Origin of the sequence: Macrococcus sp. S115 (assembly GCF_030067655.1) — a bacterium.
Classification (GTDB): domain Bacteria; phylum Bacillota; class Bacilli; order Staphylococcales; family Staphylococcaceae; genus Macrococcoides; species Macrococcoides psychrotolerans.
The window spans coordinates 1-114,054 of record NZ_JASJES010000005.1; the positions used below are offsets into that span (position 1 = coordinate 1).

Annotated in this window: 129 protein-coding genes, 1 pseudogene and 3 riboswitches (1 of these 133 only partly in view); of the genes and pseudogenes, 30 read left to right on the forward strand and 100 right to left on the reverse strand. The window is 37.3% G+C overall.

The window, feature by feature from the left end:
* Nucleotides 1-31 precede the first annotated feature (31 nt).
* From yidC to QNJ52_RS07000, 8 genes are all read right to left on the reverse strand, one after another.
* Nucleotides 32-892, reverse strand: a complete 861-nt coding sequence (gene yidC, locus QNJ52_RS06965) for a membrane protein insertase YidC (RefSeq protein WP_219493153.1) — start codon at nt 890-892, stop codon at nt 32-34.
* A gap of 86 nt (nt 893-978) precedes the next feature.
* On the reverse strand, nt 979-1,614 hold the full coding sequence (thiE, locus tag QNJ52_RS06970; protein WP_283722181.1) for a thiamine phosphate synthase: 636 nt from the start codon (nt 1,612-1,614) through the stop codon (nt 979-981).
* A 3-nt stretch (nt 1,615-1,617) separates the two neighbouring features.
* Entirely contained in the window at nt 1,618-2,403 is a 786-nt protein-coding gene (gene thiM, locus QNJ52_RS06975) for a hydroxyethylthiazole kinase (RefSeq protein WP_283722182.1), read from the reverse strand.
* On the reverse strand, nt 2,403-3,191 hold the full coding sequence (gene thiD / locus QNJ52_RS06980; RefSeq protein ID WP_283722183.1) for a bifunctional hydroxymethylpyrimidine kinase/phosphomethylpyrimidine kinase: 789 nt from the start codon (nt 3,189-3,191) through the stop codon (nt 2,403-2,405). The genes thiM and thiD (QNJ52_RS06980) overlap by 1 nt, the downstream gene beginning before the upstream one ends.
* Complete coding sequence (gene tenA, locus QNJ52_RS06985) at nt 3,191-3,859, reverse strand: thiaminase II (RefSeq protein WP_283722184.1); 669 nt, start codon at nt 3,857-3,859, stop codon at nt 3,191-3,193. The genes thiD (QNJ52_RS06980) and tenA overlap by 1 nt, the downstream gene beginning before the upstream one ends.
* Nucleotides 3,860-3,920: 61 nt before the next feature.
* Nucleotides 3,921-4,016, reverse strand: a riboswitch (TPP riboswitch).
* A gap of 83 nt (nt 4,017-4,099) precedes the next feature.
* Nucleotides 4,100-4,915, reverse strand: a complete 816-nt coding sequence (locus tag QNJ52_RS06990; protein ID WP_283722185.1) for a LysM peptidoglycan-binding domain-containing protein — start codon at nt 4,913-4,915, stop codon at nt 4,100-4,102.
* A gap of 118 nt (nt 4,916-5,033) precedes the next feature.
* Nucleotides 5,034-5,912 carry a LysM peptidoglycan-binding domain-containing protein gene (locus QNJ52_RS06995; RefSeq protein ID WP_283722186.1) on the reverse strand — a complete coding sequence of 293 codons (879 nt, stop codon included), beginning with the start codon at nt 5,910-5,912 and terminating at the stop codon, nt 5,034-5,036.
* A 243-nt stretch (nt 5,913-6,155) separates the two neighbouring features.
* Nucleotides 6,156-6,818 (reverse strand): single-stranded DNA-binding protein, encoded by a 663-nt coding sequence (locus QNJ52_RS07000; protein ID WP_219493163.1) that lies wholly within the window; start codon nt 6,816-6,818, stop codon nt 6,156-6,158.
* Nucleotides 6,819-7,023: 205 nt separating this feature from the next.
* Here QNJ52_RS07000 and QNJ52_RS07005 point away from each other — a divergent pair, with 205 nt between their 5' ends.
* Nucleotides 7,024-7,455, forward strand: a complete 432-nt coding sequence (locus tag QNJ52_RS07005; protein ID WP_219493164.1) for a YwpF-like family protein — start codon at nt 7,024-7,026, stop codon at nt 7,453-7,455.
* A gap of 68 nt (nt 7,456-7,523) precedes the next feature.
* Here the strand turns inward: QNJ52_RS07005 and fabZ are convergent, their stop codons facing one another.
* From fabZ to QNJ52_RS07155, 30 genes are all read right to left on the reverse strand, one after another.
* On the reverse strand, nt 7,524-7,961 hold the full coding sequence (gene fabZ, locus QNJ52_RS07010) for a 3-hydroxyacyl-ACP dehydratase FabZ (protein WP_219493165.1): 438 nt from the start codon (nt 7,959-7,961) through the stop codon (nt 7,524-7,526).
* A complete protein-coding gene (locus tag QNJ52_RS07015) occupies nt 7,961-8,191 on the reverse strand; it encodes a DNA-directed RNA polymerase subunit beta (protein WP_219493166.1) in 231 nt (76 codons plus the stop codon). The genes fabZ and QNJ52_RS07015 overlap by 1 nt, the downstream gene beginning before the upstream one ends.
* Before the next feature lie 13 nt (nt 8,192-8,204).
* Entirely contained in the window at nt 8,205-9,488 is a 1,284-nt protein-coding gene (gene murA / locus QNJ52_RS07020) for a UDP-N-acetylglucosamine 1-carboxyvinyltransferase (RefSeq protein ID WP_283722187.1), read from the reverse strand.
* A gap of 75 nt (nt 9,489-9,563) precedes the next feature.
* Nucleotides 9,564-9,785: a DUF1146 domain-containing protein gene (locus QNJ52_RS07025; protein WP_219493168.1), complete on the reverse strand. Its 222-nt coding sequence runs from the start codon at nt 9,783-9,785 to the stop codon at nt 9,564-9,566.
* A 53-nt stretch (nt 9,786-9,838) separates the two neighbouring features.
* Nucleotides 9,839-10,249, reverse strand: a complete 411-nt coding sequence (locus QNJ52_RS07030; protein ID WP_219493170.1) for a F0F1 ATP synthase subunit epsilon — start codon at nt 10,247-10,249, stop codon at nt 9,839-9,841.
* A gap of 18 nt (nt 10,250-10,267) precedes the next feature.
* Nucleotides 10,268-11,683: a F0F1 ATP synthase subunit beta gene (gene atpD / locus QNJ52_RS07035; protein ID WP_015912256.1), complete on the reverse strand. Its 1,416-nt coding sequence runs from the start codon at nt 11,681-11,683 to the stop codon at nt 10,268-10,270.
* An 18-nt stretch (nt 11,684-11,701) separates the two neighbouring features.
* Nucleotides 11,702-12,568: an ATP synthase F1 subunit gamma gene (gene atpG, locus QNJ52_RS07040; RefSeq protein WP_219493172.1), complete on the reverse strand. Its 867-nt coding sequence runs from the start codon at nt 12,566-12,568 to the stop codon at nt 11,702-11,704.
* Between the two features lie 31 nt (nt 12,569-12,599).
* A complete protein-coding gene (gene atpA, locus QNJ52_RS07045) occupies nt 12,600-14,111 on the reverse strand; it encodes a F0F1 ATP synthase subunit alpha (protein WP_219493174.1) in 1,512 nt (503 codons plus the stop codon).
* Nucleotides 14,112-14,133: 22 nt separating this feature from the next.
* Nucleotides 14,134-14,667 carry an ATP synthase F1 subunit delta gene (gene atpH / locus QNJ52_RS07050; RefSeq protein ID WP_219493176.1) on the reverse strand — a complete coding sequence of 178 codons (534 nt, stop codon included), beginning with the start codon at nt 14,665-14,667 and terminating at the stop codon, nt 14,134-14,136.
* Nucleotides 14,667-15,203, reverse strand: coding sequence for a F0F1 ATP synthase subunit B (locus QNJ52_RS07055; protein WP_219493178.1), 537 nt, complete (start codon nt 15,201-15,203; stop codon nt 14,667-14,669). Before QNJ52_RS07055 ends, atpH begins: the two co-directional genes overlap by 1 nt.
* Before the next feature lie 65 nt (nt 15,204-15,268).
* Nucleotides 15,269-15,481, reverse strand: a complete 213-nt coding sequence (gene atpE / locus QNJ52_RS07060) for a F0F1 ATP synthase subunit C (protein ID WP_041636195.1) — start codon at nt 15,479-15,481, stop codon at nt 15,269-15,271.
* A 47-nt stretch (nt 15,482-15,528) separates the two neighbouring features.
* Nucleotides 15,529-16,251, reverse strand: coding sequence for a F0F1 ATP synthase subunit A (atpB, locus tag QNJ52_RS07065; protein WP_219493179.1), 723 nt, complete (start codon nt 16,249-16,251; stop codon nt 15,529-15,531).
* A gap of 24 nt (nt 16,252-16,275) precedes the next feature.
* Entirely contained in the window at nt 16,276-16,629 is a 354-nt protein-coding gene (locus QNJ52_RS07070; protein WP_219493181.1) for an ATP synthase subunit I, read from the reverse strand.
* Between the two features lie 187 nt (nt 16,630-16,816).
* Complete coding sequence (wecB, locus tag QNJ52_RS07075) at nt 16,817-17,959, reverse strand: non-hydrolyzing UDP-N-acetylglucosamine 2-epimerase (protein ID WP_283722188.1); 1,143 nt, start codon at nt 17,957-17,959, stop codon at nt 16,817-16,819.
* 14 nt (nt 17,960-17,973) lie between these two features.
* Nucleotides 17,974-18,603 (reverse strand): uracil phosphoribosyltransferase, encoded by a 630-nt coding sequence (gene upp / locus QNJ52_RS07080; RefSeq protein ID WP_015912264.1) that lies wholly within the window; start codon nt 18,601-18,603, stop codon nt 17,974-17,976.
* A gap of 21 nt (nt 18,604-18,624) precedes the next feature.
* Nucleotides 18,625-19,860 carry a serine hydroxymethyltransferase gene (locus QNJ52_RS07085; RefSeq protein ID WP_283722189.1) on the reverse strand — a complete coding sequence of 412 codons (1,236 nt, stop codon included), beginning with the start codon at nt 19,858-19,860 and terminating at the stop codon, nt 18,625-18,627.
* Between the two features lie 9 nt (nt 19,861-19,869).
* The gene (locus QNJ52_RS07090; protein WP_219493190.1) at nt 19,870-20,394 is read right to left on the reverse strand and encodes a TIGR01440 family protein; all 525 of its coding nucleotides are present in this window, start codon (nt 20,392-20,394) and stop codon (nt 19,870-19,872) included.
* Nucleotides 20,387-20,833, reverse strand: coding sequence for a ribose 5-phosphate isomerase B (gene rpiB / locus QNJ52_RS07095; protein WP_283722190.1), 447 nt, complete (start codon nt 20,831-20,833; stop codon nt 20,387-20,389). Before rpiB ends, QNJ52_RS07090 begins: the two co-directional genes overlap by 8 nt.
* Before the next feature lie 66 nt (nt 20,834-20,899).
* Complete coding sequence (locus QNJ52_RS07100) at nt 20,900-21,322, reverse strand: low molecular weight protein arginine phosphatase (protein ID WP_219493193.1); 423 nt, start codon at nt 21,320-21,322, stop codon at nt 20,900-20,902.
* A 7-nt stretch (nt 21,323-21,329) separates the two neighbouring features.
* Entirely contained in the window at nt 21,330-22,334 is a 1,005-nt protein-coding gene (locus QNJ52_RS07105; protein ID WP_219493195.1) for an L-threonylcarbamoyladenylate synthase, read from the reverse strand.
* Between the two features lie 91 nt (nt 22,335-22,425).
* Nucleotides 22,426-23,265 (reverse strand): peptide chain release factor N(5)-glutamine methyltransferase, encoded by an 840-nt coding sequence (prmC, locus tag QNJ52_RS07110; protein ID WP_283722191.1) that lies wholly within the window; start codon nt 23,263-23,265, stop codon nt 22,426-22,428.
* On the reverse strand, nt 23,249-24,325 hold the full coding sequence (gene prfA, locus QNJ52_RS07115; RefSeq protein ID WP_283722192.1) for a peptide chain release factor 1: 1,077 nt from the start codon (nt 24,323-24,325) through the stop codon (nt 23,249-23,251). The genes prmC and prfA overlap by 17 nt, the downstream gene beginning before the upstream one ends.
* 18 nt (nt 24,326-24,343) lie before the next feature.
* Nucleotides 24,344-24,919, reverse strand: coding sequence for a thymidine kinase (locus QNJ52_RS07120; RefSeq protein WP_099482257.1), 576 nt, complete (start codon nt 24,917-24,919; stop codon nt 24,344-24,346).
* Nucleotides 24,920-25,021: 102 nt separating this feature from the next.
* Nucleotides 25,022-25,279: a type B 50S ribosomal protein L31 gene (locus QNJ52_RS07125; RefSeq protein WP_086039247.1), complete on the reverse strand. Its 258-nt coding sequence runs from the start codon at nt 25,277-25,279 to the stop codon at nt 25,022-25,024.
* Between the two features lie 113 nt (nt 25,280-25,392).
* The gene (gene rho, locus QNJ52_RS07130; RefSeq protein ID WP_219493200.1) at nt 25,393-26,709 is read right to left on the reverse strand and encodes a transcription termination factor Rho; all 1,317 of its coding nucleotides are present in this window, start codon (nt 26,707-26,709) and stop codon (nt 25,393-25,395) included.
* Nucleotides 26,710-26,950: 241 nt separating this feature from the next.
* Nucleotides 26,951-27,928: a class II fructose-bisphosphatase gene (gene glpX, locus QNJ52_RS07135; RefSeq protein WP_283722193.1), complete on the reverse strand. Its 978-nt coding sequence runs from the start codon at nt 27,926-27,928 to the stop codon at nt 26,951-26,953.
* Between the two features lie 114 nt (nt 27,929-28,042).
* Nucleotides 28,043-28,381, reverse strand: a complete 339-nt coding sequence (locus QNJ52_RS07140; RefSeq protein ID WP_219493203.1) for a winged helix-turn-helix transcriptional regulator — start codon at nt 28,379-28,381, stop codon at nt 28,043-28,045.
* Nucleotides 28,382-28,509: 128 nt separating this feature from the next.
* Nucleotides 28,510-29,772, reverse strand: a complete 1,263-nt coding sequence (locus tag QNJ52_RS07145) for a UDP-N-acetylglucosamine 1-carboxyvinyltransferase (RefSeq protein ID WP_219493204.1) — start codon at nt 29,770-29,772, stop codon at nt 28,510-28,512.
* A 195-nt stretch (nt 29,773-29,967) separates the two neighbouring features.
* A complete protein-coding gene (gene fdaB, locus QNJ52_RS07150) occupies nt 29,968-30,825 on the reverse strand; it encodes a class IIb fructose-bisphosphate aldolase FdaB (RefSeq protein WP_283722194.1) in 858 nt (285 codons plus the stop codon).
* Nucleotides 30,826-30,912: 87 nt separating this feature from the next.
* Nucleotides 30,913-31,263: a response regulator gene (locus QNJ52_RS07155; protein ID WP_283722195.1), complete on the reverse strand. Its 351-nt coding sequence runs from the start codon at nt 31,261-31,263 to the stop codon at nt 30,913-30,915.
* 57 nt (nt 31,264-31,320) lie between these two features.
* Here QNJ52_RS07155 and QNJ52_RS07160 point away from each other — a divergent pair, with 57 nt between their 5' ends.
* The gene (locus QNJ52_RS07160; protein ID WP_283722196.1) at nt 31,321-31,824 is read left to right on the forward strand and encodes a DUF2529 domain-containing protein; all 504 of its coding nucleotides are present in this window, start codon (nt 31,321-31,323) and stop codon (nt 31,822-31,824) included.
* 240 nt (nt 31,825-32,064) lie between these two features.
* On the opposite strand, the gene QNJ52_RS07165 is transcribed toward QNJ52_RS07160, so the two are convergent.
* From QNJ52_RS07165 to QNJ52_RS07175, 3 genes are all read right to left on the reverse strand, one after another.
* A complete protein-coding gene (locus tag QNJ52_RS07165) occupies nt 32,065-33,660 on the reverse strand; it encodes a CTP synthase (RefSeq protein ID WP_283722197.1) in 1,596 nt (531 codons plus the stop codon).
* A 142-nt stretch (nt 33,661-33,802) separates the two neighbouring features.
* A complete protein-coding gene (gene rpoE / locus QNJ52_RS07170; protein ID WP_219493209.1) occupies nt 33,803-34,318 on the reverse strand; it encodes a DNA-directed RNA polymerase subunit delta in 516 nt (171 codons plus the stop codon).
* A gap of 90 nt (nt 34,319-34,408) precedes the next feature.
* Complete coding sequence (locus QNJ52_RS07175) at nt 34,409-35,224, reverse strand: GNAT family N-acetyltransferase (protein ID WP_283722198.1); 816 nt, start codon at nt 35,222-35,224, stop codon at nt 34,409-34,411.
* 143 nt (nt 35,225-35,367) lie between these two features.
* Here QNJ52_RS07175 and coaW point away from each other — a divergent pair, with 143 nt between their 5' ends.
* Complete coding sequence (coaW, locus tag QNJ52_RS07180) at nt 35,368-36,180, forward strand: type II pantothenate kinase (RefSeq protein WP_120785886.1); 813 nt, start codon at nt 35,368-35,370, stop codon at nt 36,178-36,180.
* A 106-nt stretch (nt 36,181-36,286) separates the two neighbouring features.
* Here the strand turns inward: coaW and ldmS are convergent, their stop codons facing one another.
* The 3 genes from ldmS to QNJ52_RS07195 all read right to left on the reverse strand — a co-directional run bounded on the left by ldmS (nt 36,287) and on the right by QNJ52_RS07195 (nt 39,404).
* Complete coding sequence (gene ldmS, locus QNJ52_RS07185; RefSeq protein ID WP_283722199.1) at nt 36,287-37,480, reverse strand: L-aspartate--L-methionine ligase LdmS; 1,194 nt, start codon at nt 37,478-37,480, stop codon at nt 36,287-36,289.
* On the reverse strand, nt 37,467-38,663 hold the full coding sequence (locus tag QNJ52_RS07190; protein ID WP_120785884.1) for a M20 family metallopeptidase: 1,197 nt from the start codon (nt 38,661-38,663) through the stop codon (nt 37,467-37,469). Before QNJ52_RS07190 ends, ldmS begins: the two co-directional genes overlap by 14 nt.
* Before the next feature lie 68 nt (nt 38,664-38,731).
* Nucleotides 38,732-38,828: riboswitch (SAM riboswitch) on the reverse strand.
* 69 nt (nt 38,829-38,897) lie between these two features.
* Nucleotides 38,898-39,404 carry a GrpB family protein gene (locus QNJ52_RS07195; RefSeq protein ID WP_283722200.1) on the reverse strand — a complete coding sequence of 169 codons (507 nt, stop codon included), beginning with the start codon at nt 39,402-39,404 and terminating at the stop codon, nt 38,898-38,900.
* A 255-nt stretch (nt 39,405-39,659) separates the two neighbouring features.
* On the opposite strand from QNJ52_RS07195, the pseudogene QNJ52_RS07200 reads away from it, so the two are divergent.
* The 4 genes and pseudogenes from QNJ52_RS07200 to QNJ52_RS07215 form a co-directional block, all read left to right on the forward strand.
* Nucleotides 39,660-39,956: pseudogene (locus QNJ52_RS07200) on the forward strand (class I SAM-dependent methyltransferase); the annotation flags it as partial.
* Between the two features lie 183 nt (nt 39,957-40,139).
* Nucleotides 40,140-41,072 carry a PLP-dependent cysteine synthase family protein gene (locus QNJ52_RS07205; RefSeq protein ID WP_241427522.1) on the forward strand — a complete coding sequence of 311 codons (933 nt, stop codon included), beginning with the start codon at nt 40,140-40,142 and terminating at the stop codon, nt 41,070-41,072.
* A gap of 3 nt (nt 41,073-41,075) precedes the next feature.
* The gene (locus QNJ52_RS07210; protein WP_219493218.1) at nt 41,076-42,221 is read left to right on the forward strand and encodes a bifunctional cystathionine gamma-lyase/homocysteine desulfhydrase; all 1,146 of its coding nucleotides are present in this window, start codon (nt 41,076-41,078) and stop codon (nt 42,219-42,221) included.
* An 11-nt stretch (nt 42,222-42,232) separates the two neighbouring features.
* Nucleotides 42,233-42,718, forward strand: a complete 486-nt coding sequence (locus QNJ52_RS07215; RefSeq protein ID WP_120785880.1) for an S-ribosylhomocysteine lyase — start codon at nt 42,233-42,235, stop codon at nt 42,716-42,718.
* A gap of 55 nt (nt 42,719-42,773) precedes the next feature.
* On the opposite strand, the gene QNJ52_RS07220 is transcribed toward QNJ52_RS07215, so the two are convergent.
* Complete coding sequence (locus QNJ52_RS07220) at nt 42,774-43,340, reverse strand: hypothetical protein (RefSeq protein WP_283722201.1); 567 nt, start codon at nt 43,338-43,340, stop codon at nt 42,774-42,776.
* A gap of 139 nt (nt 43,341-43,479) precedes the next feature.
* Between QNJ52_RS07220 and QNJ52_RS07225 the strand changes: the two genes are divergently transcribed.
* Nucleotides 43,480-43,665, forward strand: a complete 186-nt coding sequence (locus tag QNJ52_RS07225; protein ID WP_120785878.1) for a hypothetical protein — start codon at nt 43,480-43,482, stop codon at nt 43,663-43,665.
* Nucleotides 43,666-43,715: 50 nt separating this feature from the next.
* Here QNJ52_RS07225 and deoB read toward each other — a convergent pair whose 3' ends face one another.
* The 5 genes from deoB to QNJ52_RS07250 all read right to left on the reverse strand — a co-directional run bounded on the left by deoB (nt 43,716) and on the right by QNJ52_RS07250 (nt 48,463).
* Complete coding sequence (gene deoB, locus QNJ52_RS07230; protein ID WP_283722202.1) at nt 43,716-44,888, reverse strand: phosphopentomutase; 1,173 nt, start codon at nt 44,886-44,888, stop codon at nt 43,716-43,718.
* Nucleotides 44,889-44,898: 10 nt separating this feature from the next.
* Nucleotides 44,899-46,200, reverse strand: a complete 1,302-nt coding sequence (locus QNJ52_RS07235) for a pyrimidine-nucleoside phosphorylase (RefSeq protein WP_283722203.1) — start codon at nt 46,198-46,200, stop codon at nt 44,899-44,901.
* 54 nt (nt 46,201-46,254) lie between these two features.
* Entirely contained in the window at nt 46,255-46,917 is a 663-nt protein-coding gene (deoC, locus tag QNJ52_RS07240) for a deoxyribose-phosphate aldolase (protein ID WP_219493226.1), read from the reverse strand.
* 80 nt (nt 46,918-46,997) lie between these two features.
* Nucleotides 46,998-47,927 carry a sugar-binding transcriptional regulator gene (locus tag QNJ52_RS07245; RefSeq protein ID WP_219493227.1) on the reverse strand — a complete coding sequence of 310 codons (930 nt, stop codon included), beginning with the start codon at nt 47,925-47,927 and terminating at the stop codon, nt 46,998-47,000.
* Nucleotides 47,928-48,010: 83 nt separating this feature from the next.
* Nucleotides 48,011-48,463, reverse strand: coding sequence for a Dps family protein (locus QNJ52_RS07250; protein WP_219493229.1), 453 nt, complete (start codon nt 48,461-48,463; stop codon nt 48,011-48,013).
* Between the two features lie 117 nt (nt 48,464-48,580).
* Between QNJ52_RS07250 and QNJ52_RS07255 the strand changes: the two genes are divergently transcribed.
* Complete coding sequence (locus QNJ52_RS07255; RefSeq protein ID WP_283722204.1) at nt 48,581-49,261, forward strand: hypothetical protein; 681 nt, start codon at nt 48,581-48,583, stop codon at nt 49,259-49,261.
* Between the two features lie 44 nt (nt 49,262-49,305).
* Here the strand turns inward: QNJ52_RS07255 and QNJ52_RS07260 are convergent, their stop codons facing one another.
* Nucleotides 49,306-50,571: a pyruvate MFS transporter gene (locus tag QNJ52_RS07260; RefSeq protein ID WP_219493232.1), complete on the reverse strand. Its 1,266-nt coding sequence runs from the start codon at nt 50,569-50,571 to the stop codon at nt 49,306-49,308.
* A 320-nt stretch (nt 50,572-50,891) separates the two neighbouring features.
* On the opposite strand from QNJ52_RS07260, the gene QNJ52_RS07265 reads away from it, so the two are divergent.
* A complete protein-coding gene (locus QNJ52_RS07265) occupies nt 50,892-51,941 on the forward strand; it encodes a 2,3-butanediol dehydrogenase (protein ID WP_283722205.1) in 1,050 nt (349 codons plus the stop codon).
* A gap of 41 nt (nt 51,942-51,982) precedes the next feature.
* On the opposite strand, the gene QNJ52_RS07270 is transcribed toward QNJ52_RS07265, so the two are convergent.
* From QNJ52_RS07270 to QNJ52_RS07280, 3 genes are all read right to left on the reverse strand, one after another.
* On the reverse strand, nt 51,983-52,477 hold the full coding sequence (locus QNJ52_RS07270; RefSeq protein ID WP_283722206.1) for a universal stress protein: 495 nt from the start codon (nt 52,475-52,477) through the stop codon (nt 51,983-51,985).
* Between the two features lie 52 nt (nt 52,478-52,529).
* Nucleotides 52,530-53,480 carry an LCP family glycopolymer transferase gene (locus QNJ52_RS07275; protein WP_283722207.1) on the reverse strand — a complete coding sequence of 317 codons (951 nt, stop codon included), beginning with the start codon at nt 53,478-53,480 and terminating at the stop codon, nt 52,530-52,532.
* Nucleotides 53,481-53,602: 122 nt separating this feature from the next.
* Entirely contained in the window at nt 53,603-54,217 is a 615-nt protein-coding gene (locus QNJ52_RS07280; RefSeq protein WP_283722208.1) for a GNAT family N-acetyltransferase, read from the reverse strand.
* Between the two features lie 139 nt (nt 54,218-54,356).
* Between QNJ52_RS07280 and QNJ52_RS07285 the strand changes: the two genes are divergently transcribed.
* The gene (locus QNJ52_RS07285) at nt 54,357-54,794 is read left to right on the forward strand and encodes a MarR family winged helix-turn-helix transcriptional regulator (protein ID WP_283722209.1); all 438 of its coding nucleotides are present in this window, start codon (nt 54,357-54,359) and stop codon (nt 54,792-54,794) included.
* A gap of 34 nt (nt 54,795-54,828) precedes the next feature.
* Here QNJ52_RS07285 and nhaC read toward each other — a convergent pair whose 3' ends face one another.
* The 4 genes from nhaC to QNJ52_RS07305 form a co-directional block, all read right to left on the reverse strand.
* Nucleotides 54,829-56,274, reverse strand: coding sequence for a Na+/H+ antiporter NhaC (gene nhaC / locus QNJ52_RS07290; RefSeq protein WP_283722210.1), 1,446 nt, complete (start codon nt 56,272-56,274; stop codon nt 54,829-54,831).
* A gap of 147 nt (nt 56,275-56,421) precedes the next feature.
* On the reverse strand, nt 56,422-56,571 hold the full coding sequence (locus QNJ52_RS07295) for a hypothetical protein (RefSeq protein ID WP_219493241.1): 150 nt from the start codon (nt 56,569-56,571) through the stop codon (nt 56,422-56,424).
* Between the two features lie 483 nt (nt 56,572-57,054).
* Entirely contained in the window at nt 57,055-58,491 is a 1,437-nt protein-coding gene (locus QNJ52_RS07300; protein WP_283722211.1) for an EVE domain-containing protein, read from the reverse strand.
* Nucleotides 58,492-58,608: 117 nt separating this feature from the next.
* Nucleotides 58,609-59,568, reverse strand: a complete 960-nt coding sequence (locus QNJ52_RS07305) for a YeiH family protein (protein ID WP_283722212.1) — start codon at nt 59,566-59,568, stop codon at nt 58,609-58,611.
* Between the two features lie 138 nt (nt 59,569-59,706).
* Between QNJ52_RS07305 and QNJ52_RS07310 the strand changes: the two genes are divergently transcribed.
* Nucleotides 59,707-60,324 carry a thermonuclease family protein gene (locus QNJ52_RS07310; protein ID WP_219493244.1) on the forward strand — a complete coding sequence of 206 codons (618 nt, stop codon included), beginning with the start codon at nt 59,707-59,709 and terminating at the stop codon, nt 60,322-60,324.
* Between the two features lie 42 nt (nt 60,325-60,366).
* A riboswitch (SAM riboswitch) is annotated at nt 60,367-60,466 on the forward strand.
* 68 nt (nt 60,467-60,534) lie between these two features.
* On the forward strand, nt 60,535-60,801 hold the full coding sequence (locus QNJ52_RS07315) for a hypothetical protein (protein ID WP_219493246.1): 267 nt from the start codon (nt 60,535-60,537) through the stop codon (nt 60,799-60,801).
* A gap of 38 nt (nt 60,802-60,839) precedes the next feature.
* On the opposite strand, the gene QNJ52_RS07320 is transcribed toward QNJ52_RS07315, so the two are convergent.
* Complete coding sequence (locus tag QNJ52_RS07320; protein ID WP_219493247.1) at nt 60,840-61,874, reverse strand: LysM peptidoglycan-binding domain-containing protein; 1,035 nt, start codon at nt 61,872-61,874, stop codon at nt 60,840-60,842.
* 447 nt (nt 61,875-62,321) lie between these two features.
* Here QNJ52_RS07320 and trhA point away from each other — a divergent pair, with 447 nt between their 5' ends.
* Nucleotides 62,322-62,990 (forward strand): PAQR family membrane homeostasis protein TrhA, encoded by a 669-nt coding sequence (trhA, locus tag QNJ52_RS07325; RefSeq protein WP_219493248.1) that lies wholly within the window; start codon nt 62,322-62,324, stop codon nt 62,988-62,990.
* A gap of 37 nt (nt 62,991-63,027) precedes the next feature.
* On the opposite strand, the gene QNJ52_RS07330 is transcribed toward trhA, so the two are convergent.
* A complete protein-coding gene (locus QNJ52_RS07330) occupies nt 63,028-63,774 on the reverse strand; it encodes a TcaA NTF2-like domain-containing protein (protein WP_219493249.1) in 747 nt (248 codons plus the stop codon).
* A gap of 261 nt (nt 63,775-64,035) precedes the next feature.
* On the opposite strand from QNJ52_RS07330, the gene QNJ52_RS07335 reads away from it, so the two are divergent.
* Nucleotides 64,036-64,206 (forward strand): hypothetical protein, encoded by a 171-nt coding sequence (locus QNJ52_RS07335; RefSeq protein WP_219493250.1) that lies wholly within the window; start codon nt 64,036-64,038, stop codon nt 64,204-64,206.
* A 53-nt stretch (nt 64,207-64,259) separates the two neighbouring features.
* On the opposite strand, the gene QNJ52_RS07340 is transcribed toward QNJ52_RS07335, so the two are convergent.
* Together QNJ52_RS07340 and QNJ52_RS07345 are read right to left on the reverse strand one after the other, a co-directional pair.
* Nucleotides 64,260-64,511 (reverse strand): hypothetical protein, encoded by a 252-nt coding sequence (locus QNJ52_RS07340; RefSeq protein ID WP_101039928.1) that lies wholly within the window; start codon nt 64,509-64,511, stop codon nt 64,260-64,262.
* 25 nt (nt 64,512-64,536) lie between these two features.
* Nucleotides 64,537-65,535: a Rho termination factor N-terminal domain-containing protein gene (locus tag QNJ52_RS07345; protein WP_219493251.1), complete on the reverse strand. Its 999-nt coding sequence runs from the start codon at nt 65,533-65,535 to the stop codon at nt 64,537-64,539.
* Nucleotides 65,536-65,837: 302 nt separating this feature from the next.
* Here QNJ52_RS07345 and nrdD point away from each other — a divergent pair, with 302 nt between their 5' ends.
* Nucleotides 65,838-67,673 (forward strand): anaerobic ribonucleoside-triphosphate reductase, encoded by a 1,836-nt coding sequence (nrdD, locus tag QNJ52_RS07350; RefSeq protein WP_283722239.1) that lies wholly within the window; start codon nt 65,838-65,840, stop codon nt 67,671-67,673.
* Nucleotides 67,670-68,152: an anaerobic ribonucleoside-triphosphate reductase activating protein gene (nrdG, locus tag QNJ52_RS07355; RefSeq protein ID WP_219493252.1), complete on the forward strand. Its 483-nt coding sequence runs from the start codon at nt 67,670-67,672 to the stop codon at nt 68,150-68,152. The genes nrdD and nrdG overlap by 4 nt, the downstream gene beginning before the upstream one ends.
* 27 nt (nt 68,153-68,179) lie before the next feature.
* Here nrdG and QNJ52_RS07360 read toward each other — a convergent pair whose 3' ends face one another.
* From QNJ52_RS07360 to QNJ52_RS07375, 4 genes are read right to left on the reverse strand one after another with little or no spacing between them, the layout of a single operon-like run.
* Complete coding sequence (locus QNJ52_RS07360) at nt 68,180-68,908, reverse strand: class I SAM-dependent methyltransferase (protein ID WP_219493253.1); 729 nt, start codon at nt 68,906-68,908, stop codon at nt 68,180-68,182.
* Between the two features lie 12 nt (nt 68,909-68,920).
* Nucleotides 68,921-69,697: an alpha/beta fold hydrolase gene (locus QNJ52_RS07365; protein WP_219493254.1), complete on the reverse strand. Its 777-nt coding sequence runs from the start codon at nt 69,695-69,697 to the stop codon at nt 68,921-68,923.
* 11 nt (nt 69,698-69,708) lie between these two features.
* Complete coding sequence (locus QNJ52_RS07370) at nt 69,709-70,422, reverse strand: hypothetical protein (protein WP_283722213.1); 714 nt, start codon at nt 70,420-70,422, stop codon at nt 69,709-69,711.
* A complete protein-coding gene (locus QNJ52_RS07375) occupies nt 70,419-71,042 on the reverse strand; it encodes an HAD family hydrolase (RefSeq protein WP_219493257.1) in 624 nt (207 codons plus the stop codon). The genes QNJ52_RS07370 and QNJ52_RS07375 overlap by 4 nt, the downstream gene beginning before the upstream one ends.
* A 70-nt stretch (nt 71,043-71,112) precedes the next feature.
* Here QNJ52_RS07375 and QNJ52_RS07380 point away from each other — a divergent pair, with 70 nt between their 5' ends.
* The gene (locus tag QNJ52_RS07380) at nt 71,113-71,652 is read left to right on the forward strand and encodes an NUDIX hydrolase (RefSeq protein ID WP_283722214.1); all 540 of its coding nucleotides are present in this window, start codon (nt 71,113-71,115) and stop codon (nt 71,650-71,652) included.
* Here QNJ52_RS07380 and QNJ52_RS07385 read toward each other — a convergent pair.
* The 13 genes from QNJ52_RS07385 to pta all read right to left on the reverse strand — a co-directional run bounded on the left by QNJ52_RS07385 (nt 71,608) and on the right by pta (nt 83,538).
* On the reverse strand, nt 71,608-72,570 hold the full coding sequence (locus tag QNJ52_RS07385; protein ID WP_219493261.1) for a FecCD family ABC transporter permease: 963 nt from the start codon (nt 72,568-72,570) through the stop codon (nt 71,608-71,610). The genes QNJ52_RS07380 and QNJ52_RS07385 overlap by 45 nt on opposite strands.
* Complete coding sequence (locus tag QNJ52_RS07390; protein WP_219493262.1) at nt 72,542-73,387, reverse strand: heme/hemin ABC transporter substrate-binding protein; 846 nt, start codon at nt 73,385-73,387, stop codon at nt 72,542-72,544. Before QNJ52_RS07390 ends, QNJ52_RS07385 begins: the two co-directional genes overlap by 29 nt.
* 64 nt (nt 73,388-73,451) lie before the next feature.
* The gene (argS, locus tag QNJ52_RS07395) at nt 73,452-75,107 is read right to left on the reverse strand and encodes an arginine--tRNA ligase (protein WP_219493264.1); all 1,656 of its coding nucleotides are present in this window, start codon (nt 75,105-75,107) and stop codon (nt 73,452-73,454) included.
* On the reverse strand, nt 75,107-75,514 hold the full coding sequence (locus QNJ52_RS07400; protein WP_219493266.1) for a YwiB family protein: 408 nt from the start codon (nt 75,512-75,514) through the stop codon (nt 75,107-75,109). Before QNJ52_RS07400 ends, argS begins: the two co-directional genes overlap by 1 nt.
* Nucleotides 75,515-75,695: 181 nt before the next feature.
* Nucleotides 75,696-76,196 carry a YwhD family protein gene (locus tag QNJ52_RS07405; protein WP_219493267.1) on the reverse strand — a complete coding sequence of 167 codons (501 nt, stop codon included), beginning with the start codon at nt 76,194-76,196 and terminating at the stop codon, nt 75,696-75,698.
* 11 nt (nt 76,197-76,207) lie between these two features.
* A complete protein-coding gene (locus QNJ52_RS07410; protein WP_283722215.1) occupies nt 76,208-77,503 on the reverse strand; it encodes an HD domain-containing protein in 1,296 nt (431 codons plus the stop codon).
* Nucleotides 77,504-77,668: 165 nt separating this feature from the next.
* The gene (locus tag QNJ52_RS07415; protein ID WP_283722216.1) at nt 77,669-78,424 is read right to left on the reverse strand and encodes a 2-keto-4-pentenoate hydratase; all 756 of its coding nucleotides are present in this window, start codon (nt 78,422-78,424) and stop codon (nt 77,669-77,671) included.
* A gap of 11 nt (nt 78,425-78,435) precedes the next feature.
* Entirely contained in the window at nt 78,436-78,915 is a 480-nt protein-coding gene (locus QNJ52_RS07420) for a GNAT family N-acetyltransferase (protein WP_015912328.1), read from the reverse strand.
* Between the two features lie 72 nt (nt 78,916-78,987).
* A complete protein-coding gene (locus tag QNJ52_RS07425) occupies nt 78,988-80,103 on the reverse strand; it encodes a peptidogalycan biosysnthesis protein (protein WP_283722217.1) in 1,116 nt (371 codons plus the stop codon).
* A 10-nt stretch (nt 80,104-80,113) separates the two neighbouring features.
* Nucleotides 80,114-81,226 (reverse strand): ATP-grasp domain-containing protein, encoded by a 1,113-nt coding sequence (locus QNJ52_RS07430; RefSeq protein ID WP_283722218.1) that lies wholly within the window; start codon nt 81,224-81,226, stop codon nt 80,114-80,116.
* A gap of 163 nt (nt 81,227-81,389) precedes the next feature.
* The gene (locus tag QNJ52_RS07435; RefSeq protein WP_086039284.1) at nt 81,390-81,719 is read right to left on the reverse strand and encodes a YuzB family protein; all 330 of its coding nucleotides are present in this window, start codon (nt 81,717-81,719) and stop codon (nt 81,390-81,392) included.
* Nucleotides 81,720-81,724: 5 nt separating this feature from the next.
* Nucleotides 81,725-82,549, reverse strand: a complete 825-nt coding sequence (locus tag QNJ52_RS07440; RefSeq protein WP_120785955.1) for a lipoate--protein ligase family protein — start codon at nt 82,547-82,549, stop codon at nt 81,725-81,727.
* Nucleotides 82,549-83,538, reverse strand: a complete 990-nt coding sequence (pta, locus tag QNJ52_RS07445; protein ID WP_099482339.1) for a phosphate acetyltransferase — start codon at nt 83,536-83,538, stop codon at nt 82,549-82,551. Before pta ends, QNJ52_RS07440 begins: the two co-directional genes overlap by 1 nt.
* Before the next feature lie 151 nt (nt 83,539-83,689).
* Here pta and hemQ point away from each other — a divergent pair, with 151 nt between their 5' ends.
* The gene (gene hemQ / locus QNJ52_RS07450) at nt 83,690-84,439 is read left to right on the forward strand and encodes a hydrogen peroxide-dependent heme synthase (RefSeq protein ID WP_219493274.1); all 750 of its coding nucleotides are present in this window, start codon (nt 83,690-83,692) and stop codon (nt 84,437-84,439) included.
* A gap of 36 nt (nt 84,440-84,475) precedes the next feature.
* On the opposite strand, the gene QNJ52_RS07455 is transcribed toward hemQ, so the two are convergent.
* The 4 genes from QNJ52_RS07455 to QNJ52_RS07470 form a co-directional block, all read right to left on the reverse strand.
* Nucleotides 84,476-85,516 (reverse strand): ferrated catecholamine ABC transporter substrate-binding lipoprotein SstD, encoded by a 1,041-nt coding sequence (locus QNJ52_RS07455; RefSeq protein WP_099482410.1) that lies wholly within the window; start codon nt 85,514-85,516, stop codon nt 84,476-84,478.
* A gap of 92 nt (nt 85,517-85,608) precedes the next feature.
* The gene (locus QNJ52_RS07460; RefSeq protein WP_099482409.1) at nt 85,609-86,415 is read right to left on the reverse strand and encodes an iron ABC transporter ATP-binding protein; all 807 of its coding nucleotides are present in this window, start codon (nt 86,413-86,415) and stop codon (nt 85,609-85,611) included.
* Nucleotides 86,408-87,361 carry an iron chelate uptake ABC transporter family permease subunit gene (locus tag QNJ52_RS07465; protein ID WP_219493275.1) on the reverse strand — a complete coding sequence of 318 codons (954 nt, stop codon included), beginning with the start codon at nt 87,359-87,361 and terminating at the stop codon, nt 86,408-86,410. Before QNJ52_RS07465 ends, QNJ52_RS07460 begins: the two co-directional genes overlap by 8 nt.
* On the reverse strand, nt 87,354-88,307 hold the full coding sequence (locus QNJ52_RS07470) for an ABC transporter permease (RefSeq protein ID WP_158552827.1): 954 nt from the start codon (nt 88,305-88,307) through the stop codon (nt 87,354-87,356). Before QNJ52_RS07470 ends, QNJ52_RS07465 begins: the two co-directional genes overlap by 8 nt.
* A 179-nt stretch (nt 88,308-88,486) precedes the next feature.
* Here QNJ52_RS07470 and QNJ52_RS07475 point away from each other — a divergent pair, with 179 nt between their 5' ends.
* Entirely contained in the window at nt 88,487-89,839 is a 1,353-nt protein-coding gene (locus QNJ52_RS07475; RefSeq protein ID WP_219493276.1) for an APC family permease, read from the forward strand.
* 181 nt (nt 89,840-90,020) lie between these two features.
* On the opposite strand, the gene QNJ52_RS07480 is transcribed toward QNJ52_RS07475, so the two are convergent.
* The 4 genes from QNJ52_RS07480 to QNJ52_RS07495 all read right to left on the reverse strand — a co-directional run bounded on the left by QNJ52_RS07480 (nt 90,021) and on the right by QNJ52_RS07495 (nt 92,976).
* Nucleotides 90,021-91,478 (reverse strand): APC family permease, encoded by a 1,458-nt coding sequence (locus QNJ52_RS07480; RefSeq protein WP_283722219.1) that lies wholly within the window; start codon nt 91,476-91,478, stop codon nt 90,021-90,023.
* A 151-nt stretch (nt 91,479-91,629) separates the two neighbouring features.
* Nucleotides 91,630-91,992, reverse strand: a complete 363-nt coding sequence (locus QNJ52_RS07485; protein ID WP_120785942.1) for a DUF423 domain-containing protein — start codon at nt 91,990-91,992, stop codon at nt 91,630-91,632.
* A 19-nt stretch (nt 91,993-92,011) separates the two neighbouring features.
* A complete protein-coding gene (locus tag QNJ52_RS07490) occupies nt 92,012-92,320 on the reverse strand; it encodes a DUF5327 family protein (RefSeq protein WP_283722220.1) in 309 nt (102 codons plus the stop codon).
* Nucleotides 92,317-92,976, reverse strand: coding sequence for a uracil-DNA glycosylase (locus tag QNJ52_RS07495; protein WP_283722221.1), 660 nt, complete (start codon nt 92,974-92,976; stop codon nt 92,317-92,319). The genes QNJ52_RS07490 and QNJ52_RS07495 overlap by 4 nt, the downstream gene beginning before the upstream one ends.
* A gap of 95 nt (nt 92,977-93,071) precedes the next feature.
* Between QNJ52_RS07495 and thiD (QNJ52_RS07500) the strand changes: the two genes are divergently transcribed.
* The 5 genes from thiD (QNJ52_RS07500) (at nt 93,072) to QNJ52_RS07520 (ending at nt 96,630) form a co-directional block, all read left to right on the forward strand.
* Nucleotides 93,072-93,902: a bifunctional hydroxymethylpyrimidine kinase/phosphomethylpyrimidine kinase gene (gene thiD / locus QNJ52_RS07500; protein WP_283722222.1), complete on the forward strand. Its 831-nt coding sequence runs from the start codon at nt 93,072-93,074 to the stop codon at nt 93,900-93,902.
* 244 nt (nt 93,903-94,146) lie between these two features.
* Nucleotides 94,147-94,503: a YojF family protein gene (locus QNJ52_RS07505; RefSeq protein ID WP_211517734.1), complete on the forward strand. Its 357-nt coding sequence runs from the start codon at nt 94,147-94,149 to the stop codon at nt 94,501-94,503.
* Between the two features lie 13 nt (nt 94,504-94,516).
* Nucleotides 94,517-95,179, forward strand: coding sequence for a bacillithiol biosynthesis deacetylase BshB2 (gene bshB2 / locus QNJ52_RS07510; protein ID WP_283722223.1), 663 nt, complete (start codon nt 94,517-94,519; stop codon nt 95,177-95,179).
* 13 nt (nt 95,180-95,192) lie between these two features.
* A complete protein-coding gene (gene folE2, locus QNJ52_RS07515; RefSeq protein WP_283722224.1) occupies nt 95,193-96,071 on the forward strand; it encodes a GTP cyclohydrolase FolE2 in 879 nt (292 codons plus the stop codon).
* Between the two features lies 1 nt (nt 96,072).
* Entirely contained in the window at nt 96,073-96,630 is a 558-nt protein-coding gene (locus tag QNJ52_RS07520) for a sugar O-acetyltransferase (protein ID WP_283722225.1), read from the forward strand.
* Nucleotides 96,631-96,646: 16 nt separating this feature from the next.
* On the opposite strand, the gene QNJ52_RS07525 is transcribed toward QNJ52_RS07520, so the two are convergent.
* Both QNJ52_RS07525 and tadA read right to left on the reverse strand, forming a co-directional pair.
* Nucleotides 96,647-97,516, reverse strand: coding sequence for a Cof-type HAD-IIB family hydrolase (locus QNJ52_RS07525; protein ID WP_120785935.1), 870 nt, complete (start codon nt 97,514-97,516; stop codon nt 96,647-96,649).
* 63 nt (nt 97,517-97,579) lie between these two features.
* Nucleotides 97,580-98,065, reverse strand: coding sequence for a tRNA adenosine(34) deaminase TadA (tadA, locus tag QNJ52_RS07530; RefSeq protein WP_219493284.1), 486 nt, complete (start codon nt 98,063-98,065; stop codon nt 97,580-97,582).
* Between the two features lie 72 nt (nt 98,066-98,137).
* Here tadA and QNJ52_RS07535 point away from each other — a divergent pair, with 72 nt between their 5' ends.
* Both QNJ52_RS07535 and QNJ52_RS07540 read left to right on the forward strand, forming a co-directional pair.
* Nucleotides 98,138-98,737, forward strand: coding sequence for a deoxynucleoside kinase (locus tag QNJ52_RS07535; RefSeq protein ID WP_283722226.1), 600 nt, complete (start codon nt 98,138-98,140; stop codon nt 98,735-98,737).
* A gap of 1 nt (nt 98,738) precedes the next feature.
* A complete protein-coding gene (locus tag QNJ52_RS07540) occupies nt 98,739-99,395 on the forward strand; it encodes a deoxynucleoside kinase (protein WP_283722227.1) in 657 nt (218 codons plus the stop codon).
* 49 nt (nt 99,396-99,444) lie between these two features.
* Here the strand turns inward: QNJ52_RS07540 and QNJ52_RS07545 are convergent, their stop codons facing one another.
* From QNJ52_RS07545 to QNJ52_RS07565, 5 genes are all read right to left on the reverse strand, one after another.
* Nucleotides 99,445-100,137 (reverse strand): HAD family hydrolase, encoded by a 693-nt coding sequence (locus QNJ52_RS07545; RefSeq protein WP_283722228.1) that lies wholly within the window; start codon nt 100,135-100,137, stop codon nt 99,445-99,447.
* Nucleotides 100,138-100,227: 90 nt separating this feature from the next.
* On the reverse strand, nt 100,228-101,262 hold the full coding sequence (locus tag QNJ52_RS07550; protein ID WP_241427463.1) for a PTS sugar transporter subunit IIC: 1,035 nt from the start codon (nt 101,260-101,262) through the stop codon (nt 100,228-100,230).
* Nucleotides 101,263-101,353: 91 nt separating this feature from the next.
* A complete protein-coding gene (locus QNJ52_RS07555) occupies nt 101,354-102,424 on the reverse strand; it encodes a branched-chain amino acid aminotransferase (protein ID WP_283722229.1) in 1,071 nt (356 codons plus the stop codon).
* 192 nt (nt 102,425-102,616) lie between these two features.
* Nucleotides 102,617-103,570, reverse strand: coding sequence for an NAD-dependent epimerase/dehydratase family protein (locus tag QNJ52_RS07560; RefSeq protein WP_120785931.1), 954 nt, complete (start codon nt 103,568-103,570; stop codon nt 102,617-102,619).
* 174 nt (nt 103,571-103,744) lie between these two features.
* A complete protein-coding gene (locus QNJ52_RS07565; RefSeq protein ID WP_283722230.1) occupies nt 103,745-104,935 on the reverse strand; it encodes a glycine C-acetyltransferase in 1,191 nt (396 codons plus the stop codon).
* A 159-nt stretch (nt 104,936-105,094) separates the two neighbouring features.
* Here QNJ52_RS07565 and QNJ52_RS07570 point away from each other — a divergent pair, with 159 nt between their 5' ends.
* Genes QNJ52_RS07570 through QNJ52_RS07580 form a run of 3 tightly spaced genes read left to right on the forward strand, consistent with a single transcriptional unit; the run spans nt 105,095 to nt 108,598 of the window.
* Nucleotides 105,095-106,273 (forward strand): amidohydrolase, encoded by a 1,179-nt coding sequence (locus QNJ52_RS07570; protein ID WP_219493292.1) that lies wholly within the window; start codon nt 105,095-105,097, stop codon nt 106,271-106,273.
* Nucleotides 106,248-107,426 (forward strand): amidohydrolase, encoded by a 1,179-nt coding sequence (locus tag QNJ52_RS07575; protein ID WP_283722231.1) that lies wholly within the window; start codon nt 106,248-106,250, stop codon nt 107,424-107,426. Before QNJ52_RS07570 ends, QNJ52_RS07575 begins: the two co-directional genes overlap by 26 nt.
* Entirely contained in the window at nt 107,426-108,598 is a 1,173-nt protein-coding gene (locus tag QNJ52_RS07580) for a M20 metallopeptidase family protein (RefSeq protein ID WP_283722232.1), read from the forward strand. The genes QNJ52_RS07575 and QNJ52_RS07580 overlap by 1 nt, the downstream gene beginning before the upstream one ends.
* A gap of 54 nt (nt 108,599-108,652) precedes the next feature.
* Here QNJ52_RS07580 and tuf read toward each other — a convergent pair whose 3' ends face one another.
* The 6 genes from tuf to rpoC all read right to left on the reverse strand — a co-directional run.
* The gene (gene tuf, locus QNJ52_RS07585; RefSeq protein WP_144781510.1) at nt 108,653-109,840 is read right to left on the reverse strand and encodes an elongation factor Tu; all 1,188 of its coding nucleotides are present in this window, start codon (nt 109,838-109,840) and stop codon (nt 108,653-108,655) included.
* A gap of 144 nt (nt 109,841-109,984) precedes the next feature.
* A complete protein-coding gene (gene fusA, locus QNJ52_RS07590; protein ID WP_219493298.1) occupies nt 109,985-112,066 on the reverse strand; it encodes an elongation factor G in 2,082 nt (693 codons plus the stop codon).
* A 107-nt stretch (nt 112,067-112,173) separates the two neighbouring features.
* The gene (gene rpsG, locus QNJ52_RS07595; protein WP_015912362.1) at nt 112,174-112,644 is read right to left on the reverse strand and encodes a 30S ribosomal protein S7; all 471 of its coding nucleotides are present in this window, start codon (nt 112,642-112,644) and stop codon (nt 112,174-112,176) included.
* Nucleotides 112,645-112,753: 109 nt separating this feature from the next.
* Nucleotides 112,754-113,173 (reverse strand): 30S ribosomal protein S12, encoded by a 420-nt coding sequence (gene rpsL, locus QNJ52_RS07600; RefSeq protein WP_015912363.1) that lies wholly within the window; start codon nt 113,171-113,173, stop codon nt 112,754-112,756.
* A gap of 86 nt (nt 113,174-113,259) precedes the next feature.
* Nucleotides 113,260-113,517 carry a ribosomal L7Ae/L30e/S12e/Gadd45 family protein gene (locus QNJ52_RS07605; RefSeq protein WP_283722233.1) on the reverse strand — a complete coding sequence of 86 codons (258 nt, stop codon included), beginning with the start codon at nt 113,515-113,517 and terminating at the stop codon, nt 113,260-113,262.
* A 463-nt stretch (nt 113,518-113,980) separates the two neighbouring features.
* Nucleotides 113,981-114,054, reverse strand: the 3' end of a protein-coding gene (gene rpoC, locus QNJ52_RS07610; RefSeq protein ID WP_283722234.1) for a DNA-directed RNA polymerase subunit beta'. The gene runs 3,538 nt beyond the window's last position; only the last 74 of its 3,612 coding nucleotides appear in the window; its start codon lies off the right edge, out of view; the stop codon is at nt 113,981-113,983.

Sequence of the window (114,054 nt, forward strand, 5' to 3'; positions counted from 1 at the left end):
AGTACGGTCCGGTATTTTTATTTAAGTTATATTATCTTCTTTTCTTCTTTTTTGAAGATACAACTTGTGTATTCTTTGGTTGTTTCGTACGCTCATTCTCTTCGTGCGCTTCGATTAATGGTGCAATTTCTTCGTGCACTTTCTTCTTGTAGAACTTGTTTCCTAACCAAGTCTGTAACACTAAGAATGCTCCACCTACAGCCCAATATAATGGTAATGCTGCAGGAGAAATGGCTGACATCCAGACAATCATAATTGGCGAGATAAACATCATCATGCGCATCTGTGCTTTTTGTTCTTCTGGTATGTTCTGCATAGAAACGTAAGCTTGTAATGCGTATACAATACCTGCGATAACTGTCATCGCGATATCCGTCTTCGTTAACTCAAACCATAAGAAATTCGGATACTGTGTGATGCCACCTTCAGTTGGATACTTCAATACATAGAATAATCCAGTGACGATTGGCAATTGAATTAATAATGGTAAACATCCCATGTTTAATGGGTTAATACCATTTTCTTTGTATAATGCCATCATTTCCTGGTTTGCTTCCATCTTCTCTTCTTGCGTGCGCGCACGCTTTACTCGTTCTTGAATCTCTGTCATCTGCGGCTTGATTAAAGCCATTTTCTCACGCATAACGCTTTGGTTCTTATATGTTTTCATCATAAATGGGAAGAGCGCTAAACGTACGATTAATGTAATCGCAATAATCGCAAGTCCGTAGTTATGTCCCATATGCGCCCCTAACCAGTGAATTAACTGGTCTAAAGGATGCACAAATGTATCATAGAAAAATCCATTACGGTTTGATTCTTTTGAATAGTCACAGCCAGATAAAATTATCGCTGCAGTAAATACTAGGAGCCATATCGACTTCTTTTTCATTTTTTCACCTCATAATATTATTCACATAGAGGTTATTTTATCATAAATCTAGGTATACATAAACAAAAACCATGATATTTTACTTTTTACTTATAATACTGTAAGTAATCTGTAACAACTTGCTTAATATCACTGCTTCTTGTAATAGATGAAATGGTAGAGATACCATCTGCTCCTGAAGCGATAATCATTTCACAGTTGCTACTTGTTATTCCACCAATTGCTACAATTGGAATGTCTTCATCATGGAGACGCATCTTACGTATCAGTTCAATACCACCGGGCTTTTTCGCATCACTCTTACTACTTGTTTCATATACAGGACCGACACCTATATAGTCCACATGTGTTAAATCTGACTGATCATACTCTTCAAAATTACCGACAGACAATCCTATGATTTTTCCGTGGAAGTCATCGATGATATTTTCTATCTTTTCATCACCCTGTCCAAGATGAATACCGTCTGCATCAATTGCTTTAGCAAGTGCAACATCGTCATTGACGATAAATGGAACTTTATAGTCTTTACATAGCTTAAATAAACGTTCAGCAAGTAGTTGTTTCTCTTGCCCCATCTTTGCTTTCGGACCTTTCTCTCTAAACTGAAACATTGTAATTCCTGCTTCAAGCGCTTCCTTTAGCACACGTTCTAAGTCACCGTCAGGAACGTCAGAAGTCCCTGCAATGAAATATACATGAAGCATCTCTCTTTTAAACATAAGCTACACTTCTTTCACACGTGATTCCTTTGCTATATCATCTTGTTGAATTAAATAGAGCTGATCTATTAAATTCACAGCAAAATGTCCTGGCAAGGTCCCATTAGCACTGTGCTCAGCACGTTCTGCCGCAATCGTATAAGTCGCAATTGCTTCTGTTAATAATGCTAATGAAGGTTTAGTTTCATTATATATGAAACTTGCAACAACTGCTCCTAATAAACATCCTCCTCCTGTGACTTTCGTCAGGAGCGGTGTCCCATTTTCCACTAAAGCGATTTGTCCATCCTGACAGATTGCATCAACCGCACCGGTTACGATAATCGCAGTATTGAACTTATCATATGCTCTTCGCGCAACGCTTTCAGTCGATAGCGATTGATCTGCATCTGTCCCTTTCATTGTGGCATCTTCTGTTAATGCTGCAAGCTCTGACGCATTCCCACGAATGACACTAATATGATGCTCGTTCAGCAATTTTAAGCAGAAGTCTTTACGAAACTTAGATGCACCACAAGCGACAGGATCAAGTACGAGAGGTACATGATGTTTATTTGCAAATGCAGCCGCTTGTAACATGTTTTCCTTATCCCCTTCTTCAATTGACCCTATATTGATCAGTAACGCACCAGCATACGCTAAAAACTCATCCATTTCTTGACGTTCTGTCGCCATCGCAGGGCTTGCACCAAGTGCGAGCAGACCGTTCGCTGTAAAGTTTTTGACGACATCATTCGTAATACAGATGATCAACGGGTTGTCTTTACGAAGTTGAGTGAGTTTTGTCATTATTCAACCTCCTGAAACTTAAAGTGATTTACTGGGCCCTGGCCATGACCAATTCCAGGAGTGTACTTAATGGCCATATCCATATAGCGCTTCGCTAATCGCACAGCATCTTCTATACTCTTCCCTTTGGCAAGTTCTGCTGTGATAACAGCTGAATAAGTACAGCCCGTGCCATGTGTGTGCTTCGTATTATAACGTTCTCCAGGCAAAGTAATTAATCCCGTCTTTGTGAAGAGATAATCTGTCGCATCTCCCTTTAAGTGTCCACCTTTGATAAGTACGCTTCGAGAACCAATTTCATCGATAAATATTTTTCCTGCACGTGAGATATCTTCTTCTGATTCCACCTTCATTTCAACAATTTTCTCTAGTTCAGGTATATTTGGTGTCACCACTGTCGCAATATCCAGTAATTTTGTACGCACAGCATTTTGACCATTTTCATCAAGCAACAAATCTCCACTTTTAGCCACCATCACAGGATCTATGACATACGGGACGTTATAACGTTCTATATACGGCCTCACCACGTCCATCACTGCACTTGTTGCTAACATCCCTGTCTTTACTGCATCCGGAACAATGTCTGAATATACACTTTCAAGTTGTTTCTGTATAATGTCCACAGGCTGGTTAAAGACATCCTGCACGCCTAATGTATTCTGTGCAACAAGACTTGTTACTACACTCATCCCGTATACGCCGCGTGACTGAAAGACTTTCAAGTCTACTGTCGTCCCAGCACCTCCTGTAGGATCGGTTCCGGCAATCGATAATGCTGTTTTCATCAATAACCCTCCCATGTTTCAATGTTATAGGACATATTAAAGAAGCGCTTCTCATGAATACAGCTTTCAACAAAGTTCTTTCTTAATATATTTAGTTCTTCATCAGAAGCTGTTTCACTGAACTCATCTACCCAGCGATCTAAATGACCGATAAGCTCATCCATATTTGTACAATAAAAGTCGACCCAAGGTTTTAGCGGATTACCTTCCAGGTCATTACGTTCAGCAATCTTTAGTGCCAGCTGCTGATAGACATATGGACAAGGTGCCATCGCACATATTGTAAAGCTCGCATCACTATAGCGGTAGGCATTGTAATACATATGCTTAATATAATGATCACTTGATGGATACCATTCTCCTTCTTCAATCACTGTCTTATAATCAACACCTGCATAGTCTGCTAATGTATAGTGCGCATCCACTTCACCATTCATAACAAAATCGATTTGGCCGAGTAAGAACTGAATTCCTTCTCTATCATTTAGTTTCGGAATAAGTAAGCTATATATCTTTGCAAACTCGTTTAAATATAAACTATCTGCCTTTAAGTAATGTTTTACTGCTTCTTTCTTTAGATTCCCATGAATAATACCTTGAATAAACGAATCATTATAAATGGATTCAATAATCGGTTCTACTTCTTTTTTCAACTGTCTCGTAAACACGTTATCCCTCCTAAAAATAAAAACCTATCTCCTGATAGGAAATAGGTTAAATACACATAACGGGTACTTAGCACAACTTTCCTACGCCGGCATTATCCGGATCAGGTGAAGGGTTCGGCAAAAGCCGTCTCAGCGCAAGGCACCCCTAGTGTGTATATTAATATTAGTGTAACGAAGTTAATGGATTAATGCAAAAAAAGAACTTCAAAGTGAATACACCTTGGAGTTCTAATATCGTTACTATAAACGTGCCCCACATACCGGCCACGGCTGCGCACCGCGCATATTGTATAGAATTTGAGCACGTTTCGTTTGCTCTGCTGCAGAAGCTTGGTGTGGATAACCACTTCCACCGACACCACGCCATGTCTGTAAATTGAACTGATACATTCCATAGTAGCCATTTCCTGTATTAATTGATGGATTGCCACCAGATTCACATCTTGCTAATGCTGCCCAGTTTAATCCGTTGTTCACACGAACAGCCGGTGCTTGTGTCCTTGTCGTAGTCACACGCTTTGTCGTCGATGCTTTATAAACAGTCTGTCTTACTGGTGCTTGGTATGCTGACTTAGCAACAGCACGTTTAACTGGTGCTTGATATGCTGTTCTTGTAACGGGTGCAGCTGCTACAGCCGGTCCATTAACCTTCAATGTACGTCCAGCAATAATTAAATCTGAATGCAAACCATTCCATGCTTTAAGCTGCGCAACAGATACACCGTAACGTGATGCAACCTTGCCCAAAGTATCTCCAGGAACGATGCGGTAATATGAACCTGTAGTTACAGGTGCTGTGTATGCAGATTTATATGTTGATTTATAAGTATTTCGTTTTGTTGTATTCTCATTAATATTTAATACTTGATTCACATGAATTAAGTTAGATCTCAATCCATTCTCATGCTTTAATGCTTGAACTGACGTCCCATAGATTTGAGAGATTTTCCATAAAGAATCCCCACTTTTTACTCTATATTGTGCTGCATCCGCTTGAGTCGCTGCAAATGTTCCACCTACTGCAAATACTGTCGTTACCGCTAAAAGTTTTTTCATCTGGAAAAGTCCTCCTAAAGATTATCTACAATTTTAATACGTTAACTACATTAAAATTTCATATTTCATAGGTTGCAACAATATAAAAGATTAAGTGTTATGTTAAATTTCTGACTAATTAATACGCCGTTGACCACTGAGAAGCTCCAGCAGTTTGATATAATATTCTTGCACGTTTCCATTGTTCTTCAACTGAAGCATTTGCAGGATTTCCTGTTCCACCTACAGATGCCCATGTTGATGGTGAAAATTGGAATAATCCGTAGTATCCAGATGCATTAACAGCATTAGGGTTGCCACCTGATTCACGTTGTGCGATAACGCGTAAATGTGCATCCATTGATGAATTTCCAGCAGGAGCTGCTTGCTGTACTGGCTTTTGTGCTGCTTGTTGGACCGGTGCTTGCTCTACTGGCTTTTGTGCTACTTGTTGGACCGGTGCTTGTTGCACTGGCTTTTGTGCCACTGGTTGCGCTACTTGCTCTTGTGCTACTTGTTGGACTGGTTGCTCTACTGGTTGTTGTGCTGCCGGTTTAGCTGTTTGCTCTGGGGCTTTGACGACCGGTGCTTGATACGCCACTGGTTGTTGTACAGTTACTGGTGCTTGCTGAGCAGCTGTTTGCGTAACGATTTGTCTTTTTTCCTCTTTATCAACAACAATCAGTTTACCTACTTTAAGATTTTTATTTGTTTCAATATTGTTCCATCTCTTTAAATCTGCAACTTTAGTATCAAACTTTTTAGCGATCTTCTCTAAAGTGTCTCCTTTTTGGACTTCATATTTACCTTTAACTAACACTTCTAATTTTTGATTCGGTAAGATGATATCTGATTCTATTTTGTTAATTTTTTTAATTCTTTCAACTGTAGTGTCATATTTATCTGCGATTGACCAAAGTGACTCCCCATAAGTTACTGTATGTTCTTTTGCATCTGCCTGTGCTGAAATTCCTGTAGCTAAAATTGCCATTCCTGTAAGTGCAGTAATTTTTTTCATTGTGAGTGTTGCCTCCGATAATTTTCTTAATTTATATTAATAATTATATTTGTCTTTTATTGAATGATATAAATTTAACACGTATTGATATTTCTTTGGTTACAGGAAGATGATTTATAATTACAAATATATTACAAAAGCATATCAATTTAACATTGAACCCCCCAGTAGCGTTCAGCACAGCGCTACTGGGGGGTATGGGGTGTATTTGAATGAGGGTTAAATGTGAGTAATGAAATGGTGTTAAAATGGTGTACTGGAGTCTGTCACATCTGATACAGATGTATTTTCTGTTTGATTGCCGTCTTCTTGAAGCTCTTCTTCACTTTCAGCTGACACATCTTTTTGATCTTCATTGTTTGTTGCAACTTTAATAATCTCATCTGCCTGAGCAGCATACTCACTCGGTGTCTTTTCTTCTCCACCTTCTATACCAAAAAGTTTACTATTCCATCGTTCTTCTGCAGTAGACTGAATAAGCTGCTCTGTACCTTTCACAATAAGATTCTGAGCTACTTTATCTTTAATTTCATCCGGTAAGCTGTTCCATACAGCATCCGACCTTGATTCATTCTTCTCTGCTTTATTTGCTCCGATATTTGGTAGAAACTTAATATTTTCAACTAAAATTTCAGTAGAATAATGCGTCTTTCCTTCTTTCTCGTAACGATTGCTATGGAATTGACCTGTTATACAAACAAAACTTCCTTTACTACAATATCTTCCTATATTTACAGCGGTCTTGTTAAATGCTTTGCACATCAAAAAATCCGTCGAACGCTCACCATTTTTAGAAACTCCTCGATCAACTGCTAAAGAAAAAGTAGCGATAGTCGTATTATTTGCTACTTGTCGTAACGATGGATCCTTTACTAAGCGTCCAGCTACAATCGCTTTGTTTATCACATCTTCACCTCCTTTCCCATAAACTATAGAGCAAAAATTAAACTTTGAAAAACTGCAGTAATTTAAAAATTGTATAGAAATCTATATAATTTTTTAAAAACTGAGCAAATATATTAAAAAACATCTTAAAATTAACTTAATTTTTTAAATATTGTAATTTGAAAAATTTATTCAAAGAATTATAATAGATAATGGAGGGATATACATGAAAACGTTCAAAGCAATTCGATTTCAGCTCGTTGAAGATGAAGCGATTAAGGAATACACGTTGTATGATGGGGTAATAATAAACAAAGAAAATAGCGGGACAGGTTGGCTACTTGAAATATTGATCGATGAAATTCATCTGGAGACGATGGAAACCTATATGCACAACGAAACTATTCTTGATACACGTATAGTTATTACCCGTGCCTCCAATGACCCTGCAATGTTTGAATCTACAATTAAGGACATTCAGAAGTTGAATGATAAGATTTCTGTAATCTTCGAATGCCATATTTACACGTTGAGACAGACATATGCAGAAAAGCTATTAGAGCAATTGGTAAACGAAGGTTTATCTGGCCAGGCTCTAATTAAAGCATTTAATAGAAAGATGCAGTCAAAACCAAAATTAAAAGATGAAAATGAATAATAAATAAACACCCGAACGATACAGAAATACCATCGCTCGGGTGTTTTTATTTTACTGTTCTAACTAACCTACTTGTCGATAATCGCAAAGCTGATTTCACAGCTACAAGCGAGCTTATCTCCGACTTTCGCCGTAGCGGTACCTTTACCAATAGGACCTTTAACACGTGTCATCTCAACGGATAACGTTAACGTATCTCCAGGCGTGACTTGAGATTTAAAACGACACTTATCAATCCCTGTAAACATTGCAAGTTTTCCTTGATTCTCTTCTAGTTTCAACATTGCAACTGCACCGACTTGTGCCAGTGCTTCTACTATAAGAACACCAGGCATTACTGCGTATTCAGGAAAATGTCCTTGAAAGAAAGGTTCATTACCGCTTACTTGTTTAATTCCCGTACAACGTTTACCCTCTTCCAGTTCGGTAATACGATCGATTAATAAAAATGGATAACGATGTGGAATAATCTTCTTAATTTCATCAAAAGACAATAAAGTTTCCATTAGCTGTCACTCCCAGTAAGTTCTTTAAGATGTTGCCATGTAGAAGGTTTAAATATATCAATCGGTGAGTGGAGAATGCCATATCCAATCATCATTCCAACTATAAATAGTACAATCATTAATGCAAATATAATGGATAGTGTAATATAAATTGGAACAGTACGGTGAACAACTTCTGTTTCTCCGATTTTACTGACCTTTTGTTTATAAATAGGCTGTTTAAACTTCATAATGCATACGCTCCTAGGCTTTGATTAATTGTTTTGTATCACCTGTGCGTTCGATTTCTGCGCCAAGATTGCGAAGCTTCTTATGGAAATCAACATAGCCTCGGTCCAGGTGATGCAGTGCAGTTACTTTAGTATAGCCTTTTGCAATAAGACCTGCAAGAACAAGTGCGGCGCCACTTCGTAAATCCGTAGCAGCAACATCGGCTCCTTGTAATGTACTATTGCTAATATAAGCAATTCGCTTATCCACTTTAATTTGAGCATTCATTTTCTGGAACTCTGTCGCATGCATAAAGCGATTTTCAAACACAGTCTCGTTAACACTACTATTACCTTCTAGTGATAACATGAGCGCCATCATCTGAGCCTGCATATCCGTGGGAAAGCCAGGGTGCGGCATTGTCTTGATATCAATTGCTTTAAGATTCTGTTCTACAGACAGATGAATTCCTCTCGTATCAATCTCAATATGGCATCCAGCTTCTTTCAGCTTTGCAATAAGTGCATGCATATGCTCATATATTGCACCTTCAACATACACATCACCACGTGTGATTGCTGCAGCTACTAGGAAAGTTCCCGCCTCAATGCGGTCAGGAATAATCTCATGCTTCGCTCCCGTCAATGTCTCTACACCATATACGGTAATCGTATCTGTACCAGCACCTTGAACGTTAGCACCCATCTGGTTTAAATAGTTTGCGAGATCTACAATCTCTGGTTCACGCGCGACATTACCAATAACAGTCTTTCCTTCTGCTAAAACAGCAGCCATTAAGATATTTTGCGTCGCTCCGACACTCGGAAAATCCAGGTAAATATCGGCACCTTTCAGTCTGTCTTTAACAGTACCAACTAAATAACCATTTTTCTGCTCAATAATTGCTCCTAATGCTTCTAACCCTTTAAGATGTAACTCAATAGGTCTTGAACCAATCGCACATCCTCCAGGCATCGCAACTTCCGCATACCCAAACCTTGCAAGCAATGGTCCAAGCACAAGTACACTGGCACGCATCTTACTTACAAATTCATATGCAGCTTGTGTTGAAAGTTCACCACGTGCATCAACTACTACTTTATTTTGTTCAATATTTTTTTCTACTTTTGCATTTAACCCTTCTAATACTGCTGAGATTGTATCTACATCAGACAAAGCAGGTACATTCATAAATTCACTAACGCCTTCAGACGCTAACAATGATGCTGTCATGATAGGCAATACAGCATTTTTTGCTCCTTCGACTTTTACGCGCCCTGATAATCTGTGTCCGCCTTTTACTATAATTGTATCCATTATTTCCTCCGAATTTCTTAACTTATCTATACAAGTATTTTATACCATTTACCCTACAATTACATCATTTATACATTAAAATAATATAAATATCTGATTTGTATATTTAATCAAGTCAATGAGAAAATTAGTGATAAGATAACCTAAAGACATACTTAAACCGATAAAGAGCATCTGAATCTCTTTAGTACGGTTCTCTTTAAACCACTGCTCTGTTCTTACTGCCTGCAAACTATTAAATACAACTCCCGTAATCCCAATATAAAGTACTATATATGTTAAAGCATAAACATTCATAAGCTACTCCTATGTAAAAAAGGAGCAAGACAATTGTCTCACTCCTTTATTTATTATCTAAACTTCGCGACTTCAATACGGTTAATCGCGCGGTGCAATGCACGTTCTGCACGATGGAAATCAACATGTGCTGCTTTATCTTCATTAAGACGTGCTTCTGCACGCTTTAATGATTCCTTTGCACGCTCAATATCAATTCCCTCAGCTTGTTCTGCAGCTTGTACTAACACCGATACTTGTTGTGGACGAATTTCAGCAAATCCTTCAGTTACAGCAATGTAGTCTTTATCATTGCCTGACTTCGTCACACGAACAGCACCAATCTTAAGTGGTGCGACTGTAGGAATATGTCCAGCCATCACACCCATTTCACCTGACTCAGTCTGTAGAACAATTAATTCAGCTTCAGTTTCTGAGTATATTGATCCATTAGGAGTGACTATTTCAATTGCTAATTTATTCATAGTTTCTTCCTCCTATGTTTATACTTCTACACCCATGCCTTTAGCTTGCTCTAAAACTGCTTCAATGCCACCTACTAAACGGAAAGCATCTTCAGGAATATGGTCATATTTACCTTCTAGAATTGCTTTGAAGTCCTGAACCGTTTGTTTAACTGGTACGTAAGATCCTTTTTGACCTGTAAACTGTTCAGCAACGTGGAAGTTTTGTGATAAGAAGAACTGTATACGACGTGCACGTGAAACAGTCTTTTTATCTTCGTCAGATAATTCATCCATACCTAAGATTGCAATGATATCTTGTAGCTCACGATACTTCTGTAATGTTGCTTGTACTTGACGTGCAACTTCGTAATGCTCTTCACCAACAACGGCAGGCGTTAATGCACGAGATGTTGACGCTAATGGGTCAACCGCTGGGTAGATACCCATCTCAGTTAATTTACGTTCTAAGTTCGTTGTTGCATCTAAGTGAGCGAATGCAGTCGCTGGCGCCGGGTCAGTGTAGTCATCGGCTGGTACGAATACCGCTTGAATCGATGTAACTGATCCTACGTTTGTTGAAGTGATACGCTCTTGTAATTGTCCCATTTCAGTTGCAAGTGTTGGTTGGTAACCAACGGCTGATGGCATACGTCCTAAAAGGGCAGATACCTCTGAACCTGCTTGCGTAAAACGGAAAATGTTATCGATGAATAATAATACGTCCTGACCTTGTTCGTCACGGAAATATTCAGCCATTGTTAAACCAGATAATGCTACACGCATACGTGCACCTGGTGGCTCGTTCATTTGTCCGAATACCATGGCTGTTTTCTTAATAACACCTGAATCGCTCATTTCGTGGAATAAGTCGTTCCCTTCACGTGTTCTCTCACCAACTCCAGCGAATACTGAAATACCACCGTGTTCCTGAGCGATGTTGTTGATTAATTCTTGAATTAATACTGTTTTACCTACACCGGCACCACCGAATAGACCGATTTTACCACCTTTGATATATGGTGCTAATAAGTCTACTACTTTAATACCAGTTTCCAAAATTTCAACTTTCGTTGATAACTCTTCGAATTTAGGTGCTTGTCTATGAATTGGATCACGACGTACAGTACCATCTAATTCAGGTTCTAAGTCAATCTTTTCTCCTAATACGTTAAATACGCGACCTAATGTTGCGTCACCAACTGGTACAGAAATCGGTGCGCCAGTATCAGTGACTTGCGCTCCACGTTGTACACCGTCAGTAGAGCTCATTGCGATTGTACGTACTGCATCATCACCTAAATGAAGGGCAACTTCTAATGTTAACTTTGTAGTGTTACCTTCTCCACGTTCGATATCTAAAGTTAAGGCATTGTTTAACGCTGGTAATTGACCATGTTCAAAGCGAACGTCAATAACCGGACCCATAACTTGGATTACGTGACCTACTGCCATGTTTATTCCTCCTAAGTGTTATTCTAATGCGGCTGCTCCACCAACAATTTCAGTAATTTGCTGAGTAATCGCGGCTTGTCTCGCACGGTTATATTGTAATGATAAATCATCGATTAGTTCTTTTGCGTTATCTGTTGCATTCTTCATTGCAGTCATACGTGAAGCATGTTCACTTGCTTTACCGTCTAAGATAGCACCGTAAATCAGACTTTCTGCATATTGTGGAAGAATGACTTCTAAAATTGCATCTTTGTCTGGTTCAAATTCATAGTTAGAGAGTTTCGATTCTCCTGAAACCTCTTCCTTAGATATTGGTAAGATCTTACGTTCATGAACTTCTTGCTCAAGTACGCTGATAAAATGACTATAATGCATATAAAGTTCGTCATATTCTCCAGTTTCAAAACGAGATACTGCTGTGTGAGTAATATCTTTAATAGATTTGAAAGATGGTTGATCTGATAATCCAATAATTTGGCCTTCAACGTTATAGTCTCTAGCACGTAAGAAATCATACCCTACTCGGCCGATAACTAATATGCCGTATTCAGCTGGATTATTATTATGACGTTCCTGAATTTTTTGCGTTACACTTTTTAAAATGTTTGCATTGTATGGACCTGCAAGGCCTTTATCACAAGTTATGACTAAGTAACCTGTCTTTTTCACCGGACGTTTTTGAAGCATTGGATGGTTTGCATCTGAGTTACTTCCGCCAATAGAGGTAACTGCATCCTGCATCTTCTCCATATATGGATAGAAGCTTTTTGCATTCTCTTCAGCGCGACGTAATTTAGAGTTTGAAACCATGTGCATTGCCTTAGTGATTTGACTTGTTTTCTTAGTCGAATTAATACGGCCTTTTATGTCTCTTAATGAAGCCATTTTGTCACCACCTTATGATTAATTTCCCGTTCTATACTTCAGACTTGTTGAAGATTTTCTTGAATGCATTAATTGCCTCTACGAATACTTCATCAGCCGGTAAGCCTTTCGTTTCGCGAATTTCCTGGTAAATATGTGGTGCGTTTGAACCCACCCAGCCTAGGAATTCATCTTCAAAGCGTGTAATATCCTGAACCGGAATATCATCTAAGTGACCTTTAGTTAATGCATACAGAATCGTAACTTGCTTATCTACTGTTAATGGTTTGTTCTGGTCTTGTTTTAAAACTTCAACCGTACGTTTACCACGTTCTAATTTCGCTTTCGTTGCTGGGTCTAAGTCAGAACCAAATTGTGCGAATGACTCTAGTTCACGGTAAGAAGCTAAGTCAAGACGTAGTGTCCCCGCTACTTTCTTCATCGCTTTAATTTGTGCTGATCCACCAACACGTGAAACTGAAAGTCCAGCATTGATTGCAGGACGAACACCTGAGAAGAATAAATCTGATTGTAAGAAGATTTGTCCGTCAGTGATTGAGATTACGTTTGTTGGTACGTAGGCTGAGATATCCCCTGCTTGTGTTTCAACGAATGGTAATGCAGTAATAGAACCGCCACCTAAACTATCGTTTAATTTCGCAGCACGCTCTAACAGACGGCTATGTAAGTAGAATACATCCCCTGGATATGCTTCACGACCTGGCGGACGACGTAATAATAAAGATAATTCACGGTAAGCTGCTGCTTGTTTCGTTAAATCATCATATACGATTAATACGTGTTTACCGTTAAACATAAATTCTTCAGCCATTGCTACACCCGCATATGGTGAGATGTATAATAATGGTGCTGGTTGTGATGCAGATGCAGATACAACGATTGTATAATCTAATGCACCATGTGCACGTAATGTTTCAACAGCAGTACGTACTGTAGATTCTTTTTGACCAATTGCAACGTACACACAGATCATATCTTCGTCCTTTTGGTTAAGGATTGTATCGATTGCTACTGTAGTTTTACCTGTTTGACGGTCACCGATAATTAACTCACGTTGACCACGACCGATTGGTACTAATGCATCAATCGCTTTAATACCTGTTTGTAAAGGTTCATCTACTGATTTACGATCCATTACACCAGTTGCTGGTGATTCAATTGGACGTGTTTTTGTTGTGTTAAGTGGTCCGCGACCATCGATTGGTTGACCTAATGGGTTTACAACGCGACCGATTAATTCTTCACCTACAGGTACTTCCATGATACGACCTGTACGTTTAACTTCGTCGCCTTCTTTAATATCTGTGAAAGGTCCTAAAATTACGACCCCTACGTTGTTCTCTTCTAAATTTTGTGCAAGACCTAATACACCGTTATGGAACTCAACAAGTTCTCCAGCCATAACGTTGTTTAAACCATGTACTAATGCGATACCGTCACCGACCTGGATAACTGTACCTACATCCGTTACTGTCATACCAGACTCGTAATTTTCAATCTGTGATTTAAGTAACGCACTGATTTCTTCAGCTTTGATGGCCATTTATGTCACTCCTCTTAAGAAATTATTGTTTGTGAAACGATTTTTCAAGTTGTGTTAGTTCATTTGCAACAGAGCCATCATAAACAGTCGTACCAATTGTTGCACGTATACCACCGATTAGAGTGCTGTTTACTACGTTTTCAATTAATAACTTTTTGTAGCCTGTACGTTTAATGAACGCTTTTCCGATTTTATCAAGCTCTTCACTTGATAATGCATATACTGATTCAACTTTCATGTATTGCTGATTATTAAACTTGTTATAGTGTTCTGTGTAATAATCTGCAATTTCAGGTAATAGTGCAAGCTGCTGCTTATCTGCAAGAATGCTTAATAAGTTTTGTAATGGCTTGTCCACACCTTTAAATGTTGCCTCTACGAATGCATTTCTCTTCTCACTTGATACTTTAGGATCTTCAGCAAATAAAAAGAATGCTTTGCTTCCTGTTACAGCTTTTTTAATTTCACCAAGATCTTGACGTACACTTTCATGTACACCTTGTGCTTGTGCTACTTCAAAAAGACTTTGTGCATATTTATCCTGGACGATAGCCATTATTTATCGCCTGCCTCTTCGATAAACTCTCTTACTAATTGTTTTTGATCTTGTTCATTGATTTCTTTGTTAATCACTTTTTGAGCAATTAGTACTGATAATTCAGCAACACGATCATTGATGTCTGCAATCGCACGTTGTTTTTCGTTTTCAATTTCTACTTGTGCATCGCTAACAATTTTGTTTGCACGCATATTTGCTTCATGAACAATTTCTTCTTGCTGTGTTTTCGCTTGTTTCTTAGCATCTTCCATAATGACAGATACTTCTTGTTGTGTTTTAGCTAATAACGCTTTATTTTCTTCAGCGTAATGCTTAGCTTCTTCGTTTTGACGTTTCGCATTGTCAAGGTCAGCTGTAATCCCTGCTTGACGTTCGTCCATAATGTTCTTTAATGGTCCCCATGCGAATTTGCTTAATAAGAATAGCAATAGTGCAAATAATACTAATGTATATGCCGCTGTTCCCCACTGTACGCCAGTGTGCTCAGCTGCTTGACCTAATAATAAGAAATCCAAGTATAACGCTCCTTTCATCGCACTTTTCATAAATGAATGGCGAAATCAGAACGACTTCGCCTTTAACGAGTTATATTTTATAATTAACGGTTCATTACCATGAATGCTACTACTACTGCGATGATAGGAAGGGCCTCAACTAAACCTACACCGATGAACATGATAGTCATTAATGGACCACGTGCTTCTGGTTGACGTGCTACACCTTCAACTGTACGAGATACGATTAATCCGTTACCAATACCTGCTCCTAATGCTGCTAAACCAATTGCGATTGCTGCTGCTAATAAATTCATTAATAATTTCCTCCTAAAGAAATATGATAGTTTTTTAAATTTTTATATTAATGGTCGTCTGACACTTTATGTGACATATAAACCATTGATAACATTACAAAGATATAGGCTTGAATTGAACCTACAAAAATTGAGAAACCTTGCCAGATAAGAGTTGGAATTGCTGCACCTAGCATGCCAGCTGCTCCAGCTGTACCTAGCGTTGCAAGTAATCCGAGCAATACTTCACCTGCGAAAATGTTACCATAAAGACGCAGACCAAGCGTTAAAGTTGATGAAAATTCTTCGATGATTTTAAATGGCACCATAAACCATACTGGTTGAGCAAAACTCTTTAAGTAATTACCAGTACCGCGCATCTTAACACCATAGAAATGTGTTAATAGCACCATCAGTGTAGAAAGTGTTAATGTAACTGTCGGGTCTGCTGTTGGAGATTTCCACCATAATGTGTGACCATTAATAATTGCAAATGGTAACCCCAGCATATTTGCAACAAAGATAAATAATAACAATGTTACAGCCAGGAAATGAAAACGCCCACCTTTATTCCACGCCATGTTACTGTTGATAATTCCTCTTGTAAAGTCAAAAATCCATTCAATAAAGTTCTGTTTACCGTGAGGTCTTACACTTAAATTTCGTGTAAAGAACATCGCTATTAAAAAAACGATTGCTGCTGTCACCGTAAGCATCAACATCGATGAAAGATCAAATATCATTTCATGACCGAATAAATCAAGACTATAGAGGGGTGATACGTGTCCCATTACTTCACCTCTTCCATATATGTATTATTTTTTCAAACTGTTAACAGAATGTACGATAATCATAACATACGTTAACATCAGGCCGAGTGCGATTCCAAGCAAATTAATGCTTTGCGGAAATCTTACCCAGAAGAGGCATGCCATGACCGCTATTAAAAAGCGAATCCCCATACCACTCGAAACATAGAGCACATCACTATTGATTGCTCGCAATAAATTGTGATGCCAGACAAAACTACTGATTGCCGAAGCAATTGTACCAATGATCAATCCTAATATGAAGCTATTTCTATAGAAAATATAAATAATAGCAAGTAGAATTATCAAGCACAAAAAATACTTTAGATACAAGTTGAAAAATGTCTTAAATTCTGACATATCAGGATAAACTCCTTAGAAAAAGTTTTCACATGAATGAAAACAGTTTCATTCCTAATTTATGATAATATAGGGCAAAATATGTGTCAATGCTATGTGAAAAACTTAAAAATTAAAGTTTCACTAAATGTTCACAAATTAGACACATTTAAGCGTTTAATAAAAAGTCTGATAATTGCAAACGTAATTACTTGCTTCCAACTTTAAATGGCGCAGGTTTTTCTTCTGTCAAGCTGAAATAATATTTAATATGTTCACAAATACGTTGTGAAGTTTCACCATCGCCATAAGGATTGCTCGCTTTAGACATGGATTGATATAATGTCTCATCAGTTAACAAAGATTTTGTTAATTGATAAATATCTTCTTCTTCAACGCCCGCTAACTTTAATGTCCCAGCTTTAACACCTTCAGGACGTTCGGTTGTGTCACGTAGCACAAGCACTGGCTTACCTAACGATGGTGCTTCTTCTTGCACGCCACCCGAATCTGTAAGAATAAAATGACTGCGACTTGCGAAATTATGGAAGTCGATAACATCTAAAGGTTCAATCAATTGAATACGGTCATGATTATTTAAATGTTCTGCAGCAATTTCACGCACTTTTGGATTTTTATGCATCGGGTAGACAACTTCAACATCTTCAAACTCGTCCACGATTCTTCTGATTGCACTAAAGATATTATGCATTGGCTGACCAATATTTTCTCTTCGATGTGCAGTTAATAGAATCACTCTACGCTCACCTGCACTGTCTAAGATATCAGAACGATAATCCGACTTTACCGTCGTCTTTAAAGCGTCAATCGCAGTATTACCTGTGATAACAATTCTATCTTCAGGCTTATTTTCATTACGAAGATTCTGTGCTGCATCATCAGTCGGTGCAAAATGAAGGTCTGCCAATGTGCCTGTCATTTGTCTATTCATTTCTTCTGGGAATGGAGAGTATTTCTGCCAAGTTCTAAGCCCCGCTTCAACATGTCCAATCGCTACTTCATTATAAAAAGCAGCAAGACTTCCAGCAAATGTCGTTGTTGTGTCTCCATGTACAAGAATCATATCAGGGCGCGCTTCTTTGATGACTTCTTCTAATCCTAAGATAACACGGCTTGTCACTTCAGACAGTGTTTGACCTGCCTTCATAATGTTCAAATCATAATCCGGAGTAATTCCAAATATCTCAAGTACTTGATCCAGCATTTCACGATGTTGTGCAGTCACAACAACGATCGGTTCTAATTCTGGATCATTCTTTAAAGCCAATACAAGGGGAGCCATCTTAATTGCTTCTGGTCGTGTACCAAAGATTGTCATTATCTTCTTCATATCAATTCTCCTAATTATTTAGTCCCGAACAATCGATCGCCTGCATCACCCAATCCTGGAACAATGTAGCCATGATCATTGAGTTTTTCATCTAGTCCTGCAATATAAATATCTACATCTGGATGTGCTTTTTGTAATGCTTCTACACCTTCTGGAGCAGCAACGAGACACATAAATCTAATCTTTACAGCACCGCGTTTCTTCAATGAGTTAATTGCTTCTATTGCCGATCCACCTGTTGCAAGCATTGGATCCACTACAATAAAGTCGCGCTCTTCAATGTCTTGTGGCATCTTTGCAAAATATTCTACAGGTTGAAGCGTCTCAGGATCACGATATAGACCAATATGACCGACACGCGCTGCAGGAATCATCTTCAGCACACCTTCAGTCATGCCTAGTCCGGCACGTAATATTGGGACAACTGCAATCTTTTTTCCTGACAGGCGTTTTGCTGTCATCTCAGTAACCGGTGTCTTAATCTGTACGTCATCTAGCTCAAGGTCACGTGTTACTTCGTATGCCATTAACATACCAACTTCATCAACAAGCTCACGAAACTCTTTCGTACCCGTTGACTCCTCTCGAATATAACTTAATTTGTGTTGAATAAGGGGATGATCAAATACATGGACTTTCGCCATACTATACCTCTTTCCTAATAATTATTTATATAATGGATATTTTTCTGTTATTGCACGTACACGCGCCTTTGCATTATGCTTCACTGTTTCATCTTCTGTATGAGCGAGCACATCCGCAATAATCGATGCAATATCTTTCATGTCTTCTTCATTAAATCCACGTGTTGTCACAGCCGGTGTCCCGATTCTAATACCACTTGTAACGAATGGACTTTCTTTATCAAATGGAATCGTATTTTTATTTGTAGTAATGCCGACATCGTCAAGTGCACGCTCTGCGACTTTACCCGTAATGTTACAGCTCGTTACATCTATACTCATCAAGTGATTGTCTGTGCCGCCAGAAACAATGCGTAATCCTTTTTCAGTTAAAGCATCCGCTAATGTCTTCGCATTAAGTACCACTTGCTGTTGATATGCTTTAAAGTCTTCTGTCAACGCTTCACCAAATGCGACAGCTTTGGCTGCGATAACATGCATCAATGGTCCGCCTTGAATTCCAGGAAATATCATCTTATCGATCGCTTTTGCATACTCTTCCTTACAAATGATCATACCACCACGAGGTCCACGTAATGTCTTATGTGTCGTCGTCGTAACAAAGTCTGCATGAGGTACTGGATTCGGATGAAGACCAGCAGCTACAAGCCCTGCGATATGTGCCATGTCGACCATCAGTTTTGCACCGACTTCATCTGCAATCGTTTTAAACGCTTCAAAATCAATAGTTCGTGAATATGCTGATGTGCCTGCAACGATAAGTGCAGGTTTATGTTCTCGTGCAAGTTCGCGAACAACATCATAATCAATTCTTTCTGTTTTCTCATCTACACCATAAGCAACAAAATTATAATCTACACCACTAAAGTTCACTGGCGAACCATGCGTGAGGTGACCTCCATGGCTTAAATTCATTCCTAGAACTGTGTCTCCAGGTTTTAAAGCGACACGGTAAACGGCCATATTAGCCTGCGAACCTGAATGCGGTTGTACATTGACATGTTCCGCTCCAAAGAGCTCTTTAATACGATTGCGTGCTAAATCCTCAACGATATCTACAAACTCACACCCACCATAATAACGGCGATGCGGGTAGCCTTCAGCGTATTTATTTGTCAGAACCGATCCTTGTGCTTCCATCACGGCTTTTGATACAAAATTCTCAGACGCAATTAATTCAATATGATGGTCTTGTCTCTCAAATTCTTTCGTGATTGCTTCAAATACTTGATTATCTTGCTGTTTAATTTCTGACATAATACCCTCCTATTTATATTGAGCGCGTGGCCCACCAATTAATTTCGGACGATGTGTTGCTATCGTGACTACTGCCCCGCCCACTTTTTTCGTTGTGGTTCTTACCGGAATCTGTACATGCTTAATATGCATTCCTATAAGCGTCTGACCAATATCAATACCACAGTCTGCCTGGACATGTTCAACTACGACAGGATCCTTAAAGTGACGATAAGCTGCTGCTGACATACTGCCCCCTGCTTGTTTTGCAGGAACAACCGTAACTTCATTTAGCTGATAGTTGAGCATAACTTCTCGTTCCATCGTTAATGCTCGGTTAATATGTTCACATCCTTGAAAACAAAAATCCACACCCGTTCTATTATGAACATCATCAAATATTTCAATAAACTGTGCAGCAACTTCATCAGAACTATGTGTTCCGATTTTTTCACCGATGACCTCAGATGTAGAACAGCCGATTACACATAATTGGCCCTCTTTAAAGAAATCTTTTGCTTCTAGCTCTGTCATCAACTGTTTAAGACTATTCATTGCAAGACTCCAGCGCTGCTAATTTATCAATCCTCTTCTGGTGGCGACCCCCTTCAAATTCAGCGTCCAGCCATGTCTGAACAATTAACAGCATTAGTCCTTCGCCTATCACACGTTGTCCCATTGCTAATATATTAGAGTTGTTATGCTCACGCGTCACTTGCGCTGTAAATACATCGTGCACTAATGCACAGCGAATACCTGGCACTTTATTCGCTGCGATGCTCATTCCAATACCTGTGCCACAAATCAAGATTCCACGGTCACATTCTCCATTCACTACACTCTTAGCAACTGGCTTAGCATAATCAGGATAATCAACAGATGTTTCATCTGGTGGGCCAAAATCAACATATTCAATATTTTGGGACTGTAATAATTCAATGATTTTCTCTTTATACTGAAATCCACCATGATCACTTGCGATTGCAATTTTCAAATAAACAACCTCCCTTAAATCTATATCACTCTATATTATACCGTATTTCATGTATGAGTAAATCAATTATCGGTCGAGCTTTCGAAGCATTTCACGAATATAATAGGAGAGTTCGTTATAAGTATCTAAATACACTGAGAAATCCCCTCCGTAAGGGTCTGATATATCTCCCTTCTCATCCATCGCATACTCTTTTAAAGTATATACATTACTTCCTGGATACATTAACTTAATTTGCATTTTATGACTATTTGTCATCGTCAATATTAAATCCTTTTCACTATCTATAGCATCGAACTGATGACTCTCTGTTACAGGCACCAAGTTTTCCTGCTCAATGATTGATGCTGCATGCTTTGAAATAGGCTGTCCTTCTTGTGCATACAGCCCAGCTGAAGAAAATAAATGGTTAGAATTAAGTGATTTTGCGATACTTTCTGCCATTGGACTACGACAAGTATTCCCTGTACAAACGAATACGATTTCCATATGCCACCTACTTTCTTGTAACTGCTTTATTGATACGATTCATTAACGCATCACTACCATTATAAGACGTAAAGTCAGTAATATATATCTTTTCAATTTCCTCTATATCATCTGCACTGCGCAGCGCATCATATAAATCATACATTGCACCCCCACTATCTTCAAACGTAGCACCAAGTTTAAAGAACCATCCACCATTCACTTTATCCTTTTCACTTAGTGGTGCAATAATCGCTTCATTTGCAGCCAGTTCCAAACTTTCAAATCGCTCCACTAATTCTAATGGGCTGTTCGGCGCATAATGTCGATATTTCATACCTGGAGCAATTGGTTTGTCTCCCTCAATACGTTCATCGCTCATACATCCAGGCACCACCATTTCCAGGTCATTGTGTGTAATCGCTCCTGGCCTTGCAATTCTAAATGGATACTGACTACAATCAACAACCGTGCTTTCTATTCCGACCTCTACTTGTTCGCTTTGAACAATGCCAAATATCTTCCCTTCCATATCATGAATCACGTGTTCTGCTTTTGTAGGTGACGGTTTGCCGCTCGTATTAGCGGAGGGTGCAGCGAGCAACAAATCAGTCATCTCGATGAGTTGATGCGCAACCTTATGTGCAGGCATACGTACTGCCACCGTATTTAGTCCCGCAGTAACACTTTCCGCAAGGATACCTTGTTTTACTGGAACGATAAATGATATAGGCCCTGGCCAGAAATAATCCATCAACTTATAAGCCGCCGCATGAATATCATGAGTAAACCATTCAAGCTGTGACAGATGATGAATATGTACAATTAACGGATTATCTTGTGGTCTGCCTTTCGCTTTGAATATCGCTGCTACTGCCTCTCTATTTGTAGCATCAGCTGCTAAACCATATACTGTTTCAGTGGGAATTGCGATTGTTTCTCCTGCTTTGAAACCTGTAATGATTTCCTGTACGTGTGGATATGTGGACAAATCTTCCACATAGTTACACACATCCCAAACATTTGTTCTCACTTCGTTCACTCCTTTATTTAAAGGTCTTTCATGTAAAAATAAAAAGTTATGCACAAAATGTGGATAACTTTTTAGAATTGTGCATAACTTATTAACACCATTTAAACCATAGCACTCGATCATTACCATTAATATCTTTATGTATATTGACGTGTAAATGACTAAAATGTTCGTGAATATAATGTGTGAGTGCATCCGCCTGACGGTGCCCGATTTCAAACGCAATAAAGGCACCTTGATTCATAACTTCCGGGAGACTTTGAATCATACGTTTATAAAGTACAAGCCCTGCATCTTCTGCAAATAGCGCAAGTTCAGGATCAAAGAGCGCGGTCAAGTTCATCTCTGTCACTTCATCTCTACTAATATAAGGGGGATTGGATAGCAGTGCATCTAGCTTTATCCCTCTTTCAATAATAGGTTGAAGTAGATCACCTTCAAAACATGTCACTCGTGCATCTAAGAGCGCAATATTATGCAGCGCTACTTGCAACGCTTTCCGACTAATATCTGAAGCATACATCGTACATCCACTTTCTAGTTGAACCGTTGCTGCAATCGCACCACTTCCAGTTCCTATATCTGCAACAACGTCTGATTGAGATACATGCGCTAAAGCAAGCGCTACAAGCTCTTCTGTTTCAGGTCTAGGAACGAGTACGCGTTCATCCACCATAAATTTGCGGTCATAAAACATCTGAAAACCAGTAATATGAGCAAGCGGCTCATGCCGAACAAGCCGCGCAATCCCCTCTTTATATTGCGCACATTCTTCATCACTCAACTGACGTTCACCTAGCATAATATCTGTTCTCGAGAGAGCAAACAGATCCATCATTAGAAAAGTCGCTCCAATAGCTGGCTCTTGTGCATTAATAAGCGCTACTTCTCCTTCTTTAATAAGATTTCTTAAATTAGAGTACGCCATCATTTAATGCTTCTAACTTAGACGTTTGTTCTGCAATTGTTAATGCATCGATGATTTCTCCTAATTTACCCTCAACAATTTGATCTAATTTTTGAATCGTCAAACCGATACGATGATCAGTTACACGATTTTGAGGATAGTTATATGTTCTAATACGTTCAGAGCGATCACCTGTTCCTACCGCTGATTTACGTTGTTCAGAATACTTCGCTTGTTCTTCTTGTAATTTCGCATCAAATACACGTGTTTTAAGTAATTTCAATGCTTTTTCACGGTTTTTAATTTGAGATTTCTCAGAAGATGTCGCCACAATCCCTGTTGGAATATGCGTAATACGTACTGCTGAGTCAGTCGTATTTACGTGCTGACCGCCAGAACCTGATGAACGGTACGTTTCAATACGTAAATCTTCTTGACGAATCTCAATTTCCACATCTTCTACTTCAGGTAATACAGCAACCGTTGCTGTAGACGTATGTATTCGTCCACCACTTTCAGTTGTTGGAATACGTTGTACACGGTGTGCTCCATTTTCGAATTTCAACTTACTGTATACACCTTTACCGATGATTGTGAAACTGATTTCTTTAAACCCACCATGATCAGCTTCATTCGTTTCCATCACTTCAATCTTCCAGCCCTGTTCTTCTGAAAATCTTGAATACATACGGAATAAGTCTCCAGCAAAGATATTTGCTTCATCCCCACCAGCTGCACCACGAATCTCCATAACCACGTTTTTGTCATCCATCGGGTCTTTAGGGATTAATAATAGTTTCATCCTTTCTTCTAGTTCAGGAATTTGAGGTTTTAACGTATTGATTTCCTCTTTAATCATTTCTTGCTCATCAGCATCACTGGCTTCACCCATCATTTCTAATGCTTCTTCAAGTTGCTGTTTTACTTCTTTGTATCCTCTATACACTTCAACCGTTTCCTGAAGGTCAGCCTGTTCTTTTGAGTATTCTCTTAATTTATCGGTATCACTTACGATATCTGGATCACTTAATAATTCATTTAATTGTTCGTAACGCTGTTCTACAATTTCTAACTGATCAAACATAACATTCTCCTTTAAATTTTATTTAGGTACAACATGATGTTCCCTACATCTTGGTTCATAACTTTCCTTTGCACCAACAAGTATAATCGGATCATCGAACTTGGCGGGCACACCATCTATTAATCGCTGCGTACGGGAGCTAGGTGCTCCACATACACTGCAAACAGCCTGAAGTTTCGTCACATGTTCGCTAACCGCCATGAGTTCTGGCACCGGCTCAAACGGAACACCCCTAAAGTCCATATCTAGTCCGGCAACAATCACTCTATATCCTTCTTCTGCAAGCTGTGTTGCAACACCTACGATATCATTATCAAAGAACTGCACTTCATCTATCGCTATAATATCATGCGTCTCTTTTACATGTTCTAATATTTCTGATGAATGATGCACATTTACAGCTTCTACTTTATTGCCGTTGTGTGATACAACTTCCAGTTCACTATATCTATCGTCTATAGACGGTTTAAATACAATCACTTTTTGTTTTGCGAAAAGTCCACGTCGCACGCGGCGAATTAACTCTTCACTTTTCCCACTAAACATACTTCCTGTAACACATTCTATCCAACCTGAATGGTAATGCTCATACATTTAAATGCCACCTTTATAAACAATAATCGATTAATTATATCATAAATTGTTTATAAAAAATAAAAAATCCCACAACCAAAACTGGCCATGGGATCATTTGAATTATTGGTTGCTTGATTTGAATCCGAACTTTTTGTTGAAACGTTCCACACGACCATCCGCAGATGCGAATTTTTGACGTCCTGTGTAGAATGGGTGTGAATCAGATGAGATATCTAAACGGATAACTGGATATTCGTTTCCATCTTCCCATGTCATTGTTTCACTTGAAGTACGTGTAGACCCACTTAAGAATTTAAAATCTGTAGTAGAATCTAAGAAAATTACTTTGTGATAATCAGGATGAATTCCTTGTTTCATTATTTTTCAGCTCCTTTGCCCTGAACCATCCGGAACAGAGTTTATTCGTGAATAATTTTCACGTCAATACTTACATATTATATATGGATTGTGTGTAGAATGCAACTATAAATTTATATGATCGGCTTACCTGTCTTCGCACTTTCAACCATACGTTCTCCCAATTGCTTAAAGAAATCTTCATTAGATTCACTTTGTTTTAGGCGTCTTAAGAAACGTTCGGTGAAGTCCGGACTCTCAGTAAACAAATTACGGAGTTGCCATATCATATCAAGCTCATTTTTATCGAGTAACAACTCTTCCTTACGTGTTGAACTGCGTCGAATATCAATCGCTGGATATACACGTTTTTCAGCTAGCTTTCTATCAAGCATCAACTCCATGTTACCAGTTCCTTTAAATTCTTCATAGATCATATCATCCATGCGGCTCCCTGTTTCTACAAGCGCTGTTGATAATATTGTCAAACTTCCCCCAGCTTCGATATTACGCGCCGCGCCGAAGAATGCTTTTGGTTTATGAAGGCTCGCAGGATCAAGACCACCTGACAACGTTCTACCGCTCGGTGGGATAACAAGGTTGTACGCACGCGCAAGACGCGTTATAGAGTCCATAAGAATAATAACATTTTCACCAATCTCAACAAGGCGCTTTGCACGTTCAAGGAGTAACTCAGCAACTTTCACGTGATGTTCAGGAGGCTCGTCAAACGTTGAGTGCACTACTTCGGCAGCTTCAACTGAACGTTCGAGGTCTGTAACTTCTTCAGGACGTTCCCCAATTAATAGTATAAAAAGTTTTGCATCTGGATGGTTAACTGAAATAGCATTCGCAATTTCTTTAAGTAGCGATGTCTTACCTGCTTTAGGTGGCGCTACAATCATTCCACGCTGGCCGAACCCAATAGGTGTAACTAAGTCCATTATACGCGTAGAATAAGCCGTTTTCGTTGTCTCCAGGCGAATGCGCTCATCGGGATAGAGTGGTGTTAACGCCTGGAAATGCGGACGTTTCTTAACCTCTTCAGCGTTTTGGTCATTAACAAAGTCTACCTGCAGCAAACCATAATACTTCTCATTTTCCTTAGGTCTACGCACTTTTCCAGTAACTTTATCCCCTTTTTTTATTTCAAAACGACGAATCTGACTTGCGCTGATATAAATATCCTTTTCACCCTTAGAATAATTGACGGTTCTTAAGAAACCATATCCGTCAGGCTGAATATCATCAAGAATACCTTCCATATAATAATTACCGTCTTTTTCCATCTGTTTTTCCATAATGGCAAGCACGAGTTCCTTTTTATTAAGTTTACTGTAATTTACAAGACCTAATTCTTTTGCACGTTGTGTTAGAGCTTTCGTTGTCTGATTTTTGTAGAGTTCATGAAAAGATTCATATTGCGGACTTGTTCTAATTTTTTCTGGCATAATGACACCCATTTCTATTAAAAATTGTTTTATATATTTATAAGAATTTATTTAGCGGAATTGAAGGAGTTTATAGGGGCAAACAAATTAATTTTAACACGATTTCTGTTTATCACAAAGAAATATTACTTATTGTTATATAACAACTCATATACAGTAAGGAATGTAAAAACCCGAATATCACAGAAAACGAAAAACTTCTCCTGCAATATTCGGGCTTTACTTGACTTCTGTCATTCTATTATATTCTATCGCTATCTTTAATTACTAATCCCGGTTTCTTCTCTAAGCTGTGTCGTCCTTGAATAAAGCGGACCGTTCCTGATTTCGCACGCATAACAAGTGAGTATGTTTCAGCAAACCCACCTTTAAATTGTACTCCCTTCATCAGTTCACCGTCCGTCACAGCAGTTGCTGCAAAGATTGCATCGTCACCTTTAACCATATCATCAAGCTTCAGTACAGTATTCGGTTCGATACCCATCGTACGACAACGCGCTTCTTGTTCTTCGTCTTCCGGTAATAATATTCCTTGGAAATCCCCGCCTAACGCTTTAATCCCTACAGCAGCGATAACACCTTCTGGCGCACCACCAGAACCGAACAATACATCCACACCTGTAAAGTCAAATGCTGTATTGATTGCGCCAGCTACATCACCGTGTTCGATTAATTTAATACGCGCACCAGCTTCACGAATTTCTTTAATAATATCTTCATGACGCTTACGATTCAATAATGTCGCTGTAACTTCTGAGACATCTTTGCCTTTAGCTTTTGCTACCGCCTGTAAGTTTTCTGTTACTGATTTAGAGATATCAACAACACCTTTACACTCGGGTCCAACCGCAATCTTCTCCATATACATATCAGGAGCATGCAGTAATGTACCACGATCACCTACAGCAAGTACCGTCATCGCATTCCAGCTACCTTCAGCTACTAAAGTAGTACCTTCTAAAGGATCTACCGCAATATCAATCGCCGGCCCTTCTTTTGTTCCTAGCTCTTCACCGATGTAAAGCATCGGCGCTTCATCCATTTCACCTTCCCCGATTACTACAACTCCGTCCATCGGAATTGTATCAAATACTTCTCGCATTGCCGTTGTTGCTGCATCATCCGCTTCATTCTTAAGGCCCTTACCTACCCATTTCGCACTCTTCAAAGCTGCCGCTTCAGTTACTCTGACTAATTCCATCGATAAACTACGTTCCATCATCATTCTCCTATCACCAATAATTTTCTTAATTAGTATAACATAATTCGTCATTTTACATACTATTAGTTTGTAATTATATACAGGTGATAAGTCCAACAAAAAAAGCGAGGCTTAAGCTTCGCCTTTTTTCGGAATTTCTAATTCCAGATGTTCCTGCGCCCAGGATTCTATAGGATGCATTGCTTCAGACAACGAGATACCTTTGTCAGTTAAAACGTATTTAATAGATAAAGGCGTTGTTGAAATGACTTTCTTCTCTACAAGGCCCCACTCAGATAGTTCTGTAAGTTTCAAACTCAACGCTCTCGGTGTAATGGTTTTTAAATCACGTTTAATATCCGAGAAATGTGCTGCATTATTCTCAGAACGCGATAAATAATTGATTAATAATCCATTCCAACTTCTGCCGAGGATTTTAAACGTCTCTTCTAAATATGGACAAACTTCCATAATATCACCTCTTTATCTCTCGATTATAACACGATATAAAAAATATATCTAGTATAAAAAGTACAATTTTATACCAAGGTATATTTTTTATATCAATAATGTACAATAAAGACGGTCAGCTGACCGTCTTAATCTTCAATAGATTCTCTCCAGATATCCGCGCCTAATTTTTTCAGTTTTTCTACAATACCACTATAGCCTCTATCAATATGGCGAACATTATATACTGTAGTTACACCATCAGCATATAAGCCTGCGATTACAAGGCATGCGCCAGCACGTAAATCACTCGCTGCAACCTCAGCTCCAGAAAGTTTTGATTTTTGTACAGCGGCTGTCCCGTCAGATTCTTTAATATTGCCATTCATTCTCATTAATTCTTCAACATGTTTAAAGCGTGCTGGATATATCGTATCAGTAACAATACTTTGACCATCCGCTCTAAATAATAACGGCGTAAATGGCTGCTGTAGATCCGTAGCAAATCCAGGATACACATTTGTAGTAATCGTTACCGGTTTGTACGTATCTGGTTTCTTAATACGCGCGGAATCTTCACCAATTTCTACGGTAATGCCCATCTCCCTCAACTTAGCAGTTAAAGGCTCCATATGTAGTGGAATGATATTTTCTACAAGTACATCCTCACCCATCATAGCAGCTGCACACATATATGTACCTGCTTCTATTCTATCCGGGATGATCGTATGTGTTGTACCATTAAGCGCTTCAACACCTTCAATTTTCAATGTATCCGTTCCCGCGCCACGAATTTTAGCACCCATATTATTAAGGAGCGTCGCAACATCTACAATTTCAGGCTCTTTTGCAGCATTTTCAATCACTGTTTTACCCTTTGCCATTGAAGCTGCTAGCATAATATTTATTGTAGCACCTACCGATACTACATCCATGAAAATTTTAGCACCCTTCAACTCGTCAGCTTCAAGATACATGCCACCTGCTTGATTCGTAATCTTAGCACCTAGCGCTTCAAATCCTTTAATATGCTGGTCAATAGGACGTGGCCCTAAAGGACATCCACCTGGCAGTCCAATGATGCACTTCTTAAATTTCCCTAACATTGCACCCATCATATAATAAGACGCACGTAAAGACTGTACTTTATGGTTCGGTAAAGGCATATTAATCGCTTCTGAAGGATCAATCGTTAAAGTATCTCCATCTAAATCCGTCTTTATATTTAGATCTTCTAGTAAGCTCATCAATGTAACAACATCTGAAATTTCAGGTAATCCTTCTAATTTCACAATATCATTCGCCATTAATGTAGCTGGAATAAGTGCAACTGCACTATTTTTTGCACCACTTATCTGAACAGAGCCATTTAACGGTTTACCGCCTCTGATTTTAATTACTTCCTGTGACATATTCGGGACTCCTTTAATTGTAATCACAAATTATTTATCTTTAACTTATTTCAATATTTTATATTATTATAAACTAATTTAACATTTCTATGCAAAGCAAAGCCATAGAAATTTAATATAAGATAGATTACAAAGTAAAGTCAAGAAAAAGAGCACTCCGAAATTTCAGAGTGCTCTTTCTATCAACATATATAACTATGCTTTATTAGAAGTTCCAAATTCTTTAATTTTACCAATCACAGTTGCTTTAATTGCTTCACGTGCTGGCCCTAAATATTTACGAGGGTCATATACATCTGGGTCATTGTTTAATGTATCACGAACTGCTTTCGCTGAAGCAATTTGGTTTTCAGTATTTACGTTAATCTTAGCAGTTCCTAACGAAATTGAACGCTCGATATCTTTCGTTGGGATACCAGTACCACCGTGTAATACTAATGGTAAACCAGTAGCATTACCTATTTCTTCCATTTCTTTAAATCCTAAATTCGGTTCACCTTTGTAAGGTCCGTGAACTGAACCTAATGCAGGAGCTAGGCAATCAATACCAGTTTTCTCAACTAATTCCTGACATTCTTTAGCATCAGCATATACAACACCATCAGATACGACGTCGTCTTCCTGACCACCAACACGACCTAATTCTGCTTCAACAGATACACCTTTAGAATGTGCGTATTCTACAACTTTCTTAGTGATTTCAACGTTCTCTTCGAAAGAATGGTGAGAAGCATCGATCATTACTGAAGTGAATCCAGCATCGATTGCTGCTTTACAGTTTTCAAAGCTTGAACCGTGGTCTAAGTGAATTGCCACAGGAACTGTAATCTTCATATCTTCCAGTAAACCTTCAACCATCTTAACTACCGTATAGAAACCACCCATGTATTTTGCTGCACCTTCAGATACACCTAAGATAACTGGTGCGTTCTCTTCTTGTGAAGCCCCTAGAATTGCTTGAGTGAACTCAAGGTTGTTAAGGTTGTATTGACCAACTGCATAACCACCTTCTTTAGCTTTAATTAACATTTCTTTCATTGAAACTAATGGCATGGATAATATCCTCCTTGTGTGCGTTAGGCACTAATTTTATAGATTTAGTATAGCACTATCGTCCTGTGTTTGCATTTATAAAGGTGGCTACTTTGTGTATTTTCGCACAATATTCATAACTTCTTCAATAGTAAACGGTTTCATCAGTATTCCTGATGCGCCACGACTTTTAAGTCCTTTAATTTGTTCGTTTGTCTGGAAGGCAGAGATTAAGTAGATTGGTCTATCAGTATATTTTCTCATTTCTCTCAATGTTTCTTCCCCCGACATTACAGGCATCCGTCGATCTAAAAATATAATGTCATAATCGTTAACTATCACCATTTCAAGTCCCTTTTTACCATGCTCTGCTTCATCAGCTTCTATACCTTGAATAGACAATATTTCTTTAAATAACAATCGAATATTTATTTCGTCATCTACTATGAGTATTTTCATCGGTTATCTCCCAGTATGTTATGATATAGTCAATCATTTCTTGAAAGTAGGTTTAATATGTTCAAAATATTTAATACACAACTCAATGGTATCTTTAAAAAAATAGAAGCGCAAGAAGTAGAAATTGATATTGCAGCACGACTGCTTGCACAAGCTGTTGTCGGTCAGGGAAAAATATATGTTAAAGGATTTGGCGATCTTAAACATTTCGAAGACTTTGCTGTAGAAAGCAAAGAAAGATTATTTGACTCAGAAAAATTTATTACTGAATCGCTAATCGATCATACGGACCGCATTTTAGTGATGAGCGACACGTACGATGAAGATTGTCATGAATTTATTACGATGCTGAAGGAAAAAGATATCGATTTCGTTCTTGTATGTAATAAAGATGAACGTATAGATGTGATGAACTTTATCGATTTAAGTACTCCACGTGCCCTCGTACCAACCGAAAACTTCAGTCGAATTATTACGCCTCATATGATGGCGATGAACTTTATATACTACGGCATTTATAATGTCATGTATGAAATGTTAGTTGAAGAAGAGGAAGCATAGCATAAACGCCCGAACAGTTGTCTGTTCGGGCGTTTCAAATTTGTATTTACCAGCTTCTATTCGGACGCTATCACACCATTTAGAATCTTGTTCAAGACTTATCGCTCACATGATAACCTCTTAACGGTATCATGGGAGCAGTCTCTCAAGCAAAATCCAACGGGCACCTGAAACAAGATGCGTTTCTTTGGTGCCCATTCGGGATTTTGTTCAAGACTTATCGCTCACATGATAACCTCTCTATTGAATCGCAGCTTCAATGAATCCTTTGAATAATTTCTGAGGTTTCATTGGACGAGATAAAAATTCCGGGTGGAATTGACATGCCACGAACCATTTATGGTCAGGAATTTCAACGATTTCCACTAAACGTCCATCCGGAGATAAACCTGAGAACACTAATCCTTTTTCTTCTAATCGCTCACGGAATTCATTGTTAAACTCATAACGATGACGGTGGCGTTCATCAACATGCGTTGTACCATAAGCAGCATGTGCTCTTGTTCCTTCTTTTAGTTCACATGGATATAAGCCTAATCTTAATGTTCCACCTAAATCAACAACATCTTTCTGATCAGGCAATAATGCAATAACTGGATAAGGCGTGTTTGGATCAAGTTCTGATGAATGTGCGTCTTTTAAGCCAACAACATTACGTGCAAACTCAACTGTTGCTAACTGCATCCCTAAACAAATACCTAAGAATGGCACGTTGTTTTCACGTGCGTATTGCGTCGCAAGAATTTTACCTTCAATACCACGTTCACCAAATCCACCCGGTACTAATATACCATCAGCATCTTGTAAACGTTCTTTATAGTTTGTTACATCTAAATCTTCTGAGTTAATCCAATCGATTTCGATGTCTTTTCCAAATTCATATCCCGCATGTTTTAATGCCTCAGCAACTGAAAGATATGCATCCTGAAGCGCCACGTATTTACCTACTAATGCAATTTTAACTTTGCCTTCTAGGTTACGCACAGTGTCCAAAAGTTTATTCCATTCTGTAAGATCTGCTTCTCCACTTGCTTCAAGTCCTAGACGCTCGATTACAAGATCATCCATATGCTGTGCTTGTAATGCTACAGGAATTTGATATAGCGTATCTGCGTCGCGACATTCAATTACTGATTTTTTATCAATGTCACAGAATAACGCAATTTTATCACGTAAATCTTCCATCATTTCATATTCTGTACGCACAACAATCATATCTGGCTGAATTCCTAATCCACGAAGTTCTTTTACACTATGTTGAGTTGGTTTTGTTTTCATTTCACCAGCTGCTTTAATGTACGGCAGTAAAGTACAGTGAATGTACATTACATTCTCACGACCTAAGTCACTTTTAATCTGTCTGATAGACTCGATAAATGGTAATGACTCAATATCTCCTGTTGTACCACCAATTTCAGTAATGACAACATCAGCTTTCGTAGATTCCCCCGCAAGCAGTAAACGTGACTTAATTTCATTTGTAATATGAGGGATAACCTGAACAGTACCACCTAAATAATCTCCACGACGTTCTTTCTTTAATACATGAGAATACACACGTCCTGCAGTTACGTTAGAATACTGATTTAAATTGATATCGATAAAACGCTCGTAATGCCCTAAATCAAGGTCAGTCTCAGCTCCATCATCTGTTACGAATACTTCTCCATGCTGATAAGGACTCATCGTACCTGGATCAACATTTAAATATGGATCAAATTTCTGAATCGTGACTTTAAGTCCTCTATTCTTTAATAAACGACCTAAACTTGCTGCCGTAATCCCTTTACCTAATGATGAAACAACGCCACCTGTTACAAATATAAATTTTGTCATGTTTACCTCCTGGAAATTAAAATAATAAAAAACGCTCCCATGCACAGTAAGTACATTGGGAGCGTATAGTTTATACGTTCGTCCTTAAATTAAGGAGCCCAAGTAAAATAATAATCATTTTTAAGAAGATTGTCAACTATGATTATTCTTCCTCGTCTTCAAATTCGTCTTCTTCTTCTTCGAATTCTTCATCCGGTTCAACAACAAGACCTGCCTCATCTAATTCATCTTCCACTTCTTCATCTTCAGTGTCAACATTTTCCTCGTCACCATCAGTCGGTAATAGATCAAGTTCATCTTCCACTTCATCCTCACCTAATAAGGCGATCTTCGGTGAATCTTCGTCTTCTTCATCTAAAATATCAAACTTCTGAACAGTTGGTGCAATCTTTTCTTCAATATCGTCCACTGAATACCAGTCACGCAGACCCCACATATATTCACCAGTAGATAAGAATCTACCATCTGTGTTTAAGTCTGTATAGAATTGTACGACACGCGTTTCTACTGCTTCATCAGAATAATTCCCGATGGCTTTAAACTCATCGATTAATTCGTATAAGTTTACTTCTTTACCTTTTTCGCTTAAAGCCATGTAAGCTAAGTCGATAAAAGAATTTTCGTCCATCATTTCTTTAGTATATTCAGAGATTTTCATTATATTCGTCCTTTCAGAACTCTAAAGTGTTTATACTACATCATAACAAATTACTTCCAAAAAGCGCAATAATTATTCAAAATTTCTCTATTAATATTTAATTAACTTCGTTAATACTTGTGTATTTGCTGTATCCATCGCTACAAAGTTATTACTTAAATAAAGCGCGGCATCATCACCTGACACATCGATCTCAATTTTATCTACTGCTTCAAAATTACGACGAAGGAAAGTAGCGATTTGTCTCAATACATTTTGTTTAATAACGTCTGCATCTTGCTGTATATTAAACGATACGAGGTGAGCTGTAGTATCTTCAATTGTATATTCAATTTCTCCAACAAACTGACCATCTCTTTCAAGGCGAATAACCTCTTCGTCTTTAATGAGTCGTAGCTTCGAAACATAATCGGCACCTAAATCTAGATAATAGAGACGCTCTTTTCCGATTGGCCCTTCAGGATTCGTCGCTAAATGAAGAAAACCGGCACGTTCATATAGATTCCATGCAGCCTGATTCTCTGCATCAACTACTAGGAAGAGTTGATCGAAATCCGGAAATACACTTTGTACAAATTCAGGAATATTCATCATAATTTCAGTGCCATAGCCATGACCTTGCAACTTATTGTTGATTGATAAGCTACGGACATATACTGCATTAATCGGCGTATCATATCCTTCATGTTGATAATGCTGATGCAACACAAAGAACCCTACAACCTCTTCGTCACGATTAAGCACAACACACGGTCTACGATCCGGATCCATCAACCCTTCATCTAATACCTCTTTCGGTAAAGAAGAATAAATCATTTGACGCTCTGTTAATTCGAACTGGTCTAATGCCTCACGATAGTCTTCTCTATACTGTACAATTTTAATTTTAGAACCTAAGAATTCCATTATCTCTTTGCCTCCGTACATTGCAATTTATTTTGTTAAATATATTTTACCCATTTTTTAAATATTAGAACATGAAAGTTTATTTTTTGACTGCTAAGCATCACCTTATATGATAAGATAAAATAAAAAATGTGAGGTTTATGATGAAAATAGGAATCGATGCAGGTGGTACCTTAATCAAAATTGCTATCCTTGAAAACGATACATTTACATATAAAAAAGAACAATCTACAGACATTGAACGCGTTGCAGCATGGCTTAACACTATGCCAGATGCACAAGTAGCTCTAACAGGCGGAAAAGCCACTTATTTAAATAGTCTTATTTCACATGATGCATTTCAATCAATTGAGTTTGATGCGACATTTAAAGGGATTCAATCCTTTTTAGATGAAAATAATATGTATCTCGATAAATTTGTATTCAGCAATGTAGGCACAGGAACTTCCATCCACTTTGTTGATGAGAATAAACAAATTCGTGCAGGCGGAACAGGTGCAGGTGGAGGTATGATGATGGGACTTTCATACTTACTGACTGGGAAAGAAGATTTTGCAGATATCGTTACAACAGCTAGAGCTGGTAATCGCGATATTATCGATCTTAAAGTAAAACATATTTATAAAGGTGATAAAACACCCATTCCAGGCGAGCTTACAGCCGCTAACTTCGGGAACGTACTTCACAACAAAGACACCGAAAGCTTTACAGATGCAGATAAGATTGCTTCTGTCCTCGGAATCGTTGGAGAAACAGTGACGACAGTATCTATCCATGCAGCTAGAGAATTTGGAGCAGAATATGTTGTTTACATCGGTTCTAGTTTTCTGGACAACAAATTATTGCAGGATATCGTCGTAAATTATACTAAATTACGTAACTTCAAACCTTACTTTATCGAAAACGGAGAATATTCAGGTGCTGTGGGCACACTTAGGTTGATGGATGAAAAATAACGTAAAGGCTTAGCCTTTACGTTATTTTTTAAGCACCTTTATTAAACTTACAAGCATCGGCAGCAATGTCGCACTAATTACCGATGCTGCAAATATACTACTTTTTCTAGTCTTCATGAACTTCACCTTTTAAACGTTGTTCAAATTGTTTTGCTTTTTGATCGATGAATGCTTCGTCATCACCATACCATATACAAATAAAGCGTGACGGGAAAGCATTTTTATCTCTATAATCTCCATCATAATATGCTAATGGGAATAAGTTACCACTCTTTACTTCGTTTAAAATTGTTTCATAGAATGCTGCATTATCACCATCAGAGTAATAGGCAAGGAACTTTTTATAGTCCCCTTTTAGTACATCATCCAGTAACAATAATGAACTTGATCCATTTTGTCTGAAGTTTAAATCAATTGCAAACAGATTATCATCTTTATCTACTAATATATCAAATCCTGCAATCCCTTTATAGCCCGCATCGACACCATTCTTCATAATCTTTCTACCGGCTTCAATTACAGATACAGGTACATTCCTATCTGTTGTATTACCTCTGTATTTACCGTATTTTTCTACCATCTGAAGCGATGCACCCAAAAATGTGATGCCCTTCTCTTCGCTATACGCATATTGTACGCAGTAATTTTTAATAGGTTCAACAAATTGTTCGATAATCAACTGCTCGGTACCACTTGCCGCCTGCACGCGTTTTATCGAACTTTCCACATCATCTTCTGTATAACATAGCATCACACCATATCCACCTGCTGTCGGATGTTCGTCACCCGGCTTAACAACAAAAGGAAGCGTCCATTCACGTACACGTGTTTGGAAATCATCAATTTTTACAATTTCGCGTTTTGGAAGATACTCTCCACCCGTCCATTTATGGATGAGTGATTTGTTGTTTAAATCTAAAAATATGTCTCGTGGTACAACATAATCATCATTGTCCACAATATCAGTCTCGTGCGCATATTGGAAGAATATCTTTCCTGTCTCGGCATATTCTTTTAAAGCCTTTTCATACTCTTCACGTGTTTCATACGTGATATATGTTTTGGGCATCGCTACTCCCGCTGCGCCAAATAATTCACATGTCTTCTCAGTTACCGTTGCTTTATGAACAATAACAGGCATCTCTGCAATGATTAATTCTCTGGCACTTAATAAATTCGACTGATGTTCTTCAGGCTGTAGCCACGGATTAAAACCATAGCTTGGTCGTGATGTGTAAAGCACATTATCACCATACAGATCACGCATCGTAAGTGAAATATTTAATTTATTGGTGGTCATAGACTTTCCCCTTCAACACTGTATGTAAATTTTTTATCGCTTTTAATTCATCCGGATTATCAATGAGTTCTAATGCCATCGTCGCCATTATTTTAGCACCTTGAATCAGTGCATGATCTCCATGTGCACTACCAGCAGCATCTTTAAATTCAACAGTATGCCCTACTAGGCTTGAAGGCCCAATTTTTATATGCGGATGAATTGTTGGGATAACATGACTCACATTCCCTGTATCTGTTGATCCAAAACCAAAATCATCATGTAATATTACCTCATTGTGCTTTTTAGCATGACGTTCAAATAGATCATCTAACAAATCATTTCGAATAAATTCATTTACTCCATTTTGAATGTGATTCAGCTTATACTCTGCACCCGCAGTAAGTGCAGCACCTTCAGCAACACGTTCAACTTTGCCGGTTAACACATCTAGTTCCTTGCGACTCATTGCGCGCGTGTAGAATCTTGCCTTTGTGTAATCCGGGATAATATTCGCGCTCTTGCCGCCATCCAATATTACACCATGTACTTTATCAGATTTTCGAATATGCTGACGAAGCTGCGCAATCCCGTTAAAGAAACTGATCATTGCGTCCAGTGCGTTAATCCCATTATGAGCATTCTCAGAAGCATGTGCGGTCTTACCGAAGAACTCGACTTCAAATACATCTACAGCAAGTGTAGGCACCGTACGATATGACTCGTGTCCTGGATGTATCATCAAAGCAACATCGCACTCAGAGAATAATCCAGCTTTAACATACGACGCCTTTGCACTACCATTCACACCACCCTCTTCAGCTGGTGTACCAAATACTTTAATCGTACCACCGTGCGTTTCAACATATTCTTTAATGCTCACGCCTGCAAGCACACTTGATGTTCCGATAATATTATGTCCGCATGCATGACCAAGTCCAGGCAGAGCATCGTATTCCGCTAAGAATGCAATCGTCGGTCCTTCATGTTCACTTTCAAATGTCGCAATGAATCCTGTCTCGTGGCCTGCGATATCACGCTCAATTGTGAATCCTTCGTTATATAAAGTCTTGATGAGTAAACTAGACGCAAAATACTCTTCGTTTCCAAGTTCCGGGCGTTCGTGAATCTGGTGGCTTATTTTAATAAATTCCTCTTTATTATATTCAATATAGTTAAGTACATTTTGTTCATTCATCGTCATTACCCCTTAATTAAATTCAATTAAGTCCACTTAATAAAAAAGACACCCTCAGATAAGGATGTCTATACGTCTTATCTGTCAGCATAAGCTGCAGGAATTAGCACCTTACATATTGCAGGTTGCTGGACATCAGCGGGCCTGTCCCTCCGTCCGTCTCGATAAGTGTTTAATTGTTATCAATTATATTAGAGCTTTAAAGCATGATTGTCAATAAGATAACTTATTTTTCAGATATTATCCGAATATCTGTACTTCGTTCGATCCGTTCCAGTTCATCGCTTTAACTTCAATTACAGTCAAGAAGATGTCCCGCGCCTTTTTATACGAAGAGAAATCAAAAGGATAAATTCTTGCAAGTTCCCATTTGAACGCACTATAACGATCTCTCTCACTTGAAAATGTTCGAAAATAATCTCTTAACTTAATGCGTTTCAATAATTCTTCATCTGCCTCTTTATACACAAAAAGATGAAATTGATGATCCTTTGTAGCATATACTTTATAACATACTTCTTTACAGATTAAATGATATCCAAGTTCAGCTAACTTTAGTTCTTCAATATCATGCTTCACCTCTACAGCAATATCTATCGTCGCACGTGCGTCCATACCTGGTACCGCAGTAGACCCAATATGATGAATCGCACTAATATTTTTTAACTTCTGAAGCACTCTTTTCTTTTCGCCTATATAAAGGTGCTGCCATATACTATCGTAAGGTACTATCATCACTTGTTTCATCCTTTCCCCTCCTTCTTTAGATACATTTTAAAATATTATACTTCTTTGCACACAAATTCACAAACTATTATATTGAGTAAATAATAAATTCATGATATTATTAATCCCGAGTTATCTGATAAGAATAATAATATTAGGAGTGTACCGATGAGTTTACCTTTTATGGACATCTTTAAAGCATGGGCATCAGATTATGATGATGCTGTAACAGGACAAAATCCCGAATATAAAGATGTATTCTCAAACTATGATTTTATGATAGAAGAAGCAACAAAACACGCAGGAAAACGCGTAACAGAATTTGGTCCTGGAACTGGGAATTTAACAAACATGTTATTACAGCGCGGATTGGACGTACAGGCTGTAGAACCAAGTATTGATATGACAAAGTTAGGTGAGGCTAAGACAGGTATTACGTTCGAACGTGGCGATTTCCTGAACTTCAATGCTAGAGAAACAGATACATTTATTTCTTCTTTTGCTTTTCACCACCTTACAGATAAAGAAAAGAAAGAAGCGATTGCCCTTTATAAGCCGCTTCTCTCCGAAGATGGAAACATCATTATATTGGACACAATGTTCAATTCCTTAGATGAAAAAGAACAGATTAAATCACATTATGACGCACGAGGTTACCATAATCTTGTCGAAGATCTGGAAAGAGAATATTATCCATTAAAGGAGACAATGGAAGAGATTGCCAACGGCTTGGGATTTGATTATCAATCCACTCAGATGAATCGTTTCGCTCATCTTCAAATATTAACTAAAAAAAAAGTAAAAACTCCTGCTGATTTAATCGGTAATACACCGCTAGTGGAACTTAAGCATTTTCCACTGAATAAAGGAAACCGTCTATTTGCAAAACTTGAGTTCTATAATCTGGGCGGCTCTGTAAAAGACAGACTGGGTGTCAACATTTTAGAACAGGCTTTACTTCGTGGTGATATTCAAAACGGTACAGTTGTTGAAGCTACAGCTGGTAATACAGGAATTGGTCTTGCACTCATCTGTCAACAGTATGGATTAAAGCTACATGTCTATGTTCCCGAGAAATTCAGCATCGAAAAACAAAGCATCATGCATGCATTAGGGGCTGAAATCGTAAATACCCCTACAGAAAAAGGAATGCTCTTCGCACGCGAAGAAGCGCTGAAATTCGCTCAAGAAACCGGTGCATTCTATACAAATCAATTTGAATCAGCAGATAATCCTTCAAGCTACGATAAACTGGCAAAGGAGATAAAAAGAGATGCTGGGAAGGTTGATGCAATCGTTGCTGGTGCAGGCAGTGGAGGAACATTTACAGGTCTTGCAAAGCACTTCAAAGAAAGTCATCGCGTTATCGTAGAGCCTGAAGGTTCGATATTAAATGGTGGAGAATCTGGTAGTCACCGCACAGAAGGCATCGGCGTTGAAAAATGGCCCGTGTTCTTAGATAAAGATTTAATCGATGCCGTTGAAACAATTTCTGATATCGATGCCTTTACACGTGTCTCAGAACTTGCCCAAAAAGAAGGTCTGCTTGTCGGTTCTTCAAGCGGAGCCGCGCTACATGCCGCACTTAAAACCCAAGAAAATATGACTGATAGCAATATCGTCGTAATATTCCCTGATGCAGCTGAGCGATACTTATCACAACAAATATTTGATATTAAAGGAGAATAGATTATGCAAAAGAAAACAATGATGATTCATGGTGGAAATACAATAGATGAATACACTGGAGCTGTAAACCCTCCAATTTACCAAACAAGTACCTACAAACAAGATGGCATCGGGAATATGCGTCAAGGCTATGAATATTCTCGTTCAGCGAATCCAACACGTACAGCATTAGAATCATTAATCAGTGACTTGGAATCAGGTGATGCTGGCTTTGCATTTGGTTCAGGTATGGCTGCAATATCTTCTGTAATCATGTTACTCAATGCTGGCGATCATATCGTTGTTGGTAGCGATGTATACGGCGGAACTTATCGCGTCTTCACAAAAGTCTTCGAACGCATCGGTATTAAATCAACATTCGTTGACACAACCGATATCGAAGCAGTTGAAGCGGCAATCAATGAGAATACTAAGATGCTTTATATCGAAACTCCTACCAATCCATTACTTAATGTAACGGATATTCGCAAAATGGTTGAAATCTCTAAAGCACATAACTTAATTTCTGTTGTAGACAATACATTTATGACACCTTACTTCCAGAATCCACTTGAACTTGGTGCAGATATTGTACTTCATTCAGCAACGAAATATATCGGCGGACATAGCGATGTTGTAGCCGGACTGGTTGTAACACGCACACCTGAGCTTTCTGAATCAGTTGGCTTTATACAGAATTCCGTAGGTGGTATACTTGGACCTCAAGATAGTTTCTTACTTGTGCGCGGTATTAAGACACTTGCAATTCGAATGGAACAAACAGAACACTCAACATTAAAAATCATCGAATTCCTCCAAAAACAAAGTGCCGTAACAAATATCTTCCATCCTGTCTTGCTTGATGAACAAGATAAGAAAATTCACGAATCACAAAGCAAAGGTTACGGTGGAATGGTATCATTTGATGTAGGATCTAAAGAAAATGCCGAAAACTTAGTAAAAGCAACGAAATATTTCACTTTAGCAGAATCTTTGGGTGCAGTAGAAAGTTTAATTTCTGTCCCGAGCCAGATGACTCATGCTTCGATCCCTAGAGAACGTCGCCTTGAACTTGGTATTACAGACGGTTTAGTTCGAATCTCTGTGGGTATTGAGGATAGTGAAGACTTAATTGCAGACTTAGAACAAGCATTTAAACAATTAAATTAGGAGTGACGCTTATGACTAAAAAAATGAACGTTGAAAGTTTCAACTTAGACCACACGATCGTCGATGCACCATTCGTACGATTAGCGGGTATCAAAGAAGGTATCAATGGTGATGTAATTCATAAATATGATATTCGTTTCAAACAACCAAATAAAGAACACATGGAGATGCCTGCACTTCATTCATTAGAACATTTAATGGCTGAAAACATCCGTAATCATACAGATAAAGTAGTAGACATCTCTCCTATGGGATGTCAGACTGGCTTCTACGTTTCACTTATCAATCACGATAACTATGAAGATGTGTTAGCAATATTAGAAAACACTTTGAATGATGTATTAGCAGCTGATGAAGTCCCTGCTTGTAATGAAGTGCAATGTGGCTGGGCAGCGAGTCATTCTTTAGAAGGTGCAAAAGCAATCGCACAGGAAATGCTATCTAAAAAAGACAGATGGCATGTAATTTATCAGCCTGGAAAAGAACCACAAGCATAATTAATTGATATATCAATAAGTGGCACACATGAAACTTCATGTGTGCCACTTATTTTTAAAATCTTATTAAATTTGTAGCTGCATATACATCATCATATTCATTTAAAACATTAAGCTGTTCATCTACAATATCCAAGTGATATGGACCAGTTGCTTCATTAATCTTCTCTATCTTATCAAGCGACACATCATCATGCTTCTTAAAATTAAAAGTAACACTATAGTCCGTCTTCTCACCAGTACCGTATACAAGTTCTCCTAAAACCTTCTCTGTTCCATTACCTTCAAATAAAAACTTCAACTCATTTGGTAACGTAAATCTAAAGCGATAGTGGGGAGTATTATGCATTAAATAATCATATAATATTCGATCAATTTTATAATCTAATCTAAATGAAATACCATGTTCATTATGCGTTGCCACTAAATTCTTTATCATAAAATGAGGCATCATAAACGCTTTATCTGCTACATCAGCTGATACAGCTCCAGGTTTAACTAGCTCAACATTCTTACTTTGTTTCTTATCCATAGTATCACCTTGATTCTTCGTTAAAAAATAATAGAGCGCACCACTTGCTGCAGCAAAGATAGCAGCACCAATTGTTTGTTTATATTTCATATGTATTAGCTCCTTTATACTTTTTATTCTTATACCCCATTTCGCTTAGGTAATGCATAAATACAATAAATTACACCGTCACACAAATATTATTTTGCGTTAAATTAATTTTCCCTCAATAAATAATGGAGATGATAATATGTTTACAGAGAAGGAACGTATAAATTTAATACTCTTATATGGACTTGAAGATGCAATTGAATTATATGCTAAATATAATAATCAAGCTTATAAGCATCTGAATGAATATAAAAATATCAATAAACAACTTCTAGAAAAACTATCACTAGCAATCAGTTATATCGAAAGACAAGTTGTTCAATAATAAAAGGAGTAGGTATCTGAGATACCTACTCCTCTTCCATCCTCTAATTCTTACTTCAATTCTTCCAAATAACTCTCACCAAACTCCGGCAATTCAACACCAAAGTTATCAGCAATCGTCGCACCAATTGAAGCGAATGTAGTATGCGATTCTAATTCACGACCACCATCAAACTGTTTACTATACATGAGTAGCGGTACATATTCTCTTGTATGATCTGTTCCCGGCATTGTAGGGTCGTTACCATGGTCTGCCGTAATAATGAGTAAATCATCTTCTCTTAACGCTTCTAATAATTCACCTAGTCTATCATCAAATGCTTTAATTGCATTCATATAACCTTCTTTATCACGACGATGTCCATACAATGCATCAAAGTCCACTAGGTTCAGGAAGCTTATTCCATCAAAGTCAGACTTCACAACTTCTAATAATTTATCCATACCATCCATATTATCTTTCGTTCGGATGGACTTCGTTACACCTTCACCATCATAGATGTCATTGATCTTACCGATTGCGATAACATCACGCCCTGCATCTTGAAGTTCATTCATCACTGTACGTCCAAATGGTTTTAATGCATAGTCATGACGATTTGATGTTCTCGTGAAATTCCCTGGTTCACCTACATATGGGCGTGCAATAATGCGCCCAATTAAATATTTCGGGTCTTTCGTATATTCACGGACTTTCTCACAAATCTCATAGAGTTCTTCAAGCGGGATAATCTCTTCGTGTGCAGCAATTTGCAGTACCGGGTCAGCTGAAGTATAGACGATTAAGTCACCTGTTTCCATCTGGTGTTCGCCCCACTCATCAATAATCGCTGTTCCTGATGCTGGTTTATTAGCTACGACTTTTCGTCCTGTCATTTCTTCAATAGCTGTAACAAGCTCTTTAGGGAAGCCATCCGGATATACTTTGAATGGTTGATCGATATTCAGACCCATGATCTCCCAATGACCTGTCATCGTATCTTTTCCTACAGATGCTTCCGATAATTTCGTATAGTATGCTCCTGGTTTATCGACTTTTTTTACGACCGGAAGTGGTGCAATATTACCTAATCCTAACTTTTCTAAGTTCGGTAATTTCCCTGCATATCCTTCTAACGTATGTTTTAAAGTATGGCTCCCAGTATCACCAAACTTCTCTGCATCTGGTGCTTCACCAATCCCTACAGAATCCATTACGATAAGATGCACTCTTTTAAATGTCATAATATCTCTCCTATTCAGTTATGACTTTATGAATTAACACTGGCGCTTCTGCGTGGTCAGAGATTTCAATATTGTCATAAATTTTGTTCATTACATCCTCTACATTATCACGGTTTGCATAAATTGTTACAAGTGATTCGCCTTCTTCAACTTTGTCGCCAACTTTCTTGCGTAACATCAGTCCTACTGCAAGATCAATCGTATCTTCTTTCGTTGCACGGCCTGCTCCAAGCAGCATAGAAGCAATGCCTAATTCATCAGCAACAATTTTACTTACCACACCTGTGCGTTTCGCCGGTACTTCAATGACATATTTCGCTTGTGGCAACTTCGTTACATCATCAACTACTGATGGATCTCCACCTTGATTTTGAAGGAATGTTTTAAATTTATTCAGCGCTTTACCGTTGTTAATTACCTCTTGTAACTGTCCACGTGCATCTTCAAGTGTGGTTGCTTTACCTGCTAGCACGACCATCTGGCTACCTAGTGTTAAAACAAGTTCTGTTAAATCTTCAGGACCTTCTCCACGTAAAGTTTCAATTGCTTCTTTCACTTCAAGCGCATTACCAATCGCATATCCTAACGGCTGACTCATATCAGAAATAATCGCCATCGTATTACGTCCAACATTATTACCGATCTTAACCATCGCAGTTGCTAACATTTCTGCATCTTTATCTGTTTTCATAAATGCGCCTGCACCTGTCTTAACATCAAGTACAATCGCATCTGCACCAGCTGCAATCTTCTTACTCATAATACTTGATGCAATAAGTGGAATACTATTTACCGTTCCTGTAACGTCACGTAATGCATAAAGCTTCTTATCAGCAGGTGTTAAATTACCTGTCTGGCCGATAACCGCAAGTTTGTCTTCATTTACAAGTTTCATGAAATCATCTTCCGAAATTTCTACATGGAAACCTTCAACTGCTTCCAGCTTATCAATCGTACCACCTGTATGTCCCAGTCCACGACCACTCATCTTCGCAACTGGAATATCAAGCGCTGCAACTAAGGGTCCAAGTACTAAAGTTGTCGTATCACCTACACCACCTGTTGAGTGTTTATCAACTTTAATCCCTTCAATTGCTGATAAGTCGATCTGGTCGCCACTTTCAACCATTGCCATCGTTAAGTTTGCTCGTTCTTCGTCATTCATATCCTGGAAGAAAATCGCCATCGCTAAACTTGATGCTTGATAATCTGGAACTTCACCATTCGTATAACCTTTGATGAAAAACTCGATTTCTTCTTTCGTAAGCGCACGTCCATCTCGTTTCTTTGCAATAATGTCTACCATTCTCATTATAATTTCCTCCTTTTTGTAAACGCTTTCTATAAATTTATAAGGGAAAGGGAATTAATAATCCCCTTTAGCTTCTTCACCTTTTAAAATTTGTACACCTGCACTTGCACCGATACGTGTTGCACCCGCTTCAACCATCGCCATAACGTCTTCATAAGAACGCACACCACCTGAAGCTTTAACACCCATATCAGGGCCCACAGTTTTTCGCATTAATGCGATATCTTCTTTCGTTGCACCACCAGATGAAAATCCAGTAGATGTCTTCACGAAATCTGCACCTTGCGCTTGCGCAATTTCACATGCTTTTACTTTCTCTTCATCGGTCAATAGCGCTGTTTCGATGATCACCTTTGTCGTAACATCTCCTGCAGCATCAACTACTGCTTTAATATCTTCAGCTACTAAGTCATAGTTCTTATCTTTAAGCGCACCTATATTAATAACCATATCAACTTCACCGGCACCATTTGCAATCGCATCTTTCGTTTCAAATGCTTTCACAGCAGGTGTATTCGCACCTAATGGGAAGCCGATAACTGTACACACAAGAACATCAGTTCCTTCTAATAAAGATTTAGCATACTTTACGTGTGAAGGGTTGACACACACACTCATAAATTCATATTCGCGTGCTTCCTGTGCTAATTGAGCTATCTGTGCCTTCGTTGTTTCAGGCTTTAATGCTGTATGATCAATATACTTTGCTAAGTTCATGATTCATCCTCCTTTAATTTCACTTCTATTATATCAGATACTGAACAAAAGTAAAAATCATAAATGAACTTATGTTCAAATCAAAGTAATTTCCTGGCTGTAATACTATCGGTAATGAGCACATTAGGAATATTTCCATTTAGTGCACCACGTATTGCTTCAACTTTATGGTTTCCTCCAGCAACAAGTATGCTCGTTGGTATTTTGCGTAATGTATCGAGCGTAACACCCATCGTACGATCATCTACCCATCTGTCTGCTATTTTACCATCTTTCGTATAGAATCTCGAACAAATATCGCCTACAGCACTCGTTTTCAATCGTTTCACTTCATCTTCAGAGAAAAAACCGAGCTTAAAAAGTAACGCCTCATCTCTAACTGTCCCTGTTGTATAAATCGCAACATTACATTTCGGCGCCATCTTCAATATACTTTTAATATGACGATCGGCACTAACAAGTCTCTTTACTTCCTTATTATCAAATATGACTGGAACCGGTAAGTCTCTCGGAATGGAATTAAAGCTACGCGCAAATAAGGACAACGTTTCATGCGAATGGGTCACCACATCAGAATATGAGACTCCACCTTTAAGCTGAATCGTTTCTACACCATTTAAATTCAATGGTTTCATAAGTTCAGCAACGCGAAACATTGTCTTACCCCAGCTGATACCTACAATATCATTATTCTTCACAGTTCGAGATAAATATTCCGCAGCACATTCAGATATTGCCTTTATCACTGTTTCATTACGATCATTTGTTACATCTTTAATGATCACTTCCTTCAGACCATATTTCTCCCGAATTAAATGTGCTAATTCATCACTCTTCTCGTATGGATCATGAATGATGATTTCAACAATCCCCATATCTCTGGCATGGTTTAATTGTCTTGATACAGTAGGTCTTGATATATCCAGCTCATCCGCAATTTCTTTTTGACCAAGGTTTTCCTCATAGTACATCTTTGCAATCTTTATACATTGCTTCATCTTATCTTCCATTCTCTTCACCTCTACTCTTCAATTCTATATAAAAACAAAAAAAAATACACTCCAAACTATTTGGAGCGTACCAAGTAAATTTATTATTTCAAGAATGATTTAAGCATCCAATTATGTTTCTCAAGGTTACTAATCATACCTAGGAACATATCTGCAGTCATCTCATCATCTGCTTCTTCGGCTGCTGCTTTACCTTCTTCTAATTGTTTAATAATCTTATCGAAGTCTCTCGATAAATCTTTAACCATATCCTCAGCCGTTAAATCTTTCTTCGCTTCTTTAACTACAGATAATTCAAGCGATTCTTTCAATGTCGCAATTGGATGTCCTTGAATTGCTAAAATACGTTCAGCTAGTTCATCGATATATGTACTAGCTTCATTATAAAATTCTTCAAATTTTACGTGTAAGCTAAAGAAGTGAGGCCCTTTAACATACCAGTGATAATTATGAATTTTAGTATATAATACCGTCCAGTTTGCTACTTGCTGGTTTAAAGCTGTTACTACTTTGTTATCATTTGATTTTTTTGCCATTATAAATCTCTCCTCTATCTTGTTTATATTAATTATTATATTATAATCATTCTAATTAATAAAGTATTATGTCTTATTCGAATTTATTTGGGTATACTAATTAAAAAGGAGGGCATTATGCTAAAAAAATACATATTACCAACCATCATAGCAGTTATCGTCTTTTTTATCTTATTCACAATCGATCTCTGGAAAGTACTGTTAATGGACATACTTACTTCTACCCCTTTTATTATACTTTTATGCATTTGCGCATTATTTGCTGCTTTGCTAGCTTATCTCTTCAGCAAACTTGCCTATAAAGTTGATAACGACCCATCACTTGAACATTACGAACAGGATCGTGCAAGCTTTAAGAAATTCTCAGAAATGAATATATTCTTAATCATTTCATTTTATTTTGCACTTGGCTCAATTATGTTAATCAGTTTAAACCATGCACCTTTCTATTTAGGGATTATCAGTATCGTAACACTTATGATCGCAATCGTAATGCGCTATTATGGTTACAGTATGATCAATAAACTTTATCCAGAACGCGACCTTCCAGAAAACTTCGAATCAGACTTTGATGATAAACTCATCGACTCATTAACCAAAGAAGAAATGATTACAATATTTACGGGTCTCTACAATGCATTTAAGTTAACAAATATCATCTTACCTGCAGCAATGTTGTTAATAACAATTTACGGATATGCAACAGGTATCCCTCAACATTTTGCATTAAGTGTTATAGCAGGATGTGCGATTGCAATTAATATTATGTATCAGGTAACGGTAAGAAAATTGATATAAAAATAGCAGTTATCCATTCAAGGATAGCTGCTATTTTTTAACTCTTATTTTTCTTCTACTATTAATGGTTGGTCAGGCTTAACAAAGAACCATAATACAATTGCTACAACAGCTGGAATAATCATCAAATAGAATGTCGTATCCCAACCATAATGCTGTACAAGGTATCCACCAAGCATCGGACTTAAGAAAGCACCCACGTTACCCCATAAGTTCATCCATCCTGATACAGTTCCAGAGAAGTTACGTCCAAGGTCAGTAGCAGAAGCCCAGCTCATACCCATAGATAAACCTACACCACCAAGACATAATGATAAGTAGATTAAATTCATAACCATGTCATTTGTCTGAACAGATAAGAATAATGAAACTGCAAATACGATAAATCCAAAGATTGCAATCAACGCACGCGCTCTAAAACGTGAATAGCCTCTAGAGATAATTGCATCTGAAATTGTGCCACCCGCCATAATCAGTATAAACATCATTAACCACGGCGCTGCTGCTAAGAACTTCATATCCTTTAATACAACATGGTATTCCTCTTGTAAATATGTCGGTAACCAAATTAAGAATAAAGTAATAACAAACTGTACTACAAAGTATTGTCCAGCAATCGCAAAGAAACTGAAGCGCTTGAAGAATAGTCCCCAAGGTGCAGATGTCTTATCTGTCTGAACCACATCACGGTTTTCCATGATGTATGCTTTCTCTGCTTCGTTAACCATCTTATGATGTTCCGGTAAGTCTTTAGCAATGATTGCCCAGATTGCAGCAATAATGATACCAATCGCACCGAAAATAAAGAATACTGCTTCCCAACCGAAAGCTTGATAAATAGCTATTGTTACAAACGGTGCAATAACAGGACCAAAGTATGATCCTGCAAGCAATGCACTTGATGCACGACCTTTTTCACTTTTGGCAAACCAATATGTATTAAATACTGCATTTGAAGGATACATCGGTCCTTCCCCTACACCAAATAAGAAACGCATTGTGTATAATAATCCGTGATTTTTGACAACCCCTGTTAGAATTGTGAATGCACTCCACCAAACAAGTGCAAATGTTAACATTTTCTTAGGGCCAAACTTCTCCGCCATAATACCTGCTGGCACTTGCATTAATGCATAACCTGCTGCAAATACCGAAGCTAACATACCAAACTGTGTCTTATTCATATTCAGATCTTCCATCATTGGTTGCGCAATATATGAGATATTGGCTCTATCCATATATGCAATAACTCCAATCAGAAAGAACATCAGTGCAAACATCCATCTTACTTTAGTAGCTTTTTGACTCATTTAATTCACCTCATTAATTTGTATAGTCATCCTATGACCAATTGACTAGATTAAAAATAACACATGCTGAAAACGATTACAATAACTTTGTGAAATTTTAGCTCAAAAATAAAATATTTGTTATATAACACTGTGAAAAAATACCAAAAAAGCTATTTTTGAAAGAAAATTTCTAATATATATCAGTTTTATTACAAGGTATTTTCGGGATAAATTACACCTCAAAAATTCACAGACTTTCCTTAAGGATATATAGTTTGTGAATTTAGTATCAAAGTTGTATACTAATATTGTAAATAAATATTTGGAGGGATCATTACATGAAAGCAGCAGTATGGCATGGTAAAAAAGACATTCGAGTTGAAGACAGAGAAATCCGTGAAATGCGTGATAATGAGGTACGCGTTAAGGTCGGATATGCTGGAATTTGCGGTAGTGACTTACATGAGTATCAAGAAGGACCAGTATTCGTTCCCGTAGACAAAGAGGATGATCTTACTGGGGGTAAAGCACCTCTAATCATGGGTCATGAATTTTCAGGCACAGTCGTTGAAGTTGGTAAAGAGGTTAAAGACTTCAAAGTTGGCGATCGTGTTTCAGTAAATCCAACTGTGACATATGGTAAAAATACAGATGAACTAGATGTCTATGATGGCTTCAGTTTCCTCGGCCTACATACAGATGGTGGTTTTACTGACTTAGTTAATGTACCAGAAACTAATCTTTACCACTTACCAGATTCATTATCTTTACGTGTAGCAGCAACTATCGAGCCTTTAGCGGTAGGCGTTCAAGCTGTTAAAGAAAGTGGCTTAGAGTTCGGAGACACTGTGGCAATCTTTGGCGCGGGTCCTATTGGTATCTATACGACCCTTGCAGCTCGTGCGGCTGGTGCAAGTAAAATTATTGTACTCGATCTTTCTAAAGAACGTTTAGAAAAAGCAAAAGAATGCGGCGCAACGCATGTCATTAACTCAGGCGAGGTAAACGCGGTAGAAGCAATCAAAGAAATCGTACCAGGTGGAGTAGACCGTTCATTTGAAGTAGCTGGTGTAACACCTACATTTGTACAAGCGATCGATGCTACACGTCCTCGTGGCACAATGGTAATCGTTTCTATTTTTGCTGGTGACATTAAATGGCCACCATTACAATTGACTAATGCTGGTGTGAAAATCACTTCAACAATCGCTTATTCAAGAGCATCTTACCAACAAACAATCGATTTAATGGGTAGTGGTCAAATTGATACAGAGAGTACCATTACCGGGGAAATTGAGCTTGATGATATCGTAGAACACGGTTTCGAAAAATTAACAAATGATAAATCTCAAGTTAAAATCTTAGTTAAGCTTAATGGAGAAGACTAAAAAATAAAAAGTGCTGAGACAAGGTGTCTCAGCACTTTTTTTTATATTAACTTTTCTCTAAAATTCCTTGTATAATCGTTTAGTTCATAGTCTTCAGGTACCTGTTCTGTTCTGACCACAAGTACGTCACACTTTGCATATCTAACGATCGCTTCAGACACACTTCCCATAACGAAACGCTCAAATGAATTGTAGCCACTTGATCCGCACATTATTAAATCAACCTTGTAACCTACTGCAATTTGTTTCGGAATAATATTTTTAGCTGCGCCATGCGCTATAACGATTTCAACATCCTTTACACCTCGGTCTAACGCAATTGCTTTGTACCCTTCTAGCAATTCTTGTGCATAGATATCAGCGTTCTCAGCAAGTGATCCACCTTTGGCATCAACGTTAGCATAAGTTCTAATATCAACAATATGTGTAAGTACAAGTTTTGCATCATTCCTTACAGCTACCCCAATCCCTTTCTCAAACGCATACTCACTGACCTTAGAACCATCTAACGGGATTAATATTGTATTATATTTCATAGTATTCCCTCCGAATCATATTTTCTTATACTTATTGTAACATCCAAGTGTTTTATAATCCTAGATTCTTCATATATTGTTCACGTACATCTGCTTTCAATGTCTCATTAGGCAGGAAATACCAAAGCCCATCTTCTAATATCTCACCGTCTCCTTGAAGCTGAACTTTCTTCACATTGCGAACTGCGCCATTATAACCAGTAGCTAATCCTTTTAAATCATCAAATGATAAATCAGTTACAACATTTCCTTCGATACTTTTCAATAAAGAATCTAATTTCGTTACAGAATCTACGCTTAATACTTTTGTTGCTAATGCCTGAATCACAAGCTGCTGTCTTTCCTGGCGACCGAAATCGCCTCCCGCACCTTCTTGTTTACGACTTCTAATAAATGCCATAGCTCCATCACCATCTAGATGAATTTCTTGTCCTTTTACAAAATTGAATCCACCATAACTGAAAGTAGAATTGCTGACAACATCGATACCACCGACTTTATCTACCATTTCATGCATACCATCCATATTAATCGTCGCATAATAATCGATAGGAACATTCATAAATTTCTCTACAGATGCTACCGCCATCTTTGCCCCACCGTATGCGTATGCATGTGCGATTTTCTCGTTCGTTCCTTTACCTACCATTTCACTGTATGTATCACGAGGGATACTTACCATTTGTGATTTGTTCGTCTTTGGATTGATGCTCATCAGAATAATCGAGTCACTACGTCCAGCATCGCCAGTTGCAAGTCTTTGCTGATTTGAATCAACCCCGAATAATGCAACACTGATTGCATCTTTATTACCGATGTCAACTTTGTCACCACGCAGTTCTGACTTGTCCCTACCTTCTATTTTGTGCTGAATATGCTCTGCCGTTTGTTTCACCTTAAAATATGATCCACCTACAAACCATGCAGCTACTAATAACATGAGTACAAATACGATTAAAAATATTGAAAGACATCCCAGTCTTCTCTTTCTTCTCTTTTCCATAAATCCACCTCTTTTACTTAATAATACAACAATACAAGCCAATATTCATAAGGCTTAAGTATGACTTGTTCCTCTTCTTATGCACTTAAAAGTATACTAATAAAATTTTGATTACACAAAATTTATTTAGTAAAAATAAGTAAATTCCCTCTTAAATTTATACCTTTATATCCCTCACTCAGTAAGCGTCTGATTTCCATATCATCAGTCATTTTCACAGCAACTTCTTCTTCATATATGCAATCTCTATCACGGAATAACGCAAAGATATAGCGAATTTTATCATCATATACGTTATCTAGCGCTACAATCTTCATACCATGGTGAAACTTATCTTTGATGCTCGCGATATTGTCTGGGTGTACTGTAGCCATTATTATCGTATATTTGTCATCGATCTCCTGAAACAGCCATTCTCCTAATTTTTTCTGTAACCCTCTTCCACGATAGTCTGGATGTACAACTGTAATATCAGAGTAGATGAGCCGATCTCTATCAGATGGATCAAGTGCTATATATTTTCCTAGGTAATCGTCTACTGGTATATGCATTGAACGAAATGCTACAATCCTTTCGTCAATCTGACAAATACATAACACACCATCATTCACGTTTTGAACAATCTCTTCTTCAGATAAAGTTACAAGCATATCTTTATTGCCAATTTCCTGTATAGCAGCTTTTTGAACATCTAATATAGCTTGAATATTAGTATTATTAGCGAATTTAATTTTCATTACATTCTCCTTTTAAGAAAAATTTTACTTGCATATTACATAGATATCATGCAAAATATTATACATTGACCGTAATTATTTCGTTCTATCGTCTCAATCAGTCATAATTTTAATATACGTCAAAAAAGAGGGAGTTAAAATGATAAAATTAGAACAGTCAATATTCAAGACAGCAAGCCAAGTCGAGCATGTTTTAAATGCTATACTTTTAAAACGATTCGGAATCACATTTGCTGAATTTCTTATTCTATACAAAGTATATAAAGATAGTAATAGCTCAGTGACAGACATACAAGATGACATTCAATATAAGATGGATTCTGCAAGCATAAAGACTAAGAAACTTAGGGACTTAGGGTTCGTCGTTAAAGAACGTCGTAAAGATGATGAACGTAAAGTATGTGTGAAAATTACAGATAGTGGCTGTGAAATCGTCAAACTAGTCATAGTGGAGCATCAACAATGTATTTATGATAGTATAGGAAATACTTTCACAAAAGAGGACGGTGAAACCCTATTTATCCTTCTTGATAAATACAGAAAAGCTTTCCATCAATATACCGATACGATTAACTAAAAAACTGGGTGCACTTCAATGTGCATCCAGTTTTTTACAGTTCTGCAGATTGTACTTGTTGTCGTAAAAATCCCTGCTGTTCTTCTTTATTGATCTTAACAATCTTGAACCCAGTATAACCATAAACAAGTGAAATGATTGGTACTACAAAATTTAGAATTGCATATGGTGCATAGTCAAATACATGTACACCTAGTGTTGCTAAAATGAATACACCACATGTATTCCACGGTACGAATACACTTGTTAGTGTACCACTATCTTCTAAACAACGTGATAAGTTTTTCGGGTGTAAACCTTTATCAATAAACGCCTTTAAGTACATACGACTTGGTACTACGATACTAATATATTGTTCTGAACATGTTGCATTCACTGTAAAGCAGCTTAACAATGTTGCTGCAATCAAACTACCCGTAGATTTCGCCACAAGTAAAATCTTTGAAATCAATGCTTGTAACATGCCACTGAACTCTAGAATTCCACCAAACGTCATGGCAACAATCGTCATCGAAATCGTAAAGAACATAGATTCCAGACCACCTTTGTTGAATAACTCCATTACAAGTGCATTATCCGACTTCATCACATAACCTTCCTGTAACGTCTTCGCGATGATTTGTAAACTATCTCCTTGAATAAAGAATTGACACCCTGCCCCTAATATTATACCGACGACAAGTGCTGGGACTGCCGGGACTTTAAGCGCCACAAGTACAATGACAGCCACAGGCACTAACAATAACCATGGTGATAATGTAAACTGCACTTCCATTGCTTTCGTGATTGAATCAATTTTTGTCGTATCTAAATGACCACCACTAAACTGACGACCAATAAAAAAGTATGCAATCAATGCAATAATAATACCCGGTATTGTTGTGAAAAACATATGCTTAATATGATCAAATAAATCTGTACCCGTTAAACCTGAAGCTAAATTCGTCGTGTCTGATAACGGACTCATCTTATCTCCAAAGTAACTCCCAGAAACCACAGCACCCGCAATCATCCCTGCTGGAATATCCATACTTAAACCAATTCCCATACCAGCGACACCTACTGTCGCCATTGTAGACCAGCTAGAACCAATTGCAAGTGCAACAATGCTACAAATAATACAAATTGTTACAAGGAACATTGAAGGAGAAATCATCTTCAAACCATAATAGATCATTGTTGCAACGATACCGCCTCCTATCCATGCACCAATGACTAAACCAACAAGGATAATGATGACAATTGCCGGTAGCGCCATCTTAATCCCTCTATACATCATTTCTTCAATTTGTTCCCATGTAAAACCATGTCTATGTGCTACGATTGCTGCGATAGCAGTGCCGATCATCAATGGAATATGTGGTGCTTGCTTAAGTTTTACAACCCAGAATAGCATACAGACAATCATAACAAGTAAAGGCACTAATGCCCAAAAAACATTAATATCTTTTCTTTCAAATGCTTTCTTTTCTTTCCCCATCCGTCATTCTCCCCTTTGTGAAAACGCTTTCTTGTTACATTTTAAAGTAATAAAGAAGAAAAATCTATAATAATTTTTCAAATCACTCCAAAAAAATAAATCTTCCTATAAAACATCTTTTTAATAGGAAGATTATCAAAATATTTGTTATTTTTCATCTGACTTAAGTTTGTCTACAACAATTGTAATAGCCATGCCAATCATAGTAATAAATGAGGCAGCAATTGCATTATCAGGGCCCACGAACATTTGGAGGAATAAATTATTATACATATCTAATTGCATTAAAACATCCATAAACGGCCTCCTATTTTTCATGCTATAATAAGTATACCTATTTTATCAGAAAATTCAAATTACAATTATATTACAAAATATAACCAAATGTATAAAGAATGGAAAACTAAAAAGGGGGGTAAAGTAATATTCAGTGGTATCGCTATTATCATGTCACTTATTCTCGTTTGATTTATTTATCATCGTATTCATTACTTCTCTACTTAAATTTAAAAGCACTAAAAATCAGGAGTTTCGCATCCTATGTTTTAGTGCTTTTAAATATTTTATATCTCAGGGTTGATTCGAACGTTCGTTAGCGACTTCTGGAGATTTTATATTTTTAGCGGCTGAACTCAGCAATAGTAAAGTGTAGTAAATTGAGTATTGACTCTAACTAAGATGTATATGTAGAAGATATCGAGTTAATCACAACTTTCCATCACATTAAATCAATATAAATATCATTATGTAATATCATAAAAAATATTAATTAAGAATTTTTTAATATTTATAGAATTTCATCGTTGCGGTGATATACTCTGGAAATGTAGCTTTAAATTCTGTCACATCAGAAGTTGTAATCCCTATAATCCTAAAATCTTTTGGTACTTCGAAGGTTGCACCGCTTCCAACTGGTCCAATTGTCGCACGCTGTTGTTCTTCTAGCACAGGTAGTGATACTGTCGTTCCTTGTGCCGCATAAATTAATGGTTTAAGTTGCTCTGTCGTCACATGATCAATATGCTCTATGATAATTGTATCTGGCACTTCAGCAGCAAGTGCTTCAGTGATGATTCCGCGATTATATGTATAGTGTTGACCTGACTTAATATATTCCCCGTAAAGGTTTGCTTGTTTCCAAGTTGCATCCGCAATAAATAATTTAACTGCATGCGCATCTAATTTCATAAATTTAACAACTGTTTTCATCCCGTTTACATGCTGTGGCAGACTGAAGATATGAAAGAGCTTTTGCTGCGCTGTTACGTCATGTTGTTCTAATGCAATATTTTTTGTTGTATCTGATAATCGCTTTGCTTCAAAGAACTTCTTATCCATTGCTGCTTTTCGCGCGCTGTATTGTGCTGTTTCTATCACTTCATTTATGGAAGGTGCTGTAGGCGTCGCTTTCGTTTCAGAAGGTTCTAACATGGCTTGATATTGATTTTTAGTAATCTCTGTCACAGATTCATTCCATTTTTCGTCTAAGAAATATTGTGCACGCAACATCAGTTCACGATCTAATTCATAAATTGTTCGAGGTGTCACATCTTCGATATATTTAATGATAATTGCAGTTGCATCTGTCCTCCCGGGTACAGGTTTATTCCCATGCTTTCCTTTAACGACTTCTGCAATTCCATATATCCCACGTTCCGGCTTCGTTTTATAGATAATGACCTTATCTTCTGGTTGCATCTCTCCATAATGTTTATAGCCTAAACGATGTACACCGTTAATGTTGCTGACATAAATGGTATACTCCATACCTGATTCAAATGGTATTTCTTCTTTCATTAAGAAGTAACGGTTAATTTTTTCTTTATACTGTCCGACATTAATAATTTTGTTATAGTCCGCTTCTGAGATCGGATTCAGCAACTGCTCTTTCATGCTTTGTATCGTCTCTTTTAAATTTTCATCTCGAATTAAATAGTCTTTCGCAAAAGGTGCAAGCTTTGTATCATATTTAAAATGAATTTTAATTTGTCCACGTCTTGGCTCTTCGACTTTAAGTACTTCTCCAGCCCCAAGTAAACCAATTTTATTTTGTACAAGGTAAAAGATGACGCGATCTCCAGGGTTTGCACGTTTAAATGCCTGGTATCCCTCATTCGGATTAAAATGCACTGTCGAATCAAAAACTGAGACTTGGTTCATCAAATCCTCAAAATGATTAAATCTATTATAACCGCAATTCAACCAAAAATAATTCACATAACTTCCTCCTAAATCCACTTATAATTCTTTTTATTTTACATTATCCTTCTTAAATAATACTGCAAGAAACGCAAGTAACACTGAAAATGACAGTTTCTTTTTCATTATACTCACCTACCATATATGTAATACTTGCTGCATGACTAAACTCATTACGATTACAACCATCCATGTGATTGCACCTAACGCTAGCGGTTTGATACCAACTTTGAAAAACTTGCCTATATCTACCGTCATACCTATTCCAGCTAAAGCTGTACTCATTAAGAATGTAGATAAAGTCTTAATATATGATGTGATATATTCCGGTATCGGAATAATACTTGCAACGATACTCGCTATGAAAAAATACAATATAAACCAAGGGAAGACCTTTTTTAAATTTACAGAGGATTGACCTGCCTGCAATAATGCGAATATTAAACAAATCGGTACTATCATAAGTGCACGTACAAGTTTGACGACCGTTGCTGTATCTCCAGCATCCTCACTAAATGCATAACCTGCTGCAACTACACTACTCGTATCGTTTATCGCTGTACCGGCAAAATATCCAAAGCCTGTATCACTAAATTGTAACCAGTGACCGACTGTCGGAAAGACAAATACTGCAATAATGTTAAATAGGAAAATTGTAGCAATAGAAAATGCAATCTCTTCATCTTTCGCTTTAATTATTGGACTTACTGCTGCAATTGCTGATCCCCCACAAATTGCTGTGCCTACGCCAATTAAAGTACTTAAACGCTGATTAACACCAAATAACTTGCCCACTAAAACACCCACACTTAAAGCGGCAGCGATGCTCGTGATGATGAGTGGAAAGGATGATGCACCTAGACTCAATGCTGCTTTAAAACTAAGCGTAAATCCCATCAGAATAATGCCGTATTGAAGTAACTTCTTACCACTATACTTAATACCTTCTTCATAAGGTGCTGTATTTATTAAATTGCCTATGATTATACCAATAATAATACTGAAGATCATACTACCAACTAACGGGAAAATATAACCCAAGTATGTGGCAATCAGTGCGACCAATAGACACAAAAACACTCCTTTAACCTTCATCACATCGCCTCCACTTTCTAGTTGAGTCTATTATATCTAACATGTGATGATATCTAAAGCACGAATTCATTATACCTATTGATTACGAACATATGTTTGTTTATAATTAAAGGATATTGCTAAAAACGAGGTTTTAAATTGAATTTATTATTATTGTTTCTCACATTAAACTTTTCATCCTTTCAAAGTGATATGCCAAAGGTACCGGCGACCTTCGATCGTGCTATTGATGGAGACACAGTTTCATTGAAAATTAATAACCGCAAAAAGACAGTCCGTCTATTACTCATTGATACGCCTGAGTCAAAAAAACCAAATACACCCGTTCAGCCATATGCTCTTGAAGCGGCACGTTATACAGAATCACTTGTAAAGACTTGCGATCTTAGTGTCCAATACGACACAAAAGGGAAGAAAGATCGATACGGGAGAGAGTTAGTCTATCTTTACTGTGGTAATACAATGATTAATGAACAGCTGGTCAGACAAGGATACGCTCGAGTCGGCTATGTGTATCAACAGAAAGATTATTTAAATCGAATGCTGGCGGCAGAACGAAAGGCCAAAGCTGAAAGTTTAAAAATATGGTCTCTTAAAGGATATGTGAACGTTGACGGAGAAGGTTTTAATTCTACTAAAGAAGAAAGACAGCAAGAGACAGATATTATGCTGAAGATTAGAGAATCACTGCATCGCATACTAGATGCAGCGATAGATGGATTAATCAAAGGAATAAAGTCCGCCTTCACATCATAAGAAAATATGTTATAATGGAATAGAAAATAATTAAATAACGCATTCTTATAAAGAGAGATTGAGGGACAGGCCCAATGATATCTCAGCAACCGGTTCGCAAGAACACGGTGCTAATTCCTGCGGAGTAATCCGACTATAAGAACCTTACAACGCTTCTTATAGGAGGCGTTGTTTTTTTATCTTCAATACAATAAAAAGGGAGCGTTAATCATGAGAAATTTAGAAGATTATAGAGCATTAAAGCAGGAACTCACAAAATGGAACAGCATTACACCAACTAGTTATGCAGCGAGCATTGCACGAACAAACAAAATAAAAGAACTGAAACGCCAACTCGGTAATGATCAGTATGATGAGGCAGATGCACGTAACGATGAATTTCTATTACGCCATGAAATCAAATCGTTACATATCGAACTCGCACGAATCGAAAAACAACTCATCGATAAGTATCAAGCACTTCACAGTATTTCCTAAGCAGAATAAAATAAGAGATAGCAGACGCTATCTCTTTTTTAATGTATAAATACATATCTTGATACTTGCCATTGATTAAGCGTACGGTAACCAATCACCCCTACACCCGTTGCATAGTTCATCTCTGAAACAAGAATCGTGCCATCTGCGTTTACTCTTTCAACAAAAGCAACATGTCCATAATATCCATCAGACGTTTGTGCAATCGCACCATAGGCCGGCGTTTTATTTACAGTATAACCGTCTTTAATCGCACCATTTGCCCAATTACGTGCATGCCACCAATAAGTAGAAATTCCTTTTCCCATGGATGCTCGTTTATTAAACACGTACCATGTACATTGTCCGTTATCATATAAATTAGAATGTGCAAATACCGGTGTAACGAAATTGGTAACTGTAGTTGAAACAGGCGCATGTGATGCTACCGGACGCACAGTAGGTGTGCTTTGTACTCCATTACCTTTAACAACTAATCTCTGATTCGGAAATATTAAATCTGATGTCAGACCATTCAATGATTTAAGTTGTGCAACGGTGATGCCATAACGATTAGCAATTAAAGATAAATACTCACCAGGCTTCACAACATGGGATGTTGCATTACTTGTCACTGCAATTGGCCTTGTTGTGGATACTGCCGTTGTCGTTGTAGTTCCCGATACTTTAAGTCTTTGACCAGGAAAAATTAAGTATCCTGTTAAATTATTCAGACGCATAAGTTCATTTACAGATGTATTGTAACGATACGCTATCAAAGATAAGCTATCTCCAGATACTACAGTATGTATCTTCCCACCACTCTGTACTGCAGGACGATTCACTGTTTGTACAGTAGTTGGTCTTGTATTGCTTACAGATCTTGATACTTGTAATGATTGATTCGGAAAAATCAAATTTGAAGACAAGTTGTTCAGTGTCTTAAGTTGAGCAACTGATGTGTTATATTGATTGGCAATAGACCATAGTGATTCCCCAGCTTTGACTCTGTGTTCCGCTGCGTCTGCTTGGTAAGAATAAGCTGATGCGGCGGCTGTAGCTGTTATAGCAGCGAAAGTTAATTTCTTCTTCATACAAGTCCTCCGTATAATAATTGTTAAAAAATAAGATATTTATATTATTACACAAAATATATATGCATAATATTACAGTTTCCTTTCAATTTTAAAGTTTTCTCCAAAAACGAACTATTTTAGCACATATACCTATTAAAACATTTAGCTTTGAAAAACGTTGATATATCAATAATTAGATCGATTTATTAAAATAAAGCCATTATAACATTTCGACATTTTTTAAGTATCTCAATAACAATCTTTACATTTCCTTGTTACGATAAGTATTAATAATACAATATTCTGATTAAATTTTATTGTTTTACTATCATATCAATAAAACTTGTAACAATTTTGAAATATTATATATGAGGTTCATTATCTTATCATTTTCTGGCTAATTTTCGTATCTATTCGTTAACCATGATATAATTGTCTCATCATTTAAGAAAAAGGATGAATTGTATGAAGCCTACTGCACCAAAATATAATTTCCATGACATAAAAGAACTAAAATTCGGAGAAGAAATTGGTAACTCTGTATCTCATGGTGTGCCTGCCCTACTCATCTTATTTACTCTTCCTTATTTTGCGGTACAGTCATATGTACAGCACGGTAGCCTTTTTTCTTTCGGTATCAGTGTGTTTTTAATCAGCATATTCCTAATGTTTATCTCATCATCTATCTATCACTTAATGCCACCGAAGTCTGTTCATAAATTAGTGATGAGAATCATAGATCATGCGATGATCTATATCGCTATCGCCGGCACATATACACCTGTCGCATTAAATCTGGTTGGAGGGAAGCTCGGCATCACAATTATGATCACCCAGTGGGTTATTACTATTGTTGGTATCGTCTATAAGGCAACAGCAAAACATGTGAATCCAAAAATTAGCCTTGCCATGTACTTAGGAATGGGCTGGCTTGGTGTCGTACTGTTTCCATCGTTAATCAGTAAAGCAAGTTTGACTTTTATACTGCTCATCATCGCCGGTGGGTTAATGTATACGATAGGTGCATGGTTCTATGCACAGAAAAACCGTCACTACTTCCATATGATCTGGCATTTCTTTATAATCCTAGGTGCTTTATGTCATTTCATCGCTTTGCTTTATTTTATACAATAAATAAACGTGACACGAGCAAACACTCGTGTCACGCTTGTTATTCTCCGACTAGCAATCCATTATGTTTATATATTTTAAACGTCTGGATTAAAAAATTATTATGTTTATCTATTGCTTTCACTTTGAAATAACTGCCACCTGCATCTTCTTCATCATTTCCAGCAATTAAGACGACCTGTTTATCTGGATTCTCTTTTATTAAACGTGCCATATGTTCTGTTCTGACTTTTTCTATTGCGCCATCAATATTTGCAACTTGCTGTGTGCGCTGTTTTACTACAGGCGTCACACTATAATCATTAAAGTCGTAAACCTCCATTCTTTTATGTTTTTTATTATAAGAGAGATCATATACAGTGACCACTTTACTTTCAATATTATTTGTTCCATTAGATTTCATTATTCTTGATACCTTTACATGGACGTGATGCTTATTATCTTCTTCTATAGATTCAATGTTATATGATCGAATCTGATAATTATCAAACATACCTGTCTTCAGTTTATTTTTAATATACTTATCCGCTTCTGAACCCGCTTTAATATAAGGCTGAATTAATTGATATTTACGTATATTATATGCTTCCGGCATTTTCCTCATCAATTGCTTCATTGTTGACTCAGCAAGATCCTTATATGCTACTTTATAAATCTGCTTAACAGGTACACTTTCCTGTGCATTTGTCGTACTTTTTTTCACTGTCTTACTTATTTGATTGTCATCTTGACTGCATGCTGTAAGTAATAATATTATTAATGGCCATTGATACTTTATTAATTTCATAAGCATCCCCCTTTATTAGCTTTATAATATCACAATCTTCTCAACTTCTGATCTGTGACATTTATCACGCAAATATATTGTGCAACATCATATTTTTATATTAATGTATTATTTTTTCATTTTACATGTTATATTCTAATAAAATAGAAGGAGGTGCCTACGATAGAAGCATTAAAAGCCTATGAAATCTTCGATCGTTTTAATAATAAATGGAGCTGTACTATATATAGAAATTTACAGTACCAGGAGGCCCCTTCTTTTATGCGATTGCGTTGTAGTGCGCTCAACTATAATCGTATCATGGAAACAAATAATGACGAACAAACTTTACTTCGATTATTACGTTATATTACAATTTATCTCGACGAACTCCAGTTTGTGAGTCATGATACTGTGCGACTAGTAGATGTCTCTCCTTTACCTGAACAATAAAAAATTGTGAAGAATATCCAACATTCTTCACAATTTTTTATTTCATAATGCGATTAACCTCCAAAATACAGTGAACTAAATAATATAAGCAGTATAAGATCGAACACGTGTCTGAACATATTTTCTTTAAATGCATTTCTATCGAGACTATCTAGTAATCCTAATATCAATAGTGCTGCGAAAGATAATACGATTAATAAATTCAGGTTTACTTGTGTTACTAATCTTATGATAATCATAAAAATAACAGCAATATTTAATATATTATATGCTCTATTCCAAATTGTTGTAGTTGTTTTATTCAAAGGTACTTTTCCTCCTCAGTGTATATTATTTCTTCTTTCTTTTTTTCTTTTTCTGTTTAACCTGAACGACTTTACGTTCCTTTTTCTGCTGTGTCTTATGCCCATTTAAAGACCAAAGACGTGTATCAATGATCGCACGAGCGATATACTCAGGTAATGTAAGATCCTCTACTTTTAAAAATCCACTATTTTCAATCTGCTGTATATGCTTCAATATGAATTCCGGTGTATCATTTGCACGTAGACCAAATATAATTGTGTCTGTGATTAATTGTGCTGTATATGTTCCTCTATATTCTTCTGTTACCATGTCATCTAACAATGTTCTCAGTGCCTCTATCGCTTCTGATGGTTCAGTAAAGTAAGGATCTTTGTAGTTCAGAAACTCCGATTCAGTAGCTGGCTCATAGTACTTCTTACCATGCGTTAAAGCTTTCATATTCAAGTTAACTTGTGCTAAATCGCGATGTTTAACACTTCTATGTTGAATCAAATCTTTATATTCAGGTAATAGGCGTGTTATTTCTTCTTTGATTGTCTGTTCATCTTTTTGAAGTCCTTTATATTTATATTGAAGTTTTGCGAGCTGCTTTAAACTTACAAATCCATATAAATTGAACGCACTATGATAGAACTCTATCAGCTGGATATCACTGTTAATATCCGGATGAGTTTCGATAAATTGCTTGAAATGTTGTTTCACATCTTTTGGAATTACGAGATGTTCATCTGCTTCAGGATAGAATAGAAATAATGTATCCGGAATATCTCGATTAAACCTCACAGTTTCATTATCACTTACTGCAAGCTCATAAAAGATGAGCTTATAATCGCTCGATAATTCTTGTAATAATCGTGTCAGTAGTTGGTCATCTTCAAAGTACGTACTTTGAATCAACTCAATAAGTTCATCTTTATTCTTTGAAGAAAATCCTTTAATATCAAAATTTCTGCAAATATCTTTAAGTTCTTCTTTAGATAATGACTCTAAATACCATGTTAAATTCTGAACATTATGTGTCATATATGCCTCCGTATAATAATCGTCTTCATTCAGACATGCAAACTTACTTAATTGTACCAAAAATAAATTCTATATAAAACTTTCTGAATCATAAGAGCAATGAGATAAAGCAATTCTATCTTAACCCATCACTTTCTTCTAACGTACAAATTGAATTATTTGTACCAAAAATCACGCAATTCAAAGGAATTATGACGAATTATTGTAGTAATTGTGAATATCCAAAAAAGCACATTATATAGTGATAATATATTAATCAAATACTATATATAGTGATAAGGAGTACGAATATGAGTGAAGTTATAGAACGTTTACAAGAAGATCTCACCCGTTTAACAAATGAAGTGAGTGACGTAATCCATGAGAATGCAAATAAAGATCCAAAGCGATTCACTACGATGCGAGATTTAACCGCAGGGACTGTCGCACGTCATATTGGATTAAGCATGTTACCTAAGCATGTCAAGGACGCTCACGTCAAAGGAGAAATCCACTTTCATGATTTAGATTATCATCCTTACCAACCTATGACAAATTGTTGTTTAATAGATGTCAGCCACATGTTACAGAACGGCTTTATTATGGGAAATGCACATGTCAATCCGCCACAATCCATTCAAACCGCTGCAGCACAGATCAGTCAGATTATTGCGAATGTTAGCAGTAGCCAATATGGCGGCTGTTCTATAGATCGTATCGATGAAGTATTGAGCAAATTTGCTCATCTTAACGCATTAAAGCACAGGCGTAACGCTGAGCAGTTCGTTACGCTGCATTTGCAGGATGACTATGTTAAGAGAATGACAGAAAAAGATATATATGATGCAATGCAGTCATTAGAATATGAAATAAACACTTTATATACGAGCAATGGTCAGACTCCATTTGTAACATTTGGTTTTGGACTTGGTACAGATGTTTATGCGAGAATGATTCAGCGCGCAATTCTAAGTAATAGACTAGTAGGTTTAGGTAAAGAAAAGGTTACTGCAATATTCCCTAAACTTGTCTTCAGTATTAAAGACGGCATTAATTTCAAAGCAGGAGATCCAAATTACGATATTAAACAGCTTGCATTACAATGTTCTTCTAAGAGAATGTATCCAGACATATTGAATTACAAAGCACTTACCGATCTCATCGGCGACTTCAAAGTACCGATGGGCTGCCGCAGTTTCTTAAATCTATACGAAGAAGATGGGCAGATTGTTAATAGCGGTCGTTGTAATTTAGGTGTTGTAACGTTGAATCTTCCCAGAATCGCCCTCGAATCAAGGGATACAGAACAGTTCTTATCCATATTAAGGACACGATTAGACATCGCAAAAGATGCTTGTTTATATCGTATCCATCGCCTTAAAGATGCTACCCCCGAAAATGCACCGATACTTTATCTACACGGTGCATTCGGTAAATTACTGCGTCCAGACGATGATATTACACAACTATTCACGCAAAGACGAGCAACTATAAGTATCGGTTATATCGGACTGTATGAAGTCGGAGCGGCCTTATTCCACCCGAACTGGGAAACTGATGAGAAAGCTAAATCCTTTGTGGAGCAAGTACTAATCACGATGAAACAGTATGTAGCACAATTAACGGAGCAGTACGACGTACAATTCAGTATATATGGTACACCAAGCGAGTCACTTACACACCGCTTCTGCATTTTAGATTACGAGAAATTTGGTCCGTTAGAGCATATTACGGATAAAGGCTATTATACGAATTCCTTTCACTACGACACAAGAAAGGCCGTTACTCCATTTGAGAAACTGTCATTTGAACAACGCTTTGCAAAACATTCGTTAGGTGGCTTTATACATTACTGTGAATACCCTGATTTGAAGCATAACTTAAAAGCGCTTGAAGCAGTATGGGATTATTCCTATGATAAAGTCGGTTACTTAGGAACGAACTTACCGATTGATAAATGTTTTGCGTGTGGGTTTGAAGGGGAATTCGAAGCGACTGCAGATGGCTTTATGTGTCCGCACTGCCATAATACTGATCCTGAAACGACCGATGTGATTAAGCGCACTTGCGGTTATTTAGGACAACCACTTAAACGACCGATGATTAAAGGCCGTCATAAGGAAATACAATCTCGAGTTAAACATATGGATGCATTATGAGCAACATCGCAAAGATAATACCAGCCTCAATGGTTGATGGTGAAGGTGTACGCGTCAGCGTATACATTTCAGGATGCAATTTTCACTGTCCAGGTTGTTACAATGCAAGTATATGGGACTTCCATAAAGGTACGCCTTGGTCAGAAGCGCTTAAACTTGAAATTATAGCATTATTAGACCACGACTATATCCAAGGTCTTTCTATTCTCGGTGGAGAACCATTGCAGAATGCAGAACTTACACACGAACTCATACGTTCAGTAAGAGAACATTTCGGACATTCTAAAGACATATGGCTCTGGTCCGGTTATATGATTGAATGGATATCACGTTCGTCTTTTGCGTTTATATTAGATGATATTGATGTCCTCATTGATGGACCCTTTGTAAAGTCACTTTATAGACATAACTTAAAGTTTAGAGGTTCTCTTAATCAGCGAATACATGACTTAAGTAATAAATGCACACCTTTCAAATGAATTGGAGGGTGTGCATTGTATTTATTACTACTTTCTTCTAGCAGATATAATTAGCATCATCGGCCTTCTGAGTTCATCTTTCATTTCAGGATTGGACTCAAGCATATCTTTACTCGGTTCAGGTTCGTCAATGCCCTTAATAACAAAGTTGTTATCAATCAGCACACTCAAATAATGTGATAATGTACGATGGTATTTACGAACTTCTTCTCCAAGAAAATTCGTCTCACGTTCTCCTTCTTTATAGTAATTGTCTACCGGCCAATATAATTTATTCCCTTCCTCATCATATATCCACTGTTGAGAGCCTTCAGCTGTATAAACAGGATGTTCTATACTAAAAATAAATGTGCCATTAATCGTGAGCACTTCTTTTACTTGTTCAACGACATCTTTGAATGAAGGCATATAATGAATGGCAAGTGAACTCATCACTACTTCAAACTCGTGGGGCTCAAAATGCATTTCGTCCATAGACTGCTCAAGAAATGTTATTTTATCGGCATCAGGTTGTTGCCTGGCATGTTTTAACATCTTTTCAGAAACATCTATTCCTACTACTTTTGAAGCACCAGCCTCAACTGCATATTGACAATGCCAGCCATAACCACACCCTAAATCTAATACCGCTGCATCTTCTAGATTGGGTAACAATGATTTAAACGCTTCCCATTCACCGGCGGCCTCTAATCCATTTTTCGAACGTTCCATCTCACTATAGTTTTGGAATAAGGTGTCATCGTATCGTTTATCCATATTTTTCCCCTTTTATTCTTGTTTCAAGAAATCCAAAGCTTCTTTTTCAAAGTGTTCTTTTTCTTCAAACAGCATCGCATGCCCACTCTTTTCAAATATAATAAGTTTGCTACCCGAGATATATTGATGTATCGTTTCAGCTTCATCTTGAGGAATAAGTTCATCATACTTCCCATTTAAAATCAGCGTTGGTGCTGTAATGGACTTAAAGTCTTCTACATTAAAATCAATTGTAGATAATATTACTGCATCTTCTTCCTTGTCTGTCAGTCCATTAGATGTTTCAATCATTTTCTTATAATATTTCTTAATAGCCTTAACATCATGATACATATAATCCATCAACACTTCGTTACGCTTAGAGCGTGATAATGTTCTTAGTATACTTGCATACTTGGAATGAAATTTCTGTTCTGCTTCGTAATAACTCTGTTGACCGATACTCATAACTACAAGGTGATTCACGTACTCTGGATACTTTGCAGCGATACTACCTGCAACCATTCCACCGAGGCCAAAGCCCATGAAATGTGCATTTTTAATAAACAATTTATCCAGAACTGTTAGCACATCCTCAATATAACCATCCATTGTTATCGACGTGAGTTTATCAGACAGGCCATGCCCTCTTAGGTCGATCTTTATTAATTGAAAATCTTTAAAGGCATCGTTAAATGCGTCAAACATTGACGTATTCATAAATTGCCCATGAATCATGACAAGCGGATAACCTTTCCCTCTAATTGTATAGTGTATTGCAACATCGTTATTTGTTAATGCAAGCTCCATAAAACACCTCGTTATCTTATAATCTTCGCAAATTCATGTACATCTGATGATTCATCATAATTATAATTTTCAGTGTACTCTACTGTCTTTATTGTACAGTTATTTTTAATTGTAACATTATCTCCACGTACAAGTTCTGCAACAACATTTTCTAGCGTCACGACCGAACCATCGATTGCTCTTACTGATAATCTCGAATCTTTGTCTTTAAGTAGTAACATTTCACGTTCTGCTTTCACTTGTACTTCCTCGCCATTTAAATAACGGATATTACTGACCTCACTGACAATAATCTCCGCCGCTTGCACTGTCAGATCATTATCGAGCTGTAATGAGCCTGTTGACCTAAAACGTTCCGAGTTTATTGGTCCACGTGCAACCACTACCCCTGTTGAATCGAATTTTTCACTTCTCAGTCCACCTTCAGTCTGTAGACGCCCTTTATTATGAATAGATGCGGATATTGTATCACGATTCACTCTAAGCTCTGCATCTTTATCGATTGTCAGCTGCTCTGTTTCAAGGGTATCTTCTATATTCAATGTACCAGAAACACGAATAAATGGTGCATTGACTTTTCCTTGTACAGTGAGGGTTCCTGTTTCATGTATCATTATTTCATTTGCTTCAATGCTCGAAGTTACAGTTACAGGAGCACTTACTTCTATCTTCTCAAATATTCCACCTTCTACGCTTGCAGGTTCGTTCCAATTGATCATTGTCATGTAATCGTCTCCTCGTCTAAAATATTTAATATTTCTATCATTGTATGTGTTTTCATTTCTTTAGTATTTATCAGTCGTATTCCTGTACCGACTGCATCCACAATTTCATCACCTGTTACAAATAATGTATCTTGAGGGCGTGTGTCTAATGAACGACACATCTCAATCAACTGTGTTTCACCAATCGTATTTTCTTCTGTAATGATTGTATGCGTAATATAATTTTCTATACCCAGAACATCGATAATATAACGCTCATGCTCATACTCACCGGTGGCAATCACTCCAATTTTATAACCTCTATTTTGCAGTCTGGTCACGGTTTCTTTCATATTATTAGTTTCTGAAGCGAATTTAGGGAAATTTAACGTATAATCCTGCATAAGCTCACGTGTTTCAATGTATGTAATACCAAGCTTATCAATAACAGCCTGATACACACGCTTAACCGGAACTGCACCTTCTTTATCATATGTTATAAAGTAGTTGATAAAATCCTGCTTTTGCACTTCAATAAAGTAAGTTCTGTAATATTCATACTGTGCATCTAAAAAACGCTCAAGTGATAACTTCCTATCTAACAATACTGATTCCATATCAAATATTATAGCCTTAACCATATTATCCCTCCGTTAGCAGTATTATACCCTATCTGATACACTGTTATCATATAAAAAGGAGGGAGAAACGATGTGGACAAAAAGAAAATTAATTGGAAAGCAAGATTATAAGGTCTTTAAAGTCATGACCGCTCAATTTAGCTATTACTCAAATACTGCTGAATTCTATCAAATTGAGGCACCACATTGGATTAATATTATCGCACGATGTAAAGATGATATCATTATGATTCATCAGTATAGAATCGGTATCGAAGATTACAGTTTAGAGTTACCCGGAGGAATTATAGAAGAACAAGATATTATCACAGCCGGAATGCGCGAGCTTGAAGAAGAAACAGGTTATACAGGTACGCCTGAAATTATTGGCACGATGCACCCTAATCCAGCACTTTTTACAAATCATCTCTATACGTTATATGTGAAGGATGCATATTATATAGCGACAAATAAGCTAGAAACATTTGAAGATATCACTGTATATCATGTGCCCTTATCAGAAATACACAGAAAAATAGCGCATGGTGAAATTACCAATGCGCTGACACTTGCGAGTTTAATGCAATTAATCTCGAGATATCCTCATTTGTTTGACTGTAGTAATGAATAATAAAGGCAATCCAATGAGACACATCATAATACTCACTGGAATTTGTACAGGAGGCACGATAACTTTTCCCAGGAAATCTCCAAGTAATATAAGTATAGTGCCAAGTAAGGCTGTCGTATGCATTTTACTTAAGAAATTTCCACGCATAAAGAAACGCACAAATGGTGGAATAACCATTCCGACGAATCCAATAATACCTGTGAAACTAATCAAAATTGCTGTTGTAATACTTGCAATCGTTAATAATAAATACATAAAACGCGTGGCTTCTAATCCTAATACATGTGCATGCTCCTGCCCTAGTGACAATAATTCTAACGGTTTATGGTAATAATAAAGTAATAGTATTCCTATGATACTGATAGGGAGTACAATGATCACTTCATTCAAAGATACATTATCAAGAGTGCCAAAAAGATAATTCATAATATCCCTAGTTTTATCAGGAACAAAAAGTATAAGCATATACAGTACACTAGAACAGAACAAATTAATGAACATTCCAGTTAGCACAACCCATACCGACTGATGACTTACTTTAATCATCATGCTAAGCAGTATTACAACGAGCAACGTGATTAAACTCATCACGATTCCACTGACCGCAATCATCACAAGCGACAGTCCTGTAATTACACCAAATGCACTACCAAGACTGGCACCACTTGCAATACCAAGGGAAAAGCTGTCCGCAAGATTATTCCTTAATATAATCTGAAAAGTTAAACCACTTAACGACAAAACAGTACCTGCAACAATTCCCATAATGACACGCGGGATTCGTACTTCCAATAATATAGACCGATTAAGTGGATCCGTTAAATCTAGCCATCCATTATCAAAGAACAAATGACCACAAATGATGCATAATATGATACAAAACAAATGTTTATTGTGCATCTTGTATCGTTTCAGCAAGTTCTTTTAATCCTTGTGCGATACGTGGACCCGGCCTTGAAATTTCATCCTCATGGATCGTGTATACAGCACCATGCTTCACTGCATTCACATTGCTGAATCCCCCACGTTTTTCTACTGAAGCTTTATATGCTTCATCCGATAAGTCACTTGTTGCAATGATGACATCAGGATTCCGTTTAATAATGGCCTCTGAATTTACTGGCTGCCATCCATTGATATCATGGAAGACATTGACACTACCGAGCTGGTGAATCATGTCATCGAACAACGTCCCTTTACCACCTGTATAAATCTCAGGCGCCGGAGACACTTCTACTAATACCTTTTTATCAGCCAGTTTGTTGTGATACTCAGCAATCACTTGTTTTATATCTTCTTTAATTTTCGCTTCAAGTTGATTCGCTTCTTTTTCTTTATGTATAGCTTTACCGATCTGATCGATACTGGTATACATTTCATCGAAGTTTTGAGCATCTTTTACCGTTACCACCGTAATTCCTTTATCACTTAGACGCTTTAAGACCTTTTCTTGAGAGGTCATCGATTCATGTGCAAAGATTATCGTCGGTTTTGCTTTTAACAACGCCTCGTAGTTCAACTGCATCGCATCAAATTTTTCAAGGTTTTTAACTTCTTTGGGATAGTCGTCAACGGTTGACACACCGACCATTTCTTCTTCCATACCCAGTGCATAAAGGATCTCAGTATTACTCGGCATCAATGAAATAATACGTTCTTCCTTTACTTTGTTTGTTTGTCCGTTGCATCCCGTTAATACGCATAAAGTTATCAATAGAATAATTATTCTTTTCATTTTAGGCTCCTCGTAATAAAAGGGTGGGACAACTAAATGTTCCACCCTTCATATTTAATAGGAATTACATCTTCTCTGGACTAGACACACCCACTAATGTCAATGCATTCTGTAATGTAATTCTAACTGCTTCAATCATTGCTACATGTGCACTTGATTTTTCGATATCATCTGTTAATACTTTTTCAGCATTATAGAACTTATGGAAATGTGCTGCAAGATCCTGTATATAATTTGTAATGCGGTGTGGTGCACGGTGTTCTGCAGCTTGCTCAATAACACTTTCAAAGTCTGCGACACGCTTTAATAATTCAAATGCTTTTTCATTTGTAATTAAAGCATAGTTCGCGTCTCGACTTGGTGTGATACCCGTTTCTTTCGCCTGACGTAACATCGAGCATATTCTCGCATGTGCATATTGTGCATAGTAAACTGGATTGTCACTAGATTCACTTTTCGCAAGTTCCATGTCGAAATCAAAGTGTGAGTCTGGACTTCTCATCGTTAAGAAATAACGTGCTGCATCAATTCCCACTTCGTCCATAATATCACGAAGGGTAATTGCATTCCCTGTACGTTTACTCATCTTCACTTCCTGGCCATCTTGTAATAGACGTACCATCTGCATGACTTGAATTTCAAGACGTTTTGAATCAACACCAAATGTTTCAAGTGATGCTTTTAATCGATTAATATAACCATGGTGATCCGCACCGAATAAATTAATTAACGTATCATAGCCTCGTTCAATCTTATCATAGTGATAGGCGATGTCCGGTAAGAAGTACGTATAAGAACCATCTTTCTTAATCAGTACACGATCTTTGTCATCGCCGAACTCCGTCGTACGTAACCAAGTTGCACCGTCTTCTTCAAAGATATAACCGTGTTGTCTCATCTGTTCTAACGCTTTATCGATTTCTTTATTCTCATACAACGATGTTTCACTGAACCAGTTATCGAAATGTACATTAAATTCCGTTAAATCTTTCTTTAACTTCTCCATTTCGTAATCTAATCCAAGTTTACGGAATGCTTTAATACGTTCAGCTTCCTCAACATCTTTATATTCAGGATGCTTCTCTGCTAGATCTTTACCGATTTCGATAATATCTTTACCATGATAACCGTCAGCCGGTAACGCTTTATCTTCACCTAACGCTTGTAAAAATCTAGCTTCAATTGAGTATGCTAAGTTTTCAATTTGCTTTCCAGCATCGTTAATGTAGTATTCACGTAACACATCATATCCTGCAGCAGATAACACATTACATAACGTATCTCCTACAGCTGCGTTACGCGCATGTCCGATGTGGAGGCTACCTGTAGGATTCGCAGATACATATTCCACTAAGATGCGTTCATCCTTCGGCTCACCTTTTCCAAAATCTTCTTTTTTCGTTAATGCTTCTGTAATAATTCCTGTTAAATACGCATTATCCATGTAGAAGTTAATAAATCCAGGCCCTGCAATATCGATCTTTGATACGTCTGCTTTTTGAACATCTAAGTTGTCGACAATGGCTTGTGCAATCTCTCTTGGATTACGCTTTGCGAGTTTTGTTAATACCATCGCAATATTTGTTGCGTAGTCTCCGTTTTTTGTATCTTTTGGATTTTCAATTTTTATTTCAGGCACTTCTGTTACAAGTTCCGCTTTTAATATGGCTTGCTTTATTTCTTCAATTAACGTTTCCTTCTGCTTTTGTACGATATTCATCATGCTCTCTCCTTATATGTCAGTTCATAAGAATATGTTCCTATGACCGTGTTGTTTGTTGTGATTGAATATTGTATATAGATATGGCCAGATGTGCCTTCTCTTTTTATAACGAGCTGATTTGTCGTTATATCCATAACAGCTTTCTGATTTGCCATATGATAAATATTCTGCGTTGTTTCTGTAGGTACAAATAAGAAATCCATCGATAATTCGCCGATACGCCGAATCCGGATACGATTCTCCTCTAATTTTACACGAACGCTTGTTGCAATATTATCAAGCTTCTCTGTATACGTAATATATGAATGCTGCTTGTCGATCAGTTGTCCAACTGTGTTAACTTCAAACATTTCAGTCTCTTCTTCAGTCTTAATACTTTGTAATACATGAATATCAATGTCCATACTGTTCACCACTCTTTTAGTATAGCTTATATTATATAAAAAATTAAAGAAAGCAGGTATAAAAATACCTGCTTTCTTTAGTGTCCTAGCTATTTTTATAGCTATTCATATCTTACTTCTCTTAAGCAAAAAAAACAACCGTTAAATCAGAAGTTCATAATTGTCATAATTTTGACAAATTTTACTCTGCAAGTATCGTTTTTAATGCATCATCAGACAATTCCCACATACGTGCATCATGTTGCATTAAAAATTCTTTTAATACACGACGACTGTCTGCATCAATATGTTCGAGGATATAGTGGTGTTTCATCGATTTATCCATCATATTCACATGTTCTGCCATCACTTTATAGCCACGCTTACGCACTTTGTTCACCGCCATATAGCATGCTGTGACGCCTGCATAATATGGTCCTCGTTCACCACGTTCAGTTGTCACCCATACGAGCCAGTATTCCTGTTGATCTGGACCTTCTGTTTCAGATTTATCACTGACCCATTTCACGCGTTTTTCAACTTCACTTCTTGCATGCATCGCTCCGATATCTATAAAGGCATGCTGCTCTTTAATATCAATAAATACAGGTGCCACGTTATCAAGACTTATTGCACCGATATTAGTGCCTTTATGTCCATCTAATGGATCATTCTTTATAATGTTAAACTGAAAATCTGCCATATTTTTCACCTCTAATTTAATTCATTGAGTAAGTTAATAATGGATCCTTTTAATTCTGGATCTCGAATATTAAGTATAAGCTCTTTCGGGTAATAAAGCTTATAATCCTTTCTATCTAACCCGGTAATACTATTAATAATAACAGATTGCGTACTGATTTCCTTAATTTTGTTATTGCGTGTTAGCAGATGGATTGGTTTTCGTTTATTAATGCCTGGTCGGTTGTAATCATAGGGTAAGTCACTGAAAGCATCAAATACTAAATAGTATTCAGAGTCAATTCCTGCTTTTTCAAAAAAATCAGTCAGCTCTGCAATGGTAATCTGGCTACCGTCAAATGGTAAGTACTTAAAGAGATCACGATTAACAAAACGGCGAGACAAATCACTCAGTATCGCATCTTCTTCATCAATCCACTCCTGAAGATAATAGTTAATCACCATCTCATCTAACTTCAAATAATGTGTAACATCAACATCCTTCGAGTTAAAGAACGGTACTAAATATTTTGGCGGCTCTTTAAACTTATATCCTTCGTCATACAGTAGCTTGGCACGCTTAAAAACGCGATTAAGTAGTACTTCTCCACCTCGACTTACCGGATGAAAGTAGACCTGCCAGTACATCTGGTAACGGCTCATCAAATAATCTTCTACAGCGTGCATACCACTTTCTTTAATCACAACTTCATCTTCTGTCGGACGCATCAGCCTTAACACACGTTCCATATCGAAACTACCATAGCTTACCCCTGTATAATATGCATCGCGCTGAAGGTAATCCATTCTATCTGCATCAATTTGAGATGAAATCATAGATATGACAAGCTTATTTGCATGTGTCTTATTAATTACATCCGCCACTTCTTTAGGGAAGTCAGAATGCACTCTAGATAACACTTCATTGACTTCAGTAGGTCCAAGAATGATTTTTTGCGTATACGCTTCATGATCAGTGTCGAATATTTTCTCAAAGCAATGTGAGAATGGTCCATGTCCTAAATCATGCAGTAATGCAGCACACAGTGCTAACGGACGATCTTCCTCATTCCATGCAGAGCGTCCCATAAAGATTTCATCAATCATGCGACGTACAATTTCATAGACACCTAATGAATGATTAAAGCGAGAATGCTCCGCAGAATGAAATGCCAGATAGAGCGTTCCAAGCTGCTTTATGCGACGCAATCTCTGAAATTCTTTTGTTTTAATTAAATCCCAGATAATCTGATCGCGGACATGTATGTAGCGATGTACGGGATCTTTAAAAACTTTTTCTTCAGGCATTTTCTTAAACTGGTAGCTCATAGGGTCCTCCTAAACATTCTTATCAACTTCATCTTATCATAGAATGTTGATATCTATAATTTTTAAGAATTATTATAATATTTTAAGAATTATTCAATGTTTCTTAATGGGTCCCTATTTACAAAAAAATAGCCCAATAAAAAACTCTGCATATGCAGAGCTTTTTTATTGGACTTCTATCTTTACTTCGCCTACTGTCTCATAGACCGCTTTATAAATCCCTTTTTCAAGACGCTTTGGCAAAATAAATGTTCCAGATGAGACAAACATTCCTGGTGTAAGTTTTCTGTCGTATTCAGCAATCGCTTCAACGAGCCATTTCACACTTTCTGCTGGATGTCCTAATACTTCAGACGAACGCCCTTCAGCAATCACTTCATCATTTAAATATAGTGTTCCTTTTATATCTTTAATGTCATCATAACTGCAAACCTTACCTTCACCAAAGACAACGGCTCCGCTCACGGCGCTATCAGTAACAATTTCGGCTACGCTCATATTTGGAAACCAATTCGTATAACGCGCATCCGGAAGTTCAATTCCTGGTGCTATAACACATTTCCTCATGATATCAGATACACTATCTCCTTGCTCTAATGTTTCTTTCACAATAAACACGAGTTCAAGTTCTAGTAATCCTTCATTGAATTCACCTAGAGCGACACGTTCCGATAATATCGTTTTATCTGTCATCGCACCATATAATGGACTATCACTATTAAACATACGCTGTGTCTCTTCGCTCGTAAGAGAAACTTTATAGCCTTTTAACGTTTCTGTTTGCTCTTTTAATTTCAAAACCTCATGCTGTACATCATATGCTGTTGCTAGAGACATCGTTTCAGGAACAATATGTTCTTCTAGCACCTTTCTTTGCTGATATGCATCAAACAATGGTTCAACATATTGATTGCTACTCATAAAAACACTCCCTATAATGTCTTTTTAAGCAGACCAGATAATACTTTCTCACCAAGAATGTCTTCTTCATACTCACGTACAAGCTCGAACCCTTCTCTATAATAAAACTTCGTTGCACGTTCATTGTCCAGTGCAACCTCAACAAAGACTGCATCATACGTGTCGAAATAAGACAGACCATTATGCAGGAGTGCCCTACCGATCGCATGACGCTGATGCTCTGGCAAGACATAGATAGCAGATAAATTCAGAGCTTTTCCGTAGATGAAATTTGCGAATCCTACGATTTCTCCATCTACTTCCGCTACTAAAAATAGTGTCTCTTTAATTCTCTTTTCTAGTCTTGAAGTGCTGAACGATGCTTCTAAAAATTGAACACTTGTGCTCGCTGTCATTATATTCTTATATGTATCGTGCCATGCTTTTGTGACCACATTTTTGATTTGAACAATATCATCTTGTGCTGCTTTACGAATACTTACCATTTCCATTCTCTCCTACTTCAGTTTAAAAAATTAATATCTTTTAATTATACCATTTAATTATCAGAATTGCACGACAACTTAATTGAACTGTGTTCGCTTTAAAGCTGGAGTCCCTATTGTTGTCGCACACTTAATAAACGTTAAATAGTTCAACTGTTTCATCGGAGAGAGATGTTTAATATAGACATAATGATATTCTAGATATGGTCTTGATCCTCGCGCTAATTTATAATCTTTGGCACCTGCACTGTTATTAATAGCATATCCATTACGCTTAGCAAATTCATATAACAATCCACTCGTTATAAAATAGAGGTGTTTAATGGATTGATTCATACCAAAATAAGCTGGAAATAATGTGTTCCCCGCTTCCTGTACAGCCATAAACGATACGATGCGCTCTTCATCCTTTAAGACAAACCACTGCAAATTCGTAGACTCATACATAAACTTAAAGAATTCAGCTGTATAGTGTGGATTAAAATGAGAATACTTATCTAAATATACTTGTTCATATAATGGAACTAATTGCGCAAAGTCATCATCTTCAAGCGTCATCGTAAATGTTAATCCACTCTTATTAAATTTCTTAATATCTTTCTTTAAATCTTTACGTTCGTTCTTATTGTGCTGTTCATTGCTATCATATATGTATACTGCTCGAGATATAAGACGTTCGTAACCCGCGTTATTAAGCAATTTCATTTCATGCTTATGAAATTTATCATTTAATGTACGGAAGCAGATGGCATGCTTTGGATAACGCTCTGATAGCAGCTTTGTAATCAACTCAATTTGGTCAAATTCACACCCTTCATACATTGTTGTCGACATAAAAGAAGGGAATACCGTTACTGTTTTTTCACATGCTGGATTCAGCACAAAGCGCCCGACTGTAAGCATTGCATTCGTTACAGGTTTTAAATATGCAGGCAGGTTCATACGGTTTGTTTCGCTTACCATTTCATCAATATACTGACCCCTAAACGAATGAATCCACGATTGATTCATTCCGCCGTCTTTAATGCTGAACGGGATAAGCTGTCCATTCAATATCATAACTTCTACACGGGCATGCACATTCCTGATGCCACGCGTAATACCTTCCATCATATAACGTAAATATTCACGCTCTTTAATGCCAATAACAATCTGTTCAAATGGTATCTCTGTATAAGTGCTATAGAATGTCATACACAATCCTCTATTTCTTTGTCATAAGGTCATCGTTCCACTCAATATCATAAGTCGTAATCGTATTCACAGTCGTCTTCAGTGACTTCGCTGTTAACCACCACTGCGCACCACTGATAAGCTGCTCAAAGAATATCCCTTTTTCACTCGGATGCCAGAATATATCCTTGCCGTACTTCAAACGTTCTAAGTTATGTTTCTTAGGTCGCATAATGAAGTTATAGAGGGATACGAATATTAGCTGACGCGCTTCATATTTCGGTGTGCACGACTTTAACTCCCATACTTCAGGTTGCATAAATAAGGCACCATTAGTTGCACGCGGGTTACACTCAATAAAGTAATATTCACCGGTTGTATCACAATGAATCACATCAAATGCGATTTGATATGACCAGTTTAAATTGCGAATAACGCTTTCGATAATTTCCTGTAGTGTCTCATTTTTCTGCGAATGAAAGTGTGTTGAACAATTGTAACTATCATGTGTGTTCGATAAATATAACGATGTACTTAAACTTCTTCCTTCATACGCAAAGCTATAAGAACACCATTCTGTCCCTTTAATTAATGTCTGAATCATAAACGGAAATTCGATTAATCGCTGATTCTCTAACTCCATACGTGATAATTTACGTACGGATTGTCCGAAGCGTCCATATGGCTGCTTAACAATATATTCATTTCCCGGGTAATCATTCATAAACTCTGTTAAATCCTGATGATTCATAATATATTCTGTATCCGGGACTTTAAATCCCATCGCATCGATTAACTTTGTAAAGTTATATTTATTATGTACTGAAAGCATCTTCTGAATTTCTTCAACATAAATAGGTGCATTAATTTGTGATTTCATATAAGAAAGATAGAACGACTCTTCATTCAATGGTATAACAAGATCAATGTGATATGTGTCGATAATATCATTAATATCCTGAATATAGAGTTCTGTAGAAAATCGTGGAGAAGTGGTTATTATAAATTGCTCAATAAACTTTGACTTCTTAATACTTACTTTCTTCGTAGAGTCCGATAGGTAAACCTTTCTACCAAGCGCGACCTGCTGCTGCACTACTTCATACGAAATTGGTGCACGAGCACCAGTAATCAATATATTCACGAAATCTTCCACCTTTCATGTATGACACTTTATATTTATCGTAACAGAGAGATATTAAACACGTGTTAATTTGCATTAAAGAAATATGTGGAATATTAAGCTGTATATTTAAAAGTATAAAAAAGCACAGAAAATATCATTCATTTTCTGTGCTTTAGTACATCTAACCTTTATTTAATTTCGCTTTTAGCTTCGCGTTCTGCTCATCCAGTCTGCGTTTACGTTCGGCATTACGCTTCGCTAAACGTGCCTCTTCTTCTGGATCACGTTTTTGAGAAAGACGTTTCTTCACTTTCTCCATCAGCTCATCTTCAGTAAGTGCTGCAAGCGGGCGATTATTCACAAATGCAAAAGTTTTCTTACGTCCTGGTCCGCAGTAAGACTGGCATGCAATTTCCACTTCAGCATCTGGATCTAACTTTTCTAATTTTGGTAACAACGTTCTTAAACACACACCTTGGCAGTCATCACATACCTGAAACTTATTACGCATTTATGTCACCCTTCCTGATTTATCTTCAATTTACTATTACGTTCAATCATGCGCTCGAAATATATATTATACAATGTCCACATGTCGTTTGTCATCTCATTATTTGAAAGTGTAGCACCAAGTGCTTTCATCGCAAACAATAATTTAAACAGCACTTCTTCAACAGACAACTTTGTCTCGAGCAATTCTTCAAGACTGGCCATGCATGATGGATCAATATCCGGATAATGAAACTTCGTCTCTTGCCCGTTCAATGCAATGTCATAAAACTGACGCATCAGCTCGGCACGCTCGCCGCCACTGCCCTCAATACACAAATAAATCTGGACTGCGATACCACCTTTAACGCGACGTTGCGATATGCCTGCAAACTTCTTGCCATCAATGCTTAAGTCATAGCTCCCCGGACAATACGAGCGCGTAATTTCTTTCGCTTCAATACGTTTACCGTACGACGCAAACATCTCCTGCACAAGCTCATACATATATTCATAACCTGCATCAATCGAGAAGCTGATATCCCCTTTAAATATAAGAGAAATATTCAGCACACCTGCATCAAGCACAACACCTAACCCACCGGAATTACGCACAATCGCACCATATCCTTGATTATTCAAGTATTCTATTCCTTCAGCTAAGTACGGTAATCTCGCATCATGAATGCCAAGTATAACGACATGATTATGTACCCACGTTCTCACTACAGAATCATTACCTTGACCCACTAAATGACAGTACATATCATCAAAACTAAAGGACTGCATCGGCTGCAGTCCTGTCGTATGATCAACATATTGCCATTTTCCTTCGAAAATGGAACCTGTCATTATAGTGATTGTGCTGCAGTAATGATGGATAATGATACTACATCTTCAGTAGAACATCCGCGTGATAAATCATTTACTGGTGCATTTAATCCTTGTAAGATTGGTCCAACTGCGTCGAATCCACCTAAACGTTGTGCAATTTTGTAACCGATGTTACCCGCTTCTAATGAAGGGAATACGAATACATTTGCATCACCTTGAATTGGAGACTCAGGTGCTTTCTTCGCTGCAACTGAAGGAACAAACGCTGCATCAAACTGGAATTCACCATCAATTACGACACCTTGTAAATCGCTTTCTGAAGCTAACTTCTCCTGTGCTAATTTCGTTGCTTCTGTTACTTTCTCAGTTTCAGGTGTTTTTGCTGAACCTTTCGTTGAGAAGCTTAACATTGCAACTTTCGGTTCCATACCGAATTGTTTTGCAGTCTTCGCTGATTCAATCGCAATCTCGGCTAATGCTTGTGAATCTAATTGAGGGTTAATTGCACAGTCACCCATAACGTACTGTTCTTCTCCACGCATCATGAAGAATACACCTGATGTACGAGATACGCCTGGCTTCGTCTTAATAATTTGTAATGCAGGACGTACAGTATCCGCTGTAGAATGTGCTGCACCTGATACTAAGCCAGCTGCATGACCAGCATATACTAACATCGTACCAAAATAGTTCGGATCCTTTAACATTTCAGTCGCTTGTTCTTCTGTCGCTTTACCTTTACGGCGCTCTACAAACTTCGCAATTAAGTCTTCACGTAATTCGCTCGTAGCCGGGTCCATTATTTCAATACCATCAATCGCAACACCTAACTTTGTAGCAAGTGCTTCGATTTCAGCTTTATCACCTAGAACGATAGGTGCAACTTTATCACCTTTATGTAACTCAACTGCAGCTTGTAATACTCTCTCATCGTTACCTTCAGGTAGTACAATCTTCACATTCTTCCCTGAAAGTTTCTCGTTTAATACTTCTAATAAATTAGCCATAATAGCCTCCCGAATGAATTAAATTATTTCCGTACCTATTATAAACCTAATTGCATTATTTTTCACGTCATCAATTTGTAGATTATAAGAAATTACTTATACCATTATATATGTTAGAATAAACATGATTAAATTTAAGGAGAGATGGATAATGAATGAAGCAGCAAAGACATTAGACGGATGGTATAGTTTACATCTATTCTATGCAATCGATTTTACAAGCCTTAAAATTTTAGAACAAAGCGAAAGAACTGCGATGGTTGAAGAGTTTAAAGCGTTTATCAACACTTTAGAAGACAACCATAGTGCAAAGGAAGGTTCATATGCGTTATACAACATTACAGGACAGAAAGCTGACTTAATGCTCTGGGTTTTACGCCCTGAAATGAAAGACTTAACAGCACTTGAAAACAAATTCAACAAACTTGCAATTAGAGATTTCTTAATCCCTACATATTCATACGTTTCAGTAATTGAGTTAAGCAACTACTTAGCGGGTGACTCAAATGAAGACCCATATGAAAACCCACATATTAAAGCAAGATTATACCCGGAATTACCACGCTCTGAATATGTATGTTTCTATCCAATGGATAAACGTCGTCAAGGTGAAGACAATTGGTATATGTTAGATATGGATCACCGCAAAGGACTTATGCGTTCACACGGCATGATCGGTCGTGGCTATGCAGGCATCGTTAAACAATTTATCACAGGATCTGTAGGATTCGACGATTATGAATGGGGTGTTACACTCTTCTCAGACGATGTATTACAATTTAAGAAACTTGTATACGAAATGAGATTCGACGAAGTATCAGCACGTTACGGTGAGTTTGGCGGCTTCTACGTCGGAAACATTCTTACAGTAAATGACCTTCAAGATTTATTTGCGTTATAAAAATAATGCGTGTGTCAAAAGACACACGCATTATTTTTATTTATAAGCTTTCTCTACTTCTTCAATTTGTTTCACAATCGTTACTGCACCACCGCTTGAGAAGTACCATAAGTATGGATCTACTTCTACGACTTTATTATCTTTAATTGCGTTAACGTTTTTAATAACATCATTTGATAACGCTTGTTCAGCTGAAGACTTACCACCTACAGCTACCCCACGGTCCATCGCAAAGATAATATCCGGATTCTTCTTGTTGATATATTCAAAGTTAATTACTTGTCCGTGACCTTTTGCTGTAATATTTTCATCCGTTTCTTTCACGCCTAATACATCATGAATAAACCCGAAACGTCCGCCTTTACCGAACACAGAAAGTTCACCTTCATTTGCTAACACGAACAATCCTTTTTTATCTGATTTCTCAGTCATTGCTTTAACTTCTTTGATTTTTTTATCTATGTCTGCAATAAGCTTTTCAGTTTCTTTCTCTTTACCGAAGATTTTGCCGATATTTTCAGTATTCACTTTAATACTATCGATATAGTTCTTATCATCTGCACCAACATATACAATTTGTGCTTTCGGTGCTGCTTTTTTCATTTCATCCATTACCTTCTGGTTAGCCTGACGACCTGAGATTAAGATAAGGTCTGGTTGCATTTCAGCTAATTTTTCAAAGTTTGGTTCTTTTAGGCTTCCTAAGTTTGCATATTTATCATCTTTATATTCTTTTAAGAATTCAGGTAAGCTACGGTTCCCTTCACCTTTTGGCATACCTTTTACGTTTTTATCCGCGCCAATTTCCTTTAATGTTGTAAGTGTTCCGTAATCAAATACTGCAACGCTTTTTGGGTTTTTAATTACTTCCACAGTTTCAGATACTTCTTTTGCGTCACTACCGTCTTCTTTTTCACCCATTAACTTATATTTATTATCGATTTTTACTGTTTCAGCTTTGTCATTTGAACCACTTGATGTTTTGTCATCTGTTTTAGAAGTATCCTTCGTTCCTCCACATGCTGCTAATACTAAAATTAATGATAATGTGATAACTAATCCAATAATACGTTTCATTTTCCAGTCTCCTTAGTGTAATGTATTTCCCCCGTTTTATCGCTGCCCCATAGTAGTAATAACCCGGCAACACTCCTTTCGATGATTTAAGTTTATACCGCCTGAACTTCTTCTATAAATTCATCTACCGTCATACTTTCATCATCGAAGTATACACAAATTTGCTGTCCGAATATGCACTCGATATTAATGTCCATATCGTATACAGTCTTCAAGTTTTCTGTTGTGATACATTCGTTTTTCGTTCCATCCAGCAGTACTTCACCGTCTTTCAGGGCGATAATGTAATCTGCGTAACATGATGCGAAGTTAATGTCGTGTATTACGATTACAATCGTTTTTCCTTTTTCGCGTACTAAACGACGTAATAGCTGCATCATTTGTACCGAATGTTTCATATCAAGATTATTTAGTGGTTCATCAAGGAAGATATAGTCTGTATCTTGTGCTAATGTCATCGCAATATATGCGCGTTGTCTTTGTCCACCTGATAATTCATCAAGAAATCTTGTTTCAAAAGATTCTAACTCTAAATAGTCGATTGCTTCGTTAACGATACGTTCGTCTTCTTTCGTGAGACGTCCTTTTGAATATGGAAATCGTCCGAAGTTTACAAGATCACGTACTGTTATCTTTAAATTCGTATGGTTACTTTGTTTCAATACTGCAAGCTGCATCGCGATATCATCGCTTTTCATCTTACTGATTTCTTGATTATTTAACTGCACTGTCCCTTTATCAAAATCAGACAGTCTCGTAATGGCTGATAACAATGTACTCTTACCAGCACCGTTTGGGCCGATAATCGCTGTGATTGCACCTTTCTTAATTTCCGTTGATACGTCTTTTAATATTGTTTTATTACCGATATTTTTATACAAATTGTTAACTTTAATCATGAGCGCCCTCCTTGAATAATAAGTATATGAAGTAAATCCCTCCGATAAAGTTGATAAGTATCGTAATCTCTGTCGTTCCATCGAAGAAATATTGATTGATCATTTGGCCAAGTAACAATGTAATTGCGGATACTGCAATTACAGAAATGATTAAATATTGGTGTTTAAATGTCTGCATGAGCTGATAAGTTACGTTACATACGATAATACCTAAAAACGTAATCGGTCCAACGAGTGCTGTTGAAATGCTGACTAGTATTGCAATTACAAGCAGCATGTTACGTGTAAGCCTGTCGACATTTACACCAAGATTGGTTGCATGGGTCTTTCCGAGGCTTAACACATCTAATTCATATGATTTCTTGTAAATATATATCAGTAATATGATGATGAGTGCACAGCTGATAATTAATAGTTTCTCATTCACTGTATTAAAGCTCGCAAACAATTTATCCTGTAACAGCAAGAAGTCATCTGGATTCATAACCATATGCATAAAGCTTGATAAGCTTGAAAAACATGTCCCCATTACAATACCAAAAAGTAGTACAAAGTATACGGACGTATTCTTCTTAAATACGAGGTTGAATAAACCTAATGTAAAACCAATCATTAATATTACAGAGACGAAGAAGTTCGTATATACGTTAAACACGGCATCTCCCATCTTCCCGAACAAGAAGATAATAATCGTCTGAATAAATAAGTACACAGCGTCTAACCCAATGACTGAAGGAGTTAATAAATGATTCTCAGTAATCGACTGGAATACGAGTGATGATACACCAATTGCTGCACCTACAAGTAATATCGCTGCAAGTTTTCTTAATCTTGAAGGGAGAACGTAATCAAGAATTGCAAAATTCAACTGAATCAGCACAAACCCTGTCATAAGGAGCAGCATTACAATAATGAGTGCACTCGCCTTTTTCATTTGGCTAGACATATGACTTCCTCCTTTTCAGAAGAATCGCCATGAAGATAACACTTCCTACGATCCCGAGTGTGAGACCAATCGGAATCTCATAAGGAAAGATAATTAATCGACTGAATATATCTGCTACCATAACAAGAATTGCACCAAACAGTGCTGTATATGGTAAAGCTTTATTCATATGATCGCCGACAAACAGTCCGACGATATTCGGAATAATCAATCCTAAAAATGGTAATACACCGACTGTTACAACTACTGTCGCCGAAACGATTGCAGCAATAACAACTCCTAAATTCATCATCTTCGCGTAAGATATACCTAAGTTTTTACTGAAGGACTCCCCCATTCCGACGATGGTAAAGTGATGCGCAAAGAGGTAAATCAGCACTACCATAGGAATAATAACAAATAACACTTCATAGCGTCCTTTCGTAATCATCGAGAAGTCTCCCACAAAGAAGTTAGAAATACTTTGCATAGCATTGAAACGTAGTGCCATAAACGTCGCTAAACTTGAAACGATGTTACCGAGCATGAGCCCTACAAGGGGAATAAAGATAGCATCTTTAAACTTGATACGATTGACAATCCACATAAACATCATCGTACCGATAATCGCTGAAACAATACTGAATGATAATTTAACAAGTAGTGGTGCTTGTGCAAAGAATATCATTGCGATGAGTACACCAAACTTCGCAAAATCCATCGTCCCCGCTGTTGTTGGTGACACGAATTTATTACGTGTGAGCTGCTGCATCAACAAACCCGCCACACTTAGTGCTACACCGGCTAATATAATAGCAAATGTTCTCGGCAATCGACTGTTCAACAAAATATTCTTTTGATTCTCATCCAAGTTTAGTAAATTTGATGGGCTCAAATCTACAACACCAATAAACATTGAAATTATAGACAAAACCAGCAACAGTAATGTGGTGTAAATTATTTTCATGAACAAAAGCTCCTGTCATCATTGATAATAGTTATCAATGAGAAAAATTCTCAATTACAATATTATCAAAAATCTGAAATAAATCAATACGTATTATAAAAAAATACTTTATTGAATTACTATTCTTTATATTCTGATTTCATGATATATTGATAAAAACTATAAAAAGAGGTGGCGTTATGAATAAACATCATGGAGAACAAGCACTCGAAAAAACGATAGGATTCTGGACTGCTATAACGATAGTTATCGGAACGATTATTGGTTCTGGCGTGTTCGTTAAACCTTCCGTAGTGCTCAATCATGCAGGTACAAGTGATCTTGCAATCTGGGCCTGGGTTGTCGGAGGTGTATTAACTTTAGCAGCAGGTCTGACTATTTCAGAAGTAGGCGCACAAATACCAAAAACCGGAGGATTGTATGCTTATATTAGAGATATTTATGGTCCCTTCTGGGGATTTTTAACAGGTTGGATGCAGACGGTCATCTATGGCCCCGCAATTATCGCTTCACTTTCATTATTCTTCGGCATACTCGTAACGAACTTTTTTGGAATCGATCCAGCCCTAGGTATATGGATTGGTGTCGCAGCATTTACTTTTCTTGTCATTCTTAATATTCTTGGTACAAATGCTGGTGGTGCGATGCAGACCTTTACTACAATCTGTAAACTGATTCCTGTATTCGCTATTATTATCTTCGGTTTGTTGTGGGGTAAAGAAGGTGTATTCGGACATAACGTGACAAGCTTAATTGAGAATAAAGGAGAAGTTAATTTCGGTCGTGCCGTACTAGCTACGTTATTTGCATACGATGGATGGATTCTACTGACAAACTTAACAGGTGAAATGAAAAATGCAAAGCGCAATCTGCCACTTGCGATGCTTATAGGACTAAGCGTTGTTACATTCGCATATGTACTCATCAATATCGCTGTCTTTAAAGTCATCCCTGCTGAAACGCTTGTTGGACTAGGAAACACTTCATCTGCGGAAGCCGCTAAAATATTATTCGGTGACCTCGGTTCTAAATTTGTTAATATCGGCGTTATTATCTCGATATTCGGTTGCTTGAACGGAAAAATTATGACTTTCCCTCGTATTCCATTTGCAATGGCTGATGATAACTTATTGCCCTTCGCGAAATTTATCAGCTATGTAAGCCCTAAATTTAAAACACCCATCGGTGCAATGATTACAATGTATGTTGTAAGTATGATTCTACTTTTACTTACAATCGTAATTCCTGAAGTCGTGAACGCCGACTACTTATCTGAAGTATGTATATTCGTAATTTATATCTTCTATATCGCTAGCTTTATCGGACTGTTTATATTACGCAAACAAAATAAAGGACAAAAACGCGATTATTCAGTACCGTTATATCCAATCGTCCCTATCGTTGCGATGGGTGGAGGTCTATTTATTATCATCAGTACATTAATGAGTGATTTCACCGGTTCAATGCTCGGTGTACTTTTCGTAGTCATCGGAATTCCATTTTATTTCATGTTGCGCAAAAAACATGTTTAATATACGCAATAACGGTTATATAACTACTAATACATTACAGAAATGAGGATATACTATGAAACGTTTAGTTCGACTAATCATTAAATTAAGTCCCATCCTAATTCCAATCGTAAAAAAACAATTAGAGAAACGTTCGCACCAACAAAATACAACACGTAAATAAACAAAAGCAGCTAAAGTTTTAGCTGCTTTTGTTTATTTCCTTATCTAAAATTAGGTGATCTAATGTCTCTTTAGACATTGCTTTAAGTTTACGAAAACGAATCATAAAGAATATAATCCCTATTATTAACCAAACTGCTAATGCAATATAACTAGGTAGTTTAAGTGATGCCGGAGACCCCGGAAAGAGTAATAAAATAAGGAACGTGGCGCTCACAATTACTCCAAGTAACGCCATCCATTTATATTTCAGGTCATAGTGTAGTGTATTACGTTGTCCAAAAAGACGATAAGCACTTAAGCATGTCACTAAATACGCAATAGACACTCCTGTAGAACTCATATCGACAATCCACGTCAACGCTGTTCTACCTAGCCATGGAGAACAAAGCGCCAGTAATGTAATGAATGCTATTGCTATGTATGGTGTATTGTATTTTGGATGAATACGGCTAAATATTCTCGGCATTACACCCGAACGCCCCATCGAAAACAACAATCTGCTTGAACTCATCAGAAATCCATTCAATCCAGTAAATATCCCCATCAGTATTGCAACTGATAGTATTCCTACACCAATGTATCCAAATGCATACTGGATAACTGATCCTGTAACAAATAAATCTCCGCCTAATACAGATGCATCTTTAACTGTCCAGCCCGTCAATAAAATCATTGCTACGTATGTAAATGCACTTGCAGATAAACTAAAAACAATTAATTTAAATGTTTTGCTAGGTGCAAAATTAAATTCTTCTGCAGTTTGAGGAATATTATCAAATCCCACAAAAGCCCAAGGTGCGACTGCTAAGATCATAAGTATCGATTGTAAAGCTCCCATGTTTTCGTTGAAAATTGGTGATAAATATCCAAATGAAAAATCCTTTGTAAACATTGAACTAATAAATAGCATGATTACTACGACTGCTAATATGACACAAAATACGTATTGTAAGTTTCCTGAAAAACTTGCTCCTTTAACACTTATCCATCCAAATATAATAAGTATTACTGAAGATAATATAATCTCTGCAACATATACATCCCATCCGGCGACCGTATATAATTTACCTCTTGTCATAAGTCCCGGGAATAAGAATTTAAAGATTAAACTAAACGCTGATGCATTTAATGCGACAATGCATATATATCCAAAAGTTAAGAACCAGCTTGAAAAAAATGCAATATATTTTCCGAATCCTAAGTAACCAAATGCAAATGCACCCCCTGATACCGGAAATTTCTCAACTAAAGCACCATAACTTACTGCAATGACAATCATAAGTAATGCGCCAAGGAGTATGCCGATTGTAGCACCTATTGGGCCAGCGCTTTTTATCCAGTCACCTGGTAAAATAAATGCACCCCATCCTATACTTGAACCATATGCTATAGCCCATACAAATTTTTCAGAAAGATTCTTCTCAAGCTCCTTACGTACAGGTTTTTGCGGTTTTTTAATAATTTTCCCTCTCATAAAATCACCTCAGAAATGCTTTACCCTAATCTATCTATTCCATAACATGTAAATTCCTACTTATACTTTTCTGAAGACTTATATAAAAAAGCATCCCTTAACATAAAATATAGTTTAAGGGATGCTCGTCAAAATTTTCTTTATGATAAGCCTAATATTTAATTGCTGCAATCATCAGCATAACCCAGCTTGCAATAAACAGGACACCACCAATTGGAGTAATCGCACCAAGCACTTTAATTTGCGTTAATGCCAATAGATAAAGTGACCCACTAAAAAGTACAATACCTATCGTCATCAACCATCCTGCTGTATTTAAGTTCATCTTCGTAGTACCATTTAAAATTGCAATCGCAATAATACCAAGCGCATGATACATTTGATACGCCGTCGCTTTATCCCATATATCCATGTACTTCTCACTTAACTTACCCTCTAAACCATGTGCACCGAATGCACCAAGTGCCACTGCTAACATTGCGTTAAATGCACCTATAATCAAGAATAATTTCATGTTAATGCCCTCCTATTTATTAAAAATCAAAGATTGAATCTCCATTACCAAAACCATCATCTGTTTTTATCTTACTATCATTCGATACAACTTTAGCACCCATCATCTTCAGTTCTTCTGGTGAAACCGCTTCGTGCGGTCCAGTTTGTTTTACTGGTGGTGATTCTGCAGGCATATATGCAGGTTTAGGTATCGATTTCGTTTCGCTTTGTCCGATATTTGCCATCATTTCTATCGCATAGAGATGTTTATTAAATTCTACAATAGTTGAAGCGCGTTTAAGCGCTTCAACTTCTTCGGACAATTTCTGAATGAGTTTATCGTTCACTGAACATCCTCCCTTCCCCAATCTATTGGCGTCTTATTGTGTGCAACTAAATATTCATTCGTCTGACTATATGGTTTTGATCCAAAGAATCCTCTATAGGCACTCAATGGACTTGGATGGACACTTTTAATGACTTTATGTTTCGTCTTATCAATTAAAGGCTCAAGTTTCTGTGCTGGTTTACCCCATAGTATGAAGACCACGTTTTCTCTATATTGCGAAACAGCTTTTATAATTTCAGTTGTAAACTGCTCCCACCCAATACCTTTATGCGAATGTGCCTGACCACCTAAAACAGTCAATACATTATTCAATAATAACACACCTTCATATGCCCATCCTGTCAATTCACCTGTATGTCTTCGAATGTTTAAATCGTTTTCCAGCTCCTGATACATGTTACGTAATGATGGCGGAAGTTTTGTTCCATTCATTACAGAAAAGGCCAAGCCATGTGCCTGATTTGCACCATGATAAGGATCTTGACCTATAATCACAACTTTAACGTCATTAAATGGCGTAAACTTAAACGCATTATATATATTCTCACGTGCTGGATATACTGTCTGTGTTGCATATGCTTTTTCTAATATTTCATCCATTTCATCAAAGTTATATTTCTCTTTAATTCCATGAAAAATCTGCTCCCATTCCATACTATCCACCTCATATATATTATAAATATATCATTTTGAATTAAACGTATTCATGATATGATATTAACAAACAAACAAGAATAGGGGAAATGAAAATGAGCTTAAAAAAGATTTTAACAATTGCCGGATCTGATACAAGTGCTGGAGCTGGTATGCAAGCTGACTTAAAAACTTTCCAGGAATATAACACATACGGTATGGTGGCATTAACCGCTGTAGTCGCAATGGATCCAGAAACTTGGGGCCATGATGTTACACCACTGCCAATTGAATTATTAGATAAACAAATTAAAACTGCATTATCTATCGGCCCTGATGCCATTAAAACAGGTATGTTAGGAACTGAAGAAATCATCCAGCGTGCGGCCAAAGCTTTTGAAGATTCTGATGCTGCGTATTTCGTAGTGGACCCTGTTATGGTATGCAAAGGGGAAGATGAAGTGCTTAATCCTGGCAACACGGATGCTATGATTAAATATTTATTACCACTTGCTACAATTGTGACACCGAACTTGTTCGAAGCAGGTCAATTATCTGGTTTAGGTAAACTAACAACAATCGAACAAATGAAAGAAGCTGCTGAAATCATTCATCAACGTGGTGCAAAACACGTTATTATCAAAGGTGGAAAAGCTTTAGAATCTGATAAAGCATTAGATTTATATTACGATGGTGATAATTATACATTACTGACAACTGATAAATTCCAATCATCATATAATCACGGTGCAGGTTGTACATTTGCCGCTGCTACAACAGCAAACTTAGCATTAGGTAAATCTCCACGTGAAGCGGTAATTGCTGCTAAAGGATTTGTCGCATCAGCAATTAAACACGGATGGAAAATGAACGAATTTGTAGGACCAGTACAGCATGGTGCTTACAATAACGTTGAGAAGATTGAAGTAACAACTAAAGAAGTGTAAAAAAAAGATTGTGACATGAGTAATATTATGAAAAGATGGCAGGAAATGTTCTTTGTTTCCAGTCATCTTTTTTGATTTAACTCGTGCCTGAGCGTGGAACGCCGTTAGTTCGAGCGTACCGCATTATAAGTACGGATATCGCTCAGTTTTTTTATGTCTTTTTTTCTTATACAAGCTCAAAAGGTATAATTTTTACAATTTATTTAGTAAAATAGTTTAGTATAAACTTTGAGGAGTAATGAAAATGGAATTAATCGACAAACAACAAGTACAGGAGCTATTGAATCAATTTCAAGAGAAACCTGTCTATTTACATGTAGAAACAACGAATGGTGCTTATGCAAGTCACTTTGATCAAAAAGTGTTCAATGCAGGTACATTCTTACGTAATATTCAAGTATCATATATTCAAGGGATTATTACTGGCGGCGGAAAAGAACCTTTCCGTGTCGGTTTGAAATTAAATAGTGGCTGGATTTATGTACAAGGTTTAACACACTTTGAAATTGACGAAGAAGGCCGTTTCTTAATGGCTGGTTTAAACTATCAAGGTCAGCTTGCCGCAGCTCTTGAAATAAGCGAAACGCCATTTGAGGTTTAAGGGGGAAATGATGATGGAACAAGAAAGACAAGTGCTCGTAATCTTCCCTCATCCGGATGATGAAGCATTCGGTGTATCAGGTACGATTATGAAACATATAGATGCAGGCACGCCAGTTACTTATGCATGCTTAACGCTAGGGCAAATGGGGAGAAACCTAGGGAATCCGCCATTTGCAACCCGTGAATCATTACCAAAGATTCGTGAGAAAGAATTAGAAGAAGCTTGTCGCGTAATGGGAATTACCGACTTACGCAAAATGGGTTACCGTGATAAGACATTAGAATTTGAATTATTAGATGACTTAGTCGACATGGTGACAGGATTAATCAATGAATTAAATCCTTCAAAAATCATTTCGTTCTATCCAGGTTACTCTGTACATCCAGACCACGAAGCCACAGCAGATGCAGTAGTTGAAGCGGTGCGTCGTATGGAGGGTGAAAAGCCTAAATTACAATTAGTCGCTTTTAGTAATGATACTGTTGAGAATATCGGAGAACCAAATGTTGAATATGATATTACGGGATATGAAGAAAGAAAGATGAATGTATTAGGTGCACATGCATCGCAAACAGGACCAATGCTAGAAAATTTAGCGGCAAATACACAAGAAGCAGAAGCGGCACAAGATATGTGGCTTCGAAAAGAACGCTTCTACGAATACGAAGTTTAATTAGGAGAATGAGATGGATCAATATAATTTAAATACACGTGAAGGTCGATGGAAACATTTCGGTTCGGTAGATCCTATTAAAGGGAGTAAACCTACTGAGAAAGAAAAGATGACAGACCTGCAAAGTTCGAAAAAAGATTTTTTATTTGAAATCGATCATGTAGGTATTAAAAATTTAACATATCCCGTCCGACTGGATGGTTATCAAACAGCAGGAACATTTAGCCTATCCACGCATTTAGCTAAAGATGAAAAAGGCATTAACATGAGCCGTATTTTAGAATCAGTTGAAGCCCATTATGATAATGGTTTATCGCTTGATTTCGATACATTAAAAACAGTATTAATTACTTTACAGACAGTAATGCATCAAAAAGATGCGACTGTTGATGTAGATGCAAAATGGTTCTTTGACCGTTTCAGTCCAGTAACAAACCTACGTGCAATCGGACATGCTGATACACGTTTTTCTATGACAGTTGAAGGTGATACGACAGTTAATAAATCGTTAACATTGACTGCAATGGTAACAACACTTTGCCCATGCTCTAAAGAAATCAGCGAATACTCTGCTCATAACCAACGCGGTATCGTGACAGTTAAAGCTGACTTTGCACCAGAAGGTGAATTACCAGCAAACTTCAAAGAACGCATCTTAGAAGCGATGGAAGTCAACGCTAGTTCAATGCTATACCCAATATTAAAACGTACAGATGAAAAATCAGTAACGGAACGTGCATATGAAAACCCACGTTTTGTCGAAGATTTATTACGATTAATTGCAGCTGATTTAGTAGAACTTGATTTCGTTACAGGTTTTACAATTGAATGTCGCAATGAAGAATCTATTCATCAGCATGATGCCTTTGCACGTCTGACGTATAATAAATAATATGCTCACTGAAAAAGAAAAGATGCTACAAGGTGCTATATATAATCCCTCTGACGCACAACTTGCGCACGATAGAATGAATGCAAAGCTTATGACACGTCGTTACAATAATCTGCCAGAAGATGAAGTAAATGCTCGCTGTCAGCTCATTAAAGAAATCTTCGGAACCACGGGCGAGCACATTCATGTCGAAGCAAATATACGTGTTGATTATGGCTATAATATTCACGTAGGTGAAAACTTTTATTCAAATCATGATTTAACGATTTTAGATGGCGCGTCAGTTACAATTGGCGATAACTGTATGATAGCTCCAGGTGTGCATATCTATACAGCCACTCATCCGATTGATCCTATTCAACGTAATAGCGGTTTAGAGTATGCAAAGTCTGTTGTGATTGGTGATAATTGCTGGATTGGTGGACGCAGTATCATTAATCCAGGTGTAAAGATAGGTAATAATGTCGTTATTGCGAGCGGTGCAGTTGTAACAAAAGACATACCAGATAATGCTGTCGTTGCAGGCATTCCTGCAACAGTAATCAGGCAAATAAAATAAGCAGCCAGACGGCTGCTTATTTTATTTCTCCATTCATAACTTGCATAATTGCGCGTCCTACACCGCTTTCTTCATTGTCCCCGGCCATGTATTTAGCAACCTGCTTAACTTCCTCTGCTCCATTAGACATAGCGAATGAATATTTAGCACGTTCTAACATTGAAACATCATTTAAGTTATCACCAATGGCCATCACTTCATCCATCGTAATATTCAGTTTTTCACATATGGATTCCAATGCAATTCCTTTTTGTGCATTAGTATGCGTAATTTCTATATTCCCTCTTGATGATGATGATATTGCTAAACTATTATATTCAGCAAGTTCAGCCTTTGCTGCATCTATCTTTGACAAATCACTAGAAAACGCCAGGAATTTCAGAACAACCTCACCCTCACGTTTATATATTTCTTCATAACTATCGACTTCTTTTAAAGAGCCGTTATCTATACGCTTTTGTATTGATTTACGAATCTTTTCAACATCTGGAGTATGCCCCATTTTCTCCGCAATATCTATGTAAATTTCAAGATCCTTCTCTTTATCTTCAGTATAGATACGTGCACTCGTATATACCTGATAGTATAGATGATGTTTTTTAAGAGTTTCTGTGATGAGCCTAATCTGTTCATCACTAATCTTAGAAGTGTATATTATATTGAAGGCTTCATCGCGTACTTCTGCCCCATTCAGACAAATAAAAGGGACTTTAAGTCCAGTTGGTTTCACAGGCGTATTTGCTTCATAGAATGCGCGTCCCGTCGCAATAGCCACAGTGACACCTTTCGATTGTGCATATTTAATCGCTTGAATATTTTCTTCTGAGATTTCATGCGCACTATTCAATAATGTACCATCCATATCTGTTGCGATTAGTCTAATCATCATTTCATCTCCTATTATTAATACATACAGTGTATCAAATTCAGTGACTTTTATCTAAAGATGTTACTCTTTTAGTTTCTTATTCTTCTCGAGTAATTTATTATTTCTAAGTGTTTTAAAGAAATCTTTAAGCAATAGACTGCATTCTTCATGTTTGATACCTGCAATTACTGTTGCCTGATGATTGAATCGTGATTCATGCAACAAGTTCATGAGCGATCCACTGCAACCACCTTTTGCATCATGAGCACCGTATACGACAGTCGGAATCCTACTCATTACAATTGCTCCGCTACACATTACACAAGGTTCAAGTGTCACATACAATACACATTCCTCTAAACGCCATGAGCCAATATTTTTACTTGCTTCATTTATCGCAACAACTTCTGCATGCATCAGTGGATTTTGTAACGATTCTCGTAAATTATGGCCACGGCCAATAACTTCCCCATGCTTTACAACGATTGCTCCAATAGGTACTTCATTGATTTTATATGCTTTTTTTGCTTCATCAATCGCCATCTGCATAAAGATTTCATGATTCATTTCTTCATCCGCCTTATTTATTTTATGGTACAATACAAATACTATTTTATTTTAACATTCGAGGAGAGAAATATGGCACCTTTATTTATAGCAATAGAAGGACCGATCGGTGTCGGCAAAAGTTCACTGACTAAGAAGTTATCATCCACTTTAAATTTAACCCCCATCTATGAAATCGTTGAAGAAAATCCTTTCTTATCTGACTTTTATGAAGATATCGATAAGTGGAGCTTTCAGACAGAAATGTTTTTCCTATGCAACAGATATAAGGTTTTAACAGAATTATCAAATGATATATCTGTAGTTAGCGATTATCATATTCTTAAAAATAAAGTATTCGCAAACAACACTTTAAATGATAAAGAATATAAGATGTTCGAAGAAATTTACGATATATTGACGCGAGAAGTTCGCAGACCTGACGTTACTGTGTTCTTAACAGCAGATCTAGATGTACTTAAACAACGCATTCAGCTACGTAATCGCGACTTTGAATCTCATATCGAAGATGATTATTTATTAAAGTTAACCGAGGATTATAGACGTGTATATGAATCAATGAAACATGATCATCAGACGATACTTATCGATACAAGCGATACAGACTTTGTAAATAATGCAGCAGATTATGAGTATATCGTACAACAAATAAAAGATTTTATAGGAGCTTAATATGTATACAATCCCTAATGATGCAATCATCACTATTGCAGGTACTGTCGGAGTCGGAAAAAGTTCGTTAACAAAAGCACTGGCTGAGAAGCTAAACTTCAGAACTTCTTTTGAAAAAGTAGATAACAATCCTTACTTAGAAAAATTCTACAATGATTTTGATCGCTGGAGCTTTCATTTACAAATCTATTTTCTTGCAGAACGTTTTAAAGAACAAAAACGTATGTTTGAATATGGCGGCGGTTTTATACAGGATCGCTCCATCTATGAAGATGTAGATATCTTTGCTAAGATGCATGAAGAAGGCGGCACGATGACGAAAGAAGACTTCGCAACTTATTATCAGTTATACGAAGCAATGGTAATGACGCCATACTTCCCGCAACCCGACTGTTTAATCTTCTTAGAAAGCGATTATGAAGATGTGATTAATCGTATCGCGGAACGTGGTCGTCAAATGGAAATAGAAACAGATGAAACTTATTGGCGTGCATTATATACGCGTTATGTCGAATGGATTGAGAACTTCAATGCATGCCCTGTCGTAAGAATTAATATCAATGAATATGATGTATATGGAGATATCGATTCACTTGATCCAGTGATTGAGAAGATTGCTAAAGTAATCCACACACATCGTGCAATGCATAAAAGATAAATATTAAAAATGGTACGGTAAAACATTACCGCACCATTTTTATATTGGTTTATAACCCTAACCTATCAACAATCTCAGCCACACTATTTAATACTATATCCGCATTTCGCAAATCTTGTGCATCACCAGAGCCTGATAATACGCCTACTATTTTTCTGACTTCAGCATTCTGACCAAGTTCAACATCCATCTCAGTATCTCCTACCATCATCGTATCCTCTTTTTCAACATTTAACTCATCCATTATAAGCTGCACCAACTCTTTTTGTGGTTTATGATAATCTGATGAATCACTCGTAATAATCTTATCGAAATATTCACGAATACCATATTTATCTATGAATAAATCCATCGATGCATTGTCATCTGCTGATACGATAGCAAGAAGGTAACCTTTATCGTGTAGAGATTTCAATGTTTCCTCGACACCTTCAATAATTTCGATGTCTTCCACTTCATTGTCAGACGTTGCATGTTCAATCTTTTTAAGTAACCAGCTGGCCATCGCATCACCATTCGGAAGCTTTTCTAAACTGGATACGATTGCCTTTGTTGTTTGTGCACCAAGCAATTTATCAACTTGATCATCGACAATACCGAATGCGTCTTTTATTTCAGATTTTGGCACATGAATATCTGTACGCACTGAAAATTCATTGATCAAATCATCAGCTAACTTCACCACCGGATGTCCTAATTTCATTAATGTCCCATCTTTATCAAAAATGATTAATTTCGTCATAATTTTTGTCTACTCCCTAACTTCACTTTTATTATTTTATAACCTTTTCACGCAAAAATATCTCACTCTAACTTGAGCGAGATATTTTATTTATTTGATTTCTAAAGTTAAGTCCCCTGCTTTCACATGATTAAAACGTCGTGCAACACCGTAGTGTAATACATACGTTACGACAAGCGGTAGAAAGACGCCTGCAATCATAAACTGCGTAAATGCGACAATGCCTTGATCATTTAAAATTTGCATCGGTGCGATGAAGCCGCATAAACCGATACCACCAATTTCATAGGGTACGCCCAGCTTAAACCACAGAATTGCAACTGGACCACTGATTGCAGATGCTACGAGAGGCGCAATCGTAATTTTAGGGTTGTTTACAATGTTCGGGAACTGAACCTTAGGCGTACACACGAGTTGCGCTAAGAAGCCACCTAGATCATTATCCTTTAGCCCCATCGCTGTGTATCCGACGAATTGTGCTGAGATACCGACGAGTGCTGCCGCAGAAGATGCTGGATCAAGTTGTAAGACAATAACCAGTGCTGCTGACGATGCTGGGGTCATTACGATAACTGCAAATACGAGCGCGATCACTACAGACGAGATGAGTGGTTGTCCTTCTACAGATTGAGCGATTGATTTCGAAATAACAACTAATGCAGGTTCCACAACGCGTGCTAGATAATAACCTACTAAACTACCAGCAAGCACTGCAGATACTGGCACTGCCATCATATCGAGAATGGTCTTTCCGGTTACTTTCTTACCGACATAAGTTGCTACGATTGCACCGATAATTGCTCCGATAGGTAGTCCTGTCTGGATTGTAAAAGCTCCATCTACTTCTTTCAGTGCATTACCACCGATTGTTGCAGCAACCATAGCAGAAACTAATGTAATTCCATTTGCGCCTAAACTATAAGCGATAGCTCCTCCTAGTGCCGGTGCTAAAATTAACATCGAAATCGTACCGAAAAGAACTAATAAATCAATATGCAATAAACCTCCAATTGACTTCAATAACATTCCTACCCCGAGCGCTACAAAGATTCCTGCCGAGATACCTTGTGCTCCCTTTTCGAATCGATCTTTAAAATAGTCTTTTCTACTCATCTCATGTTCCATAATCATCCACTCCTATTTTTAGTTTTTACATAATATGACCTTCTTTATCGTTACAAATATGAATATCCATAGTTGAACCACTCCTTAATAATTATTCTGCTGATACACACCATCCAAACGGATCTTCTTTCGAACCACTTTGAATACTAGTATAAGCACTATATAGTTCTTCAGTAATCTTACCTGTATTGCCATCACCAATCGTCAATACATCATCTTTATATTTAATCTCGCCAACCGGTGAGATAACGACTGCTGTTCCTGCACCGAATACTTCTGTTAAACTACCATTCTTTGCATTATCCACAACCTCCTGGATACTAATGCGGCGCTCTTCCACTTCGTACCCTAGATGCTCTGCAAGCTCTAAAATAGATTTTCGTGTAATCCCCGGTAATATACTACCATTCAGTTCAGGTGTAACGAGTTTATTGTTGATAACAAAGAAAATATTCATACTCCCTACTTCTTCAATATAAGCCTGTTCTACACCATCTAGCCACAACACTTGATCATAGCCTAATTTTTCAGCTCTAGACTGTGCAATTAAACTTGCAGCATAGTTTCCTGCTGCTTTAGCAAATCCCACACCACCTCTAACAGCTCTAACATATTCATCTTCAACATAGATTTTCGTTGGCGTTAATTGCCCACCACCATAATATGCACCGACTGGAGATAAAAGAATCAGAAATTTATAGCTGATCGCTGGTCGTACACCTAGGAAAGGTTCATTCGCAAATACAATCGGTCTAATGTATAAAGATTGACCTGCACCACTTGGAATCCAATCTTTCTCGAGTTCAACAAGCTGTTTGAGCGCTTGTACCATTTCTTCAACATCTATCTGGGGTATTTCTAAACGCTCACATGATTGATTCATTCGTTTAAAATTTTGATCAGGTCGAAATAACTGAACACCGTGTTGCGTCTTGTAAGCTTTCAGCCCTTCAAATACTGCCTGACCATAATGAAGCACTTGTGAAGCAGGGCTCATGGAGATTTCTTGATAAGGGATAATTTTTTTGTTATGCCAACCTTCTTCATTTGAGTAATCCATTGAAAACATATAATCTGTAAAAAACTTACCAAATCCTAAGTTTTCAGGATTAGGTTTTTGCTGTTTGTGCATTCGTTCTTCCACTTCAAATACTACTACCATTTCATCCAATCCCTTCAAAATTTATTATTAATGTCACTTAGTATAGCAACTCCAAATTCCTTTTTCAATAAGTTTTTAGAAAATTCTAATTCTTATATACAATTAAAACGCTTCCATTATGCTATTAAAAAAATCCAAAGAGATGGGTAGCTGATACTACTCATTTCTTTGGATTTTTATAAGATTCATCAATTATTTATTTTCTTTTAATTTAATTGCATTTAACATTTCCTTCGTCATTGCATCTAAATCAAACTTAGGATCAAATCCCCACTGTTTCTTTGCTTCTGTTGCATCAATTGAGTCTGGCCAGCTTTGTGCAATACCTTCACGCACTGGATCTACATCATAATCAAGTTCGAAGTCTGGCACTAATTTACGAATGCTTGCAGCAATCATTTCCGGATCAACACTCATTGCAGTTACATTAAAAGCATTACGGTCTTTTAGGTTTTTAGAAGGTGCCTCCATTAACTTAATAATTGCATCAATCGCATCATCCATAAACATCATATCCATGAAAGTACCACTGTTTATGTATGAAGTATATTTACCTTCACGAATTGCTTTGAAGTAAATCTCTACTGCATAATCCGTTGTACCACCACCCGGTTCTTTGACATGTGAGATAAGTCCCGGGAAACGTACGCCACGCGTATCCACATTAAAGCGGTGGAAGTAATAGTCACATAATAACTCACCAGAAACTTTATTTACACCGTACATTGTTGTAGGACGTTGAACTGTAACTTGTGGTGTGTTGTCAGCTGGTGTACTTGGTCCAAATGCACCAATCGAAGACGGTGTAAAGAATTGCATATTATATTTACGTGCAACTTCCAAAGCGTTAAGTAAGCCGCCCATATTTAAGTTCCACGCAAATACCGGATCCTTTTCAGCTGTTGCGGATAAGAGTGCTGCCATATGCATAATCGTGTCAGCATTAAAGTCTGAAGCTAATTTATCCATGCGCTCAGCATCCGTTACATCTAGTTCTTCAAATGGCCCTTCTAATACTTTAGCACCTGCTTCAGGATGACGTAAATCAGTAGCTAATACATTATCCACCCCATAGATTTCTCTTAATTTTAATGTTAATTCTGTACCAATTTGACCCAAAGCACCCGTAATCATAATCTTTTCCATTTCATTCTCCCCTTATACAACTGTATTCCCGAAACGAACAAATAATTAATATATTGACTATTACCCCCTAGATTCTATATTAAAAACGCTTACATGTCCACCATAAGAATACATTTATTTATCTTTTTACATGAACATATATAAAAAAGCTGGAGGTGCACTCCAGCCAATAAACTATTTAATAATGTTTAATTCTTTCCCTACTCGCTCATAGATTGCTAACGCTTCTTCAAGCATTTCTTTCGTATGTGCTGCTGTCGGCATGTTACGTACACGCCCTGTTCCACGTGGCACTGTTGGGAAGACGATAGATTTTGCATATACGCCTTCTTCCATTAAACGTCTAGAGAATTCTTGAGTTGTCTTCTCATCACCGATAATACATGGTGTGATGGGTGTTTCAGAATGACCGATATCAAAGCCTAATTTTTCTAACCCTGCTTTTAAGTAGTCTCCATTTTCCCATAATTTATCATGTAATTCTGTAGATTCCATAAGTATTGTTACTGCTTCCGTAATTGCACGTGTATCAGCTGGTGCTAGAGAAGTAGAGAATAAGAATGGTCGTGAAGCCACTTTTAACCAGTCGATTAAATCTTTAGTTCCTGCTACATATCCACCTACGACGCCGATTGCTTTAGATAATGTCCCGATTTGGAAGTCAATCTTATCTTGAAGACCAAAGTGCTTAACTGTTCCTGCCCCTTTACCCATAACACCTGATCCATGTGCATCATCTACATACGTAATTAATCCAAATTCTTCAGCAATTTCTACGATTTCAGGGAGTTTTGCAACATCTCCATCCATTGAGAAAACACCATCAGTAATATACATCACTTTATTGTATAAACCAGACTCAACCGCTTCTTTTGCTTTTATACGTAAATCAGCCATATCCGAGTGATTAACACGAATAACTTTCGCTTTTGACAAACGACAACCATCAATGATTGAAGCGTGGTTTAATTCATCAGAAAGAATTGCATCATTTTTGTCCATTACTGCGCTAATAGCAGCCATGTTACAGTTGAAACCAGATTGATATGCAATCGCAGCTTCTGTCCCTTTGAACTCTGCTAATTTCTCTTCTAATTGCACATGTAAGTCTAAAGTACCATTAATCGTACGAACTGCCCCCGCACCTACGCCATGAGAATCTACCACTTCTTTTGCAACTTTCTTTAAACGCTCATGTGTTGCTAACCCTAAATAGTTATTAGAAGATAAGTTGATAAGTTCTTTACCATCAATCTTAATTTTAGCACCATTTGGTCCTTGTACTACATTAATTTCATTGTATAAACCATTGTCCTTTAGTTCGTCTAAACGCTCCGTTAAGAACGATTGTAAAGCTTTAGTCATAAATTGACACCCCTTTTCATTTTCACTATCATCATAACACAACTATTTTAGGAGTTCTAATGAACGCACTATTGAAATTTTGGTGTTAAGAAGTTTAAATATTCTAAACTTTTTGATACACTAGAAATATTAAATTTTTTTAAAGTAAGGAGCGTTGAAATGGACATTGAACAATTAATCGCTAATGATTTTGATAAGATGGTGGAGATCAGAAGATATCTTCATCAACATCCTGAAATTAGTTTTCATGAAGAAAAGACATACGCATACATATTAAATTCTTTAACGCATCTCAAACATTTCAAAATTAGAGAACATGTGGGTGGTAAAGGTATTGTAGCAAACATATCAAATGGTGAAGGACCATCTATCGCTCTACGTGCGGACTTTGATGCACTGCCGATACAAGACCAGAAAGATGTAGATTATCGTTCTAAAAATGATGGCGTTATGCATGCTTGTGGACATGACGGACATACTTCAATTTTACTCTCTGTTGCAAGACTTCTAAATTCAACTTATGAATTAATAACAGGTTCGGTCACGCTAATTTTTCAATTTGCTGAAGAAGTCGCCCCAGGTGGTGCACATGATATGGTGAATGATGGAGCACTAGCCGGTGTTGATAAAGTTTATGGTAATCATCTATGGTCTCCTTATGAACAGGGTGCTATCTATTCAAGAAATGGTGCGCTAATGGCTAGCCCAGATACATTTCATATTACTGTGCAAGGAAAGGGAGGTCATGGAGCTCACCCCGATACAACAGTAGACGCCATTGTTGTTCTAGCCGAACTCATTATCAATTTGCAGACAATCGTTTCACGTAATGTGGCCCCCACTGAACAAGCTGTCCTGACAATAGGTAAAGTCGTCGCAGGCGATACTTTTAACGTCATCAGTGATAGCGCTTATTGTACAGGTACAGTACGGACTTTTAATCCTGAAGTTAAGGCACTGATTAAGAAAGCGATGGACAGAGAGATTAAAGGCATTACTGCAGCTAAAGGAGCAACGTACACATTCAATTATATCGATGGCTATCCTGCTGTTATTAATGACACGCAATCTGTAGAAGTCATACAGCGTGCTGCACAACATGCAGGTATTGAATACAAAGAAACAGAGCAATTGATGATTGGTGAAGACTTTTCATACTACATACAGCATAAACCAGGTGCATTCTTCTTAACAGCAGCAGGAAATAAAGCAAAAGGGATAACTGCACCTCATCATCATCCACTCTTTGACTTTGATGAACAGGCAATGATTGATGCTGTAAAGTTATTCTTATGTATATTAAAAGAGGAGCATGTGTATGATAACCCTAGTCAATGAATACTATGATGAATTAGTAGCAATAAGAAGACATTTGCACATGCACCCGGAACTCTCTTTCCAAGAAGAAAAAACACCTAAGTATATCGCAGCATTTCTTGAGGAGCAAGGTATTACAGTAGAACGTAATGTCGGTGGTAGAGGCGTTGTCGGTCGGTTAATCAAAGATGAATCACTTCCGACGCTTGCGATACGTGCAGATTTTGATGCATTACCAATACAAGATGAGAAAGATGCACCTTATAAATCGCAAGTCCCTGGCGTGATGCATGCTTGTGGACATGATGCACACACAGCCATACTTATGATCACTGCAAAGATTCTTGCAAAGAACTTCGATAAAATAAACGGGAATCTTGTTTTTATACACCAGCATGCTGAAGAAGTAGACCCTGGTGGCGCGATACAAATGATTGCGGACAATTGTTTGAAAGGCGTAGATGCTATCATTGGTCAACACGTCTCCAGTGATCTAGAAGTAGGAAAATTAGGCTATAAATACGGCACTGCAACTGGCATACCTGATGATTTCTGGATTACAATAAACGGGAAAGGTGGACATGCTGCACATCCTGACACTACAATCGATCCTGTTGCTGCTACTATTAGACTCTGTAATGATCTTCAGTATATCGTTTCACGTAAAACAAGCGCTACTACACCTGCTGTCATATCCGTAACACAGCTACAAGCTGGAGACCAAAATAATGTCATCCCTGATAGTGCTAAAATAGCCGGTACGATAAGAACATTTAATCCGACGACACAAAGATTGATGATAGATGAATTAAAAAGATGTCTCGAAGGACTGGTTACTACGATGGGTATTACTTATGAACTTAAGTATAGTAAAGGCTATCCACCTGTAGTAAATACTATCAATGAGACTGACCTTATTGTTAATGCCGCGAGAAAGATAGAAGATATCGAGGAACTTGTCGAACTAAAACCTTCTCTTGGCGGAGAAGATTTCTCTTACTATTTACAACGTGTTCCGGGTTCTTTCTTCTATACAGGGACACGTAACGAAAACTTTAAAGCCGATTTCCCACATCATCACCCGAAATTTGATATTGATGAGACGGGCATGCTCAATGCCGTTAAAGTATTTTTACAAGCGACTGAAGACTTTTTCAACAAGGAGGATAAATAATGAGCTGGACAGATGAGGTCATTAACTATAGGGAAGAACTTATAGAAATTAGACGTTACTTACATAGGAATCCGGAACTCTCTTTTCAAGAAAAAAATACTTCTAAATTTATCGAAGATTATTTAACTGAACTTAATATTCCAATAGTAACAAATGTCGGAGGATATGGCCTATACGGTAAACTTTCAGGACAAGGCGATGGACCAACAGTATTACTCAGAGCAGACTTTGATGCATTACCAATTAATGATCAAAAAGATGTACCTTATCGCTCACGAGTGCAAGGCGTAATGCATGCATGTGGTCATGACGGGCATACTGCAATGTTACTGATTACTGCAAAAATTTTAAAGAAATATGAATCCGAAATTAAAGGGAATGTTATATTATGCTTCCAGCATGCTGAAGAAGTGCTGCCTGGCGGTGCAAAGTCCATGATTGAAGCTGGGATATTAGAAGGTGTAGACTTCGTGTTTGGTACACATTCATCTAGCAGTATGGAAACCGGTGACGTTGGCTTTATTACAGGACCGTCATACGGTCATGCAGATTCATTGAAGATTACTATACAAGGTAAAGGTGGACATGGTGCGACACCTCATGTAACACATGATTCTATAGTAGCAGCAAGCCACTTAATCTCTCAGCTTCAGACAATCATATCACGCAGCGTAGATCCTATAGAGACGGGCGTTGTAACCATTGGTGAGTTTAAAGGTGGAGATGCGTTTAATGTTATTGCAGATCGTGTTACATTAACAGGTACAGTACGCACATACAAAGAGGAGATCAAAAATGTAATTATTCAGCGATTGCATGAAATTTCCAATGGAATAGAAAAAAGCTTCAATGTAGAAATTAATCTTGAATACACCCACGGATATCCTGCACTTGTCAATAGCGAGAAAGAAACATTATGGCTCAAGAATATTGCTAAAAACATTTCATCCATCAATAATGTTGTTACTACCGCTCCTAGTTTAGGCGGTGAAGACTTCGCTTATTTCTTAAAAGAACGTCCGGGATGTTACTTTAATACTGGAGTAAAAAACACGGCAATACAAGCAGATTATCCTCATCATCATCCAAAGTTTGATATGGATGAAAATGGTCTGTTAAATGGTCCCAAAATATTCTTAGCACTCATACAAAAAATGAACGAACTAAAATAAAAAAAAGCTATGAGGCACGCCTCATAGCTTTTTCTATATCACAAAAAGTGATTATTATTTTTCGATTACAGATACAACGCCTGATCCTACAGTACGTCCACCTTCACGAATTGAGAAACGAGTTCCGTCTTCAATCGCGATTGGAGAAATTAATTCAACGTTCATTTCGATGTTATCTCCAGGCATTACCATTTCAGTACCTTCTGGTAAGTTAACTACACCAGTTACGTCAGTTGTACGGAAGTAGAACTGAGGGCGGTAGTTAGTGAAGAATGGAGTATGACGTCCACCCTCTTCTTTAGATAATACGTAAACTTCAGCTTTGAATTTAGTATGTGGAGTAATTGAACCTGGTTTAGCTAATACTTGTCCACGTTGTACGTCTTCACGAGAAACACCACGTAATAAAGCACCGATGTTATCTCCAGCTTCAGCGTAATCTAATAATTTACGGAACATTTCTACACCTGTAACTGTAGTTTTTGATGGCTCTTCAGTTAAACCAATGATTTCAACTTCTTCACCAACTTTAACTTGTCCACGCTCAACACGTCCAGTTGCAACTGTACCACGACCAGTGATTGAGAATACGTCCTCAACTGGCATCATGAATGGTTTGTCAGAATCACGTTCTGGAGTTGGGATGTACTCATCAACTGCGTCCATTAATTCCATGATTTTGTCTTCGTACTCTTCAACGCCTTCTAATGCTTTTAAAGCAGATCCAGCGATTACAGGTACATCGTCACCAGGGAAGTCATATTCAGATAATAAGTCACGAACTTCCATTTCAACTAATTCTAATAATTCTTCATCGTCAACCATGTCAACTTTGTTTAAGAATACTACTAATGCTGGTACACCAACGTTACGTGATAAAAGGATATGTTCACGAGTTTGTGGCATTGGACCATCAGCAGCAGATACTACTAAGATACCGCCGTCCATTTGAGCAGCACCAGTGATCATGTTTTTAACGTAGTCCGCGTGACCTGGGCAGTCAACGTGAGCATAGTGACGTTTGTCAGTTTCATACTCGATGTGTGAAGTATTGATTGTGATACCACGTTCTTTTTCTTCAGGTGCGTTATCGATTTGGTCGTAAGAACGAGCTTCTCCACCTAATTTTTTTGATAAAACAGTTGCGATAGCAGCTGTTAAAGTAGTTTTACCGTGGTCAACGTGACCGATTGTACCAATATTGGCATGTGTTTTCGAGCGATCAAATTTTTCTTTAGCCATTTTGAAATCTCTCCTTAGTTTTAAGTTAATAGTATTTATTACTCATGAGGGATTCTCACCCTCATGAGGGAATTCATAATTCATTTATAAAACATTTAGTGATAAATTGCAATATATTAAGCACGAATGCATAATAAATACAGATTATTCACCTTTGTTTTTCTTAATGATGTCTTCAGCAATTGATTTAGGCACTTCTTCATAGTGATCAAATACCATTGAGTAAGTACCGCGACCTTGCGTATTAGAACGTAAGTTAGTCGCGTAACCGAACATTTCTGCTAATGGTACGAATGCACGAACAACTTGAGCGTTACCACGAGCTTCCATACCTTCAACACGTCCACGACGGCTTGTTACGTCACCCATAATATCTCCCATGTATTCCTCAGGCATAACTATTTCTACCTTCATCATAGGTTCTAAAATTACAGGATCACATTTTTTAGCAGCTTCTTTAAGTGCTAATGAAGCAGCTACTTTGAAGGCCATCTCAGATGAATCGACATCATGGTAAGAACCATCGAATAATTTCGCTTTAACGTCGATTAATGGATAACCAGCTAATACACCGTTTTCCATAGAATCTCTAAGACCTGCTTCAACTGAAGGAATATATTCACGTGGAACTACCCCTCCGACGATAGCGTTTTCGAATACGAATCCGCCGCCAACTTCGTTTGGTGAGAATTCGATATGAACGTCACCATATTGTCCACGACCACCAGATTGACGTGAGAATTTACCTTGAACAGCTGCAGTTGTTTTGAACGTCTCACGGTAAGATACCATTGGCGCCCCAACTGTTGCTTCAACTTTAAATTCACGTTTCATACGGTCAACTAAGATATCTAAGTGTAACTCACCCATACCACCGATAATAACTTGTCCAGTTTCCGGATCAGTATGCGCGTGGAAAGTCGGATCCTCTTCTTGTAATTTTACAAGAGCGTTCGTCATTTTATCTTGGTCAGCTTTAGATTTAGGCTCAACAGATAAGTGAATAACTGGTTCCGGGAATTCCATAGATTCTAAGATTACTTGGTTCTTCTCGTCACATAAAGTGTCACCCGTTGTAGTATCTTTTAAACCTACTGCAGCAGCGATATCACCAGAGTAAACTGTTGAAATCTCTTCACGTGAGTTGGCATGCATTTGTAAAATACGTCCAACACGTTCACGTTTACCTTTAGTAGCATTTTGTACATAAGAACCTGAGTTTAATGTACCAGAATATACACGGAAGAATGTTAATTTACCAACGAATGGGTCTGTCATAACTTTAAACGCTAATGCAGCGAAAGGTGCTGAATCATCAGGTTTAGCTATGATTTCTTCATTTTCATCATCAGCAGCATGTCCAACAATTGGCTTAACATCTAATGGTGATGGTAAGTATTCAATTGCAGCATCAAGCATTAACTGAACACCTTTATTTTTGAATGCAGTACCAGCTAATACTGGATAGAATTCAACGTCACAAGTTGCTTGACGAATAGCAGATTTCAATTCTTCAACAGAAATCTCTTCGCCACCTAAGTACTTATCCATTAAATCTTCATTAACATCCGCTACTGCTTCAATTAGTTGTTCACGCATAGCTTCTGCATCTGCTAAATATTCTTCAGGAACATCTGATACTTCAATGTCAGTACCTAAATCATTTGTAAATGTGTGAAGCTTCATTTCAACTAAATCAACGATTGCATTGAATTGATCTTCAGCACCAATTGGCATTTGAATAGGATGTGCATTTGCTTGTAATCTGTCATGTAACGTGCCTACAGAGTAATTAAAATCCGCACCAGTTTTATCCATCTTATTGATGAATACGATACGAGGTACTCCATAAGTCGTTGCTTGACGCCATACAGTTTCAGTTTGTGGTTCAACACCTGATTGTGCATCAAGTACTGTAACCGCACCATCAAGTACACGTAATGAACGTTCAACTTCAACAGTGAAGTCTACGTGTCCAGGTGTATCGATGATGTTGATACGATGGCCATTCCACTGAGCTGTTGTAGCAGCTGAAGTGATTGTGATACCACGTTCTTGTTCTTGTTCCATCCAGTCCATTTGTGAAGCACCTTCATGTGTTTCACCAATTTTATGGATACGACCAGTATAATAAAGAATACGTTCAGTAGTCGTCGTTTTACCAGCATCGATGTGAGCCATGATACCGATATTACGCGTGTTCTTCAAAGAGAATTCTCTTGCCATGGGTATTCTTTCTCCTTCCAGGATTGGTTTATTTTATAGAAGTATAGCCTAACAGTCACATATAGACAGCAAGCTGCCATGTGCGACTGGAAAGGCTATAATTCATCTTACCAACGATAGTGAGCAAATGCTTTGTTTGCTTCTGCCATTTTATGAGTATCTTCACGCTTCTTAACAGCACCACCAGTGTTGTTAGCAGCATCTAAGATTTCATTAGCTAAACGCTCTTCCATAGTTTTCTCACCACGAAGACGTGAGTAGTTTACTAACCAACGTAAACCTAAAGTCGTACGACGCTCAGCGCGAACTTCTACAGGTACTTGGTAGTTAGAACCCCCAACACGACGAGCTTTAACTTCTAATACAGGCATAATATTGTTGATTGCTTCTTCGAAAACTTCCATTGCATCACGACCAGAACGTTCTTGAACTAAATCGAATGCATTGTATAAGATTTTTTGAGCAGTACCACGTTTTCCGTCAATCATAATTTTATTGATTAATTTAGTAACTAATTTAGAATTATGAATTGGATCTGGTAATACATCTCTTTTTGCAACAGGACCTTTACGAGGCATATTAATATCCTCCTTTCTTAAGTATATTTTTTTGATTGTTTTATGTCTATTAAGAAGGCATCATTTACACAAATGAAATACTGTTAATAGAATTTATCGTTTTTAATGCTTATTTTTTCTCTTTAGGTTTTTTAGCACCGTATAAAGAACGTCCTTGCATACGGCCGTCAACACCTGAAGTATCTAATGCTCCACGTACGATATGGTAACGTACCCCCGGTAAATCTTTTACACGACCTCCACGAATAAGTACTACACTATGTTCTTGTAAGTTATGTCCGATACCAGGAATATAAGCATTAACTTCGATATTATTTGATAAACGCACACGTGCATATTTACGTAACGCTGAGTTAGGTTTTTTAGGTGTCATAGTTCCTACACGAGTACAAACACCACGTTTTTGTGGAGATGCTAAATCTGTAGCTTTTTTCTTATGACTGTTATAACCTTTGTTTAATGCAGGCGCAGTTGATTTTTTAACTTTAGAAGTTCTTGGTTTTTTAACTAATTGGTTAATAGTTGGCATTCTAAATGTCCTCCTCTCTCTTCTTTAATTCCACACATCCAGGTGGTTCATTTTTAAGGTAAATAAAAATTTGTAAGAATACCGCCTTACAAAGCGGGTCTCAAGTGTGCAACGACTGTTGCCCGAACTTGAATTCCATATTGTTTGCCCAGCGTTTCTTTCGAATCACTGAATTCAATAGGTATTTCTTGCTGGTATGCTAGTAATAGCACATTAGTTAATAAGTGGATCTCGGTATTCTGTGCAATCACAATATGATCGACAGTTCCTTTCCTAAGTGACTTTAACGTCTCCTTAAGTCCCACAACATATTGACTAGAGTGCATAACTTTTTCATTAGACATCATTATCCTCCAAAGCTATAGAGCTACTCATCAACCTAAACAATATTATCATCTTTTAAGCCATACGTCAACTATATAAAAAATAACATTTAAACAAATCGTTTAAATGTTATTTAAGTGTTATAGGATCATTAACAATTCTTCTATAATCGATGGTGCCATAAGGATGTTCTTTCACGTTTTTCATAGTATCTAGAATTAATACTTCTCTTTTATGAGTAAATATCGGTATCATATATTCTATTTGCACAACTTTCTAAAATTCTATCCTTATTTTCATCAAACGACAAAAAAAGCGACAGATCTACATAATAATGTCGTCTTTTATAAGAATCTTGAGTTTTAATTAGCACTCTACATCACTTATTTTTTAGCATTATAGCATATTATTTAAAATTTGAGTAATTTTTTACTTCTCAAAAATATAAAAAAGACGAGACACGAATGTCTCGTCTTCTTTCACTTAATTATTAACAGTTGTTTCTTCAGTTTCTGGTACAACCTTATCATATTCAACGTCTCTGTAACGTCTCATAC

What these genes read in the sequence shown, in the direction of transcription:
- yidC (WP_219493153.1), bottom strand. Translation starts at nt 892, where the DNA reads ATGAAAAAGAAGTCGATATGGCTCCTAGTATTTACTGCAGCGATAATT.
- thiE (WP_283722181.1), bottom strand. Translation starts at nt 1,614, where the DNA reads ATGTTTAAAAGAGAGATGCTTCATGTATATTTCATTGCAGGGACTTCT.
- thiM (WP_283722182.1), bottom strand. Translation starts at nt 2,403, where the DNA reads ATGACAAAACTCACTCAACTTCGTAAAGACAACCCGTTGATCATCTGT.
- thiD (WP_283722183.1), bottom strand. Translation starts at nt 3,191, where the DNA reads ATGAAAACAGCATTATCGATTGCCGGAACCGATCCTACAGGAGGTGCT.
- QNJ52_RS06990 (WP_283722185.1), bottom strand. Translation starts at nt 4,915, where the DNA reads ATGAAAAAACTTTTAGCGGTAACGACAGTATTTGCAGTAGGTGGAACA.
- QNJ52_RS06995 (WP_283722186.1), bottom strand. Translation starts at nt 5,912, where the DNA reads ATGAAAAAAATTACTGCACTTACAGGAATGGCAATTTTAGCTACAGGA.
- QNJ52_RS07005 (WP_219493164.1), top strand. Translation starts at nt 7,024, where the DNA reads ATGAAAACGTTCAAAGCAATTCGATTTCAGCTCGTTGAAGATGAAGCG.
- fabZ (WP_219493165.1), bottom strand. Translation starts at nt 7,961, where the DNA reads ATGGAAACTTTATTGTCTTTTGATGAAATTAAGAAGATTATTCCACAT.
- QNJ52_RS07015 (WP_219493166.1), bottom strand. Translation starts at nt 8,191, where the DNA reads ATGAAGTTTAAACAGCCTATTTATAAACAAAAGGTCAGTAAAATCGGA.
- murA (WP_283722187.1), bottom strand. Translation starts at nt 9,488, where the DNA reads ATGGATACAATTATAGTAAAAGGCGGACACAGATTATCAGGGCGCGTA.
- QNJ52_RS07025 (WP_219493168.1), bottom strand. Translation starts at nt 9,785, where the DNA reads ATGAATGTTTATGCTTTAACATATATAGTACTTTATATTGGGATTACG.
- QNJ52_RS07030 (WP_219493170.1), bottom strand. Translation starts at nt 10,249, where the DNA reads ATGAATAAATTAGCAATTGAAATAGTCACTCCTAATGGATCAATATAC.
- atpD (WP_015912256.1), bottom strand. Translation starts at nt 11,683, where the DNA reads ATGGCAGTAGGTCACGTAATCCAAGTTATGGGTCCGGTTATTGACGTT.
- atpG (WP_219493172.1), bottom strand. Translation starts at nt 12,568, where the DNA reads ATGGCTTCATTAAGAGACATAAAAGGCCGTATTAATTCGACTAAGAAA.
- atpA (WP_219493174.1), bottom strand. Translation starts at nt 14,111, where the DNA reads ATGGCCATCAAAGCTGAAGAAATCAGTGCGTTACTTAAATCACAGATT.
- atpH (WP_219493176.1), bottom strand. Translation starts at nt 14,667, where the DNA reads ATGGCTATCGTCCAGGATAAATATGCACAAAGTCTTTTTGAAGTAGCA.
- QNJ52_RS07055 (WP_219493178.1), bottom strand. Translation starts at nt 15,203, where the DNA reads ATGAAAGGAGCGTTATACTTGGATTTCTTATTATTAGGTCAAGCAGCT.
- atpE (WP_041636195.1), bottom strand. Translation starts at nt 15,481, where the DNA reads ATGAATTTATTAGCAGCAGCAATCGCAATTGGTTTAGCAGCATTAGGA.
- atpB (WP_219493179.1), bottom strand. Translation starts at nt 16,251, where the DNA reads ATGGGACACGTATCACCCCTCTATAGTCTTGATTTATTCGGTCATGAA.
- QNJ52_RS07070 (WP_219493181.1), bottom strand. Translation starts at nt 16,629, where the DNA reads ATGTCAGAATTTAAGACATTTTTCAACTTGTATCTAAAGTATTTTTTG.
- wecB (WP_283722188.1), bottom strand. Translation starts at nt 17,959, where the DNA reads ATGAAGAAGATAATGACAATCTTTGGTACACGACCAGAAGCAATTAAG.
- upp (WP_015912264.1), bottom strand. Translation starts at nt 18,603, where the DNA reads ATGGCGAAAGTCCATGTATTTGATCATCCCCTTATTCAACACAAATTA.
- QNJ52_RS07085 (WP_283722189.1), bottom strand. Translation starts at nt 19,860, where the DNA reads ATGTCAGAAATTAAACAGCAAGATAATCAAGTATTTGAAGCAATCACG.
- QNJ52_RS07090 (WP_219493190.1), bottom strand. Translation starts at nt 20,394, where the DNA reads ATGAATAGTCTTAAACAGTTGATGACAGAGCTAGAAGCAAAAGATTTC.
- QNJ52_RS07100 (WP_219493193.1), bottom strand. Translation starts at nt 21,322, where the DNA reads ATGGAAATCGTATTCGTTTGTACAGGGAATACTTGTCGTAGTCCAATG.
- prmC (WP_283722191.1), bottom strand. Translation starts at nt 23,265, where the DNA reads ATGATGGCGTACTCTAATTTAAGAAATCTTATTAAAGAAGGAGAAGTA.
- prfA (WP_283722192.1), bottom strand. Translation starts at nt 24,325, where the DNA reads ATGTTTGATCAGTTAGAAATTGTAGAACAGCGTTACGAACAATTAAAT.
- QNJ52_RS07120 (WP_099482257.1), bottom strand. Translation starts at nt 24,919, where the DNA reads ATGTATGAGCATTACCATTCAGGTTGGATAGAATGTGTTACAGGAAGT.
- QNJ52_RS07125 (WP_086039247.1), bottom strand. Translation starts at nt 25,279, where the DNA reads ATGAAACAAGGAATTCATCCTGATTATCACAAAGTAATTTTCTTAGAT.
- rho (WP_219493200.1), bottom strand. Translation starts at nt 26,709, where the DNA reads ATGCCAGAAAAAATTAGAACAAGTCCGCAATATGAATCTTTTCATGAA.
- glpX (WP_283722193.1), bottom strand. Translation starts at nt 27,928, where the DNA reads ATGGAACGTAGTTTATCGATGGAATTAGTCAGAGTAACTGAAGCGGCA.
- QNJ52_RS07140 (WP_219493203.1), bottom strand. Translation starts at nt 28,381, where the DNA reads ATGGAAGTTTGTCCATATTTAGAAGAGACGTTTAAAATCCTCGGCAGA.
- QNJ52_RS07145 (WP_219493204.1), bottom strand. Translation starts at nt 29,772, where the DNA reads ATGTCACAGGAAGTAATTAAAATCAGAGGCGGTAAACCGTTAAATGGC.
- fdaB (WP_283722194.1), bottom strand. Translation starts at nt 30,825, where the DNA reads ATGCCATTAGTTTCAATGAAAGAAATGTTAATTAAAGCTAAAGAAGGT.
- QNJ52_RS07155 (WP_283722195.1), bottom strand. Translation starts at nt 31,263, where the DNA reads ATGAAAATACTCATAGTAGATGACGAAATAAATATTCGATTGTTATTT.
- QNJ52_RS07160 (WP_283722196.1), top strand. Translation starts at nt 31,321, where the DNA reads ATGTTCAAAATATTTAATACACAACTCAATGGTATCTTTAAAAAAATA.
- QNJ52_RS07165 (WP_283722197.1), bottom strand. Translation starts at nt 33,660, where the DNA reads ATGACAAAATTTATATTTGTAACAGGTGGCGTTGTTTCATCATTAGGT.
- rpoE (WP_219493209.1), bottom strand. Translation starts at nt 34,318, where the DNA reads ATGAAAATCTCTGAATATACTAAAGAAATGATGGACGAAAATTCTTTT.
- QNJ52_RS07175 (WP_283722198.1), bottom strand. Translation starts at nt 35,224, where the DNA reads ATGGAATTCTTAGGTTCTAAAATTAAAATTGTACAGTATAGAGAAGAC.
- coaW (WP_120785886.1), top strand. Translation starts at nt 35,368, where the DNA reads ATGAAAATAGGAATCGATGCAGGTGGTACCTTAATCAAAATTGCTATC.
- ldmS (WP_283722199.1), bottom strand. Translation starts at nt 37,480, where the DNA reads ATGACCACCAATAAATTAAATATTTCACTTACGATGCGTGATCTGTAT.
- QNJ52_RS07190 (WP_120785884.1), bottom strand. Translation starts at nt 38,663, where the DNA reads ATGACGATGAATGAACAAAATGTACTTAACTATATTGAATATAATAAA.
- QNJ52_RS07195 (WP_283722200.1), bottom strand. Translation starts at nt 39,404, where the DNA reads ATGAAACAAGTGATGATAGTACCTTACGATAGTATATGGCAGCACCTT.
- QNJ52_RS07205 (WP_241427522.1), top strand. Translation starts at nt 40,140, where the DNA reads ATGAATCGTTTCGCTCATCTTCAAATATTAACTAAAAAAAAAGTAAAA.
- QNJ52_RS07210 (WP_219493218.1), top strand. Translation starts at nt 41,076, where the DNA reads ATGCAAAAGAAAACAATGATGATTCATGGTGGAAATACAATAGATGAA.
- QNJ52_RS07215 (WP_120785880.1), top strand. Translation starts at nt 42,233, where the DNA reads ATGACTAAAAAAATGAACGTTGAAAGTTTCAACTTAGACCACACGATC.
- QNJ52_RS07220 (WP_283722201.1), bottom strand. Translation starts at nt 43,340, where the DNA reads ATGAAATATAAACAAACAATTGGTGCTGCTATCTTTGCTGCAGCAAGT.
- QNJ52_RS07225 (WP_120785878.1), top strand. Translation starts at nt 43,480, where the DNA reads ATGTTTACAGAGAAGGAACGTATAAATTTAATACTCTTATATGGACTT.
- deoB (WP_283722202.1), bottom strand. Translation starts at nt 44,888, where the DNA reads ATGACATTTAAAAGAGTGCATCTTATCGTAATGGATTCTGTAGGGATT.
- QNJ52_RS07235 (WP_283722203.1), bottom strand. Translation starts at nt 46,200, where the DNA reads ATGAGAATGGTAGACATTATTGCAAAGAAACGAGATGGACGTGCGCTT.
- deoC (WP_219493226.1), bottom strand. Translation starts at nt 46,917, where the DNA reads ATGAACTTAGCAAAGTATATTGATCATACAGCATTAAAGCCTGAAACA.
- QNJ52_RS07245 (WP_219493227.1), bottom strand. Translation starts at nt 47,927, where the DNA reads ATGGAAGATAAGATGAAGCAATGTATAAAGATTGCAAAGATGTACTAT.
- QNJ52_RS07250 (WP_219493229.1), bottom strand. Translation starts at nt 48,463, where the DNA reads ATGGCAAAAAAATCAAATGATAACAAAGTAGTAACAGCTTTAAACCAG.
- QNJ52_RS07255 (WP_283722204.1), top strand. Translation starts at nt 48,581, where the DNA reads ATGCTAAAAAAATACATATTACCAACCATCATAGCAGTTATCGTCTTT.
- QNJ52_RS07260 (WP_219493232.1), bottom strand. Translation starts at nt 50,571, where the DNA reads ATGAGTCAAAAAGCTACTAAAGTAAGATGGATGTTTGCACTGATGTTC.
- QNJ52_RS07265 (WP_283722205.1), top strand. Translation starts at nt 50,892, where the DNA reads ATGAAAGCAGCAGTATGGCATGGTAAAAAAGACATTCGAGTTGAAGAC.
- QNJ52_RS07270 (WP_283722206.1), bottom strand. Translation starts at nt 52,477, where the DNA reads ATGAAATATAATACAATATTAATCCCGTTAGATGGTTCTAAGGTCAGT.
- QNJ52_RS07275 (WP_283722207.1), bottom strand. Translation starts at nt 53,480, where the DNA reads ATGGAAAAGAGAAGAAAGAGAAGACTGGGATGTCTTTCAATATTTTTA.
- QNJ52_RS07280 (WP_283722208.1), bottom strand. Translation starts at nt 54,217, where the DNA reads ATGAAAATTAAATTCGCTAATAATACTAATATTCAAGCTATATTAGAT.
- QNJ52_RS07285 (WP_283722209.1), top strand. Translation starts at nt 54,357, where the DNA reads ATGATAAAATTAGAACAGTCAATATTCAAGACAGCAAGCCAAGTCGAG.
- nhaC (WP_283722210.1), bottom strand. Translation starts at nt 56,274, where the DNA reads ATGGGGAAAGAAAAGAAAGCATTTGAAAGAAAAGATATTAATGTTTTT.
- QNJ52_RS07295 (WP_219493241.1), bottom strand. Translation starts at nt 56,571, where the DNA reads ATGGATGTTTTAATGCAATTAGATATGTATAATAATTTATTCCTCCAA.
- QNJ52_RS07305 (WP_283722212.1), bottom strand. Translation starts at nt 59,568, where the DNA reads ATGAAGGTTAAAGGAGTGTTTTTGTGTCTATTGGTCGCACTGATTGCC.
- QNJ52_RS07315 (WP_219493246.1), top strand. Translation starts at nt 60,535, where the DNA reads ATGAGAAATTTAGAAGATTATAGAGCATTAAAGCAGGAACTCACAAAA.
- QNJ52_RS07320 (WP_219493247.1), bottom strand. Translation starts at nt 61,874, where the DNA reads ATGAAGAAGAAATTAACTTTCGCTGCTATAACAGCTACAGCCGCCGCA.
- trhA (WP_219493248.1), top strand. Translation starts at nt 62,322, where the DNA reads ATGAAGCCTACTGCACCAAAATATAATTTCCATGACATAAAAGAACTA.
- QNJ52_RS07330 (WP_219493249.1), bottom strand. Translation starts at nt 63,774, where the DNA reads ATGAAATTAATAAAGTATCAATGGCCATTAATAATATTATTACTTACA.
- QNJ52_RS07335 (WP_219493250.1), top strand. Translation starts at nt 64,036, where the DNA reads ATGCGATTGCGTTGTAGTGCGCTCAACTATAATCGTATCATGGAAACA.
- QNJ52_RS07345 (WP_219493251.1), bottom strand. Translation starts at nt 65,535, where the DNA reads ATGACACATAATGTTCAGAATTTAACATGGTATTTAGAGTCATTATCT.
- nrdG (WP_219493252.1), top strand. Translation starts at nt 67,670, where the DNA reads ATGAGCAACATCGCAAAGATAATACCAGCCTCAATGGTTGATGGTGAA.
- QNJ52_RS07360 (WP_219493253.1), bottom strand. Translation starts at nt 68,908, where the DNA reads ATGGATAAACGATACGATGACACCTTATTCCAAAACTATAGTGAGATG.
- QNJ52_RS07365 (WP_219493254.1), bottom strand. Translation starts at nt 69,697, where the DNA reads ATGGAGCTTGCATTAACAAATAACGATGTTGCAATACACTATACAATT.
- QNJ52_RS07370 (WP_283722213.1), bottom strand. Translation starts at nt 70,422, where the DNA reads ATGACAATGATCAATTGGAACGAACCTGCAAGCGTAGAAGGTGGAATA.
- QNJ52_RS07375 (WP_219493257.1), bottom strand. Translation starts at nt 71,042, where the DNA reads ATGGTTAAGGCTATAATATTTGATATGGAATCAGTATTGTTAGATAGG.
- QNJ52_RS07380 (WP_283722214.1), top strand. Translation starts at nt 71,113, where the DNA reads ATGTGGACAAAAAGAAAATTAATTGGAAAGCAAGATTATAAGGTCTTT.
- QNJ52_RS07390 (WP_219493262.1), bottom strand. Translation starts at nt 73,387, where the DNA reads ATGAAAAGAATAATTATTCTATTGATAACTTTATGCGTATTAACGGGA.
- argS (WP_219493264.1), bottom strand. Translation starts at nt 75,107, where the DNA reads ATGAATATCGTACAAAAGCAGAAGGAAACGTTAATTGAAGAAATAAAG.
- QNJ52_RS07400 (WP_219493266.1), bottom strand. Translation starts at nt 75,514, where the DNA reads ATGGACATTGATATTCATGTATTACAAAGTATTAAGACTGAAGAAGAG.
- QNJ52_RS07405 (WP_219493267.1), bottom strand. Translation starts at nt 76,196, where the DNA reads ATGGCAGATTTTCAGTTTAACATTATAAAGAATGATCCATTAGATGGA.
- QNJ52_RS07410 (WP_283722215.1), bottom strand. Translation starts at nt 77,503, where the DNA reads ATGAGCTACCAGTTTAAGAAAATGCCTGAAGAAAAAGTTTTTAAAGAT.
- QNJ52_RS07415 (WP_283722216.1), bottom strand. Translation starts at nt 78,424, where the DNA reads ATGAGTAGCAATCAATATGTTGAACCATTGTTTGATGCATATCAGCAA.
- QNJ52_RS07420 (WP_015912328.1), bottom strand. Translation starts at nt 78,915, where the DNA reads ATGGAAATGGTAAGTATTCGTAAAGCAGCACAAGATGATATTGTTCAA.
- QNJ52_RS07425 (WP_283722217.1), bottom strand. Translation starts at nt 80,103, where the DNA reads ATGACATTCTATAGCACTTATACAGAGATACCATTTGAACAGATTGTT.
- QNJ52_RS07435 (WP_086039284.1), bottom strand. Translation starts at nt 81,719, where the DNA reads ATGCGTAATAAGTTTCAGGTATGTGATGACTGCCAAGGTGTGTGTTTA.
- QNJ52_RS07440 (WP_120785955.1), bottom strand. Translation starts at nt 82,549, where the DNA reads ATGACAGGTTCCATTTTCGAAGGAAAATGGCAATATGTTGATCATACG.
- pta (WP_099482339.1), bottom strand. Translation starts at nt 83,538, where the DNA reads ATGGCTAATTTATTAGAAGTATTAAACGAGAAACTTTCAGGGAAGAAT.
- hemQ (WP_219493274.1), top strand. Translation starts at nt 83,690, where the DNA reads ATGAATGAAGCAGCAAAGACATTAGACGGATGGTATAGTTTACATCTA.
- QNJ52_RS07455 (WP_099482410.1), bottom strand. Translation starts at nt 85,516, where the DNA reads ATGAAACGTATTATTGGATTAGTTATCACATTATCATTAATTTTAGTA.
- QNJ52_RS07460 (WP_099482409.1), bottom strand. Translation starts at nt 86,415, where the DNA reads ATGATTAAAGTTAACAATTTGTATAAAAATATCGGTAATAAAACAATA.
- QNJ52_RS07465 (WP_219493275.1), bottom strand. Translation starts at nt 87,361, where the DNA reads ATGTCTAGCCAAATGAAAAAGGCGAGTGCACTCATTATTGTAATGCTG.
- QNJ52_RS07470 (WP_158552827.1), bottom strand. Translation starts at nt 88,307, where the DNA reads ATGAAAATAATTTACACCACATTACTGTTGCTGGTTTTGTCTATAATT.
- QNJ52_RS07475 (WP_219493276.1), top strand. Translation starts at nt 88,487, where the DNA reads ATGAATAAACATCATGGAGAACAAGCACTCGAAAAAACGATAGGATTC.
- QNJ52_RS07480 (WP_283722219.1), bottom strand. Translation starts at nt 91,478, where the DNA reads ATGAGAGGGAAAATTATTAAAAAACCGCAAAAACCTGTACGTAAGGAG.
- QNJ52_RS07485 (WP_120785942.1), bottom strand. Translation starts at nt 91,992, where the DNA reads ATGAAATTATTCTTGATTATAGGTGCATTTAACGCAATGTTAGCAGTG.
- QNJ52_RS07495 (WP_283722221.1), bottom strand. Translation starts at nt 92,976, where the DNA reads ATGGAATGGGAGCAGATTTTTCATGGAATTAAAGAGAAATATAACTTT.
- thiD (WP_283722222.1), top strand. Translation starts at nt 93,072, where the DNA reads ATGAGCTTAAAAAAGATTTTAACAATTGCCGGATCTGATACAAGTGCT.
- QNJ52_RS07505 (WP_211517734.1), top strand. Translation starts at nt 94,147, where the DNA reads ATGGAATTAATCGACAAACAACAAGTACAGGAGCTATTGAATCAATTT.
- bshB2 (WP_283722223.1), top strand. Translation starts at nt 94,517, where the DNA reads ATGGAACAAGAAAGACAAGTGCTCGTAATCTTCCCTCATCCGGATGAT.
- folE2 (WP_283722224.1), top strand. Translation starts at nt 95,193, where the DNA reads ATGGATCAATATAATTTAAATACACGTGAAGGTCGATGGAAACATTTC.
- QNJ52_RS07520 (WP_283722225.1), top strand. Translation starts at nt 96,073, where the DNA reads ATGCTCACTGAAAAAGAAAAGATGCTACAAGGTGCTATATATAATCCC.
- QNJ52_RS07525 (WP_120785935.1), bottom strand. Translation starts at nt 97,516, where the DNA reads ATGATTAGACTAATCGCAACAGATATGGATGGTACATTATTGAATAGT.
- tadA (WP_219493284.1), bottom strand. Translation starts at nt 98,065, where the DNA reads ATGAATCATGAAATCTTTATGCAGATGGCGATTGATGAAGCAAAAAAA.
- QNJ52_RS07535 (WP_283722226.1), top strand. Translation starts at nt 98,138, where the DNA reads ATGGCACCTTTATTTATAGCAATAGAAGGACCGATCGGTGTCGGCAAA.
- QNJ52_RS07540 (WP_283722227.1), top strand. Translation starts at nt 98,739, where the DNA reads ATGTATACAATCCCTAATGATGCAATCATCACTATTGCAGGTACTGTC.
- QNJ52_RS07545 (WP_283722228.1), bottom strand. Translation starts at nt 100,137, where the DNA reads ATGACGAAATTAATCATTTTTGATAAAGATGGGACATTAATGAAATTA.
- QNJ52_RS07550 (WP_241427463.1), bottom strand. Translation starts at nt 101,262, where the DNA reads ATGGAACATGAGATGAGTAGAAAAGACTATTTTAAAGATCGATTCGAA.
- QNJ52_RS07555 (WP_283722229.1), bottom strand. Translation starts at nt 102,424, where the DNA reads ATGGTAGTAGTATTTGAAGTGGAAGAACGAATGCACAAACAGCAAAAA.
- QNJ52_RS07560 (WP_120785931.1), bottom strand. Translation starts at nt 103,570, where the DNA reads ATGGAAAAGATTATGATTACGGGTGCTTTGGGTCAAATTGGTACAGAA.
- QNJ52_RS07565 (WP_283722230.1), bottom strand. Translation starts at nt 104,935, where the DNA reads ATGACTAAAGCTTTACAATCGTTCTTAACGGAGCGTTTAGACGAACTA.
- QNJ52_RS07570 (WP_219493292.1), top strand. Translation starts at nt 105,095, where the DNA reads ATGGACATTGAACAATTAATCGCTAATGATTTTGATAAGATGGTGGAG.
- QNJ52_RS07575 (WP_283722231.1), top strand. Translation starts at nt 106,248, where the DNA reads ATGTGTATGATAACCCTAGTCAATGAATACTATGATGAATTAGTAGCA.
- QNJ52_RS07580 (WP_283722232.1), top strand. Translation starts at nt 107,426, where the DNA reads ATGAGCTGGACAGATGAGGTCATTAACTATAGGGAAGAACTTATAGAA.
- tuf (WP_144781510.1), bottom strand. Translation starts at nt 109,840, where the DNA reads ATGGCTAAAGAAAAATTTGATCGCTCGAAAACACATGCCAATATTGGT.
- fusA (WP_219493298.1), bottom strand. Translation starts at nt 112,066, where the DNA reads ATGGCAAGAGAATTCTCTTTGAAGAACACGCGTAATATCGGTATCATG.
- rpsG (WP_015912362.1), bottom strand. Translation starts at nt 112,644, where the DNA reads ATGCCTCGTAAAGGTCCTGTTGCAAAAAGAGATGTATTACCAGATCCA.
- rpsL (WP_015912363.1), bottom strand. Translation starts at nt 113,173, where the DNA reads ATGCCAACTATTAACCAATTAGTTAAAAAACCAAGAACTTCTAAAGTT.
- QNJ52_RS07605 (WP_283722233.1), bottom strand. Translation starts at nt 113,517, where the DNA reads ATGTCTAATGAAAAAGTTATGCACTCTAGTCAATATGTTGTGGGACTT.